The 115,343-nt window shown below is 33.1% G+C and carries 107 protein-coding genes, 1 other RNA gene, 1 riboswitch and 4 other annotated features (2 of these 113 cut by a window edge); of the genes, 92 read left to right on the forward strand and 16 right to left on the reverse strand.

What is annotated here, in order from left to right; all coding sequences use genetic code 11:
• The 3 genes from serA to IEU88_RS03655 form a co-directional block, all read right to left on the reverse strand.
• Positions 1-907, reverse strand: the 5' portion of a protein-coding gene (gene serA / locus IEU88_RS03645) for a phosphoglycerate dehydrogenase (protein ID WP_103373218.1). It extends 734 nt beyond the left edge of the window; only the first 907 of its 1,641 coding nucleotides appear in the window; it begins with the start codon at positions 905-907; the stop codon falls past the left edge of the window.
• Positions 900-2,060, reverse strand: a complete 1,161-nt coding sequence (locus tag IEU88_RS03650) for a pyridoxal-phosphate-dependent aminotransferase family protein (protein WP_103373219.1) — start codon at positions 2,058-2,060, stop codon at positions 900-902. Before IEU88_RS03650 ends, serA begins: the two co-directional genes overlap by 8 nt.
• A gap of 164 nt (positions 2,061-2,224) precedes the next feature.
• Positions 2,225-2,665, reverse strand: coding sequence for an SACOL1771 family peroxiredoxin (locus IEU88_RS03655; protein WP_096809165.1), 441 nt, complete (start codon positions 2,663-2,665; stop codon positions 2,225-2,227).
• A 78-nt stretch (positions 2,666-2,743) separates the two neighbouring features.
• Between IEU88_RS03655 and IEU88_RS03660 the strand changes: the two genes are divergently transcribed.
• Positions 2,744-3,487 carry a glycerophosphodiester phosphodiesterase gene (locus IEU88_RS03660; protein WP_096809167.1) on the forward strand — a complete coding sequence of 248 codons (744 nt, stop codon included), beginning with the start codon at positions 2,744-2,746 and terminating at the stop codon, positions 3,485-3,487.
• Between the two features lie 195 nt (positions 3,488-3,682).
• Here IEU88_RS03660 and IEU88_RS03665 read toward each other — a convergent pair whose 3' ends face one another.
• The 3 genes from IEU88_RS03665 to msrC all read right to left on the reverse strand — a co-directional run bounded on the left by IEU88_RS03665 (position 3,683) and on the right by msrC (position 5,865).
• A complete protein-coding gene (locus IEU88_RS03665; RefSeq protein WP_096809168.1) occupies positions 3,683-4,204 on the reverse strand; it encodes a GNAT family N-acetyltransferase in 522 nt (173 codons plus the stop codon).
• A gap of 354 nt (positions 4,205-4,558) precedes the next feature.
• Positions 4,559-5,161 carry a 30S ribosomal protein S4 gene (gene rpsD / locus IEU88_RS03670; protein WP_096809170.1) on the reverse strand — a complete coding sequence of 201 codons (603 nt, stop codon included), beginning with the start codon at positions 5,159-5,161 and terminating at the stop codon, positions 4,559-4,561.
• A gap of 239 nt (positions 5,162-5,400) precedes the next feature.
• Positions 5,401-5,865, reverse strand: coding sequence for a free L-methionine (R)-S-oxide reductase MsrC (gene msrC / locus IEU88_RS03675; protein WP_103373484.1), 465 nt, complete (start codon positions 5,863-5,865; stop codon positions 5,401-5,403).
• Positions 5,866-6,089: 224 nt separating this feature from the next.
• Between msrC and ezrA the strand changes: the two genes are divergently transcribed.
• From ezrA to IEU88_RS03720, 9 genes are all read left to right on the forward strand, one after another.
• Complete coding sequence (gene ezrA, locus IEU88_RS03680; protein WP_103373024.1) at positions 6,090-7,781, forward strand: septation ring formation regulator EzrA; 1,692 nt, start codon at positions 6,090-6,092, stop codon at positions 7,779-7,781.
• A 336-nt stretch (positions 7,782-8,117) separates the two neighbouring features.
• Positions 8,118-9,254 (forward strand): cysteine desulfurase family protein, encoded by a 1,137-nt coding sequence (locus IEU88_RS03685; protein ID WP_103373023.1) that lies wholly within the window; start codon positions 8,118-8,120, stop codon positions 9,252-9,254.
• Positions 9,251-10,474, forward strand: a complete 1,224-nt coding sequence (gene thiI / locus IEU88_RS03690; RefSeq protein WP_096809179.1) for a tRNA uracil 4-sulfurtransferase ThiI — start codon at positions 9,251-9,253, stop codon at positions 10,472-10,474. The genes IEU88_RS03685 and thiI overlap by 4 nt, the downstream gene beginning before the upstream one ends.
• Before the next feature lie 75 nt (positions 10,475-10,549).
• On the forward strand, positions 10,550-11,326 hold the full coding sequence (locus tag IEU88_RS03695; RefSeq protein WP_096809181.1) for a sulfite exporter TauE/SafE family protein: 777 nt from the start codon (positions 10,550-10,552) through the stop codon (positions 11,324-11,326).
• A gap of 213 nt (positions 11,327-11,539) precedes the next feature.
• Complete coding sequence (gene sppA, locus IEU88_RS03700; protein ID WP_103373022.1) at positions 11,540-12,532, forward strand: signal peptide peptidase SppA; 993 nt, start codon at positions 11,540-11,542, stop codon at positions 12,530-12,532.
• A 9-nt stretch (positions 12,533-12,541) separates the two neighbouring features.
• Positions 12,542-13,093 (forward strand): RDD family protein, encoded by a 552-nt coding sequence (locus IEU88_RS03705; protein ID WP_103373021.1) that lies wholly within the window; start codon positions 12,542-12,544, stop codon positions 13,091-13,093.
• Positions 13,094-13,169: 76 nt separating this feature from the next.
• A complete protein-coding gene (gene tpx, locus IEU88_RS03710) occupies positions 13,170-13,664 on the forward strand; it encodes a thiol peroxidase (protein WP_096809186.1) in 495 nt (164 codons plus the stop codon).
• Between the two features lie 157 nt (positions 13,665-13,821).
• A complete protein-coding gene (locus tag IEU88_RS03715; RefSeq protein WP_103373020.1) occupies positions 13,822-14,769 on the forward strand; it encodes a class I SAM-dependent methyltransferase in 948 nt (315 codons plus the stop codon).
• Between the two features lie 86 nt (positions 14,770-14,855).
• On the forward strand, positions 14,856-16,055 hold the full coding sequence (locus IEU88_RS03720) for an acetate kinase (protein WP_096809191.1): 1,200 nt from the start codon (positions 14,856-14,858) through the stop codon (positions 16,053-16,055).
• Between the two features lie 407 nt (positions 16,056-16,462).
• On the opposite strand, the gene IEU88_RS03725 is transcribed toward IEU88_RS03720, so the two are convergent.
• Both IEU88_RS03725 and IEU88_RS03730 read right to left on the reverse strand, forming a co-directional pair.
• Positions 16,463-17,641, reverse strand: a complete 1,179-nt coding sequence (locus IEU88_RS03725; protein WP_096809192.1) for an esterase-like activity of phytase family protein — start codon at positions 17,639-17,641, stop codon at positions 16,463-16,465.
• Between the two features lie 227 nt (positions 17,642-17,868).
• A complete protein-coding gene (locus IEU88_RS03730; RefSeq protein ID WP_096809194.1) occupies positions 17,869-18,372 on the reverse strand; it encodes a universal stress protein in 504 nt (167 codons plus the stop codon).
• A gap of 150 nt (positions 18,373-18,522) precedes the next feature.
• Between IEU88_RS03730 and ald the strand changes: the two genes are divergently transcribed.
• Positions 18,523-19,638, forward strand: coding sequence for an alanine dehydrogenase (gene ald, locus IEU88_RS03735; protein WP_096809197.1), 1,116 nt, complete (start codon positions 18,523-18,525; stop codon positions 19,636-19,638).
• Between the two features lie 270 nt (positions 19,639-19,908).
• Here ald and IEU88_RS03740 read toward each other — a convergent pair whose 3' ends face one another.
• Together IEU88_RS03740 and IEU88_RS03745 are read right to left on the reverse strand one after the other, a co-directional pair.
• Complete coding sequence (locus IEU88_RS03740; protein ID WP_103373019.1) at positions 19,909-20,538, reverse strand: copper homeostasis protein CutC; 630 nt, start codon at positions 20,536-20,538, stop codon at positions 19,909-19,911.
• Positions 20,535-21,587: a M24 family metallopeptidase gene (locus IEU88_RS03745; RefSeq protein ID WP_096809200.1), complete on the reverse strand. Its 1,053-nt coding sequence runs from the start codon at positions 21,585-21,587 to the stop codon at positions 20,535-20,537. Before IEU88_RS03745 ends, IEU88_RS03740 begins: the two co-directional genes overlap by 4 nt.
• Before the next feature lie 206 nt (positions 21,588-21,793).
• Here IEU88_RS03745 and IEU88_RS03750 point away from each other — a divergent pair, with 206 nt between their 5' ends.
• Positions 21,794-22,483: a metal-dependent hydrolase gene (locus IEU88_RS03750; RefSeq protein ID WP_096809202.1), complete on the forward strand. Its 690-nt coding sequence runs from the start codon at positions 21,794-21,796 to the stop codon at positions 22,481-22,483.
• Between the two features lie 304 nt (positions 22,484-22,787).
• Here the strand turns inward: IEU88_RS03750 and IEU88_RS03755 are convergent, their stop codons facing one another.
• Positions 22,788-23,201: a universal stress protein gene (locus IEU88_RS03755; RefSeq protein WP_096809204.1), complete on the reverse strand. Its 414-nt coding sequence runs from the start codon at positions 23,199-23,201 to the stop codon at positions 22,788-22,790.
• Between the two features lie 223 nt (positions 23,202-23,424).
• Between IEU88_RS03755 and IEU88_RS03760 the strand changes: the two genes are divergently transcribed.
• The 8 genes from IEU88_RS03760 to pyk all read left to right on the forward strand — a co-directional run bounded on the left by IEU88_RS03760 (position 23,425) and on the right by pyk (position 35,414).
• Positions 23,425-24,717, forward strand: a complete 1,293-nt coding sequence (locus IEU88_RS03760) for a DRTGG domain-containing protein (RefSeq protein WP_103373311.1) — start codon at positions 23,425-23,427, stop codon at positions 24,715-24,717.
• Positions 24,718-24,753: 36 nt separating this feature from the next.
• Complete coding sequence (locus tag IEU88_RS03765; RefSeq protein WP_103373312.1) at positions 24,754-25,689, forward strand: DHH family phosphoesterase; 936 nt, start codon at positions 24,754-24,756, stop codon at positions 25,687-25,689.
• Between the two features lie 21 nt (positions 25,690-25,710).
• Positions 25,711-28,914 (forward strand): DNA polymerase III subunit alpha, encoded by a 3,204-nt coding sequence (locus IEU88_RS03770; protein ID WP_096809210.1) that lies wholly within the window; start codon positions 25,711-25,713, stop codon positions 28,912-28,914.
• A gap of 237 nt (positions 28,915-29,151) precedes the next feature.
• Positions 29,152-30,384, forward strand: coding sequence for an NADP-dependent malic enzyme (gene ystJ / locus IEU88_RS03775; protein WP_096809212.1), 1,233 nt, complete (start codon positions 29,152-29,154; stop codon positions 30,382-30,384).
• Between the two features lie 76 nt (positions 30,385-30,460).
• A complete protein-coding gene (gene accD, locus IEU88_RS03780; RefSeq protein WP_096809214.1) occupies positions 30,461-31,327 on the forward strand; it encodes an acetyl-CoA carboxylase, carboxyltransferase subunit beta in 867 nt (288 codons plus the stop codon).
• A complete protein-coding gene (locus IEU88_RS03785) occupies positions 31,320-32,264 on the forward strand; it encodes an acetyl-CoA carboxylase carboxyltransferase subunit alpha (protein WP_096809216.1) in 945 nt (314 codons plus the stop codon). Before accD ends, IEU88_RS03785 begins: the two co-directional genes overlap by 8 nt.
• 400 nt (positions 32,265-32,664) lie before the next feature.
• Positions 32,665-33,633, forward strand: a complete 969-nt coding sequence (pfkA, locus tag IEU88_RS03790) for a 6-phosphofructokinase (protein ID WP_096809218.1) — start codon at positions 32,665-32,667, stop codon at positions 33,631-33,633.
• Between the two features lie 20 nt (positions 33,634-33,653).
• Positions 33,654-35,414, forward strand: coding sequence for a pyruvate kinase (gene pyk / locus IEU88_RS03795; protein WP_103373190.1), 1,761 nt, complete (start codon positions 33,654-33,656; stop codon positions 35,412-35,414).
• A gap of 355 nt (positions 35,415-35,769) precedes the next feature.
• On the opposite strand, the gene IEU88_RS03800 is transcribed toward pyk, so the two are convergent.
• Complete coding sequence (locus IEU88_RS03800; protein ID WP_103373013.1) at positions 35,770-37,134, reverse strand: amino acid permease; 1,365 nt, start codon at positions 37,132-37,134, stop codon at positions 35,770-35,772.
• A 348-nt stretch (positions 37,135-37,482) separates the two neighbouring features.
• On the opposite strand from IEU88_RS03800, the gene IEU88_RS03805 reads away from it, so the two are divergent.
• The 28 genes from IEU88_RS03805 (at position 37,483) to IEU88_RS03940 (ending at position 70,547) form a co-directional block, all read left to right on the forward strand.
• Positions 37,483-38,601, forward strand: coding sequence for a citrate synthase (locus IEU88_RS03805; RefSeq protein WP_096809224.1), 1,119 nt, complete (start codon positions 37,483-37,485; stop codon positions 38,599-38,601).
• Positions 38,602-38,678: 77 nt separating this feature from the next.
• The gene (icd, locus tag IEU88_RS03810) at positions 38,679-39,947 is read left to right on the forward strand and encodes an NADP-dependent isocitrate dehydrogenase (protein ID WP_096809226.1); all 1,269 of its coding nucleotides are present in this window, start codon (positions 38,679-38,681) and stop codon (positions 39,945-39,947) included.
• A 413-nt stretch (positions 39,948-40,360) separates the two neighbouring features.
• On the forward strand, positions 40,361-41,071 hold the full coding sequence (locus tag IEU88_RS03815; RefSeq protein WP_096809229.1) for a response regulator transcription factor: 711 nt from the start codon (positions 40,361-40,363) through the stop codon (positions 41,069-41,071).
• Positions 41,071-42,759, forward strand: a complete 1,689-nt coding sequence (gene pnpS, locus IEU88_RS03820; protein WP_096809231.1) for a two-component system histidine kinase PnpS — start codon at positions 41,071-41,073, stop codon at positions 42,757-42,759. Before IEU88_RS03815 ends, pnpS begins: the two co-directional genes overlap by 1 nt.
• Positions 42,760-42,940: 181 nt before the next feature.
• The gene (polA, locus tag IEU88_RS03825; protein WP_103373304.1) at positions 42,941-45,571 is read left to right on the forward strand and encodes a DNA polymerase I; all 2,631 of its coding nucleotides are present in this window, start codon (positions 42,941-42,943) and stop codon (positions 45,569-45,571) included.
• Positions 45,572-45,586: 15 nt separating this feature from the next.
• Positions 45,587-46,459, forward strand: coding sequence for a bifunctional DNA-formamidopyrimidine glycosylase/DNA-(apurinic or apyrimidinic site) lyase (gene mutM, locus IEU88_RS03830; protein WP_103373303.1), 873 nt, complete (start codon positions 45,587-45,589; stop codon positions 46,457-46,459).
• A 15-nt stretch (positions 46,460-46,474) separates the two neighbouring features.
• Complete coding sequence (gene coaE / locus IEU88_RS03835) at positions 46,475-47,101, forward strand: dephospho-CoA kinase (RefSeq protein WP_103373302.1); 627 nt, start codon at positions 46,475-46,477, stop codon at positions 47,099-47,101.
• 298 nt (positions 47,102-47,399) lie between these two features.
• Positions 47,400-48,425, forward strand: coding sequence for a type I glyceraldehyde-3-phosphate dehydrogenase (gene gap, locus IEU88_RS03840; protein WP_096809238.1), 1,026 nt, complete (start codon positions 47,400-47,402; stop codon positions 48,423-48,425).
• A gap of 263 nt (positions 48,426-48,688) precedes the next feature.
• The gene (gene nrdR, locus IEU88_RS03845) at positions 48,689-49,159 is read left to right on the forward strand and encodes a transcriptional regulator NrdR (RefSeq protein ID WP_096809240.1); all 471 of its coding nucleotides are present in this window, start codon (positions 48,689-48,691) and stop codon (positions 49,157-49,159) included.
• Positions 49,160-50,551 (forward strand): replicative helicase loading/DNA remodeling protein DnaB, encoded by a 1,392-nt coding sequence (gene dnaB, locus IEU88_RS03850; protein WP_103373301.1) that lies wholly within the window; start codon positions 49,160-49,162, stop codon positions 50,549-50,551.
• A gap of 3 nt (positions 50,552-50,554) precedes the next feature.
• Positions 50,555-51,478, forward strand: coding sequence for a primosomal protein DnaI (gene dnaI, locus IEU88_RS03855; protein WP_103373300.1), 924 nt, complete (start codon positions 50,555-50,557; stop codon positions 51,476-51,478).
• A 47-nt stretch (positions 51,479-51,525) separates the two neighbouring features.
• Positions 51,526-51,734 (forward strand) — a binding site (T-box leader).
• A gap of 82 nt (positions 51,735-51,816) precedes the next feature.
• Positions 51,817-53,754 carry a threonine--tRNA ligase gene (gene thrS / locus IEU88_RS03860; protein ID WP_096809246.1) on the forward strand — a complete coding sequence of 646 codons (1,938 nt, stop codon included), beginning with the start codon at positions 51,817-51,819 and terminating at the stop codon, positions 53,752-53,754.
• Between the two features lie 58 nt (positions 53,755-53,812).
• A riboswitch (Lysine riboswitch) is annotated at positions 53,813-53,985 on the forward strand.
• Between the two features lie 212 nt (positions 53,986-54,197).
• On the forward strand, positions 54,198-55,685 hold the full coding sequence (locus IEU88_RS03865) for an amino acid permease (RefSeq protein ID WP_103373299.1): 1,488 nt from the start codon (positions 54,198-54,200) through the stop codon (positions 55,683-55,685).
• Between the two features lie 64 nt (positions 55,686-55,749).
• Positions 55,750-55,878: a sequence feature (ribosomal protein L20 leader region), on the forward strand.
• A gap of 23 nt (positions 55,879-55,901) precedes the next feature.
• Positions 55,902-56,429, forward strand: a complete 528-nt coding sequence (gene infC, locus IEU88_RS03870) for a translation initiation factor IF-3 (RefSeq protein WP_096811207.1) — start codon at positions 55,902-55,904, stop codon at positions 56,427-56,429.
• Between the two features lie 28 nt (positions 56,430-56,457).
• Positions 56,458-56,658: a 50S ribosomal protein L35 gene (rpmI, locus tag IEU88_RS03875; protein WP_096809251.1), complete on the forward strand. Its 201-nt coding sequence runs from the start codon at positions 56,458-56,460 to the stop codon at positions 56,656-56,658.
• Between the two features lie 66 nt (positions 56,659-56,724).
• Positions 56,725-57,081: a 50S ribosomal protein L20 gene (gene rplT / locus IEU88_RS03880; protein ID WP_096809253.1), complete on the forward strand. Its 357-nt coding sequence runs from the start codon at positions 56,725-56,727 to the stop codon at positions 57,079-57,081.
• Positions 57,082-57,597: 516 nt separating this feature from the next.
• Positions 57,598-58,209, forward strand: a complete 612-nt coding sequence (locus IEU88_RS03885) for an NUDIX domain-containing protein (protein ID WP_096809256.1) — start codon at positions 57,598-57,600, stop codon at positions 58,207-58,209.
• A 12-nt stretch (positions 58,210-58,221) separates the two neighbouring features.
• Positions 58,222-59,145 (forward strand): hypothetical protein, encoded by a 924-nt coding sequence (locus tag IEU88_RS03890; protein ID WP_096809258.1) that lies wholly within the window; start codon positions 58,222-58,224, stop codon positions 59,143-59,145.
• Between the two features lie 183 nt (positions 59,146-59,328).
• The gene (tig, locus tag IEU88_RS03895; RefSeq protein ID WP_096809261.1) at positions 59,329-60,639 is read left to right on the forward strand and encodes a trigger factor; all 1,311 of its coding nucleotides are present in this window, start codon (positions 59,329-59,331) and stop codon (positions 60,637-60,639) included.
• 186 nt (positions 60,640-60,825) lie between these two features.
• Complete coding sequence (gene clpX, locus IEU88_RS03900) at positions 60,826-62,088, forward strand: ATP-dependent Clp protease ATP-binding subunit ClpX (RefSeq protein ID WP_096809263.1); 1,263 nt, start codon at positions 60,826-60,828, stop codon at positions 62,086-62,088.
• Between the two features lie 272 nt (positions 62,089-62,360).
• The gene (yihA, locus tag IEU88_RS03905) at positions 62,361-62,948 is read left to right on the forward strand and encodes a ribosome biogenesis GTP-binding protein YihA/YsxC (RefSeq protein WP_103373298.1); all 588 of its coding nucleotides are present in this window, start codon (positions 62,361-62,363) and stop codon (positions 62,946-62,948) included.
• 159 nt (positions 62,949-63,107) lie between these two features.
• A complete protein-coding gene (gene hemA / locus IEU88_RS03910) occupies positions 63,108-64,442 on the forward strand; it encodes a glutamyl-tRNA reductase (protein ID WP_096809269.1) in 1,335 nt (444 codons plus the stop codon).
• Between the two features lie 21 nt (positions 64,443-64,463).
• Positions 64,464-65,300 (forward strand): cytochrome c biogenesis protein, encoded by an 837-nt coding sequence (gene ccsA / locus IEU88_RS03915; RefSeq protein ID WP_096809272.1) that lies wholly within the window; start codon positions 64,464-64,466, stop codon positions 65,298-65,300.
• Positions 65,301-65,347: 47 nt separating this feature from the next.
• Positions 65,348-66,274 carry a hydroxymethylbilane synthase gene (hemC, locus tag IEU88_RS03920; protein ID WP_096809274.1) on the forward strand — a complete coding sequence of 309 codons (927 nt, stop codon included), beginning with the start codon at positions 65,348-65,350 and terminating at the stop codon, positions 66,272-66,274.
• 18 nt (positions 66,275-66,292) lie between these two features.
• The gene (locus IEU88_RS03925) at positions 66,293-66,979 is read left to right on the forward strand and encodes a uroporphyrinogen-III synthase (protein ID WP_096809276.1); all 687 of its coding nucleotides are present in this window, start codon (positions 66,293-66,295) and stop codon (positions 66,977-66,979) included.
• Positions 66,969-67,946 carry a porphobilinogen synthase gene (gene hemB / locus IEU88_RS03930; RefSeq protein WP_096811208.1) on the forward strand — a complete coding sequence of 326 codons (978 nt, stop codon included), beginning with the start codon at positions 66,969-66,971 and terminating at the stop codon, positions 67,944-67,946. The genes IEU88_RS03925 and hemB overlap by 11 nt, the downstream gene beginning before the upstream one ends.
• Before the next feature lie 13 nt (positions 67,947-67,959).
• Positions 67,960-69,243: a glutamate-1-semialdehyde 2,1-aminomutase gene (hemL, locus tag IEU88_RS03935; RefSeq protein WP_096809278.1), complete on the forward strand. Its 1,284-nt coding sequence runs from the start codon at positions 67,960-67,962 to the stop codon at positions 69,241-69,243.
• A gap of 221 nt (positions 69,244-69,464) precedes the next feature.
• Complete coding sequence (locus IEU88_RS03940; protein ID WP_103373474.1) at positions 69,465-70,547, forward strand: AbrB family transcriptional regulator; 1,083 nt, start codon at positions 69,465-69,467, stop codon at positions 70,545-70,547.
• Between the two features lie 396 nt (positions 70,548-70,943).
• On the opposite strand, the gene IEU88_RS03945 is transcribed toward IEU88_RS03940, so the two are convergent.
• The gene (locus IEU88_RS03945; RefSeq protein WP_096809282.1) at positions 70,944-71,522 is read right to left on the reverse strand and encodes a DNA-3-methyladenine glycosylase I; all 579 of its coding nucleotides are present in this window, start codon (positions 71,520-71,522) and stop codon (positions 70,944-70,946) included.
• A 58-nt stretch (positions 71,523-71,580) separates the two neighbouring features.
• Positions 71,581-71,822, forward strand: a binding site (T-box leader).
• Between the two features lie 42 nt (positions 71,823-71,864).
• Between IEU88_RS03945 and IEU88_RS03950 the strand changes: the two genes are divergently transcribed.
• The 14 genes from IEU88_RS03950 (at position 71,865) to IEU88_RS04005 (ending at position 84,315) form a co-directional block, all read left to right on the forward strand.
• Entirely contained in the window at positions 71,865-74,495 is a 2,631-nt protein-coding gene (locus tag IEU88_RS03950) for a valine--tRNA ligase (RefSeq protein WP_103373473.1), read from the forward strand.
• Positions 74,496-74,506: 11 nt separating this feature from the next.
• Complete coding sequence (locus IEU88_RS03955; RefSeq protein WP_096809284.1) at positions 74,507-75,769, forward strand: bifunctional folylpolyglutamate synthase/dihydrofolate synthase; 1,263 nt, start codon at positions 74,507-74,509, stop codon at positions 75,767-75,769.
• A gap of 186 nt (positions 75,770-75,955) precedes the next feature.
• Positions 75,956-76,663: a prepilin peptidase gene (locus IEU88_RS13855; RefSeq protein ID WP_096809285.1), complete on the forward strand. Its 708-nt coding sequence runs from the start codon at positions 75,956-75,958 to the stop codon at positions 76,661-76,663.
• A gap of 179 nt (positions 76,664-76,842) precedes the next feature.
• Positions 76,843-77,652 carry an aldo/keto reductase gene (locus tag IEU88_RS03965; RefSeq protein WP_199194483.1) on the forward strand — a complete coding sequence of 270 codons (810 nt, stop codon included), beginning with the start codon at positions 76,843-76,845 and terminating at the stop codon, positions 77,650-77,652.
• Between the two features lie 328 nt (positions 77,653-77,980).
• Positions 77,981-78,802: a squalene/phytoene synthase family protein gene (locus tag IEU88_RS03970; protein ID WP_103373689.1), complete on the forward strand. Its 822-nt coding sequence runs from the start codon at positions 77,981-77,983 to the stop codon at positions 78,800-78,802.
• Positions 78,803-79,424: 622 nt separating this feature from the next.
• A complete protein-coding gene (locus tag IEU88_RS13650; RefSeq protein WP_096811209.1) occupies positions 79,425-79,565 on the forward strand; it encodes a DUF2089 family protein in 141 nt (46 codons plus the stop codon).
• 99 nt (positions 79,566-79,664) lie between these two features.
• Complete coding sequence (locus IEU88_RS03980; protein ID WP_096809290.1) at positions 79,665-79,961, forward strand: hypothetical protein; 297 nt, start codon at positions 79,665-79,667, stop codon at positions 79,959-79,961.
• Positions 79,962-80,300: 339 nt separating this feature from the next.
• On the forward strand, positions 80,301-80,573 hold the full coding sequence (locus IEU88_RS03985) for a hypothetical protein (protein WP_125147425.1): 273 nt from the start codon (positions 80,301-80,303) through the stop codon (positions 80,571-80,573).
• Positions 80,574-80,741: 168 nt separating this feature from the next.
• Positions 80,742-81,602: an AraC family transcriptional regulator gene (locus IEU88_RS03990; RefSeq protein ID WP_174221769.1), complete on the forward strand. Its 861-nt coding sequence runs from the start codon at positions 80,742-80,744 to the stop codon at positions 81,600-81,602.
• Between the two features lie 36 nt (positions 81,603-81,638).
• Positions 81,639-81,857 carry a nucleotidyltransferase domain-containing protein gene (locus IEU88_RS13820; protein WP_308669852.1) on the forward strand — a complete coding sequence of 73 codons (219 nt, stop codon included), beginning with the start codon at positions 81,639-81,641 and terminating at the stop codon, positions 81,855-81,857.
• 8 nt (positions 81,858-81,865) lie between these two features.
• On the forward strand, positions 81,866-82,318 hold the full coding sequence (locus IEU88_RS13825; protein ID WP_308669853.1) for a DUF4037 domain-containing protein: 453 nt from the start codon (positions 81,866-81,868) through the stop codon (positions 82,316-82,318).
• A complete protein-coding gene (locus IEU88_RS13830) occupies positions 82,315-82,458 on the forward strand; it encodes a hypothetical protein (RefSeq protein ID WP_308669854.1) in 144 nt (47 codons plus the stop codon). Before IEU88_RS13825 ends, IEU88_RS13830 begins: the two co-directional genes overlap by 4 nt.
• Before the next feature lie 784 nt (positions 82,459-83,242).
• A complete protein-coding gene (radC, locus tag IEU88_RS04000; RefSeq protein WP_103373714.1) occupies positions 83,243-83,920 on the forward strand; it encodes a RadC family protein in 678 nt (225 codons plus the stop codon).
• Positions 83,921-84,039: 119 nt separating this feature from the next.
• Positions 84,040-84,315 (forward strand): hypothetical protein, encoded by a 276-nt coding sequence (locus IEU88_RS04005; RefSeq protein WP_096809296.1) that lies wholly within the window; start codon positions 84,040-84,042, stop codon positions 84,313-84,315.
• A 54-nt stretch (positions 84,316-84,369) separates the two neighbouring features.
• Here the strand turns inward: IEU88_RS04005 and IEU88_RS04010 are convergent, their stop codons facing one another.
• The gene (locus tag IEU88_RS04010; RefSeq protein ID WP_096809298.1) at positions 84,370-84,549 is read right to left on the reverse strand and encodes a hypothetical protein; all 180 of its coding nucleotides are present in this window, start codon (positions 84,547-84,549) and stop codon (positions 84,370-84,372) included.
• A 147-nt stretch (positions 84,550-84,696) separates the two neighbouring features.
• Here IEU88_RS04010 and IEU88_RS04015 point away from each other — a divergent pair, with 147 nt between their 5' ends.
• From IEU88_RS04015 to IEU88_RS04130, 24 genes are all read left to right on the forward strand, one after another.
• Positions 84,697-85,155, forward strand: coding sequence for a DUF4930 family protein (locus tag IEU88_RS04015; RefSeq protein WP_096809300.1), 459 nt, complete (start codon positions 84,697-84,699; stop codon positions 85,153-85,155).
• 67 nt (positions 85,156-85,222) lie between these two features.
• Positions 85,223-85,381: a hypothetical protein gene (locus IEU88_RS04020; RefSeq protein ID WP_170006960.1), complete on the forward strand. Its 159-nt coding sequence runs from the start codon at positions 85,223-85,225 to the stop codon at positions 85,379-85,381.
• 483 nt (positions 85,382-85,864) lie between these two features.
• The gene (gene mreC / locus IEU88_RS04025) at positions 85,865-86,707 is read left to right on the forward strand and encodes a rod shape-determining protein MreC (RefSeq protein ID WP_096809302.1); all 843 of its coding nucleotides are present in this window, start codon (positions 85,865-85,867) and stop codon (positions 86,705-86,707) included.
• Positions 86,707-87,231, forward strand: coding sequence for a rod shape-determining protein MreD (gene mreD / locus IEU88_RS04030; protein WP_096809304.1), 525 nt, complete (start codon positions 86,707-86,709; stop codon positions 87,229-87,231). The genes mreC and mreD overlap by 1 nt, the downstream gene beginning before the upstream one ends.
• 29 nt (positions 87,232-87,260) lie before the next feature.
• Positions 87,261-87,334, forward strand: a sequence feature (ribosomal protein L21 leader region).
• 12 nt (positions 87,335-87,346) lie between these two features.
• A complete protein-coding gene (gene rplU / locus IEU88_RS04035) occupies positions 87,347-87,655 on the forward strand; it encodes a 50S ribosomal protein L21 (RefSeq protein ID WP_019468505.1) in 309 nt (102 codons plus the stop codon).
• A 2-nt stretch (positions 87,656-87,657) separates the two neighbouring features.
• Entirely contained in the window at positions 87,658-87,978 is a 321-nt protein-coding gene (locus tag IEU88_RS04040) for a ribosomal-processing cysteine protease Prp (protein WP_096809306.1), read from the forward strand.
• A gap of 11 nt (positions 87,979-87,989) precedes the next feature.
• Positions 87,990-88,274 (forward strand): 50S ribosomal protein L27, encoded by a 285-nt coding sequence (gene rpmA / locus IEU88_RS04045; RefSeq protein ID WP_042738496.1) that lies wholly within the window; start codon positions 87,990-87,992, stop codon positions 88,272-88,274.
• Between the two features lie 130 nt (positions 88,275-88,404).
• Positions 88,405-89,697 (forward strand): GTPase ObgE, encoded by a 1,293-nt coding sequence (gene obgE / locus IEU88_RS04050; protein WP_096809308.1) that lies wholly within the window; start codon positions 88,405-88,407, stop codon positions 89,695-89,697.
• A gap of 11 nt (positions 89,698-89,708) precedes the next feature.
• Entirely contained in the window at positions 89,709-90,164 is a 456-nt protein-coding gene (locus IEU88_RS04055; protein ID WP_103373182.1) for an ACT domain-containing protein, read from the forward strand.
• A gap of 12 nt (positions 90,165-90,176) precedes the next feature.
• Positions 90,177-90,779: a Holliday junction branch migration protein RuvA gene (ruvA, locus tag IEU88_RS04060; protein ID WP_096809310.1), complete on the forward strand. Its 603-nt coding sequence runs from the start codon at positions 90,177-90,179 to the stop codon at positions 90,777-90,779.
• A gap of 35 nt (positions 90,780-90,814) precedes the next feature.
• Positions 90,815-91,816 carry a Holliday junction branch migration DNA helicase RuvB gene (gene ruvB, locus IEU88_RS04065; protein ID WP_096809312.1) on the forward strand — a complete coding sequence of 334 codons (1,002 nt, stop codon included), beginning with the start codon at positions 90,815-90,817 and terminating at the stop codon, positions 91,814-91,816.
• 2 nt (positions 91,817-91,818) lie between these two features.
• Positions 91,819-92,844 (forward strand): tRNA preQ1(34) S-adenosylmethionine ribosyltransferase-isomerase QueA, encoded by a 1,026-nt coding sequence (gene queA, locus IEU88_RS04070; RefSeq protein ID WP_096809314.1) that lies wholly within the window; start codon positions 91,819-91,821, stop codon positions 92,842-92,844.
• A 20-nt stretch (positions 92,845-92,864) separates the two neighbouring features.
• Positions 92,865-94,004 carry a tRNA guanosine(34) transglycosylase Tgt gene (gene tgt / locus IEU88_RS04075; RefSeq protein ID WP_096809316.1) on the forward strand — a complete coding sequence of 380 codons (1,140 nt, stop codon included), beginning with the start codon at positions 92,865-92,867 and terminating at the stop codon, positions 94,002-94,004.
• 18 nt (positions 94,005-94,022) lie between these two features.
• Positions 94,023-94,283 (forward strand): preprotein translocase subunit YajC, encoded by a 261-nt coding sequence (yajC, locus tag IEU88_RS04080; RefSeq protein WP_019468514.1) that lies wholly within the window; start codon positions 94,023-94,025, stop codon positions 94,281-94,283.
• 318 nt (positions 94,284-94,601) lie between these two features.
• Positions 94,602-96,878, forward strand: coding sequence for a protein translocase subunit SecDF (secDF, locus tag IEU88_RS04085; protein WP_096809318.1), 2,277 nt, complete (start codon positions 94,602-94,604; stop codon positions 96,876-96,878).
• 230 nt (positions 96,879-97,108) lie between these two features.
• Positions 97,109-99,385: a single-stranded-DNA-specific exonuclease RecJ gene (gene recJ / locus IEU88_RS04090; protein WP_115342124.1), complete on the forward strand. Its 2,277-nt coding sequence runs from the start codon at positions 97,109-97,111 to the stop codon at positions 99,383-99,385.
• 15 nt (positions 99,386-99,400) lie between these two features.
• Positions 99,401-99,919 carry an adenine phosphoribosyltransferase gene (locus IEU88_RS04095; RefSeq protein ID WP_103373278.1) on the forward strand — a complete coding sequence of 173 codons (519 nt, stop codon included), beginning with the start codon at positions 99,401-99,403 and terminating at the stop codon, positions 99,917-99,919.
• A gap of 313 nt (positions 99,920-100,232) precedes the next feature.
• Entirely contained in the window at positions 100,233-102,422 is a 2,190-nt protein-coding gene (locus IEU88_RS04100) for a RelA/SpoT family protein (protein ID WP_103373277.1), read from the forward strand.
• A 13-nt stretch (positions 102,423-102,435) separates the two neighbouring features.
• A complete protein-coding gene (gene dtd, locus IEU88_RS04105; RefSeq protein WP_096809326.1) occupies positions 102,436-102,888 on the forward strand; it encodes a D-aminoacyl-tRNA deacylase in 453 nt (150 codons plus the stop codon).
• On the forward strand, positions 102,885-103,760 hold the full coding sequence (locus tag IEU88_RS04110) for an N-acetylmuramoyl-L-alanine amidase family protein (RefSeq protein WP_096823791.1): 876 nt from the start codon (positions 102,885-102,887) through the stop codon (positions 103,758-103,760). Before dtd ends, IEU88_RS04110 begins: the two co-directional genes overlap by 4 nt.
• Positions 103,761-104,094: 334 nt before the next feature.
• Complete coding sequence (hisS, locus tag IEU88_RS04115) at positions 104,095-105,357, forward strand: histidine--tRNA ligase (protein WP_096809330.1); 1,263 nt, start codon at positions 104,095-104,097, stop codon at positions 105,355-105,357.
• Between the two features lie 12 nt (positions 105,358-105,369).
• Positions 105,370-107,136: an aspartate--tRNA ligase gene (aspS, locus tag IEU88_RS04120; protein WP_096809332.1), complete on the forward strand. Its 1,767-nt coding sequence runs from the start codon at positions 105,370-105,372 to the stop codon at positions 107,134-107,136.
• Positions 107,137-107,201: 65 nt separating this feature from the next.
• Positions 107,202-107,392, forward strand: a non-coding RNA gene (gene ssrS / locus IEU88_RS04125) — 6S RNA.
• A 163-nt stretch (positions 107,393-107,555) separates the two neighbouring features.
• Positions 107,556-108,326 carry a tRNA threonylcarbamoyladenosine dehydratase gene (locus IEU88_RS04130; protein ID WP_096809333.1) on the forward strand — a complete coding sequence of 257 codons (771 nt, stop codon included), beginning with the start codon at positions 107,556-107,558 and terminating at the stop codon, positions 108,324-108,326.
• 78 nt (positions 108,327-108,404) lie between these two features.
• Here the strand turns inward: IEU88_RS04130 and IEU88_RS04135 are convergent, their stop codons facing one another.
• Complete coding sequence (locus IEU88_RS04135) at positions 108,405-109,685, reverse strand: replication-associated recombination protein A (RefSeq protein ID WP_170006942.1); 1,281 nt, start codon at positions 109,683-109,685, stop codon at positions 108,405-108,407.
• Between the two features lie 86 nt (positions 109,686-109,771).
• Here IEU88_RS04135 and cymR point away from each other — a divergent pair, with 86 nt between their 5' ends.
• The 3 genes from cymR to IEU88_RS04150 all read left to right on the forward strand — a co-directional run bounded on the left by cymR (position 109,772) and on the right by IEU88_RS04150 (position 110,720).
• Complete coding sequence (gene cymR / locus IEU88_RS04140; RefSeq protein WP_096809336.1) at positions 109,772-110,191, forward strand: cysteine metabolism transcriptional regulator CymR; 420 nt, start codon at positions 109,772-109,774, stop codon at positions 110,189-110,191.
• Positions 110,192-110,324: 133 nt separating this feature from the next.
• A complete protein-coding gene (locus tag IEU88_RS04145) occupies positions 110,325-110,507 on the forward strand; it encodes a CsbD family protein (RefSeq protein WP_096809338.1) in 183 nt (60 codons plus the stop codon).
• 36 nt (positions 110,508-110,543) lie between these two features.
• Positions 110,544-110,720, forward strand: a complete 177-nt coding sequence (locus IEU88_RS04150) for a hypothetical protein (RefSeq protein WP_170006813.1) — start codon at positions 110,544-110,546, stop codon at positions 110,718-110,720.
• Positions 110,721-110,922: 202 nt separating this feature from the next.
• Here IEU88_RS04150 and IEU88_RS04155 read toward each other — a convergent pair whose 3' ends face one another.
• Complete coding sequence (locus IEU88_RS04155; protein ID WP_096809340.1) at positions 110,923-111,924, reverse strand: LLM class flavin-dependent oxidoreductase; 1,002 nt, start codon at positions 111,922-111,924, stop codon at positions 110,923-110,925.
• Positions 111,925-112,211: 287 nt separating this feature from the next.
• Between IEU88_RS04155 and sal(E) the strand changes: the two genes are divergently transcribed.
• The 3 genes in view from sal(E) to mnmA are tightly spaced (at most 60 nt apart) and all read left to right on the forward strand, a layout consistent with a single transcriptional unit that may run on beyond the window.
• On the forward strand, positions 112,212-113,843 hold the full coding sequence (sal(E), locus tag IEU88_RS04160) for an ABC-F type ribosomal protection protein Sal(E) (protein WP_103372670.1): 1,632 nt from the start codon (positions 112,212-112,214) through the stop codon (positions 113,841-113,843).
• Positions 113,844-113,903: 60 nt separating this feature from the next.
• Entirely contained in the window at positions 113,904-115,046 is a 1,143-nt protein-coding gene (locus tag IEU88_RS04165; protein ID WP_096809344.1) for a cysteine desulfurase family protein, read from the forward strand.
• Positions 115,047-115,343, forward strand: the beginning of a protein-coding gene (gene mnmA, locus IEU88_RS04170) for a tRNA 2-thiouridine(34) synthase MnmA (RefSeq protein WP_103372671.1). 816 nt of this gene lie beyond the right edge of the window; 297 of the gene's 1,113 nt are visible here — the first part of the coding sequence; the start codon lies at positions 115,047-115,049; its stop codon lies off the right edge, out of view. It begins immediately after the preceding gene.

Consider the following 115,343-nt stretch of genomic DNA (forward strand, 5'->3'; position numbering starts at 1 on the left):
AGATATCTACAATTTCATTTGCAACAGAAACAGCTACTTTTTCTTGTGCTTCTACAGTTGAAGCGCCTAAATGTGGTGTAACAATAATTTTATCATGTGCTACCAGTGGTGAATCGGTTGCGGGTTCAGTTTCAAATACATCGATTGCAGCGCCTTGAATTTGGTTTGCATCCAGCGCTTCAATGAGGGCATCTTCATCAATAATACCGCCACGTGCCACATTGATAATTTGTAATGTTGGTTTGGCTTTATCGAAAAAGGCTTTATCAACAATGCCTTTTGTTTTTGGTGTGAGTGGCGTATGCACAGTGACAAAATCTGCTTGCTCAGCAATTTCTTCTACAGTAGCACGTGTCACATTAAGTTCTTTGGCTTTGTCTTCAGAAAGATAGGGGTCAAAAGCAAGGATATTCATACCGAAACTTTGCGCTCGTTTTGCTACGCCAATACCAATTCTTCCGGCTCCAATAACGCCTAAAGTTTTATTATAAAGTTCAGTTCCTCTATATATTTTACGATCCCATTTTCCGTTTTTAAGCGATTGGTGTGCTTGTGGCACATTACGTGCCATCGATAAAATCATAGCCATTGAATGTTCAGTAGCTGAAATGGTGTTCCCATCAGGTGCGTTAATAACGATGACACCATGCTTTGTAGCAGCATCTACATCTATATTATCTACCCCAACACCCGCACGTGCAATGACTTTTAGGTTTGGTGCCGCTGATATAATATCTGAAGTGACTTGTGTTTGACTTCTCACTATCAGTCCTTCGTAATTCGTAATAGTTTCTGCTAACTCTGTTTTGCTTAATTCAGTATTGACATCAACTTCAAAGTCTTTATGTTCTGTTAAACTTTTTAAACCTTCTGGTGAAATAGGATCTGAAACTAAAATTTTATACATATGCTTTTACGACCTCCATATATTGCGTAATTGCTTTACCAACATAAGATTCATTTCTAAATTCTGTTAATAATATTTCTAATGCTGAAACGACTTGTAAAATATCAAAGGGTGATATTTGTCCCATATGACCAATACGTAAAATCTGACCTTTTAAGTGACCTTGACCACCAGCAATCGTAATTGCAAAACGCTTTTTCAATTCATTTTTAATATAGTCTAATTCATCTTTGGATTTTGGTACAAAAGCCGTAACAGTAGGTGAAGCATAAGCGTCTTGAACTAATAATTCTAGATCTAGCGCATTTAATGCTTGTCTCAACGCATCACGTATCGCGTAATGTCTAGCGATAACTTGATCCAACCCTTCTTCATTTATGAGGTTAGCATAAGCATTTACACCTCTAAATAAAGATACATTAGGTGTGAAAGGCGTAGAGTTCTCTGTTAATGATTTTAAATACTTATTTAAATCTAAATAAAATCTAGGTGTTGTAACTTGACTAAAACGAGCTTTAGCACGGTCGTTATAAGCTACAAAACCTAACCCAGGCGGAAGCATAATTGCTTTTTGACTTCCTGAAACAAGCACATCAATATTGTCACGATTTAAATCTACATCTACAGCACCAATACAACTGACACCATCGACTACGAAGTAGATATCCTGATCAAAGTTTCTTAGTGCTGTACCCAATTCCTGAACAGGGTGTAAGACTGCCGTTGAAGTTTCACAATATTGGCTAAAAACTGCTGTTATATCTCTTTTTAATGATTTTAAGAAGTCTATAAAGTCCGGTATGTTTACTGCTTGTCCCCATTCAACTTCGAATATATGTACATTATCGTAATATGCTTCTGCTATTTGCTTAAATCTGTTGCCAAAAGCACCTGAAACAATAATAACAATATCTTCTTCTGGGTTTGCAATATTTAACATACTCGCTTCAAGCACACTTGTGCCGCTAGAAGTAAGTATCATGACTTCATTTTCAGAACCAAAGACAGGTTTGAGTGCTTTAAATGCCTGTTCAGCAATTGCTTCAAAATCGCTAGAACGGTGTCCTACCATAGGTAATTGCGTTGCGTATAATATTTGGTCTGGCACTGGTGTAGGTCCTGGTGTTAATAATAAAGGATTATAATAGTTCATATGTAATTCCCCCATTGCTTATGATTGTCAAGTTTAGCAAATTTTCAGAAAATATAAAAGTACAAAAATTAATATTTATTAAAAATAAACACATTTTTAAATAAATGTAAGGGTATACATTGTTATTGTAATCATATTCCGTCATACATAAAATGAATTCAAAATTATTTTATTATGGGCTCTATTTTCACATCAACGTTGCCTCTAATTGAATTGGATATCATACAGTTGTTGTCTGCAATTTTTAGTAATTTAGGGAGTTTCTTTTCTAATAAATCTTTTTGATTTTTGTCAACCGTTATTTCTGGATAGTGTGTAATTGAGTCCATTTTAAATTTAGCATTTTCAAATATGGCTAAGCCAATTGAAGATTGTTGTATCTCAATATGATCAAAGCCTGAACGTTCCAGTACTGCTGCTAATGAAATGATATAACATGAAGAGGCGGCAGAAACGAGTAATTCATCGGGATTAGTTCCAGTTCCATTACCTCCTAAACCTGCTGGTATTGATATTTGTTCATCTAAGACATCTCCTATAAGATTTCCTACAGATTCACGGCCATCAGACCATTGTGTGTTAACTTTAAATTGATGTTGAACCATTGCTATTGACCTCCGTTGATTATATGATAATTTAAGTTTAGACGATTCTACCGTATAATGAAAGGGGAGGGGATTTTAATGCAATTAAAAGAGGAACGACAAAACCTTTTGTTAGTTGCACACCGAGGCTTGTCTTCAGAATATCCAGAAAATACATTGATTGCATTTCAAGCAGCATTACAAAGTAATATCGATATGTTAGAAATAGATTTACATAGAACAGCAGATGGCTGTCTAGTTGTTATACATGATGATTCCATTGATAGAACGTCCAATGGCAGTGAAAAAATAAAAGCAGCTACATTGGACGCTTTAAGACAATATGATTTTGGAATAAGTAAAAATAGCCTGTTTGAAAGACAATTGATACCGACATTTGAAGAAGTGTTGCAGTTAATTCAATCATTGCCTCAAACACTATTAATTGAAGTGAAACAGCCTAAAAATTATCCAGGTATTGAAAATGATTTGTTTAATAAATTAGAGCAATATAACATAAATAAAGATAAAGTCATTATACAATCATTTGATCAAAACTTTATCGAAGTATTGTATAAAAAGGGCTTTGGGTGTCGATTGGGTGTGTTAATAAGTAGAAAGCGATATTGGTATCACATGCCTAAATTTAGAAAAATATCAGCTTATGCTGATTTTGTTAACCCTCACTATTCATTAGTGACTAAAACTTTTATGAAACAAGCACACCAAAACGGTTTGAAAGTAATGCCATATACGGTAAATGATGGAAATCTTGCTAGGAAATTAGAGCGTCTAGGTGTAGATGGTTTAATCTCAAATAATCCAAATTTATTATTTCATTAATACTATAAACGTTAAGTGTTGGTTACGAATTTTTTAGAAAAATGAAGCATTTTGGTGCAGATATAATTAAAATTTTTTAATCGTACATTTACATAAATATAAATAAAAGACTGATTTCTATTTCATATACTAGAAACCAGTCTTTTTAAATGTTGTACTTTGAAATTTCACGACCAATGTATTAAGGTAAAAAGATTATTGTAGTGGTTCATGTCCACCATAACTAATCCAATTCTTTTTCAATAAACCCATCACATGACAATCATTATATTGTCCTCGTGTATAGAAATGTTCTTGCAAAGTCCCTTCGATTTTAAAATTTTGCTTTTGATAAATATGAACTGCTTTTTCATTAGTGACGTCTACGAACAAATAAATTTTATGCAAGTTTAATACTAGAAAAGCATAATCTATAGCCATTTTAAATGCTTTTGAAGCGTATCCTTTACCACTATATTGTCCATCAACGATAATTTGAATCTCACAGTTACTATGTATAAAATCAATTTCAACTAACTCAACTACACCAATGCGTTCTGATTCTTCTTCTATAATAAATCTTCTCTCAGATTCATCTAAAATATGTTTTTTATAAAGTGATTGTAGTTCACTTAAAGATTGGTATGGCTCCTCAAACCAATAGGACATATTAGCATATTCATTATTTAAACGATGTACAAAGTCTAAATCTGTTTCTTCTAAAGCTCTAATTTTCACTCATAACACTCCTTTATCATATATACTATATATGATAAAGGAAAAAGTAAAATAGAGCATAATTTATAAATAGGATTGAAATCTATTCAACCAGGGTTTAATTTATGAAAATACAAAAATCACAATGCCAAATTAAACTCAAATCACTTAAAAGTAGGTGGGAAAAGATAAGTGAAAACGATTCGAAGTCCATATCGAAAAGGCAGAAGATGTTGGAAAAGTAAACCATTTTATATTTAGATTTTGACCGCATTGTTCTAACCATCTATACATTAAAAGATATAAGATGGTTTTCAATACTGATATCAATAAAAAACACCAACCATTTTGGTTGGTGTTTTGTAATGAAGACAATTATCTTGAATAGTACTCAACGATAAGTTGTTCATTAATTTCTGCTGGTAATTCACTACGTTCAGGAATACGGATGAATTTACCTTTTAAGTTGTCTGCATCAAATTCTAAGTACTCAGGTACAAAGTTGTTGATTTCAACAGATTCAGCAATGATATCTAATTTAGCAGATTTTTCACGAACTGAAACCTCTTGTCCTGGCTTAAGTGTGTATGATGGAATATCAACACGTTTACCGTCTACTTCGATGTGACCGTGGTTAACGATTTGACGAGCTTGACGACGCGTACGAGCCAAACCTAATGAATATACAACTGCATCTAAACGAGAAGCAAGTAATTGCATGAAGTTTTCACCATGTACACCTTGTTGGTTACCAGCGATTTCGAATGTGTTATGGAATTGTCTTTCAGTTACACCATATAAATAACGTAATTTTTGTTTCTCACGTAATTGTAAACCATACTCAGACATTTTTTTACGTTGGTTTGGACCATGTTGTCCTGGAGCGTATGGGCGTTTTTCTAATTCTTTACCAGTACCACTTAATGAGATACCTAAGCGACGAGATTTTTTCCAATTTGAACCTCTGAATCGAGCCATAATAAGACTCCTCCTTTATCTTTTTTGTTGTTATGAAAAAACAAAAAAGAGTGTTGTATGCTTAACTGGATATATTGTTTTATGTGTCCTCGCCTCATAGCTACGGTTACACGGCACGCCCGCATCGGGAACAATATAGAGCCAATTAATATACAACTGCTAATTTCGTTTATTCACACAAAGAGTATTGTATCATGATATATCGTTCTGTCAACTCTTGAGTTGAAAATAAGTAGAAATTAAGTTAGTTGTTGCTCGATAATCGCTACAACTTTTTCTAAACCTATTTGGTCGTCGTTTCCAAAGCGATTTGTAATTGGCGCATCAATATCTAAAACACCAATTACTTTGTTATTCTTATGAATAGGAACTACAATTTCAGATTTACTATTTGCATCACAAGCGATATGACCTGGAAAGGCATTAACATCTTCGACTAGTTGCGTTTCATTTTCAGCAACAGCTGTACCACACACGCCCTTACCAACAGGGATATGTACACAAGCTGGATGCCCTTGGAACGGACCTAGGATTAATTCATTCTCTTCCATCAAATAAAACCCTACCCAATTAATTTGATCTAATGAATCATTTAGTAGCGCAGATACATTACTTAAAATAGCAATGGTATTTGATTCGTCTTCAATTAAACTAAACACTTGTTTTTGTAATAAGTCATAATTTGTTACTTTGACTTCTAACATAAAAAAACCTCACTTTTTACTTTTCATTTATTATAAAGACTGTTTTAATAGTAATCAATCAATTAAATTGAAAAGGCTTTATTGAAGATAACATTGTACATATTATTAATAGAGAGTGATTTAATACTTATTTTAAATAATTAAGGCGATTAGCTCATTTTCTCTTTTAATGGGTAGGTAACTTACGTTATAATGAATAGTGATAAAATAGGAGGAGAAAACATATGGTATTGTATGTCATTTTAGCAATTATTGTCATTATACTGATTCTTGTCGGTGTATTATTCTATATGCGTTCAAACAAAAGCCAGATGATAGAAAAGGCTGAAACGCGTAAATCAAAAGTAGAGCAATTACCCTATGATGAAAGTCTATCTCAATTATCTGAGTTAACTTTAACTGGCGAAATGAAATCTACTTATAATAATTTAAAACAAAATTCATTAGATAGTAAAAATCAATATTTATTACCAGTAGAAGAAAAAATTCATCAAGCAGAAGGCTTATTGGATAAATTTAAATTTTCACAAGCACAGACTGAAATTGATGAAGCACATGAATTGATGGATAAATATGAAGAAAACTATAACGAACTTAATTCGTATGTGGAAAATGTTTTAGAGTTACATAAAGATAGTGATCATTTATACGAAGCGTGCAAGGTAGACTACCGTGAAATGAAACGTGATGTATTAGCCAATAGACACCAATTTGGTGAAGCAGCAGAACCATTAGAACAAGAAATTGAATCATTTGTTCAAGAAATGGAAACATATGAATCATTGAAAGCAGAAGGTAATTACAATCAAGCGCATGAGCATATCAAAACATTAAATGAAGATATGAATTATTTGAAAAAAGATATGGATGAGATTCCTGAATTAATTAGAGAAGCGCAAAAAGAATTACCAGGCCAATTCCAAGATTTAAAATATGGCTGTAGAGATCTTAAAGTGGAAGGCTATGATTTAGATCATGTCAAAATCGATAGTTCACTTCAAACGCTTAAAACAGAATTAAGTTTTGTGGAACCGATGATTAGTCGATTAGAATTAGACGAAGCAAACGATAAATTAAATAGTATTAATGATCGACTTGATGAAATGTATGAACTCATAGAGCATGAAGTTAAGGCTAAAAATGAAGTAGAAGAAACTAAAGAAGTTATCACTGATAATTTATTTAGAGCAAAAGAAATGAATTACACATTACAAACTGAAATTGAATATGTTCGAGAAAATTATTACATTAATGAAAGCGATGTTCAAAATGTACGACAGTTTGAAAATGAAATTCAAAGTATGATTTCTGTTTATGATGAAATTTTACGAGAGATGGCCAAATCAGCTGTAAGGTATAGTGAAGTTCAAGATAATTTGAAATATATTGAAGAGCATGTTGATGTTATAAATGAAAAACAAGGAAAATTACAGAATCATTTAATTCAACTGCGCGAAGATGAAGCAGAAGCAGAAGAAAATATCTTGCGTATACAAAGTAAAAAAGAAGAAGTTTATAGAAAATTATTAGCTTCTAATTTGCCAAGTGTGCCAGAACGATTTATTATTATGAAAAATGAAATTGATTACGAAGTCCGAGAAGTTAATAAAAAATTCAGTGTAAGACCGATTCATGTTAAACAATTAAAAGATAAAGTATCCAAAGTTGTTTTACAGATGAATAAATTCGAAGATGAGGCTACAGATGTACTTGTAAATGCAGTTTACGCAGAAAAATTAATCGAGTACGGTAACCGTTATCGTAAAGAAAGTTCAAATATTGATAAGAGTCTCAATGAAGCTGAAAGATTATTTAAAAATAATCGCTACAAACGGTCAATTGAAATTTCTGAACAAGCGCTTGAAAGTGTAGAACCTGGCGTTACAAAACATATTGAATCGCAAGTAATCAACTAAGACCAATTTTTAGTGATTGAAAATGTGCAAGGGCTGGGACATTTATCGATGTCGCAGCCTTAAATATGATATAGGCAGTAGACGGCTGGTTTTGAAAATAGACGCATAGCATGCTTTGACAAACCACGTCATAAATGTGGGGGCGGGACAATGAAATCTTTTTAAACAATAGATTTCTGTTCCGCTCCCTTTTCTTTTTATTAAAAGCGAGTATAATGCTAAAAGGAAAACGCTAAAAATATGTTAAAAAGGATAAGTATTTATCCATATTTCGATAATTGCTAAGAACTCAACAAAACAATAAACAATCAACTATACAGAACTGGAGTGAACAAATTGATTTATCTTGATAATGCTGCGACGACTAAGCCGCATCAAGACGTATTAGATACATTTATTACTGTGAATGAATCGCTATACTTTAATCCTAATAGTCCGCATAAAGCTGGCTTACAAGCAGAGCAATTATTACAAAAAACGAAAGCACAAATTAAAGAGCTATTTCATTTAAAAAATAGTTTTGATATTGTGTTTACGAGCGGGGCAACCGAATCAAATAATATAGCAATTAAAGGTATTGCTTATAAGAAAAAAGATTTTGCTAATGTCATTATTACTTCTGTTTTAGAACACCCTTCAGTGTTAGAAGTTGTGCGTTCATTAGAAAATGAAGGATTTAATATAGAATATGTAAACGTGACGAAGGAAGGACAACTTGATTTAGAGCATTTAAACTCATTAATGTCAGATGACGTAGCGCTTGTCACTTGTATGCATGTAAATAATATAATGGGGCAAGTTCAACCATTAGAAGAAGTGGCTCAAATTGTACATCAATATCCTAAAGCACATTTACATGTAGATGCAGTGCAAGCAATAGGAAAAGTCCCCTTAAATTTTGAAGCGGCAGATACGTTAAGTTTAAGTGGGCATAAATTTCATGGATTAAAAGGCCAAGGTGTTTTATTTGTGCGTAACTTACATCAGCTTGAACCGATTATTCACGGTGGCGGACAAGAGTATGGCGTCAGAAGTGGGACAGTGAATTTACCTGTAGACATATCCATAGTAAAAGCCTTGAAAATAGCTGTAAATGAAACGAATGAATTGTATAATAAATTAAGTGCATTTAATCTCGAAATCATTCAATTTCTGAAAGGTTACCATGGTGTGCAAGTCAATTCTCCTCTCGGTGCATCGCCGCACATTTTGAATATTGGCCTTCCTGGTGTGAAAGGTGAAGTTTTAGTTAATGCATTTTCTAAAAATGATATTATGCTTTCTACTACAAGCGCTTGCTCATCTAAAAAAGCGTCTTTAAACGAAGTACTTTTAGCAATGAAGATACCCAAAAAACAAATCGAAGGTAGTATTCGAATATCCATGGGTGCTAATACGACCTCTGATGATATTCAAACTTTCAAAGAAAAATTTAAAAATGTATATGAAGAAGTAAGGGAGTTGTTAAGATGATTTATGATCACATATTAGTGAGATATGGCGAACTAACATTAAAAGGCGCTAACCGAAAGATGTTTGTTAATAAATTGCGTGCAAATGTTAAACGTGCTTTAATGCCGTTGCAAGGTTATAAAGTTAAAGCGAATAGAGATAGAATGTACATTGAATTATACGAAGGGGCAGATATAGATGAAATGTGTCGTAGACTGGAAAAAGTATTCGGTATATATTCTATAAGCCCTGTGTTGAAAATTGAGAAAACAGTGGAAGCGGTACGTGATATTGCTGTGAAATTTGCTCGAGATTACGAAAGTGACGATACGTTTAAAATTGACGTCAAACGTTCAGATAAAAACTTTTCATATGATACGTATCAATTGCAAAAGGATATTGGTGGTGCAGTGTTAAATGCGACAGACCATTTAACGGTGGATGTACATCACCCTGATCATACAATTAAAGTAGAAGTACGTTTAGATGCGATTTATGTTTATGATAAAGTGATTTCTGGTTCAGGCGGTCTACCAGTTGGTACAGGCGGCAAGACGTTATTGATGTTATCGGGTGGCATTGATTCTCCGGTAGCAGGTATTGAGGTTATGAGAAGAGGGGTCACTGTCGAAGCAATTCACTTTCATAGCCCACCATTCACAAGTGAAAAAGCGAAAGATAAAGTGATTGAATTAACACGAATTATGTCGACACACGTTGGCCCTATCAAATTACACATTGTGCCATTTACTAACTTACAAAAACAAATTAATAAAGAAGTCCATGAACGATATACGATGACTTCAACGCGACGTATGATGATGCGTGTTGCAGATAAACTTGTGCATGAGATTGGCGCACATGCCATTGTAAATGGTGAAAATTTAGGACAGGTTGCGAGCCAAACATTAAAAAGTATGTACGCAATTAATCGTGTGACATCAACGCCAGTATTACGTCCGCTATTAACTCTAGACAAAGAAGATATTGTCAAAAAATCTAAAGATATCGGTACGTTTGATGTTTCTATTCAGCCATTTGAAGATTGTTGCACAATTTTCACACCCAAAAACCCTGTAACAGAACCAGATATTGAAAAAGTAGAAAAATTTGAAAGCGTCTATGATTTTGAACCTTTAGTGCAAGAAGCGTTTGAACAAATTGAAACTTTAACAATCACACCAGATTATCAAAGTGACAAAGATTCTGAAACACAAGCACTAGCAGATAATTTATTCTAATATAGCCTTACATTTATCTATTAGATATCATAATGAATGCTTATAAATTAGATAATATAGACAGGGGATGGAAACATGTTAGATTGGGATATTTCAATTGTCCTTATAATTATACTTCTAGGTTTTTTAGCAGCTTTTATTGATGCTGTTGTAGGTGGCGGTGGACTAATTTCTATACCAGCGTTATTAGCAGTAGGCATGCCCCCTTCAATGGCATTAGGGACAAATAAGCTAGCAAGTTCTTTTGGTTCTTTAACAAGCGCTTATCGCTTTTTGAGATCAGGTAATGTTGATCTAAAGATTGTAGGAAAACTATTTCCGTTTGTATTTATTTTATCTGTGTGTGGTGCAAGCGTGGCTACGTTTTTACCGGCTGAATTGTTGAAACCACTCGTAATTATAATATTAACAATAGTCATGATTTATACACTTGCCAAAAAAGATTGGGGCAGTGTCCGTACGTACACTAAATTAACGTTTGGAAAAGCAGTCATATTTACCATGCTTATGTCATTAATAGGTTTTTATGATGGATTTTTAGGTGGCGGAACAGGGTCATTTATGCTCTTTATTCTATTAATGTTTGGCTTTGATTTTTTAGGGGCTGCAGGTAATGCTAAAGTATTAAATTTTGCATCCAATTTAGGTGCTTTATTATTATTCATGATACTAGGTCAGGTTGACTATTTTTATGGGTTGATTATGGCTATAAGTATGATTTGTGGCTCTTATGTTGGTGCAGCTTTTGCAATTAAAAAAGGTGTAAGCTATGTCAAAGGTTTGTTTATTATCGTTACAGCAATATTAATTTTAAAAAATGCTTATGACTATATTATACAAGTAATACATTAGGTGAAAGTATAATTTAAATTATAACAATATATTATTTTAATAGCATATTTATAAAAATAATGAAGCAGGCAAGAAAACTAAAATAGAAATATTTGTTTTCGTTAGCCTGCTCCTTTTATATTTAAAAAGTAAATTGAGGTATACACCGTTTAATTGATTATGTTTAAATTGTATTTGGAAAGATTGAAATAAATATTATGGGAGTGAATAGAGATGTCGAAGAAAAGGGGCATAGCAATTGTACTTGCAGTAGTTATTGTACTAGGAGGTGTCGTTATGAGTTCGATTTCGACTGTTATATCTTCGCTTTTTAATGAAGATAGTTCATCGGAAATGGATCCATTTACTGAAACAGTTGAAAAAGAAGGCGACGCTACCAAGAGAATTGCGCATTTAACTTTAAATGGAGAAATAGCTGAAGGAACCGGAGGCGGTATGTTTGGAGGATCTGGTTATAACCACGAAGCATTTCTTAAACAATTAGATAAAGTTAAAAAAGATAGTTCGATTAAAGGTGTGCTGTTAAGTATTAATACACCTGGTGGTGGCACATACCCAAGTGATGAAATTTATAAAAAGATTAAAGAAATAAAACAAAAACATAAAAAGGTTTATGTACATATGGGGTCAATGGCCGCTTCAGGTGGTTATTATATAGCTGCACCATCTGATAAAATTTACGCTGGTCCTCAAACGACAACTGGTTCCATAGGCGTTATTATGTCAAACGTAGATTATTCAGGTTTACAAGAAAAACTAGGCGTTAAAGAAAATGTAATCAAATCTGGTAAACATAAAGATATTATGAGTAGTTCCAGAGAAATGACTAGTGAAGAAAAAGATATATTGCAGTCAGTATTAGACGATAGTTATGAACGATTTGTTAATATTGTTGAAGATGGCAGAGACATGTCAGAAGAAAAAGTTAAAAAATTGGCTGACGGTCGTATCTATAGTGCGCAACAAGCTAAAGCAAATGGCTTGATAGATGAAATTGGTTATAAAGATAACGCTTTGAAAGCACTAAAAAAAGATATCAATGCTGAAGATGCAGAAGTATTTAAATATAGCGAAGGCGGCGGTTGGTTCAGCTCTCTCTATTCCACTAAAACAACAATAGGTCAATTCAAGAATGACTTAAACGAATTAAAATCAATTATCAAAAATGATACAGAAGCTGAACCGATGTATCTATACGAAGGTTAGGTGTATATAATGGATAAGCACACAAACGAAGAAGCGGTACAAAACGATTCGAAAAATCATACATCTGAAATAGAAACACTCTATCACCAACAATTAGCGAAGTCTTTATACGCCGGGTTTGGGATAAGATTTTGGAGCTTTATTATTGATTTATTAATCATATTTGGTCTTCATAGTTTGGTTTTAAAGCCCATATATCAATTTACTAATATAGATGAAATGAAGTTATGGATTGATTATTTTAGTATCGGTCATATGTTAGATGCACTTATTTTTTATATTTACTTTGTATTAATGACTAAGTTTTTCAAACAAACTATTGGAAAAATGATTTGTAATATTAGAGTAGAACGGTTAGATCGTCAACCGCTTTCATGGTCGGATGTTTTATTTAGAGAATGGATCGGCCGTATTATCAGTGGTGTAATGTTTAACTTACCGTACTTGGTTACATTATTTACTGACAAGCATAGAGGGATTCACGACTTCTTTGCTAACACGGTAGTAATAAAAAATAAATTCGAAAAAATCTTTTACCTAAAAGAAAGTAACAAACTTTAGTAGGTATAAGTTTATTTTAATACAGCAAACGGGTATACTATTTGATGTAAGTACTTTTTAATAGGAGGCGTGCAATATGGCACAAATTACATTTAAACAGGAACCAGTAACTTTATATGGTTCTCAAGTGAAAAAAGGAGAATTTGCTCCAGAATTTACTGTGTTAGACAACGACTTGAATGAAGTAAATCTAGAAACTTACGATGGACAAAAAAAATTAATCAGTGTGGTTCCATCAATAGACACAGGTGTATGTGATCAACAAACACGTAAATTTAATGAAGAAGCTGCGGAAGAAGATGGCGTTGTATTAACGATTTCTGCAGATCTGCCATTTGCGCAAAAAAGATGGTGTGCATCAAATGGATTAGACAACGTAATCACTTTGAGCGATCATAGAGATTTATCTTTTGGTAAAACATATGGCGTAGTTATGGAAGAATTACGCTTGTTAGCGCGTTCTGTTTTTGTATTAGATAAAAATAATAAAGTAATTTATACTGAAGTTGTTCCTGAAGGCACAGATTTTCCAGATTTTGATGCAGCTTTAGAAGCATACCGAAGCATATAAAAATATAAAATTGTCATAAGCATACGTTTGAACCGACTCATAAACAGTATCATTGACATTATAATTCAAACTGTCCATAATTATTTGGTAATATAAGTTAGGGGTACTGACTTAATTTCAACTTAATTATGGACAGTTTTTTAGAAAGGACTTTTAAATGGCACAAGAAGAAACAGTAATGGAGAAATTATTTAAAACACTCGATGATAAAGCTAAGGCTTTGAACGAAGAGAATGGCCAAAGTTTTATGGAAAATTTAGGGCTTGCAATGGAAAACGTTTATACGGAACAAAGATCATTGCTTGAACAGGCAACCTTACAAGATAGACGTAAGGCATTTCAATTTGCTTACCTAAATTTAATGCAAAAAGAAGATATCCAAGCTAATCACCAAATTACGCCTGATTCAATCGGCATGATTTTAGGGTTTCTTGCAGCACGCTTCTTAAAGAATAAAGAAGCATTTCATATTGCGGATATAGCTAGTGGCGCTGGACATTTGAGTGCTTCTGTACACGAGGTATTATCGGAACATACAATGATGCATCATCTCGTTGAAGTCGACCCAGTATTATCACGCGTAAGTGTACATTTAGCAAACTTTTTAGAAATCCCATTTGATGTGTATCCTCAAGATGCTATCATGCCTTTACCTTTTGAAGATGCCGACGTCGTTATTGGCGATCTACCCATTGGTTATTATCCATTAGATGACAGAAGCAAAGAAATGGAATTAGGGTTTGATGAAGGGCATAGTTTTTCGCACTATTTATTAATTGAACAAGCAATTAGTGCATTAAAAACATCTGGTTATGCATTCTTAGTGGTGCCAAGTGATTTATTTGAAGGTACAAATGTGAAACAGTTGCAAAACTTTATTGCTACAGAAACAGAAATGCAAGCATTTTTAAATTTACCATCTACATTGTTTAAAAATGAAAAGGCACGTAAATCTATCCTTATTTTACAGAAAAAAGAAACTAATGTAACGAAGCCTGTAGAGGTGCTATTAGCAAATATACCTGATTTCAAAAGCCCACAACAGTTCCAAGCATTTTTACAAGATTTAAATGCTTGGATGGCAGAAAATCACCCTGAAAATTAAACTGTAATATTCTTGAATTCGCACTGTATTAATGATTAAATAGATATGGATATTAAAAACTTAATTTAAATTGGAGGCATTATGCTATGTCAAAATTAATTTTGGCCATTAACGCTGGTAGTTCATCATTGAAATTTCAACTTATTGAAATGCCGGAAGAAAAAATTGTTACTAAGGGACTTATTGAACGTATTGGGTTAAAAGACTCTGTATTTACAATTGAAGTAAATGAAGAAAAACATAAAGAAACTTTAGATATTGCAGATCATGAACAAGCGGTTAATATCATGCTAGAAAGCTTCAAGAAACATGGCGTGATTGACAGTATCTACGATATTGATGGCACAGGACACCGTGTTGTACATGGAGGGGAATTATTCCCGAATTCTGTTTACGTTACAGATGAAGTTGAAGAGCAAATTGAATCTCTAAGTGAATTAGCACCACTACACAACCCTGCAAACTTAATGGGTATTCGTGCTTTCCGCAAGTTGTTACCAGAAATCCCACATGTAGCTATATTTGATACTTCATTCCATCAAACAATGCCAGAAAAATCATATTTATATAGTTTACCTTATCAATATTATGAAGATTATGGTATTCGTAAATATGGCTTCCACGGTACAAGTCATAAATATGTATCACAACGCGCTGCTGAAATTTTGGGGAAACCAATTGAAGAGTTGCGTATCATTTCATGTCATATCGGTAATGGTGCGTCAATAGCAGCGATAGATGGAGGCGAATCTGTAGATACTTCAATGGGCTTCACACCATTAGCAGGCGTTACTATGGGCACGCGTTCAGGTAACATTGACCCAGCTTTAATTCCATTTATTATGGAAAAAACTGGTAAAAACGCCGAAGAAGTACTCAACACGCTAAATAAAGAATCTGGTTTATTAGGTATTTCTGGTACTTCAAGTGATTTAAGAGATATTATTGACGATGCTAAATCTGGTAAAGAACGTGCACAGTTAGCGTTAGATGTATTTGCATCTAGAATTCATAAATATATTGGCTCGTATGCTACGCGTATGCACGGTGTAGATGTGATTATCTTTACTGCAGGTGTTGGTGAAAACTCTGATCCTGTTAGAGCAAAAGTATTAGAAGGTTTAGAATTTATGGGTGTTTATTGGGACGCTAAGAAAAATGAAGCGATTCATGGCGAAGAAGGCTTTATTAACTATCCACATTCACCTGTTAAAGTTATCGTGATTCCAACGAACGAAGAAGTAATGATTGCACGCGATGTTGTTAAATTTGGTAATTTAGACTAATGTTACAGAGGACGAGATATCAATTATGTCTCGGCTTCAAAGTAGGATACACAGCGTGAGCGTAAAGTAGCACTTCTTAATTTATGCAGTTAGTGATACTTATGCATATGCTTTAACACGTGTTTGTGATTTAACTTCACTTTTTACTTATACATGCGAGGGCGAGATAGAATTTATAAATTCTATCTCGCTTTTTTATATACTTAAATTCGGTGTCTCAGCGTATATCATTTAAAAAGGTCATTATTTTCTTTTAATTAAATGCTTATAGCTTAAATCAAGGTCATATATGTTAAAAGATTTTAAACCCATTATACTTTTTGACAACTACTTAAATATTTGGGGCAAAACTAAAAGACGACACAACTGTGTTTAATTCAATAGTTAGTCGTCTTATAGTTTACATATTATTTTTCATCTGTTGGCTCTACATCAAAAGCAATCAGATTCGTTTGCTGTTTGTTATTGAAGTTATTATCTGAAATAAGCACTAAACTGTCATGGCCATTTGGTAGTTTAGGACCGAATGTCATACCTTCAATATTATCAATATGGCCAACATCTTGTTCATTTAAATTTGCAATTAAATGTTTTTTAACTGGTGATATTTTATGATTTTGAATTGAATTCATATTTTTAATGTTTGTGCCACTCGTCACATCCGCTTTATATATACGTATATCATTTTTAAATTGATTATTATTGTTTTGAACACTTGCACGTTCTAATATTAAAAGTTCTTTTTCATTTAACATTAATATTTCGGCGATGCCATTTTCTGCTTCTTTATTTTTACCAGGTTTTTGAGGGATGGCGTCTAGCGGGTAGGCAATTTCAGAGATGGTATCTCCTTGTCTATTATACTGTGTTAAGCGGGTATGGGAACCTGAATTTGTAGTTGGTAATTGATCATCTTGAATAATTGGTGCTTCCATCGATGCCCAAATATGTTTGCCATCTTCAGTAAAGGTACTGCCTTCTAATGCTAGATTATTACGAAAGCCTTGTTTGTTTTGATGATCCATTTTAAGTGGGGTATGTATTGGAATTTCAGAAATAAAATCACCATTTTTAGATGCTATTCTTATGAATGGATTTAACCCCAACTCACGGTCGCCTTCACTGGTGTATAGAATTTGATGATTGTTTAAAGGATTAACGCGAATTGATTCAGGATCGGCTACCGCATGATTTGATTCAGAGGTAAAGTCATTTTTGTTTGGATATGTTGTTTTATCTGGCTGTTTTAGATAATGCATTTGAGTAAACTTAATATGATTAAACTGTTGCTTATTATAATTAATATGTGCTTCATAAAATCTAGCATGGTCTTTTTCTGAACGATCGTCACTAATCATTAGCCATGTGTTACTTTTAGGGTCGTAATCTATGCCAGACAAGCCACCGATACTAGCCCCTTTGTATTTTGTTTGATAGGGGATGGTTTCTGTATCGATGTATGTTAGTTGCGAGGCAGTTTTTTGATTGGATTTCATATTTTTTGTTTCTGCATATGTATTAGAGGAAAGACTTAAAATGGAACAACCTACTATACTCAAAATAATTATCCTTTTAAAAGAATTCATATCATCTACTCCTTTATTTATGTGCTGTTTGATTTAAATTTTAAAATACAAATATGAATTTTGTTTGAAATTGATATAACATGTTTATAACAAATTAATTTAAAAAGCGACCTAAAAGCAGATTATAAAAAAATAGTTTGCTCTCAACATTGAGGCAAACTATTTTTGAGTATTTGTATGATTCACAGGATGACATGGTTTAACAATCCAGTTAAATTACGCTATTATTAACGCGCTTGATATTTTGATCTGAATTCGTCTGTAGCAACTTGTGGTTGGAAATCTTCAGGAAGTTCTTCAGTGCGCACAACTAATACGTCACAAGGTGAGTGGCGAACGATGGCTTCTGATACAGAGCCGACTATGAATCTTTCGACCGCATTAAGGCCTGAAGTACCACACATAATTAAATCTGCTTCGACATCCGCTGCCAATTTTTTAGGTATAATTGCCTTTGGAGAGCCAAATTCTAAACGTGTTTCCACGTCAGTAACGCCAGCATTTGTAGCGACTTCTTTGTAACCTTTCAATAGATCTTCAGAGAAGTTTTTAGATTTTTCGGTAAATTGAGCATCGTAAACTTCATAGGAAGAATAAGTTCTTGAATCAATTACATTTACAATAGTTAATTTTGCTTCATTACGTTTTGCTACGTCTACTGCTTTGTTGAACGCCCATTCAGCTTCATGTGATCCATCTACTGCAATTAATATGTTTTTATAAGTTAGCATCACAATTACCTCCTTCATCTTCTTGATTATATTATACCACTATTTACAGAATATTAACATAATTTGTAGTCATTAATAATGTAAAAATACTCTAAACTATGATTGCGCTTTCACAAAATACACGTTACTATAAATTTGGAGGTGGATAAAATGATCATAGGTATTCCGAAAGAGATTAAAAACAATGAAAATAGAGTAAGTTTATCCCCTAGTGGTGTACATGCTTTAGTAGAAGAAGGGCACTCTGTCATTGTTGAAAAGTCTGCAGGTTTAGGTTCATATTTTGAAGACGAAGACTATATAACAGCTGGAGCTAAAATTGGTAATGGGCCTGCTGAAGTATGGGATGTTGACATGGTTATGAAAGTTAAAGAACCATTAGAAGAAGAGTTTCAATATTTTAAAGAGGATTTAATTCTATTTACGTATTTACATCTAGCAAATGAAAAGAAATTAACACAAGCTTTATTAGAAAATAAAGTCATTGCAATCGCGTATGAAACGGTTCAGTTGCCTGATAAATCATTACCACTATTGACACCTATGAGTGAAGTGGCTGGTCGTATGTCTGCTCAAATTGGTGCTGAATTTTTACAGAAATACAAGGGGGGCATGGGTATCTTACTTAGCGGTGTGCCTGGCGTAGCTAAAGGTCGTGTAACGATTATTGGCGGCGGCCAAGCGGGTACAAATGCTGCTAAAATCGCTTTAGGTTTAGGCGCGGATGTTACAGTTTTAGATGTTAACCCTAAGCGTTTACAAGAGCTTGAAGATTTATTCGATGGTCGCGTACATACGATTATGTCTAACCCATTAAATATAGAAGAATGTGTTAAAAATAGTGACTTAGTGATTGGGGCGGTGTTAATACCTGGAGCTAAAGCGCCCAATCTAGTTTCTGAAGACATGGTTAAATCGATGAAAGATGGTGCGGTTATCGTAGATATTGCTATTGACCAAGGCGGTATTTTCGAAACAACAGATCGCATTTCAACGCATGATGATCCAACATATAAAAAACATGGTGTCGTACATTATGCAGTAGCGAATATGCCTGGTGCAGTGCCACGTACTTCTACGATTGCATTAAACAATGCGACATTGCCATACGCATTACAAATTGCTGGAAAAGGTTATTTAAAAGCATTACAAGATAATGAGCCTTTATCTTTAGGTTTGAACACAATTAACGGTGTATTAACAAATAAAGGTGTAGGAGAAGCGTTAAATTTAACATATGCCAATATTGAAAGCGTACTAAAATAACTTGATTCAATTTGGAAAATAGTATCAAAATAAAAAACTGGCCATCTCATACGAATCGAAGGGATGGCTAGTTTTTTTAATTAATTAACAATGAACGTCTATACGATTGAGACATAAACAAACAATCTAGTCTCAACTACAATATAGGCCAGTAGTTGGTTAAATCTGACATTGCACTTATAGTTAGCTTTTAAGATTGGTATAATCATGACTAAAAGGCGCAACGAAAATTAAAGCATAAGATCGTTATTCGTTTGTCATCGTTAGGTGCTAAACAATTTGAGTGCCGTGCACTTCTTGGAAAGGAAAGGCAGCTAGGAGCTTTTGTACATTAAATTTGTTCAGACCACCGCCAGGCATAATTTCGATATCCCCGCCTGAATTGACTACCAATTTACCTAGTTGGTTTAGATTGTCAAATATATCCGAATCAGCTGGACCGCCGTGCGTTAGCAGACGCGTAAAGCCAATATCAATTAATTGGTGTAACGCTTTTATTTGGCCCTGTAAATGTATTTGATCAAACGCCATATGACATACAACTTGTTTCGGCGATGCTAGCTGTTTTAATGTCTTCATTTGCCATTCATTTAATGTATCATCATCAGTTAGGCAACCGAAAACAAAATAATCAATACCACAACGTTTGATCGCAGTTATATCGCGTTGCATAATTTCAAAATCATAAAGACTATATACAAAGTTACCGCCACGTGGACGAACCATCACAGCGATTTCTACGTTATTAGCTTTACACATTTCAGTCGCAATTTCTATCATGCCTATACTTGGTGTTGTGCCACCGACACTTAAGTTATCACAAAGTTCAACTCGGTCGGCGCCATGTTTGATAGCATATTCAATTTCCTGTACTGTTTCAACTACAGCTTCTTTAATCATTTTTGATACCCTGTTAAACTTTCGTTCCCATTTTCTGTAACGAGAATATCATCTTCAATACGTACACCAGCAACGCCTGGAACATATATACCAGGTTCCACAGTTACAACCATTCCAGGTACAAATTTATTTGTATTTGTACTAGACACATCTTGATATTCATGTTCTTCTAATCCTAATCCATGACCCAAACGGTGAGGGAAATAGTCACCATAACCAGCGTCACTAATAATGTTACGAGCGATAGCGTCCACGTCTTTAATCGTCACTCCAGGTTTAATTGCCGCAATGGCTTCTTGTTCAGCTTTTAAAACAGTATCGTAAATTGCTTGAGCTTCCGCACTTGGTTGTCCAAATTGTACTGTTCTTGTCATATCACTACAGTAATTTTCGTAAATAACACCTAAATCAAATAATACAAATTCATCATTTTGTAATTGACGGTCTCCTGGGACTCCATGAGGTGAAGCAGCATGGTCACCGAAAAGCACCATAGTATCGAAACTCATTTCATTTACGCCATAAGCTTTAATTTCATATTCGATATGATTAACTACTTGGCGTTCTGTTACGCCTTCTTTTAAAAAGTTGACACCGATTTCAATACATTTATCTGCGAGTTCACATGCTCTTCGAATTTTTGCTATTTCGCTCTCGCTTTTTACATTACGAAGAGATTTGATAATATGGTCAATATCCCCAAATGATTGAACATTGAAAGCTGCGATTAATTCACGCTGGCGTTGTAAAGTTAAATGCGCTGCTTCGACCAGAATCTTATTAATAGCTAGTGGGTATTTATCTAAAGCGTTTTCGGTGTCTAGATAGCCAATGATTTCACCTTCAAAAGGAGAGGCTTTTACTTCTTCTACTTCCAGTTGTGGGCAAAACAGGACTTGCTCACCATTTTCTTTGATAAGTAACGCTAGTAAACGTTCATGAGGATCACTTAAATAACCTGTGAAATAAAAAATATTCAGTGGTGTGGTAATCCATGCTGCGTCAGCATGTTGAGATTTCAGTTCTTCTGTAACTTGTTGTAACTTCATTGTTTCATCCTCCTAAATGTAATATCATACTAATTTTATGTTAGTTTATGAAGGAATTCAAAAATAATATATTAAAATTAAATAGACCGATTATAATTTCGATGAAAAAAAAGGCTATTTGTGTCGATGTTTTACAAAAATGTGTTATAACCAGCTGTAATTGTGGTATATATAAATTAAATAGATTTATGGGAGGAATTATCGATATGAAGTTATCTTTTCATGGACAATCAACGATTTATTTTGAAGCGAATGGTAAAAAAGTTATTGTCGATCCATTTATTACAGGCAATGAGTTGTCTGACTTAGATGCTGAAACGTTAGATGTTGATTATATTATTTTGACACATGGTCATGGAGATCATTTTGGTGATACTGTGGAGTTAGCAAATAGAAATCATGCAACAGTGATTGGTTCTGCAGAATTAGGAGATTATTTGACTACTACAAAAAATGTTGAAAATGTAAGACCTATGAATATTGGCGGTAAGGCTGAATTTGAGTTTGGTACAGTTAAATTTGTGCAAGCATTTCATAGTTCTAGTTTAACTGATGAGAATGGTATCCCAGTTTATTTAGGTATGCCGATGGGTCTAATTCTAGAAATAGAAGGCAAAACAATATATCATACAGGTGATACTGGGTTGTTTGGTGATATGAAATTGATTGCAGAACGTCATCCAGTTGATGTTTGTTTTATACCAATCGGTGACAATTTCACTATGGGAATTGATGATGCTAGCTATGCAATTAATCAATTCATTAAGCCTAGTATTACAGTACCAATCCACTACAATACATTCGATTTGATTAAGCAAAATCCAGATGAATTTAAAGCTGCAGTGTCAGAAGGGGAAGTGCAAGTGCTTAACCCAGGTGATTCAGTAGAATTTTAATTGTGATATGGCAAAGATAGTAGTACAGGATCATATTTTAAAAATCATTTCCATACGCCGCCAAGATTTAGAAAGTTAAGAACAAAGAAGCTAAGTCTTGGCACGTGTACAAGTGTTACTCGTTTTCATAGAAATGGTAGAGGATAGAGCGCTTGGATAAGAACTACTAACGTAAAAGAAGGCATATGAGTGTGCTTTAAAAGTAGTTCTTTAAGAGTAATGTTTAAACATAACACTTTAGCAACCAATTGTTGAGAACAAAGATGAGGCTGAAACGTAAATAAGCGTTCCAGCCTCATCTTTATTATTTTACTATAAGAACAGGGATGCTAGCTCTTTTAGCCACTTTGTGACTCACACTACCTAATACAAATTTTTTCTTTTCTTCAGCACGACGGTTACTAAGAACAATAATTTCATATTTTCCACTATTCGCTTCTTTTACTAATTGCTCTTTTGGATTGCCGCGGACAATGATTTCATCATATTTGATACCATATTCTTCTAAAGCATTACGTGTACTTTCTAAACCTTCACTTCGTTTTTCAACAAGTTTATCTAAATGCACACCAGATTTAATTGAAGCTTGGGCATCTTGTTCACTAATTGTATTCATAATTGTTACAACAGTGTCTTTCCCAGCTAATTTAGAAACTTCTTTAAGTGCTTTTTCGTTTTTAAGTGTTGTATCAACACCAAGTAAAATATTTTTGAACATTGTTCATCCCTCCTTAACTCTATTCTAATTAAAGTTTATCACAAATCAAATTAAAATTTATGTATTTTCATATAAACTGAGTAAAAAACTTTTTAGATATTAATTTATGTAGAAATATATGTCATAATTGTTGTTAAAAAGTGATTTTAACATCATTACTTCGCAATTTTATTTATAAAAAGTTATAATATCATAGAAAATGTCCAAAAATGAGGTTATTACAATGACAAAGCATGAGCAAATTTTATCTTATATAGAATCTTTAGCAGTAGGACAAAAAATTTCTGTTAGGAAAATAGCGAAAGATTTAAGTGTATCTGAAGGAACAGCATACCGTGCTATTAAAGATGCTGGGAGAATAGGTTTAGTAGCGACCATTGATCGAGTTGGAACAGTCCGAATAGAAAAGAAAACACGCGAACAAATCGAACAACTTACATTTGGAGAAATTGTAAAAATAATTGATGGACAAGTGTTAGGCGGTAGAAATGGGCTTATCAAAACATTGACAAAATTTGCTATCGGAGCAATGGAAATCGAAGATGTGATAAAGTATTTAAGCCCTCATACATTATTAATTGTTGGAAATAGAAAAGATGTACAATTAGCTGCTTTGAAAAGAGGAAGCGCAGTATTGATCACTGGTGGTTTTAGGACTTCTGATGAAATTGTTAAATATGCAGATGAACATGATTTACCCATACTATCCTCAAATTATGATACATATTTAGTTGCTAATATTATTAACAGAGCAATGTATAACCAAATGATTCGAAAAGAAATTTTGGTTGTTGAAGATATAGTTAAACCTGTTAACGAAGGCACTGTAGTGTTTGACCATATGACTTTGCATGATTATAAAGAAAAAGCGAAACACACAGGTCATTCAAGATTTCCGGTGATTGATGAATATTGGCGTTTAGTTGGAATTATTACTAGTAAAGAAATTATTAAAATGGAAGATAATGACACATTGGCACATTTTATGACTAAGACACCCATCAATGTGCAACTTTCCACTACTGTAGCTAATTGTGCCCATATGATGATTTGGGAAGGCATCGAACTTTTGCCTGTTATTTCTCCAAGCAAAAAACTAATTGGTGTTATTACAAGAAAAGATGTACTAACCGCGATGCAATTATTAAGTCGTCAACCGCAAGTAGGAGAAACGATTAATGACCAAATTGCTAAACACATTACAATTACTAATGATGTTATTCAAGTTCAAACTTCACCACTGCTTACAAATCAATTTGGTACTTTAAGTAAGGCAGTATTCGTAGCTATTATTGAGGAAACAGTGCGTTATGAGATGAGAAAATTAAAAAAACTTGAAGTGATGATCGAAAGCTTAAATATTATTTACATTAAAACAGTGCAAATTGAATCTGAAATCAACGTGCATTATGATATGTTAGATGTAGGAAGAAATTTTGCTAAATTAGAGGTTACAATGACGAGAGATGGTAAACATGTCGCCAAAGCAATGATTATTTGTCAGATGATAGATTAAAGAAAATTATATTAATTAAAAAGGAAGATAATAGAAATGACGATAGAATTCAATCGAATTATGGATGAAATAAAAACAGCACAAACGATTATAATACATAGGCACGTAAGACCTGATCCAGATGCGTATGGTTCCCAACTTGGTTTAAAATATTATTTAAACTTAAAATTCCCGGAAAAAAATATTTTTGCCGTAGGAGAAGCAGAATCATCGCTTGATTTCATTGGAACCTTCGATGAAATTAGTGATGAGCAATATAACGATGCATTAGTTATTGTGTGTGATACTGCGAATGCACCAAGAATTAGTGATAACAGATTTAACACAGGCAATCGACTTATTAAAATCGATCACCATCCTGCAGTAGATCAATACGGAGAAATTAATTATGTTAATGATCATGCCTCTTCAACGAGTGAAATTATTTTTGATTTTATAACATATTTTAACGATCAAACGATTATTGATGCTTCAGTGGCTCGTGTACTGTACTTAGGTATTGTAGGAGATACAGGTCGATTCTTATTTAATAATACGACGCCACATACGATGGAAGTAGCGAGTCAATTATTGAAATATCCATTTAATCACCAAAAAGAACTGAATAAATTGGGGGAGAAAGATCCTAAGTTATTACCATTCCAAGGATATGTTTTACAGCATTTTGATTTAAACGAAAAAGGGTTCTGTAAGGTTAAGATTACTAAAGATATATTGGAACAATTTGATATTGCTGCAAATGAAGCATCCTTATTTGTAAATGCCATTGCAGATATTCAAGGATTGAAAATATGGGTGTTCGCAGTTGATGAAGGATCAGAAATCAGATGTCGCATTCGATCTAAAGATATTGTTATTAATGATATAGCAAACGAATTTGGCGGCGGGGGCCATCCAAATGCGTCAGGAGTTTCTGTAGCAGATTGGGCGCAATTTGAAGTGTTAGCTGAAGCGTTAAATAATAAATTGTAATGACATAGGAGGTATTTGCTAATGGTTGCGCATTTAAATATTCATACATCGTATGATTTGTTGAATTCTAGCATTAAGATAAAAGATTGTATCACAAAAGCGGCAAAAGAAGGCTACACTTCATTAGCAATTACAGACACCAACGTTTTATATGGCTATCCTCAGTTTTATGATGCATGTATAGCAGCAAATATCCATCCTATATTCGGCATGACTACTTATGTGACAGATGGTTTGGTCTCAGTAGAAACAATCATCCTTGCGAAAAACAATCAAGGTTTAAAAGATTTATTTAAATTATCATCTGCAATCAAAATGAAAGAAAAATCAGAAACATCGTTTGAATGGTTGAAAAAATATAATGATAATTTTGTTGTAATATTTAAAAATGTAGTAGAGGAACACCAAAGTTTACTACAAACTTTTTCGAATGATGATGAAGTATTTCTAAATCACACGAGTCAAAAACTATTTGATTTACCGGTTGTTTGGGCACAAAGTACGAGTTATTTAAACCAAGAAGATGGCGATACTTTAACTGCTTTAGCAGCTATTAGAGATAATTCGAAATTAGATTTAGTTAAAGAAGAACACGAATATAACGCACATTTGTTTAGTCTGAATGAATTGGACACATTAGATTTAAGTGACGAAGTTTGGCAAAATACCAACTACATTGAAACGATTTGTAAAGCCGAATTGCAATATCATCAGTCATTATTACCTAAGTTTAAAACACCAGACAATCAATCATCCAAAGATTATCTATATCAAACATTGCAACAAAATTTAAAAAAATTAAATTTATCTTCTGAAATTAAACAAGGCTACAATAAAAGGCTCGTACATGAATATGATATTATTACGCGCATGGGGTTTGAAGATTACTTTCTTATTGTGAGTGACTTAATACACTACGCAAAAACAAATGGTGTATTTGTGGGGCCTGGCCGGGGTTCATCAGCGGGTTCACTTGTCAGTTATTTATTAGATATTACAACCATTGACCCCATCAAATATAACTTATTATTCGAGCGTTTTTTAAACCCAGAACGCGTCACGATGCCTGATATTGATATAGATTTTGAAGATACGCATAGAGAGAAAGTGATTCGCTATGTACAAGAAAAATATGGTGATAACCATGTAGCTGGAATTGTGACATTTGGACATTTATTAGCTAGAGCAGTTTCGAGAGATGTTGGTCGAATTATGGGGTTTGACGAAATTACATTAAACGAAATTTCATCTTTAATTCCTCATAAACTTGGTATTACGTTAGATGAAACTTATGAACGCAACGACTTTAAACAGTTTGTCCATAGAAATCACCGTCATGAACGTTGGTTTGAAATTTGTAAAAAATTAGAAGGCTTACCACGTCATACCTCAACACATGCAGCAGGTATTATCATTAATGATCATCCGTTATATGAGTACACACCATTAACAATAGGTGACGCTGGATTATTAACACAGTGGACAATGACAGAAGCTGAACGTATCGGTCTGTTGAAAATTGATTTTTTAGGTTTGAGAAATTTATCTATTATCCATCAAATTGTTAAACAAGTTAAGAAAGATTTGCGTATTGATATAGATATAGAAGCCATTCCATTTGATGATAAAAAAGTATTTCAACTCCTTTCTCAAGGTAATACAACAGGAATATTTCAATTAGAATCGGATGGTATCAGAAATGTATTGAAAAAATTACAGCCACAGCACTTTGAAGATATTGTAGCTGTAACGTCGTTGTATAGACCAGGTCCTATGGAAGAAATCCCAACCTATATTGCGAGAAGGCACGCTCCAGAGAAAGTACAGTATCTCCATAAAGATTTAGAACCTATTTTAAAAACGACGTACGGCGTCATTATCTATCAAGAACAAATCATGCAAATCGCAAGTAAGTTTGCTAATTTCAGCTATGGAGAAGCCGATATATTAAGACGTGCGATGAGTAAAAAAAACCGCGCAGTGTTAGAAAGCGAACGACAGCATTTTGTTGATGGCGCATTGAAAAATGGTTACGAGACTAGTTTAAGCAAACAAATATTTGATTTGATTTTAAAGTTTGCTGATTACGGATTTGCACGTGCGCATGCTGTTAGTTATTCAAAAATTGCTTATATTATGGGGTATTTAAAGGTACATTATCCGAATTACTTTTATGCAAATATATTAAGCAATTCAATTGGTAGTGAGAAGAAGACGGCACAAATTATTGATGAAGCTAAACATCAACAACTCAAGGTATTGGCACCGAACATCAATGAAAGCCATTGGTTTTACAAAGCTAATAAGAAGGGTATTTATTTATCTTTAGGTGCAATTAAGGGTGTTGGATATCAAAGTGTCAAACTCATTGTTGATGAGCGAAAAGAAAATGGTATATATAAAGACTTTTTTGATTTTACACGTCGCATACCAAAAAGAATCAAGTCTAGAAAATTACTTGAAGCATTAATTTTAGTTGGTGCCTTTGATTCCTTTGGAAAAAACCGTGCTACTTTATTACACTCTATAGACCAAGTGCTTGATGACGTCTCTGACGTGGAACAAGATGGTTTTATTTTTGACGTGTTAACGCCTAAAATTTCATACGAAGAAAAAGAAGAATTGCCGGATAAAGTGCTAAGTGATTATGAAAAAGAATATTTAGGGTTTTATGTATCAACCCATCCAGTAGAAAAAGCATTTGAACAAAAGCAATATCTCGGCATATATAAATTAAATAATGCACGAGATAATCAACCTATATTTGTTCAAATTGATCAGTTGAAACGCATTCGTACTAAAAATGGTCAAAACATGGCGTTTATAACTTTGAACGATGGTATCAATAATCTAGATGGCGTCGTATTTCCTGATGCTTATAAAAAATATGAATCAATTTTAAATACAGAAGATACATTGATAGTAAAGGGTAAATTTGAAAACAGAAATAATAAAAAACAACTTATAATCAATCAAATGGAAGATGTACCAACATTTGAAGATTATAAGTTAACACATGCCGAACAAATTATAATTAGAAATTTAGAAGATTTTACTGAAATAGAACAATGGTTGGAAGAACAAGAAACCACAGGTGATATTCCTGTGACGTATTTTCAAGAAAATCAAAATCAATTTAAAAACATCGGTTTTATCTCTCGTGAAAAAGAGAAAATCAAAATGCTTATTTCTAAATTCTCACCGTGGGATATAAGGATAATTTAGCTTTATCAAGACTGTAAACTATGGTATAGTTAACTGATGGTTAAGTAGATACTTGCCATCAGTTTATAATATGAATAATGCTTCACTTGAATAATTGAAATATATGTTTTTATTACAAAGGTTAACAAAAAAGATCACTGATTTAATGTTAGCGATATCATTTGTAATTTATGTTAGATTGTAATAAAAATATATATGAGCTGTTTATAATCATTGAATGTAAAGGGGTAGATTTACATGACGTTGAGAGACGATGCATTAGAAATGCATAGAGTAAACCAAGGCAAATTAGAGGTTACACCGAAAGTCCAAGTAACCAATAAAGAAGAATTAAGCTTAGCATATTCACCTGGCGTAGCAGAGCCATGTAAAGAAATACACGAAGACCCACGCAAAGTATTTGAATATACGATGAAAGCCAATACTGTAGCAGTTGTTACTGATGGTACAGCTGTATTAGGACTCGGTAATATTGGCGCAGAAGCGAGTATTCCAGTCATGGAAGGGAAAGCAGTTTTGTTCAAAAGTTTTTCTGGCATAGACGGCGTGCCAATTGCGTTAAATACAACGGATACAGATGAAATTGTTAATACTGTAAAGTTATTAGAACCTAACTATGGCGGGATTAACCTAGAGGATATTTCAGCCCCACGTTGTTTCGAAATAGAAGAACGTTTAAAAAAAGAGACAAAAATACCTGTTTTTCACGATGACCAACATGGTACAGCAATTGTAACTGTTGCAGGTATGATTAATGCACTTCGTATCGTGGATAAAGATTTGTCAGATATTAAAGTTGTGCTTAACGGTGCAGGCGCTGCAGGTATGGCTATCGTACAATTATTATATTCATATGGTGTTAGAGATATGATCATGTGTGATTCTAAAGGATCTATTTATGAAGGACGTTCATACGGTATGAATGATACTAAATCATTTGTTGCTAAATGGACAAACAGAGAAAAAGTTGAAGGCTCTTTAAATGATGTCATTAAAGATGCTGATGTATTTATTGGTGTTTCTGTTGCTGACTTATTATCAAAAGAAATGGTTGAATCAATGGCTCAAGACCCAATTATCTTCGCAATGGCTAACCCAAATCCTGAAATTAATCCAGAGGTAGCAAAAGAAGCGGGCGCTAAAGTAATTGGTACGGGTCGTTCCGATTTCCCAAACCAAATCAATAATGTGCTTGCTTTCCCAGGTATTTTTAGAGGGGCGTTAGATGTGGAAGCTACTCATATAAATGAAGAAATGAAACAAGCTGCTGTGGAAGCAATTGCTAATTTAATTAAATCGGAAGAATTAAATCCAGATTATTGTATCCCTGGTCCATTTGATAAACGCGTGGCACCTTCAGTTGCTAGAGAAGTTGCAAAAGCTGCAATGGAAACAGGGGTGGCAAGAATAGATATGGATCCAGAAGAAATTTATAATAAAACAATGAAATTAACAGATTTAGACAAATAATATTCATGAATGCTAGTCTTGAAATATTGCGTGTGAAGTATAAGGAAGACAGCAATGGTTATGTGGAGGTTTACCAATGTTTAAAGATTTTTTCAATCGAAGTAGTAAAAAGAAAAAGTATGTAACTGTTTCTGATTCAAAACAAAGTGATGTTCCAGCGGGAATTATGACGAAATGTCCAAAATGTAAAAAAATAATGTATACAAAAGAATTAGCTGAAAATTTAAACGTATGTTTCAACTGTGACCATCATATAGCGCTAACTGCACATAAACGAATTGAAGCTATTTCTGATGAAGGTACATTCACAGAGTTTGATAAAGGCATGACCTCTGCGAATCCATTAGATTTTCCAAGTTATGAAGAAAAAATTCAAAAAGACCAACAGAAAACAGAATTAAATGAGGCTGTTGTCACAGGTACAGCAACTTTAGAAGGTATCGAATATGGCATAGCTGTTATGGACGCTAGATTCAGAATGGGAAGTATGGGGTCCGTTGTAGGTGAAAAAATTTGTAGAATAATTGAACACTGTACGGAACACCGTTTGCCATTTATATTATTTTCTGCTAGTGGTGGCGCCAGAATGCAAGAAGGAATTATCTCATTAATGCAAATGGGTAAAACAAGCGTTACGCTTAAAAAACATATGGATGCAGGTTTGTTATATATTTCTTATATTACAAACCCAACTACAGGTGGAGTGTCAGCTAGTTTTGCTTCCGTTGGTGATATTAATTTAAGTGAACCAAAAGCACTAATAGGTTTTGCAGGTAGACGTGTAATTGAACAAACAATTAACGAGAAATTACCGGATGACTTCCAAACTGCTGAATTTTTATTAGAACATGGACAATTAGATAAAGTGGTACATAGAAAAGAAATGAAAATGACGCTATCTAATATTTTAAAAATGCACCAAGAGGTGAAAACAAATGCTTGATTTTGAAAAGCCACTTTTTGAAATAAAAAATAAAATTGAATCACTGAAAGATTCTCAAGAAAAAAATGATGTGGATTTACAGGAAGAAATTGATATGCTTGAAGCATCGCTGGATCGTGAAACCCAAAAAGTTTATACCAATTTAAAACCTTGGGATCGTGTGCAATTAGCACGCTTACAGGAAAGACCTACCTCGTTAGATTATATTCCATACATTTTTGATTCATTCATGGAATTACATGGTGATCGTAACTTTCGAGATGACCCAGCAATGATTGGTGGTATTGGTTATTTAAATGGACAAGCTGTTACGGTCGTTGGACAACAACGTGGTAAAGATACGAAAGATAATATTTATCGCAACTTCGGAATGGCGCATCCTGAGGGATATAGAAAAGCTTTACGTTTAATGAAACAAGCTGAAAAATTTAACAGACCTGTTTTTACCTTTATTGATACTAAGGGGGCATATCCAGGTAAAGCGGCCGAAGAACGTGGCCAAAGCGAGTCTATTGCTAAAAATTTAATTGAAATGGCTTCGCTTAAAGTTCCCGTTATTGCCATTGTAATTGGTGAAGGTGGCAGCGGCGGCGCTTTAGGTTTAGGCGTGTCTAATCGGTTATTAATGCTTGAAAACAGTACATATTCAGTGATTTCGCCGGAAGGTGCTTCTGCGTTATTATGGAAAGATAGTAATCTTGCACAAATTGCGGCAGAAACAATGAAAATCACAGCAGAAGATTTGCGCGAGTTGAAAATTGCAGACCAAGTCTTGAAAGAGCCTTTAGGCGGCGCTCATCATGATATTGAGACACAAGCTCAAAGTATTAAAGAAGCTTTTTTACAACATTTAAATGAATTAAGTCCACTAGATAAACAACAAATAGTAGATGACCGTTATGATAAATTTAGAAATATTGGGTCATTTAATGAATAATTATTAAAAAAATTATAATACTCATCTACATCGTTTACTTTGCTTCAATGAATAGGTGCATCTATTCTGATAGTAATTTAAACGCCTGCAAAAGAGCGATAATATAGAATCAAATCTTTTATTTTGATTCTATATTATCGCTCTTATTTTTATTGTAATAATTTAAGAAGAAGTATAAAAAATAATATTATTGTTTATTAAATATAAGTTAAAGGTAATGTAAGATATAGTTGGAATATTTTAGGAGGGGTTATGAAAGGAAACGCTTACTAATTGTAAAATTATTTTTTATTATAATTAAAAACGTTTACATTAGTTATGATGCCTTATTTTAATGGCACCTTATATGATTTTATGGTATTTTTAGAATAAGAAATACATGTTAGAAAGGTATGTCGTCATGAAAAAAATTGCAGTGTTGACTAGCGGTGGAGATTCACCAGGCATGAACGCAGCTATAAGAGCTGTTGTTCGAAAAGCGATTTATAATAATATTGAAGTTTATGGTGTCTATCAAGGCTATCAAGGCTTATTAAACGATGATATCGAGAAGTTAGAACTCGGTTCTGTTGGAGATACAATCCAACGCGGCGGAACATTCTTATATTCGGCAAGATGTCCTGAATTTAAAGAACCAGAGGTACGTAAAAAAGCAATAGAAAATTTACGTAAAAGAGGTATTGAAGGCTTAGTAGTTATTGGTGGAGACGGTAGCTATAGAGGTGCACAACGTATAAGCGAAGAATGCCAAGAAATCCAAACGATTGGCGTACCAGGAACGATTGATAATGATATTAACGGTTCGGACTTTACAATTGGTTTTGACACAGCTTTAAATACAATTATTGATTGTGTCGACAAGATACGAGATACGGCTTCAAGCCATGCAAGAACATTTATCATTGAAGTTATGGGTCGCGATTGCGGGGACTTAGCACTTTGGGCAGGCCTTTCAGTAGGTGCAGAAACAATTATTGTTCCTGAAGTTGAAACAGACATTAAAGAAGTCGCTGAAAAGATTGATAATGGTATAAGACGTGGAAAGAAACACTCAATTGTTATGGTAGCTGAAGGATGTATGTCTGGTGAAGATTGCGCGAATGAATTGACTAAATATATTAATGTTGATGCTCGTGTATCTGTATTAGGACATATCCAACGTGGTGGCAGCCCAAGTGGTGCAGATAGAGTGCTCGCTTCACGATTGGGTGGGCATGCTGTAGACTTATTACTTGAAGGAAAAACAGCAATTGGCGTTGGTATCCGCAACAATGAATTAACAGACACATCGTTTGAAGAAATATTCAGAGCTAATGAACACAAGTTTGATTTCGAAACTTATGCTCTAACAAATGAATTATCGATATAAAATACTGGGAGGCATTAATAATGAGAAAAACTAAAATTGTTTGTACAATTGGACCTGCATCAGAATCTGAAGAAATGCTTGAGAAATTAATTAAAGCTGGAATGAACGTAGCAAGATTGAATTTCTCACATGGTGACCATGCAGAACATAAAGCTAGAATTGATAGAATTCGCGAAGTATCACAAAGATTGGGTAAAACTGTTGGGATACTTTTAGATACTAAAGGTCCTGAAATCCGTACTCACAACATGAAAGATGGTGCTATTGAACTTGAAAAAGGTACGGAAGTCATCGTAAGTATGACTGAAGTTGAAGGTACACCAGATAAATTCTCAGTAACTTACGATAATCTAATAAATGATGTTCAAGAAGGGTCATATATTTTATTAGATGATGGTCTCATCGAATTACAAGTAAAACAAATAGATAAAACAAATGGCGAAGTTATTTGTGGTGTATTAAATACTGGAGAGTTAAAAAATAAAAAAGGCGTTAACCTACCGGGTGTTAAAGTAAGTTTACCTGGAATTACAGATAAAGATGCTGAAGATATTAAATTTGGTATAAGTGAAAATATTGATTTCATTGCAGCAAGCTTTGTACGTCGCCCAAGTGATGTGTTAGATATACGTAAATTACTTGAAGAAGGTAAAAATACAAACATCAGCATTATTCCTAAAATTGAAAACCAAGAAGGTATTGATAACATTAAAGAAATACTTGAAGTTTCTGATGGTTTAATGGTTGCGCGCGGTGATATGGGTGTTGAAATACCGCCAGAATCAGTACCAATGGTACAAAAAGACTTAATTAGACAATGTAATAAATTAGGTAAACCAGTTATTACAGCTACTCAAATGCTAGATTCAATGCAACGCAACCCACGTGCTACACGCGCTGAAGCAAGTGATGTTGCTAATGCTATTTATGATGGTACAGACGCAGTTATGCTTTCAGGTGAAACTGCTGCTGGCCTATATCCAGAAGAAGCTGTTAAAACAATGCGTAATATTGCAATCTCAGCTGAAGCTGCACAAGATTATAAACGTTTATTATCTGACCGTACAAAACTTGTGCAAACTTCACTAGTGAATGCTATTGGTGTATCTGTCGCACATACAGCACTGAATTTAAATGTAAAAGCAATTGTCGCAGCAACTGAAAGTGGTTCTACAGCTAGAACGATTTCTAAATATCGTCCTAAATCAGATATTATTGCAGTTACACCTCACGTTGAAACTGCACGTCAATGTGCACTAGTATGGGGCATTTACCCTGTAGTTAAAGAAGGACGTAAAACAACAGATGCTATGTTGAATACAGCAGTAGCTACAGCTGTTGAGACTGAAAAAGTTCAAAACGGTGATTTAATTATTATTACTGCTGGTGTACCTACAGGTGAGAAAGGTACTACAAACATGATGAAATTACATCTTGTAGGTGATGAATTGGCTAAAGGTCAAGGTATTGGCAGAAACTCAGTTGTAGGAAACACATTAGTTGTCAAAAACGCGAGTGAACTAGAAGGTAAAGATCTATCTGAAACAATTATTGTCACTTCTTCAGTAGATGAAACGCTTGTGCCATATATTGAACAAGCAGGGGGATTAATTGCAGAAGAAAATGGAATTACTTCACCAAGTGCCATTATTGGTTTAGAAAAAGGCATCCCTACTATTGTTGGAGTTGAAAATGCAACAGAAGAAATTCAAAATGATATCTTGATAACTGTAGATGCAAATCAAGGTAAAGTGTTTGAAGGTTATGCTAACGTACTTTAATTAATTGAATCGAAATCAGGCTCAAAGATGAAAATGTGTTGCTTACTTAATAAAGAGAACTCATATAACAACTTAATTTTTCTTAAATGTTTTTAACATACACTTGTTTGAGTGGTAAAAATTAAAAATTTGATATAAGCCTATTTTGATTCCAGTTATCTACTGCTATATCGTTAAAGAGACCGAGACATCTTTTTTATGTCTCGGTCTTTATTTGTTTTTATAAAATCGAAAACGGAATAAAAACTGCATTTTTAAACATTCTGTTATATTTTCTGATGCTAATCGCTATAAATAACCAAAATGATAAAATAGATACTATTTACCTTTATCATTTTGAGTTATTATATTATAATTATTTTAAATTAATATTTGCCACTTTTTTATATCTTAAATACATCAGGCTTAATATGATAAACCATATAGGTGTTAAAAAAACTGCTCTTCTTGTATCTACGTTTACGAACAATAAACAAAATACTAAGCAAAAGAAAATCAAAATGATGTATCCCATATATTTACCACCGATTAATTTATAGGTAGCTTTTTTGTGCAATTCAAGGTTATGGCGATGATAATTAATATACGCCACAATAATTAACGCCCAAACAATTAGAAATAATACCGTAGATACAGTCGTAATATATGTAAATACTAATGTTGCATTTGGAATAATATAATTCAACAATACGGATATTAATAACAGCGCACATGAAACGAAAATGGCTATATGAGGTACGCCGTTTTTGTTTGTTTTTTCAAAAATAGGCGGCGCTTGCTGTTGATTTGATAAGCCAAATAGCATACGACTATTAGAGAATATGCCGCTGTTACAAGATGACGCTGCAGCAGCTAAGACGACAAAGTTAATGATACCGGCTGCAAATGGAATACCGATTAAAGCAAATAGTCTAACAAAAGGGCTTTCGTCAGGATTGATGTTGTTCCAAGGGATGATAGACATAATTACCGTTAAAGCACCGACATAGAATACTAGAATTCTTATAGGCACACTATTGATGGCTTTAGGAATTGTTTTAGTTGGATCTTTTGTCTCTCCAGCAGTAACGCCAATCAATTCAATACCAACAAAAGAAAATAAGGCCATTTGAAATGACATTAGAAATCCACTAACCCCTTTAGGAAAAATCCCATTATTATATAAATTTGTTAACGATGTATGACCAAACTGTGTATCGTATGCCATTACAATCATCACAATACCAACGAAAATAAGTGCCAAGATAGTAACTACTTTAATAATTGAAAACCAGAACTCTAATTCTCCGAATAATTTGGCACTAAGCAAATTTAATGACATTAAAATCAGTACACAAAACAAAGCGCTTATCCAGTTAGGGATATGTGGGAACCAAAAACTGACGTATTTAGCCACTGCTGTAACTTCAGCCATACCAGTTATAATCCAACATAGCCAGTATGTCCACCCAGTAACGAATCCAGCAAACGGACCGAGATATTGATTTGTCACATCGGCAAAAGATCTAAAATGAGTGTTTGTTACTAGTATTTCTCCTAATCCTCTCATAAACATAAATAGCATAAACCCGATAATAATGTATGTCAGTAAAATTGAAGGGCCAGTTAAAGCTATTGTTTGTCCAGCGCCTAAAAAGAGACCTGTGCCGATAGCACCTCCGATAGCAATTAACTGAATATGTCGATTGCTCAATTCTCTTTGTAACTGTTGTTTTGACATAAGTTTTAACTCCTTTATTAAGTTATTTATTATTATGATACTCAACTTAAAATAAAACAACTCTTTTTTTATTTTTATAGACTAGTGTTAGTGTAAATTTATATTAACAATTTGTTATTAATCACGATAACCAATTAAAAATCATTATAAATTGAAGAAAGGGTAATTACATATTAGAATGAGAATATAGCAACACGCAATCATATGGCGTGTTTAAGGGCATATAAACTAATTATCATTTCTTAATGATTGGTGTGATTATAAACTGAAATATTCACAAAAACGTAAATATTGTCTATAATGGTCTATGAAAGCCATTTCATTATGAAATAGAAAAGGGGAATATATATGGCAGAGTTACAAAAAGGTTTAGAAGGGGTAATTGCATCAGAAACTAAAGTAAGCTCAATTATTGATAGTCAACTTACATACGCAGGCTATGAAATTGATGACTTAGCTGAAAATGCTGAATTCGAAGAAGTTGTCTTTTTACTATGGCACTATCGATTACCTAATAAAGAGGAACTGCAAGCATTTAAAGAAAAACTCTTTAAATATATGACTTTAAACCCTAGGGTATATAATCATTTCAAAGAGTATGCAACAAGCAATGTACATCCAATGACAGCGCTAAGAACATCAGTGTCTTATATCGCTCACTTTGATGAACATGCCGAGGATGAAAGCGATGATCAGACAATGGAACGTGCCGTACGTATCCAAGCAAAAATTGCGTCTCTTGTTACTGCATACGCCAGAGTAAGAGATGGCAAAGAACCTGTCAAACCGAGCAGTGATTTAAATTATGCCGCAAACTTCTTGTATATGTTGCGTGGTGAATTACCAACAGACATCGAAGTTGAAGCATTTAATAAAGCATTAGTATTACATGCGGATCATGAACTAAATGCTTCTACGTTTACTGCTAGATGTGCAGTATCTTCGTTATCTGATATGTATTCTGGCATTGTAGCAGCTGTTGGTTCATTAAAAGGGCCGTTACATGGTGGGGCAAATGAACGTGTAATGAGTATGCTTTCAGAGGTTAAATCAATTGATGAAGTAGATGAGTACATTGATAATAAAATTAAAAATAAAGAAAAAATAATGGGCTTTGGCCATCGTGTGTATAAAAATGGTGACCCAAGAGCTAAATTCTTAAAAGAGATGAGTAAAAAGATAACTTCTGAAACAGGCCAAAGTCAGTTATTTGATATCTCAGTTAAGATAGCTGATAAAATGCAAGAAGAAAAAGGCCTTATCGCAAATGTTGACTTCTATAGTGCGACTGTATACCATAGCATGAATATTGAACATGACTTATTTACACCTATTTTTGCAGTAAGTAGAACTTCCGGGTGGATTGCGCATATACTAGAACAATACAGAGATAATAGAATCATGCGTCCAAGAGCACAATATATTGGTGAAACAAATAGAACTTATGCACCAATAGAAGAAAGATAATCTGAATATTACTCATTTTTTAAAAATTATAAAACTATTGAACTAAAAAACAATTCAAATTACGGAGGTATATTTACATGGCAGGAGAAAAAGTAGTTAAAACATCAGAAGGGTTAACAGTTCCAAACAATCCTATTATTCCTTATATTATCGGTGACGGTATTGGGCCAGATATTTGGTCAGCAGCAAGCAGAGTGATTGATGCAGCAGTTGAAAACGCTTATAACGGCGAAAAGAAAATTGAGTGGAAAGAAGTATTAGCTGGCCAAAAAGCATTCGACGAAACAGGTGAATGGCTACCTAAAGAAACATTAGATACAATTAATGAATATTTAATTGCAATTAAAGGTCCGCTTACGACACCAATTGGTGGTGGTATCCGTTCTTTAAATGTTGCTTTACGTCAAGAACTTGATTTATTTACTTGCCTAAGACCTGTACGTTGGTTCCAAGGTGTGCCTTCACCAGTTAAACGCCCAGAAGATACAGATATGGTTATCTTCCGAGAAAATACTGAAGATATTTATGCGGGTATTGAATTTAAAGAAGGTACGCCAGAAGCTAAAAAGTTAATTGACTTCTTACAAGATGAAATGGGTGCTAAAAATATTAGATTCCCAGAAACTTCAGGCATTGGTGTAAAACCTGTTTCTAAGGAAGGTACAGAGCGTTTAGTGCGTGCAGCGATTCACTATGCATTAGATAACAATCGCAAATCAGTAACTTTAGTGCATAAAGGTAATATCATGAAGTTTACTGAAGGCGCGTTTAAACAATGGGGCTATGATTTAGCACACAATGAATTTGGTGATAAAGTATTTACATGGCAACAATATGATGAAATTGTTGAAAAAGATGGTAAAGAAAAAGCAAATAAAGTTCAAGAACAAGCTGAAAAAGACGGTAAGATTATTATTAAAGATTCAATTGCAGATATTTTCTTACAACAAATTTTAACGCGTCCTGCAGATCATGATGTAGTTGCTACTATGAACCTTAATGGGGATTATGTATCAGACGCATTAGCAGCACAAGTTGGTGGAATTGGAATAGCGCCAGGGGCAAACATTAACTATGAAACGGGTCATGCTATTTTTGAAGCTACACATGGCACTGCTCCTAAATACGCTGGGTTAAATAAGGTGAATCCATCTTCTGAGATTCTAAGTGCATCTTTAATGTTAGAACATTTAGGTTGGCAAGAAGCTGCTGACAAGATAACTGAATCTATTGAGAAAACAATTGCTTCAAAAGTTGTCACTTACGATTTTGCACGTTTAATGGACGGCGCTAGAGAAGTATCAACTTCTGAATTTGCAGACGAACTTATTAAAAACATTAAGTAATATATCATCAAAGTAAGTGTTTATATAAATTGAAATACTTTTACAGGAGTAAGCATAGAAATCAGATGACGTTATGATTTCTATCTTGCTCCTTTTTTATTTAAATTTATCTAAGAAGGAGATATTAAATAGTGATAACTAAATTATTTTTGCTTATAATAGAAAATATAAGCGTTGAAATATAAAGTAAATGTTAAGTAAATATTAACTTTTTAAATACTTAGGCTTAAATTATTTATCTTGAAATCCCTTAGTGATTTGTTAAATAAGACAATACAATTTTTTTGTAATTATTTTACAAATAACTAACGATCAATGATTTATTAAGTTTATGTAAAAATACTTTTAAGTATGTTATTTTTATTAAAATATAAGTTATAATTAATTTGTAATCATAAAATTGGAGGTATACTATGTCACAAAAAGTACTTGTAGTAGATGATGAGCAATCAATCGTAACCTTGTTAAAATATAATTTAGAGCAAGCTGGATACATAGTGGAAGTTGCTTATGATGGCGAAGAAGCTTTAGAAAAAGTAAATACTTCAAATCCAGAATTGGTTGTATTGGATGTTATGCTTCCTAAAAAAGACGGTATCGAAGTGTGTAAAACGATTCGTTCAGACAAAAATTTAGTGCCAATTTTAATGTTAACTGCTAAAGATGATGAATTTGATCGCGTGTTAGGTCTAGAGCTTGGCGCAGATGATTATATGACAAAACCATTCTCTCCACGGGAAGTGGTAGCTCGAGTCAAGGCAATTTTAAGGCGCTCAGCAATGATAAGTGAGGCTGTACCAGGTGATGAAGACGAAGATGATATTTTAATTGGTTCAATAAGAATTAGACCTGAATACTTTGAAGTTTATCGTGAAGATGAATTACTCGAATTAACACCTAAAGAATTCGAATTATTGTTATACCTTATAGAAAGACAAGGAAGAGTTATAACGCGTGAACATATGTTAAACTCTGTTTGGAATTATGAATTTGCTGGCGATTCAAGAATTGTGGATGTACATATTAGTCATTTGAGAGATAAATTGGAAGAAAATCCTAAGCAGCCTAAATTGATAAAAACAGTTAGAGGCTTAGGCTATAAGTTGGAAAGACCTAAAGTTTAATGCTGAAGTTTCACCAGAGACTATTATTTTTATTATGTACAATTGTTATCGTTAGTTTTATTGCGTTAGGTGCGATTATTACACATGTTATTTATAATACTGTTATTTCAAACCAAGAAGGCGACTTAGAACATCAAGCACAACATCTCGTAAGCTTATACAATCAAGATAAAACAAATGAAATTAAAGACATTGCTAAGAGTGAAAAATTCACATTATTCATTACTAAAGATAACGACAAAATATTTTCCACAAATGAAGGCACTCATATTAATAAAGATATTAATAATGAAGCGAACCCTTCTAAGTTGATATACGATAAAGTAGGAGACAATCATAGGTACACTTTCAAAACGTCTTTAAAAGATAAAGATATTATAATTAGTAGTATTGATAATGAAATTTTTGAATTACAAGTTGGTATTTGGAAATACGTGGGACTAATCGGTTTGTTTGTTTTAATTATCATTTTCTTTGTTGTTAGAAGCATTAATAGGACTTACATTAGACCTATCAACGAAGTCACATACGCAACAAATCTTTTAGCTGAAGGTTATTACCATGTCAGAGTGCCTGAAAGCAATGTCAAAGAAACAAGAGAGCTATTTGTTACCACAAATGAGTTAGCTAGAAGACTACAGCGATTGAATCACAAACAAAAATTGCAATCTAACCGTTTGAAGACAACAATAGAAAACATACCTAGCTCAATTTTAATGATTGATAAATATGGAGACATCGTAGTAGCTAATAGATCATATTATGATGTATTTAACCCTGAGGATGCAGTAGAACATAAAAATTATATTGATTTTATTGACCCTGAGATACAACCATTGATTGCTGCAGCATTTAAAGTAGAAAAATCTACATATGATCAAATCAAATTAACGATTGACCAAGTACATCAAAAATACTTTGATACAGCGTGTATTCCAATTTTATCTAAAAACAAAAAAAATTTATATGGTATGGTGGTCGTGCTGCATGATATAACAAATTTAAAAAAATTAGAAAATTTAAGACGCGAATTTGTTGCCAATGTATCACATGAATTAAAAACACCTATTACATCAATTAAAGGCTTTGCAGAAACTTTACTAGACGGCGCTAAAGACGATGCACAAACGTTAAACGATTTCCTAGAAATCATTTCAAAAGAATCTAACCGTATTGAAACGTTAGTTTATGATTTGTTAGATTTGTCTCATGTGGAACAGCAGACACAATTAGAAACAGAGCCTACAAGCTTATCCGAAATCGCAGAAACTACAATAAAAAACATGCAAAATATCGCTGAAAATAAAAACATCACAATCGTTAACGAAATTAATCGTGATATTATTATCGAAGCAAATAAGGATAAAGTCTCACAAGTAGCACTTAACCTGCTATCCAATGCGATAAGTTATTCTAAAGTTTCAGAAGAAGTCATTGTGCGTGTTTTTAAAGAAGGCAATAAGCGTATTTTAGAAGTTCAAGATTTTGGTATTGGTATAAGTGAGCAAGACCAAAAACATATATTCGAACGTTTTTACCGTGTAGATAAAGCTCGAAGCAGAGATTCTGGTGGCACAGGACTTGGTCTGTCAATCACTAAACATATTATGGAAGCACACCACGGCAGAATCAATGTATTTAGTGAGCCGGAAAAAGGTTCGACGTTTAGAGTAACATTTTTCGAATAGAATATGTCTATAACCAATCATTTCAATCGATTTAACCCTAGCAATTTAGGGTTAAATCGATTGATTTATTTTTATTATCGCTTTTAAAAAGCTCTTTTAGAAATCTGTATGTCGAATGAATACTGATTAACATATCATTTATGCTAAAATAGTATATAAATATGTGTTGGAGGTTAAAATATTGAACAAATTAATTTTAATTGATGGTAATAGTTTAAGCTTTAGAGCTTTCTACGCATTACCATTATTACAAAATAAAGCTGGTATCCATACGAATGCCGTTTATGGTTTTGCGATGTTACTAGAAAAAATAATTAAAGAAGAACAGCCTACACATTTTTTAGTTGCTTTCGATGCAGGGAAAACAACATTCAGACATGAACAATACAGTGAATACAAAGGAGGGCGTCAATCCACGCCACCCGAGTTAAGTGAACAATTTCCTTATGTTAGACAACTATTAGATGCATATCAAATCAAACGCTACGAACTTGAAAATTATGAAGCGGACGATATTATTGGCACTTTAAGTAAACAAGCCAATAGTGAAAACTTCCAAACTATTATCATCACCGGTGACCGTGATTTAACACAACTAGCTACAGATGACGTTACAATCTATTATACTAAAAAAGGTGTTACAGACGTAGATCATTACACGCCTGAATTTATCGCTGAAAAGTATGATGGATTAACACCTACACAAATCATTGATATGAAAGGTTTGATGGGTGATACATCAGATAATATCCCAGGCGTAGCAGGGGTAGGTGAAAAAACTGCAATTAAACTGCTGAAGCAATTTTCAAGCGTAGAGAATGTATATAATCATATTGACCAAGTGTCCGGAAAGAAATTAAAAGAAAAACTTGAAAATAGTAAAGACGATGCTTTAATGAGTAAGACGCTTGCGACAATTAATTGTGAAAGCCCTATTGAAGTTGCGCTAGAAGATACAAAATTACCAGATCATCCCCATACTGAGGATAAGGTTGAATTATTTAAAAAGTTAGAGTTTAATCAACTTTTAAATCAAATGGATGTTTCAAATGATACGTCTAGTGCAGAAGAAATGGATATTGAGATAGAGCAAGATTTTTCAAATGTAGATTTCCAAACATTAAGTTCCGCGACAATTCATTTTGAATTAGATGGTGTTAATTATCTAAAAGATAATATTTTAAAATTTGGATTATATGATGGTGAGCATCATGTAGTAATCAATGCAGATCAAATAAAAACATACCCTGCATTAGTAGCGTGGCTAGAAGATGATACTACAGAGAAAATTGTTTATGATGCTAAAAAATCTTATATCGTAGCGCATCGGCTAGATATTAATATCAAACATATCGTTTTTGATGTTATGTTAGCAAGTTATATCATTGACCCTTCACGTACAATCGATGATGTCAATTCTGTAGTGGCAAATTATGGCCAACATTATGTACAATCAAGTGTTGCAATATATGGTAAAGGTAAGAAAAAGCATATTCCTGAAGATGAGGTATTAAACCCATATGTGGGAACAATTATTGAAGCGATTGATCAAGTCAAATCCAAAATTCAAAAACAATTAGATGAATATAATCAGTCTGATTTATTATACGACTTGGAATTACCATTAGCGCGTATATTAAGTGAAATGGAAGAAACTGGTATTTATACAGAAATCAGTGAATTACAAAAAATGGAGAAAGAAATCCAAGGTAAATTAGACGTTTTGATTGAGAATATCTATGATGCAGCAGGTGAAACGTTTAACATTAACTCGCCAAAACAATTAGGCGTTGTGTTATTTGAGACACTTAAATTACCGGTAATTAAAAAGACTAAAACAGGTTATTCGACTGCAGTAGATGTTTTAGAGCAGTTACAAGGTGAACATCCAATTATTGAATATATTTTAGAATACAGACAACTAGCTAAATTACAGTCTACTTACATTGAAGGTTTACAAAAGGTTATCGGTGAAGATAATCGTATTCATACACGCTTTAACCAAACATTGGCTCAAACAGGACGTTTGTCATCAGTTGATCCTAATTTGCAAAATATACCTGTGCGTTTAGACGAAGGTCGAAAAATAAGAAAAGCATTCAAATCTAGTGATGAAAATAATGTTATATTCTCAGCTGACTATTCACAAATTGAACTAAGGGTATTGGCACATATTACGCAAGATGAAAGTTTAAAACAAGCATTTATTAATGATGAAGATATTCATACTGCAACAGCAGTTAAAGTATTTAATGTTGCACCTGAAGAAGTAGATAGTTTAATGCGAAGACAAGCTAAAGCAGTAAATTTCGGTATTGTTTATGGGATTAGTGATTATGGCTTGAGTCAAAGTTTAGGTATAACACGAAAACAAGCTAAAAAATTCATAGATGATTATCTAGATAGCTTCCCAGGTGTGAAACAATATATGGAAGATATCGTTAAGGATTGTAAAGCACAAGGGTATGTAGAAACATTACTGCATAGACGGAGATATATCCCTGATATCACAAGCAGAAACTTTAATTTAAGAAGTTTTGCTGAACGAACAGCAATGAATACGCCAATACAGGGAAGTGCAGCAGATATTATCAAACTTGCGATGGTATATTTTGCAAATGAAGTCAAACATACGAATTTCCATGCGCAATTATTGCTGCAAGTTCATGATGAATTGATTTTCGAATTACCAAAAGAAGAAATAAACGATTTTGAAAAATTTATTGAAGAAATAATGGATAATGCACTTAAGTTAGACGTTCCATTGAAAGTGGAATCTAGTTATGGGCAAACATGGTATGATGCAAAATAGAAAGAAGGGAATAACATGCCTGAACTACCTGAGGTTGAACATGTTACAAGGGGGATTAAGCCTTTTGTAAAAGGGCAGAAAATTGAAGAAGTTATCTTTTCTGATAAAGTGATAGAGGGTAAAGATAAAGGCAAAGAAACGATTATAAAAGGTTTAGCATTAGATACATTTAAACGTTATACTGAAGGTTATACGATATATGATATCGAACGACGAAGTAAATATATCGTTTTTTATATTGAAAATAATTCTGAACAAAGAATATTAATTAGTCATCTAGGCATGGCTGGTGGATTTTTTGTTGTAGATAAATTAGAAGACATCAACGTCCCTAATTACCGTAAACATTGGCATGTGATTTTTAAATTAAATAATGATAAACTACTTGTTTATTCAGATATTCGTAGATTTGGAGAAATTAGAAATGTAGCTTCTTTTGACGCATATCCATCATTCTTAGAGATTGCGCCAGAACCTTTTGACAAAGAGGCCTTATCACACTATATGGCTTGGTTTGATAAGAGGTTATATCAAAATAAACCAATCAAACAAATGATTTTAGATCATAGGGTGATTTCTGGTTGTGGTAATATTTATGCTTGTGAAGCATTATTTAGAGCCGGTATTAACCCTGCACGCAAGTCTAAAGAATTGAACCATCAAGAAAAAGAAATGTTATTTTATTATGTTCGTGAAGTATTAGAAGCGGGTATTAAATATGGTGGTGCTAGCATTTCAGACTATCGTCATGCTGACGGTAGCACAGGTACGATGCAAATGCATTTAAACGTATATAAACAAAAGACATGTAAAGTGTGCGGAAATGATATTGAAACGCAAGTGATTGCAACACGTAATAGTCATTTCTGCCCGACATGTCAAAAATGAAGGAAGAGTGAAATTATGCCTAAAGTTATTGGATTAACTGGTGGTATCGCATCAGGTAAATCGACTGTTTCAGAATTACTATCTGTGCATGGCTTTAAAATAGTGGATGCTGATATTGCATCACGTAAAGCAGTAGAGAAGGGTTCGAAAGGCCTTGATCAAGTTAGAGCAACATTTGGAGATGAAGCAATTGGTGAAGATGGTAACATGAATCGTTCCTATGTTGGCGATCTTGTCTTTAATCATCCAGAAAAACGGTTAGAATTGAATGAAATCGTACATCCAATTGTGAGAGAAATCATGGAAAAAGAAAAAGAAGCTTATTTAGAAGATGGAGATAATGTTATTATGGATATCCCTTTATTATATGAAAATGATTTACAAGATACAGTGGATGAGGTGTGGCTCGTTTACACTTCAGAAAGTATACAGATAGATAGATTAATGCAACGTAACGATATTTCTATGGAAGATGCTAAAGCGCGAGTATATAGCCAAATTTCTATAGATAAAAAACGTAGAATGGCGGATCATGTGATAGATAATAGAGATTCTAAAATAGAGTTGAAACAAAATTTAGAACAATTATTAGTAGATGAAGGTTATATTGAGAATGCAACAGACCATTCTCAAGAAGTTTAAATGATGAACAATGGTTGCGTTCATTGAATCGTTAAATAATGAATTGCAATAATTTATAAATGCGGGTGTAGAGACTAAGTCAAACTAAAACTTTGATTTTGTCCTACTCTCGTTTTTTTTTTAGGTTATGAAAATATTAATCAAGCTATTTGGTTGTATGATAAGAATGAATATCGCAAACTTACAATTTTATAAACTTTAAATTTTTTAAAAATTATTCAAGAAAACGCTTTCTCATTCATCTATTTATGTTATACTAATTCCATAAAGTATAACACTAAGACAAGGGGTGCTTTGAATGACGACAAATATTGCAATTAATGGCATGGGTAGAATAGGTAGAATGGTATTAAGGATTGCATTAAAACGTGAGGATATGAATATAGTAGCGATTAATGCTAGCTATCCACCCGAGACAATTGCACACTTAATCAATTATGATACGACACACGGTAACTACGATTTAAAAGTAGAACCGGTGGAGAACGGTATAATGGTCGATAATCATAAAATTAAGCTTGTAGCTGATAGAAACCCAGAAAATTTACCTTGGAAAGCACTAGATATCGACGTTGTAATTGAAGCTACAGGTAAATTCAACCATGGGGATAAAGCTATCGCACATATTAAAGCTGGCGCTAAAAAAGTATTGTTAACAGGGCCTTCTAAAGGCGGTGCTGTGCAAATGATAGTTAAAGGTGTTAATGATGACCAATTAGATATCGAAAAATACGATATCTTTAGCAACGCCTCATGCACAACAAATTGTATCGGACCTGTAGCTAAGGTATTAAATGACCAATTTGGTATTCAAAATGGTTTAATGACAACTGTTCATGCTATTACTAATGACCAAAACAACATTGATAATCCACATAAAGATTTAAGACGTGCACGTTCATGCAATGAAAGCATCATTCCAACTTCCACAGGAGCTGCAAAAGCACTTAAAGAAGTATTACCTGAATTAGAAGGTAAACTACATGGCATGGCGTTAAGAGTGCCAACTAAAAATGTATCTTTAGTAGATTTAGTAGTGGATTTAGATACTTCAGTAACAGCCGAAGAAGTTAACGAAGCATTTAAAAACCACCCGTTAGACCATGTGATTGCAACTGAAGATGCACCGCTTGTATCAATGGACTTTAATACAAACCCACATTCAGCAATTATTGATACGCAAAGTACGATGGTAATGGGTGATAACAAAGTAAAAGTGATTGCTTGGTATGACAATGAATGGGGATACTCAAACAGAGTGGTTGATGTGGCCGAAGAAATTGGTCAGTTATTAAAAAATAATATTTCAACCGTAGCACATTAATACCTTATTTAATAAACACAAAATATAACATTATCTAAATTAATTGATTATGAATGAATATTTATTTATTATTGAAGATAATACAAAACTCCTTTTAAAGTAAGAACAGATATCTTACATTAAAAGGAGTTTTTATTTTCAAATATTTATTATAAACGAAATGCTTTTTAAAACTAATTGCTGAATTGTGTAATAGCAATCTTTTGTGCCTTAAAGATTTGTAGTATAATGTAAGGTAATCAAATTGAGAGGGTGGTAATTCGATGAAATGCCCGAAATGTAGTTCAACGCACTCTCGCGTTGTAGATTCACGACATGCTGATGAAGTAAATGCGATTCGACGTAGAAGAGAATGTGAACAATGTAGCACAAGGTTCACTACGTTCGAACATATTGAAAAACGACCGCTAATCGTTGTGAAAAAAGACGGTACACGAGAACAATTTTTACGTGAAAAAATATTAAATGGTTTAGTGCGTTCATGTGAGAAGAGACCAGTACGCTATCAACAGTTAGAAGATATTACAAATAATGTAGAATGGAAATTGCGAGATGAAGGACATGCAGAAATTTCTTCTAGAGAAATAGGAGAACATGTGATGAATTTATTAATGCATGTCGATCAAGTATCTTACGTACGCTTTGCGTCAGTTTATAAAGAATTTAAAGATGTTGATCAATTATTGCAATCAATGCAAGGGATTTTAGCAGAGAATAAACGGAGTGATTCTTAAATGGGATTACAGCCCTATGATTATGGTTTGAGGCCACATGACGATTTCCATGTCATACGCCGGTTTTATCTAAATCATAAACATTTAGAAATACTAAATAGATTATTTACGCCCATGATAGGATCAAAGGCGATTGGTTTATACCATTATTTAAACCAGTTTGTTGAATTTAAACAAGATATGGTATTGACACATTATATTATCATGAGTGAATTGAAGATAAATTTACTTGAATTTAGAAAAGAAATGGATTTGTTAGAGGGTATAGGATTAGTAAAATCTTATGTTAACCATAATCAGCAACATTCTTCTTTTGTATATCAATTAATTCAACCGCCATCATCTCAGCAATTTTTCAATGACCCTATGCTGTCAGTATATTTATATAGCGAGGTCAGTAAACAACGCTATTTTCAATTAAAGGCACATTTTGAGGATTACGTGTCTATCGATTTAGACCAGTACCAAGATGTCACACGTACTTTTACTGATGTTTTTAAAGTGCCTAATAAATCAATGACTGTAGATACACAACAGATTGAAAGTGAAGAGGCGTATGGTGGTATGGATTTATCACATGTGCACTTTGATTTTGAAACACTATATGATTTATTACAAAACCATTTTATCAGTACAAAGATTATTAATCATGAAGCGAAAACGCTGATAACGCAAATTGCAACTTTATATGGTTTAACACCAGAAGCCATGAAACGTATTATTTTGAAATCAATTACGAGTGCGCAAACACTCTCTTTTGAAGAATTGCGTAAACATGCAAGAACGTACTATCTTATTGAGCATGAACAACAGTTGCCGAAACTGAATGCTCAAGAAACAAACTATCATAATAATGAAAATAGTGGGGAAAATATACAACCATCTGATGCATCTAACAATTGGTTAAAGCAATTAGATGAAACGAGTCCAATTGATATGCTTGCATCTTGGTCTGAATCTGAACCGACAACACAGCAAAAATACATGATTGAAGAATTGATTGAGAGAGAACAGTTGCCATTTGGTGTGATTAATATACTTTTACAATTCGTGATGTTAAAAGAAGATATGAAACTTCCTAAATCATATATTTTTGAAATTGCATCAAATTGGAAGAAAAAGGGAATTAAGACGGCAGAACAGGCTTATCATTACGCGAAGAAGGTAAATCAACCCAAAGACACTCACTCCAATCAAGTTACAAAGGGTAAATATAAACCTAAACAACTTGTTTCTAGAGAAATGACACCGAAATGGTTAGAAGAACGTGATAACAAAGCTTCTAATTCACAAACTTCAGATAATAATGTAAATGCTGATGAAGATGAAACATTAAAAAGAGATCGTGAAGCGTTATTAAAACGATTAAATAGCAAGAGAGAGGAGGAATAATATATGAAGTCTTTCAATCATATTATGGGTGATTCTAAAGATTTAAGTAAACGAATTGAAAAGATTAAAAAAGATGTCATAAACGATCCTGACGTAAAAACATTTTTAGAATCACACCAATCTGAAGTAACAAACGCAATGATCGACCAAGATTTAAATATTTTGCAAGAATATAAAGACCAAGAAAAACATTATGACGGCCACGATTTTAAAGACTGTCCTAACTTTGTTAAAGGTCATATTCCAGAATTATACGTAGAAAATCAACATATCAAGATTCGTTACCTTCCTTGTCCTTGTAAAATAAAATATGACGAAGAGAAATTTAATGCGCATTTAATCTCTTCACATCATATGCAACGTGATACATTGAATGCAAAATTGAGCGATATATATATGGATAGAAGGGATCGTATTGATGTTGCTATGGCAGCAACTGATATTTGTGAAAAAATAGTTAGCAAAACACCACAAGTTAAAGGATTATATATACATGGACCTTTTGGCACTGGGAAGTCATTTATATTAGGTGCAATCGCAAATCAATTAAAAGCTGAAAAAGTCTCGTCGACCATTGTATATTTACCTGAGTTTATTCGCGCTTTAAAAGGTGGATTTAAAGATGGTAGTTTTGAAACCAAATTGGCGAAAGTCCGCGAGTCCCATATCCTTATGTTAGATGATATAGGTGCTGAAGAAATCACCCCATGGGCAAGAGATGAAGTGATTGGACCATTGTTACATTATAGAATGGTCCAAGAATTACCAACATTCTTCAGTTCTAATTTAAGTTTTGAAGAATTAGAATATCACTTATCTGTCACACGTGACGGCACAGAAAAAACAAAAGCAGCTCGAATTATGGAACGGATTAAGTCATTGGCAAAACCCTATTTTTTAGAAGGAAAAAATTATCGAGACGATTGAATTCTTAAAAAAATGTTGTATAATATAGTTAAATCTAAATCAAGCGAAATAAAATGAAGACAAGATGAATAATATCATACTTCACAGAGAGCCAATGTTTGATGAAAAATTGGTAAGTATCATTATTGATTACTACTTCATTATAGATGTTTTAATAAACATCCGGCTCAAGACCGTTACCTTATGCAGAGTTTAGTTGCAATTGATATGATTGTAACTTTAATTAGGGTGGTACCGCGAAGACCTCGTCCCTTTTAGGGATGGGGTCTTTTTATTTTTGTGTAAGTTATAGCTATTCGTGAAGATTTAAGGCAAGTATAGATATAGGAGGAATTTAAATGGATCAAATAAATATTATATTTCCAGATGGTAATTCGAAAGCATTTGATAAGGGTACAACTACTGAAACAATTGCGCATTCTATTAGCCCAGGTTTAAGAAAAAAGGCAGTCGCTGGTAAATTGAACGGACAATTAATTGATTTAACAAGTCCAATTGAAAACGATGGCGAAATTGAAATCGTAACGCCTGGCAGTGAGGAAGCATTAGAAGTGTTGCGTCATTCTACTGCGCATCTTATGGCCCAAGCTTTAAAACGTTTATATGGAGATGTGAAGTTTGGTGTTGGCCCAGTAATTGAAGGCGGATTTTATTATGATTTTGATATGGCAGAAAGCGTTTCCTCTGATGATTTTGAAGAGATAGAAAAAACAATGAAACAAATTGTTAATGAAAACTATCCAATTGAACGTAAAGTAGTTTCAAGAGATGAAGCGAAGACATTTTTTGCTGACGATCCGTATAAGTTAGAGTTAATCGATGCAATCCCATCAGATGAAAATGTTACTTTGTATTCACAAGGCGAATTTACTGATCTTTGTCGCGGTGTCCATGTACCTTCAACGTCAAAAATTAAAGAGTTTAAATTATTATCAACTGCAGGTGCTTATTGGCGTGGCGATAGTGATAATAAAATGCTACAACGTATATACGGTACTGCATTCTTTGATAAAAAAGATTTAAAAGCACATTTAAAAATGCTTGAAGAACGTAAAGAACGTGACCACCGTAAAATTGGTAAAGAATTAGAATTATTCTCGAACAACCAATTAGTAGGTGCAGGTCTACCATTGTGGTTGCCAAACGGAGCAACAATTCGTCGTGAAATTGAACGATATATCGTGGATAAAGAAGTAAGCATGGGTTATGATCATGTTTACACTCCAGTAATGGCAAATGTGGATTTATATAAAACATCAGGCCACTGGGACCACTATCAGGAAGATATGTTCCCAACTATGAAATTAGATGAGAATGAAGAAATGGTCTTAAGACCAATGAACTGTCCGCACCATATGATGATTTATGCAAATAAACCTCATTCTTACCGTGAACTACCAATTAGAATTGCAGAATTAGGCACAATGCATCGCTATGAAGCAAGTGGCGCAGTATCTGGTTTGCAACGTGTGAGAGGTATGACATTGAATGATGCACATATTTTTGTAAGACCAGACCAAATTAAAGAAGAATTCAAACGCGTTGTTAATTTAATCATTGATGTTTATCAGGATTTTGGTTTCGAAAATTATAGCTTCCGTTTAAGTTATAGAGATCCAGAAGATAAAGAAAAATATTTTGATGATGATGAAATGTGGAACAAAGCTGAAAGTATGTTGAAAGAAGCGGTTGATGAACTTGGTTTAGATTATGAAGAAGCCATTGGGGAAGCTGCATTCTATGGTCCGAAATTAGACGTTCAAGTTCAAACTGCTATGGGTAAAGAAGAAACATTATCTACAGCACAATTAGACTTTTTACTTCCTGAAAAATTTGAATTGTCTTATATAGGTAAAGATGGCGAACAACATAGACCTGTTGTCATTCACCGTGGCGTTGTTTCAACAATGGAACGTTTTGTTGCATTCTTAACTGAAGAAACGAAAGGTGCATTTCCAACTTGGTTGGCACCAAAACAAGTCGAAATTATACCAGTTAATGTAGATTTGCATTATGATTATGCTAGACAACTGCAAGATGAGCTTAAATCACAGGGTGTGAGAGTAGAAATCGATGATCGCAATGAAAAAATGGGGTATAAAATAAGAGAAGCTCAAATGCAAAAAATCCCTTACCAACTTGTAGTTGGTGACAAAGAAGTTGAGAACAATGAAGTCAACGTAAGAAAATACGGTTCAAAAGATCAAGAAACTGTTGAAAAAGAAACATTTATTTGGGAACTTGTAGACGAGATTAGACTTAAAAAACAAAGATAGTCTTGAAACTCTTATTGAAATCATGTATATTACAAGTTAGTGAAATAAAAAATATTGAATTTGAGTTAGAGGTTGCGTTTTTAATCAGTAACAGTCCGGTAGCTATTTGGGGCATATGTAGGATTTGTGAAAGGTGAAGACGCCGAAACCAACAGTGACCAGATGCGCTGTTGGTTGGGTCAGTTATCGAAAGAAACTGGACTGTCACATATGTGATGTGCTACCTATATAAATGCTATTATTAAAATGGTTGCATATCTAATAGGTATGCAACCATTTTATTTTAGGTTAAAGATTATCATTCATACAAATACGGGAAAAATTTACGACAAATTGTGTAAACGACATGATTATTCTAGCGGTAATATCACTACTTACTATAAGTTTGCGTTTTTAATTATATTAGTAAGTTAACCTCTAAGTTTAAAAGAAAGGGAGCATCTATGGCAAAAGAAGAAATTCAGAATAATGGAGTAAAAAGGGGATTGAAAGATCGTCATATATCCATGATAGCAATTGGGGGTTGTATTGGGACTGGATTGTTTATGACTTCTGGTGGCGCAATTCATGATGCAGGCGCTTTAGGCGCATTGCTTGCATACGCAATTATTGGAGCAATGGTGTTTTTCCTTATGACATCATTAGGAGAAATGGCTACTTACCTACCCGTATCTGGGTCATTCAGTACGTATGCGACACGCTTTGTTGATCCATCATTAGGGTTTGCACTAGGTTGGAATTATTGGTTTAACTGGGTAATAACAGTTGCAGCTGATGTTACAATTGCAGCCCAAGTTATTCAATATTGGACGCCATTATCAGGTATCCCAGCATGGAGTTGGAGCTGTCTATTTTTAATCATTATATTCGGACTCAATGCATTATCAGTTAGAGTATATGGTGAAAGCGAGTACTGGTTTGCATTAATTAAAGTTGTAACAGTTATTATCTTTATCGCAATAGGATTACTAACCATCTTAGGTATTATGGGCGGAGAATTTGTTGGCTTCGATACATTTACTAAAGGTGGCGGCCCAATACTTGGAGATGGATTGGGTGGCAGTCTGCTAACTATTTTAGGTGTATTCTTAGTTGCAGGGTTCTCGTTCCAAGGCACTGAATTGATTGGTATTACAGCGGGTGAATCTGAAAATCCTGAACGTGCTGTGCCAAAAGCCATTAAACAAGTATTTTGGAGAATATTGATTTTCTATATATTAGCTATTTTTGTAATTGGTATGTTGATTCCGTACGATAGCCCATCATTGATGGGTGGCGGTGATGATATTGCAACTTCGCCATTTACGCTTGTATTTCAAAACGCTGGTTTAGCATTTGCGGCATCGTTTATGAATGCGGTCATCTTAACTTCGGTGCTATCAGCGGGTAACTCAGGTATGTACGCTTCTACTAGAATGTTATATTCGATGAGTAAAGATAAATTAGCATACCCTATATTTGGTAAAACAAATAAAAGCGGTGTACCTTATGTATCACTTATCGCAACAGCAATCATTGTGATTGGCATATTTGTTTTACAACATTTAAGTGGCGATGCGTATGAATACATCGTTGCAGCAAGTGGTATGACTGGTTTCATAGCTTGGGTAGGTATCGCGGTCAGCCATTATAGGTTTAGAAAAGCGTTTGATAAACAGAATTATGATAAATCTAAATTGAAATATAAAGCTAAATTATTCCCATTTGGCCCGATTTTCGCAGGCGTACTATGTGTGCTTGTAATCATTGGCCAAGACGTCGATTTTATACAAACGGGCGACTTTAATTTGAATCGCTTTATTATTACTTACATGGGTATCCCAGTATTCCTAGCATTCTTTATTTATCATAAAGTACGCTATAAAACTAAAATTGTACCATTAGAAAAAGTGAACCTTCGCCAAGACGTGGATATGGATGAAATAAAATAATATTCAAACAAAGTATTGACTTATATCAGTATTGTTGCTAAGATAGGTAATGTTGAATACGAAACGAACCAAGTAGAAGCTCCCGCTTCTCACCTGTAGCGACGCTGAATGCAGTTGGCAGGTCTATATATACATGGAAAGATCATGTGTAGAGAAGAGCGGGTATATTATATACTCGCTCTTTTTGCTTGGGATAATTTCGTAAAAATCTTGGAGGTGTCAACCATAGCAAAAGATCAGACTCAAGTTAACGAAAAGATTCGCGCAAAAGAATTACGTTTAATAGGGCAAGATGGAGAACAAATCGGTGTTAAATCGAAATCTGAAGCCTTAGAAATGGCTGAACGAGTTGGTTTAGATTTAGTCATAATGGCTCCAAATGCTAAACCACCTGTTGCAAGAATAATGGATTATGGAAAATATAAATTCGAACAACAGAAAAAAGAAAAAGAAATGAAGAAGAAACAAAAAACAATTAACCTTAAAGAAATTCGTTTAAGTCCAACAATTGAGGAACATGATTTCCAAACTAAATTGAAAAACGGACGTAAATTCTTAGAAAAAGGCGACAAATGTAAAGTTTCAATTCGTTTCAGAGGTCGTGCGATTACGCATAAAGAGATTGGACAACGTGTTTTAGAAAAATTTGCTGAAGAATGCAAAGATATTGCAACTATTGGGCAAAAACCTAAAATGGATGGACGTCAAATGTTCATTATGCTTAACCCAATAAATGAAAAATAATATTTGATAATACAGGAGGAAATGAATCATGCCTAAAATGAAAACACACCGTGGAGCTGCTAAACGTGTTAAAAGAACTGCTTCAGGTCAATTAAAACGTTCAAGAGCTTTCACTTCACATATGTTTGCACACAAAACTACTAAACAAAAACGTAAATTACGTAAAGCTTCATTAGTACACAAATCAGACATGAAACGTGTAAAACAATTATTAACTTATAAAAAATAATTGATGATATAGCTATAAGAAACAACGAAAAATTAAGAATGTACACATTTTGAGGAGGAATTTATTATGCCACGAGTTAAAGGTGGAACGGTAACAAGAGCGCGTCGTAAAAAAACGATTAAATTAGCTAAAGGTTACTTCGGTGCTAAACACACATTATATAAAGTTGCAAAACAACAAGTTATGAAATCAGGACAATACGCTTTCCGTGATCGTCGTCAAAGAAAACGTAATTTCCGTAAATTATGGATTACGCGTATCAACGCAGCTGCACGTCAACACGATATGAGTTATTCAAGATTAATGAATGGCTTAAAACAAGCTGGTATTGATGTTAACCGTAAAATGCTTTCTGAGATTGCTATTTCAGATGAAAAAGCTTTTGCTGAATTAGTTGCTAAAGCTAAAGACGCTTTAAAATAATTTTTAAGTTAAAAGAGGCTAAGACATATGTAATGTCTTGGCCTTAAATGATATATAGACAATATAAATAACTAAAATGAAAATGTATTTAATATCAAGCTTGTATACTTTTTTATAACCATCTTATCGGAGCGAGTTAGATAAATCATTTTAGCAAAATGTGATTTCTATCTCGCTCTGTTTTATGTGGTGTCAGCAATGATTATGTAGATGAAACATATGAGTATCAAATGTTTAGAGAACGACGCCTTTTAAAGTAAAGCTTGTGCATGCGTTTTAGTTGACATCTTCTGCTTATGGAAACGAATCGTTTATATATAATGATTGGAACATGCCATTGTGTATGAAAATGCTTCTACGCTTGTGTTTTGTCTCATAGGCAGAAACGTTTTGTGGGAGATCTCGAGGTATTGAAATTTTGTATTTCTGTCTGTACCTTATTAACTGTAGTATCATTTTGAGATATGTAAATGATTTGATAAAATGACAAGGAAGTCACATATGAAGGAGAAACCAATGTCTAAATTTGATGAAATGATTACAGTAGTACCAAGAAAAGTTTTATTTGATAACGAAAATAATCAATTTAATGGTTTTTTAGATAAAAATTCTAATAAAGGTCAAGACATTTTTGAAACACTTTCTAAATATGAAATTAAACGTCGTGGTGACATGGAAGAAGATCCAAGTTACAAACAACTTATTTCATATTGTATCTTAGAAAACGAGCACGATGAAATTTTAGTTTATGAACGTCTTTCTGGCGGTGGAGAATCTCGTTTGCATGGCCAATCTTCTATTGGCGTTGGTGGTCATATGAATGATGTTAAAGGCGCTGAATCTATTAACGAAGTGCTCAGAGTAAATGCTCAAAGAGAATTAGATGAAGAAGTAGGTTTACCAGAGCATAAATCTCAAAATTTAGCATACATAGGTTTTATCAATGATGATACAAATGAAGTTGGTGAAGTCCACTTGGGTGTTGTCTTTAAAATTAAAGTCGATAGTAATGATGTAGAGGCTAAAGAAACAGACACTTTAAAAATCAAATGGGTAAATCATAATAAGATAGAGCAATATGATGATTTTGAAACATGGAGTGCACTCATATTACAGGCAATACAATAGAGGTGTTGATCAATGTCTGATATTATTCCATTTCCACGCTCAAAAGATAAATTGATTAGAGAAATAAAGCAATCATATAATAAGCATGACTTTGAAACAATGTATAATCTGTTTGAGTCACTAGAAGCACAGTTTGAACTTGATGAACAAATGGCTCTGTTGAAATGTGCTATGCTTTATAAGATGGAACATTACTTAGAGTTACGTGAAGAAGCGATCATTTTATTAAAACAAGGCATTTCAAATTACGATGATTTAATCATCTATTATGTACAAAGCTTAAATGGTTTGGGTCAATATTTTGAAGTTGTCGAAATCATCAACCAAATTATCGATGAAGTAAATGACCATAAGACAAGAATGGAACTTTTTCCTATTAAAGAATATGCTTTGAGTCAAATAGATAAGCATAATACACGGGCAGCACAAATGCTACAAAATTTTGATGCTTTAACGTTAAGGGAACAAGTTAATACAATTTTATCGTTAATTGATTATAGTCAATATCGTTACCAAGAAACAGTTATGCATTTATTAAATGACGGACATTTAGCACCAAACGTTGTAAGTATTATGTTAGAATATTTACGGTTTGCTGAATGCGAATCAACAATTCACATCCATAAATTTGGATTTGAAGTTGATGTGATACCATACCAACTTGAAGGGTTGGAACACACGACGTTTAAGACTGATGTTATTCCAAATGTTTTGAAAAATATTGAGGATGACGCAGCGCAACTTATTGAAGAAGCGCTTCACTTATTGAACAATCATGCCATTTTACTTTATCCAATAAATATTGAAAACATTGCAACCAAAGATGCTTGGGTAGAAGCGTATAGTAACTACTTTAAATCTATGGTAGGCTTAGAAATATTAGATGAAACAAACCATGTTATTACATTTATCGTTTCTTTAGATAAAGAAAAATAGTGGATTTTGTATTTAACTTATTTGATTCATGGGTAAACGTTAAAAAGGAAATATAAAAGTAAAATAAGTTTCAATTTTTCATTGATTATTCATATAAAGTTCATAATTTGTGTCGAGCTTTGACGTGTGCTATAATAATGAAGTTGAAAAAATAAAATAGGATAATCATGGAGGTTTTTATACATGACAGCAACTTGGGAAAAAAAGGAAGGTAACGAAGGCGTTTTATCTGTTACTGTTCCAGCAGAAAAAGTAGACAAAGCAATTGATCAAGCTTTCAAAAAAGTGGTTAAACAAATTAATGTGCCAGGTTTCCGTAAAGGGAAAGTACCTCGCCAAATTTTTGAACAACGTTTTGGTGTAGAAGCATTGTATCAAGATGCAGTTGATATCTTATTACCAGAAGCTTACGGTGAAGCTATTGACGAAGCTGGAATCAAACCAGTTGATCAACCAGAAATTAACGTGACATCAATTGAAAAAGGTGAAGATATGACATTTGAAGCAAATGTTGTAGTTGAACCTGAAGTAGAATTAGGTGAGTACAAAGGTTTAGAAGTTGAAAAACAAAATACTGAATTAACAGAAGAAGAATTACAAGAATCAATCGATCATCAACTTGGTCATTTAGCAGAAATGGTTGTTAAAGAAGACGGCGCAGTTGAAAACGGTGATACTGTCAATATCGACTTTGATGGTTATGTCGATGGCGAACAATTTGAAGGTGGACAAGCTGAAGGTTATGACCTTGAAATTGGTTCAGGTTCATTCATTCCAGGCTTCGAAGAACAATTAGTAGGCGTGAAAGCTGGCGAAGAAAAAGATGTTACCGTAACTTTCCCAGAAGAATACCACGCTGAAGAATTAGCTGGAAAAGAAGCTACTTTTAAAACAAAAGTAAATGAAATCAAATATAAAGATGTTCCAGAATTAAATGATGAAATTGCGAATGAATTAGATGCAGAAGCTAACTCAGTAGACGAATACAAAGACAATTTACGTAAACGTTTAGCTGAACAAAAAGCAACTGAAGCTGAGAACACTCAAAAAGAGGAAGCTATCAATAAAGCAACTAATAACACAACAATTAATATTCCAGAAGCTATGATTAAAACTGAATTAGACCGTATGGTTCAAGAATTTGGACAACGTATGCAACAACAAGGTCTTAATTTAGAAACTTACTTCCAAATTTCTGGACAAGATGAGTCACAGTTAAGAGAACAAATGAAAGACGACGCAGAAGAACGCGTTAAAACAAACTTAACTTTAACTGCGATTGCTGATGCAGAAGAAGTAGAAGTAACTGACGCTGATATCGATAAAGAATTAGAAAAAATGAGTGAACAATTTAATATCTCAGTTGAAGATATTAAACAAACACTTGGAAATACTGACATTGTGAAAAATGATGTGCGTATCCAAAAAGTAATCGATTTATTAGTTGAAGAAGCAAAATTAGTAGAACCATCTAAAGATGACTCAGAAGCGTAACTAAACATTTCTCAAGCATATTGTTTGTAGGAATATAGATTAGTTGTTTAATATTGTAAATTAGTAGCAGATGCATTTGAACAATGTGTCTGCTACAATGTTTTGTGCAAAAAACTTGAGTTTTCTTCAAGTTGCATATTAAAATGCTATCTAGTATAGTCTTTAGGGAATAGGGGTGTAAATAGAATGTTCAAATTCAATGAAGATGAAGAAAATTTAAAATGCTCTTTCTGTGGTAAAGACCAAGATCAAGTTAAGAAGTTGGTTGCAGGAAGTGGCGTATACATTTGTAATGAATGTATTGAGCTATGCTCAGAAATAGTTGAAGAAGAATTAGCTCAGTCAGAATCTGAGGGGCTAACAGAATTACCAACTCCTAAAGAAATTATGGACCAATTAAATGATTATGTTATCGGCCAAGAAAAAGCTAAAAAGTCTCTAGCAGTTGCAGTGTACAATCATTATAAACGTGTTCAAAATTTAGGTCCAAACGAAGATGATGTTGAATTACAAAAAAGTAATATTGCATTAATCGGACCAACAGGTAGCGGTAAAACGCTTCTAGCTCAAACACTAGCTAAAACTTTAAACGTACCTTTTGCGATTGCAGACGCTACGAGTCTAACTGAAGCCGGGTATGTAGGTGACGATGTTGAAAATATTCTGCTACGCTTAATTCAAGCAGCTGATTTTGATGTAGATAAAGCAGAAAAAGGCATTATTTATGTAGACGAAATTGATAAAATAGCTAGAAAATCAGAGAATACATCTATTACAAGAGATGTGTCTGGTGAAGGTGTGCAACAAGCATTATTAAAAATTCTTGAAGGTACTACTGCAAGCGTGCCGCCACAAGGTGGTCGTAAACATCCAAACCAAGAGTTAATTCAAATTGATACAACGAATATCTTATTTGTACTTGGTGGTGCATTTGATGGTATTGATGAAGTAATCAAACGTAGACTTGGAGAAAAAGTGATTGGCTTTTCAAGTAGCGAAGCATCTAAATATGATGAAGATGCTATCCTTGAACAAATTAGACCTGAAGATTTACAATCATATGGTTTAATCCCTGAATTTATCGGTCGTGTGCCAATTGTTGCTAATTTAGAAACATTAGATGTAGATGCATTGAAAAACATCTTAACGCAACCTAAAAATGCGTTAGTGAAACAATATACTAAAATGTTAGAACTTGATGATGTAGCATTAGAATTTACAGATGAAGCATTATCAGCTATTAGTAATAAAGCCATAGAACGTAAAACAGGCGCACGTGGATTGCGTTCAATTATCGAAGAAGCACTGATTGATATTATGTACGATGTGCCATCTTCTGAAGGTGTTGTAAAAGTAGTTATAACTGAAGAAACAATTAATGAAGAAAAAAATCCTGAACTATACGATAAAGAAGGAAACCTTGTAAACAAGGAACAAACTTCTGCTTAATTTAGTAACACAAAAGAAAACGATACAATTCCAATTTTCCTAAAAAAAGATTGTTTTGTTGTGTAACGGCGAACATGCTAAACTCGAAAAAGTTTGACACAAAATTTATTTTCAAGTAGCGGTAGTGCCGATATGAAATTCGAGGCTGAGACGTATTTATGTCTTAGCCTCTTTCTTTGTTAAAAGGTATAAAATCATAGAAAAATACATATTATTATTTGAAATTGTGTAATATAATAATGGAGTATGTTTAATAGAAAAGAGGGTCGGTAATGAAAATAAATCCTAATGAAATTGAATTACTAATAAGTGCTGTCAAGCCTGAACAATATCCTGAAACAGGTTTGAGTGAAGTTGGGCTGAGTGGCCGATCTAATGTTGGTAAGTCAACGTTTATCAATAGCATGATTGGTCGTAAAAATATGGCTAGAACATCACAACAACCTGGTAAAACGCAGACGCTCAATTTTTATAATATTGATAACCAGCTTGTATTTGTAGATGTACCAGGATATGGTTACGCCAAAGTAAGCAAAAAACAACGTGAAGCGTTTGGGAAAATGATTGAAAAGTATATTTCGCAGAGAGCGTCTCTAAAACTGGTAATTCAACTCGTTGACTTAAGACATAATCCCACAGAAGATGACGTTTTAATGTATAATTATTTGAAATATTTTGATATTCCAATATTGGTTGTTGCAACTAAAGAAGATAAAATCGCAAAAGGTAAAGTCCAAAAACATTTATCCAATGTACAACGGAAACTTGAAATGGAACCTGAAGATGAAATTATAAGTTATTCTTCTATAAAAAATAGTAAGCAACAACAGGTATGGAATATAATTGAAAAATATTTATAAAAATTAATAACAATGATATGGGCAACATTAATTGTACAAATTATGACAACTATTTGAATGTAAATTAGAATATTTCTAATTTACGTGTGCAAGTTGCTTAACTCAAATGATAATTGTGTTATAATTTACTTATTGTAATATGTATGGAGGGCGTTATAAATGCATTTAATTGCGATAAGCATTAATCATCGTACAGCAGATGTAGCACTGAGAGAACAAGTTGCTTTTAAAGATGATGCCATACGTTCAGCCAATGTTGATTTATTCGAAACTAAATCTATTTTAGAAAATGTAATATTATCAACTTGTAATCGTACAGAAGTATATGCGGTTGTTGATCAAATTCATACAGGTCGCTATTATATTCAACGTTTTTTAGCGAGAAATTTTGGATTTGAAGTAGAAGAGATTAAAGCTATGACTGAAGTAACTGTGGGGGACGATGCAGTAAGACACTTATTGCAAGTTACTTCAGGATTAGATTCTGTAGTATTAGGTGAAACTCAAATTCTTGGACAAATCAGAGATGCATTCTTTGTTGCTCAAGAAGAAGATACGACGGGTACTGTATTTAATCACTTATTTAAACAAGCAATTACTTTTGCGAAAAAAGCGCACAATGACACTGATATAGCAGATAATGCAGTAAGTGTTTCATATGCAGCAGTTGAACTCAGTAAGAAAGTGTTTGGCAAAATTAATAATAAAAAAGCTTTGATCATCGGTGCAGGGGAAATGAGTGAATTATCACTCTTAAATTTGATAGGTTCAAATGTAACAGATATTACTATAGTAAATAGAACTGTGAGCAAAGCGCAACAGTTAGCTATAGCACATGATGTTAAATATGAATCTATGGAAGCACTACCACAACTTTTGGCTCATGCCGATATAGTTATAAGTTCAACTAGTTCAGATACGTATATTATTACGGATCACATGATCAGTTCAATACAATCGCAACGAAAAAATGATTCACTTGTGTTAATAGATATTGCAGTTCCAAGAGATATTGAACCTGATATAAATGCTGTTCAAGATGTGTTTAACTATGATGTTGACGATTTGAAAGGATTAGTAGATGCTAACCTTAAAGAACGTCAGAATGCAGCCAATGAAATCTTGCAGAGAATACCAGCAGAAATTGACGCACATAATGAATGGGTTAATATGCTAGGTGTCGTTCCTGTAATTCGTGCGCTTAGAGAAAAAGCAATGAATATACAAGAAGATACAATGAGTAGTATTGATAGAAAACTCCCAGGTTTAACAGAAAGAGAACGCAAAATTATATCAAAACACACCAAAAGTATCATTAACCAAATGTTAAAAGATCCTATTAAGCAGGCTAAAGAGTTGAGTAGTGACAAAAAAGGTAACGAAAAATTAGAGCTATTTCAAAACATTTTTGACATTGAAGCAGAACAAGCTTATGAACCCAAAAAGAAAAAGCGTAATGTAGCTACGACAAGTCAAATTTTTAGTTTTGAATAAGCATATGCAAATGGTGATGATATGCAAGAATTTTTGTTCATTAGACTAAATGAACTTATTTTATTAATTTATTTACTTAGCATTGCTTGTTATTTTTTTGATTTTGTGAGAAAAAACCATAGGATTAAAACGATTGGTTTTGTTACATTAGGGGTTGTTTGGATGTTACAAACAATCTCTTTATCTTTATATATAAATGTGACAAAACAAATCCCCCTAGGAAACATTTTTGATGTGTTCTTTGCATTAGCATGGTTAATCATTTCTATTTCAATAGTGATTAGTGTGATTAAGCAAATTAATTTGTCGATATTTCTATTTAATATTATTGGCTTTCTATTAATTGCTGTTAATACATTCCAACCGATGCGATATCAAAGTACGGGTGAGAAATTAAATATTATAAATGAATTGCTCATAGTCCATATTAGTTTTGCGGTCATTAGCTATGCATTATTTGCATTTGCTTTTGTCAATTGTATATTGTATTTAATACAATATAATAATTTGAAACAAAAGAAATTTGATCAAAAATATTTTAGGATTGGAAGTGTAGCTACACTTGAACAAGTCGTGTTCTATAGTAGTTTAATAGGTTTTACTTTCATTATATTTAGTATCATATTAGGTGCACAATGGGGATTCAATACATTAGGGGGATATATTCTTATAGATCCTAAAGTAATCATGTCGTTAATAATAACGTTATTATATGGAATTTATTTGATTTTTAGAGTGAAAAAAATCATAAATAAGCACAAATTGATTTATTTTAATATCATATTATTTTGTCTTAGTATGATTAATTTATTTTTCGCTTCGCATATATCTGATTTTCATCAATGGACAGGTATTTAATGATGTATGATTAAGTTAAATAGATTTTTTCTAGGAGGTTGCGCATGATGCGTAAATTAGTTGTAGGTTCACGTAGAAGTAAATTAGCTTTAACGCAAAGCAGACAGTTTATTGATAAATTAAAAGCGATTGACCCTAGTTTAGAGATAGAAATTAAAGAAATCGTAACAAAAGGCGACCGTATCATAGATAAACAATTATCTAAAGTTGGAGGCAAAGGCTTATTTGTTAAAGAAATCCAAAATGCCTTGTTTAGTCAAGAAATTGATATGGCTATACATTCTTTAAAAGATGTCCCAAGTGTTATACCTGAAGGATTAACTTTAGGATGTGTGCCCGATCGAGAAAACCCCTATGACGCTTATATAGCAAAAAATCATGTTCCTCTACATGAATTACCTGATAATAGTATAGTTGGTACGAGTTCATTACGACGTGGTGCTCAAATACTTGCTAAATATCCTCATTTACAAATAAAATGGATTCGTGGAAATATAGACACGCGATTAAGTAAATTAGAAAATGAAGATTATGATGCTATACTATTAGCTGCGGCAGGACTTAAGCGTATGGGGTGGTCAGATGACATCGTTACTGACTACTTGGATGAAGATACGCTAATACCAGCAATAGGACAAGGCGCTTTAGGCATTGAATGTCGGTCGGATGATAAAGCATTATTAGACTTATTAACACAAGTCCATAACCATGACGTTGCCGAATGTGTAACCGCTGAACGTACATTTTTAGAGCGTATGAATGGAAGCTGTCAGGTGCCTATCGGAGGCTATGCTAGTAAAAATAGTGATGGTACAATAGTATTTACAGGACTAATCATGTCACCTGATGGTAAAGAACGTTACGAACACACAGAGCGTGGTACAAATCCAGTTGAGCTCGGTGAAAAAGTTACTGAAGTTTTAAATGCGCAAGGTGCATATGAAATAATTAAAGCACTTAACGAAGAACAATAATCGTTCGAGGTGAAAATAATGAGACCAGTGATAGTTATGACACAAACTAACGAATTTAAAAAAGATGGTATAAATATTCTACACAAGCCTTTTATAGATGTGGAACCGTTATCGTTTGATTTAAATTTGTTAAAAGTCGACTATGACTGGCTTATTTTTTCGTCTAAAAACGCAGTCAGATATTTTCAATCATTTTTATCGCAAGTGAAAGTGAAAAAATTTGCTGCAATAGGCGCTAAAACTGCAGAATATTGCAAATCAATCGGGCTTGATGTTCTATATTATCCATCGGATTATTCGCAAGAAGGTTTTCTTAAATCCTTTAAAACTATAAAGGGTAGTAATATTTTGATACCTTCTAGTGCACAAGCGCGTCCTTTATTACAAAATAGTTTAAAACAACAAGGGCATCATGTATGTAAAATTGATTTATACCGACCTATACCACATAAAGATAACATTGAAATGGTTAAACGAATGATGAAATATAATGAATTAGATGCTATCACGTTTGCGAGTTCATCAGCAGTGAAATATTTTTTTGAACAAGGTCCAACGCCTGTATTTAACCATTACTATGCAATAGGTCAGCAAACATTGGATACTATAATGCACTATGGCTATGATGCCACTATTTCAGATATACAAACGTTAGACTCATTAACAAATAAAATCTTAGAAAGTTGGGAAAATGATGCAATTTGATAGACATAGAAGATTACGCAGTAGCAAATCTATGAGAGATATGGTGCGTGAAACACACGTACGTAAAGAAGATTTAATTTATCCAATTTTTGTAGTTGAACGCGACAATGTTAAAGAAGAAATTAAATCTATGCCAGGCGTATACCAATTAAGTTTAAATTTAATTGATGAAGAGATAAAAGAAGCTTATGAATTAGGCATCAGAGGTATTATGTTCTTTGGCGTACCAAACGAAAAGGATGCTGTTGGTACAGGCGCTTATGACCATAATGGTATTGTTCAAGAAGCGACTAGGAAAGCCAAAGCAATGTACAACGATTTACTTATCGTAGCAGATACATGTTTATGTGAATATACAGATCACGGCCATTGTGGCGTCATTAATGAAAAAACGCAAGATGTAGATAATGATAAATCATTACCACTATTAGTTAAAACTGCCATTTCCCAAGTTGAAGCAGGTGCTGACATTATTGCGCCTAGTAATATGATGGACGGTTTTGTTGCTGAAATTAGAGCAGGTCTAGATGAAGCAGGCTATTACAATATACCAATTATGAGTTATGGTATTAAATATGCTTCAAGTTTCTTTGGACCATTCCGTGATGCTGCTGAATCTACACCTCAATTTGGAGATAGAAAAACATACCAAATGGATCCAGCCAATAGAAGAGAAGCATTGAGAGAACTAGAAAGTGATTTACATGAAGGCGCCGATATGATGATTGTTAAACCTGCATTAAGCTTTTTAGATATCATCAGAGATGTAAGAAATACAACCAATGTGCCTGTAGTCGCATATAATGTGAGTGGTGAATACAGTATGACTAAAGCTGCAGCGCTTAACGGTTGGATTGACGAAAAACAAGTAGTGATGGAACAAATGACTTCAATGAAACGTGCAGGCGCTGACATGATTATCACTTATTTCTCTAAAGATATTTGTAAATATATTGATGAACAATAAGGAGGCAATTTTAATGGGATATAATAATTCTATAGAAGCAATGAAGGTAGCCGAACAACTGATGCCAGGCGGCGTAAATAGTCCAGTAAGAGCATTTAAATCAGTAGACACACCTGCTATTTTTATGGATCATGGACAAGGTTCAAAAATATATGATATTGATGGTAATGAATATATTGATTACGTACTAAGTTGGGGTCCCTTAATCTTGGGTCATAAGAATAAGCAAGTAAATGAAAAATTACATGAGGCTGTAGACAATGGGACTAGCTTTGGTGCTTCAACAATTATTGAAAATAAATTAGCTGAACTTGTTATAGACCGCGTTCCTTCTATTGAAAAATTACGTATGGTCTCTTCAGGTACAGAGGCAACGCTAGATACTTTACGTTTAGCCCGAGGTTATACTGGTAGAAATAAAATTGTGAAATTTACTGGTTGTTATCACGGCCATAGTGATTCACTATTAATCAAAGCAGGTTCTGGTGTTGCGACATTAGGGCTACCTGATTCCCCTGGTGTACCAGAAGGCATAGCTAAAAACACAATTTCAGTACCATACAATGATTTAGAATCTATTAAAGTTGCATTTAAAGAATATGGTGACGATATCGCAGGCGTGATTGTAGAACCAGTAGCTGGTAATATGGGCGTTGTGCCACCAGTTGAAGGGTTCTTGCAAGGACTACGAGATATCACAAATGAATACGGCTCATTACTTATCTTTGACGAGGTAATGACTGGTTTCAGAGTAGGTTATAACTGTGCGCAAGGATACTTTAATGTGACACCAGATTTAACGTGTTTAGGTAAAGTGATTGGTGGTGGCTTGCCTGCAGCTGCTTTTGGTGGAAAAAAAGAAATTATGGATCATATAGCACCTTCAGGTAATATTTACCAAGCAGGTACGTTATCAGGTAATCCATTAGCAATGACGAGTGGTTATGAAACACTAAAACAATTAACACCTGAGTCGTATGATTATTTCAATAAACTTGGGGACCTATTAGAAGATGGTTTGAAAACTATTTTTGCAAAACATAATGCTCCAATCACTGTTAATCGTGCTGGTTCTATGATAGGCTATTTCTTAAATGAAGGGCCAGTAACCAATTTTGAAGAGGCGAATCAAAGTGATTTAGAAATGTTTAGCCAAATGTACAGAGAAATGGCTAAAGAAGGTGTCTTTTTACCACCATCTCAATTTGAAGGCACATTCCTTTCAACTGCACACACTGAGGAAGATATCCAAAAAACATTAGAAGCGTTTGATACTGCTTTAAGTCGTATTGTCTAATATATACCAACTTTATTTAACATCAATAATGTACTATACTGATGGAAACAGTAAAGTGTTTTAGATGGCCGGTTTCGTTACAGTAAGTATACTAAGTGTTTTAGAGTTCTTTTTTACCTTTGGGGGCGGGGATTCGAAATCAAATTAAACATTTTGATTTCTAACTCGCTCCTTTTAAATTTACATAATAGGGTGACGATACTTAAGAAAGTTGTGAGAATATGAATAAGCAATTAAAAGGTAACTTAATCGTATTAATACTAGCACTTATTTTTAGTTTGATACTTAATGCGGCACATGTTTTACTTCCATTCATGTTTGGTCCGATTATTGCTAGTATCGTTTGTATACGTTATTTACACCTAGATGTACAATGGCCATTTTGGTTGAGTCAAATAGGATTAGTATTATTAGGTGTTCAAATCGGTTCTACTTTTACTAAAACTGTTATTTTAGATATTAAAGATGATTGGTTTACCATCGTTATGATTACTGTCATGCTCCTTGTATTAGCGTTAATTATTGCGTATTTCTTTAAAAAAATTGCCAATGTTAATACTGAAACAGCGATACTTAGCGTTATTCCAGGTGCTTTGAGCCAGATGTTAATTATGGCGGAAGAGAATAAAAAAGCGAATATTATGGTAGTGAGTCTAACGCAAACTTCTAGAATTATCTTTGTTGTAATACTCGTACCTTTTTTATCTTACTTTTTTAAAAATCCAGATAATGGTGGGGCTCTTGCTACCAATACGACTAAAACTTTAACACAAGCTTTAACCCTCCCTAATATACTTATATTAATTATTGCGATAACTGTTGTTTATTTTGTTATGAAAAAAATAAATTTTCCAACGAAGCAATTACTTGCACCAATACTTGTACTTATTTGTTGGAATTTATTTACTAGTGCGACGTTTACGTTAGATAATTATATTATTGCTGCTGCTCAAATCATATATATGATACGTATAGGTATACAAATTGCAAAACTATTAGATCAAATGAAAGGAAGAATTGCTGTAGCAATCGCTTTTCAAAATATTTTATTGATTTTACTTGCGTTTGTAATGGTACTATTTATATCTTCTGTTTCTCATCACCAAGTAAACGAACTATTCTTAGGTGCAGCGCCTGGGGGAATGAGTCAAATTGTGTTAGTTGCCATTGAAACAGGTGCTGATGTAGCTATGATATCGAGTTATCATATCTTTAGAATATTCTTTATACTATTTTTAATTGCACCGATGTTAAATTATTTTCTTAAATATAGAGCAAGACAAGGTTATCATAATGAAAAATGATTGTTGAATATACAATCTCGCCTAACACTTTAACAAGTTTACAATATTTTAATAATTATTGCGTTGAACAATATAATTTTGTTTGATAATATAAAGGATGAAGTACCTCCAGTACTTCATCCTTTGACCACTCTTCGGAGTGGTTTTTTGTTTGAAATTTGAAATCAGTGATAAGGTTAGAACATAGTTAGGAATAGATTTATAGTTAATTTAAATCATCTTGTAATTGAAATAAATTAAAGAGAGTAGAGCGTTATTGATATAATAGTGTGAAATTAATGAGGCTGTACAAAATAAGCGAGCAGTTATTCTTTTGCATTTTGTCACGCTTGAGAGGCAGAACGGCACAGAACAATGTAGTCGTTTAAGCAATATCGCTGCTATCTAACACCTTGATTATTCAAACCCTTTGCCATTATAATACTTTGGATTGAATGGACAAGATTGTAAATGTGCATTATACAAACCTGCAGCTTCTAAAAATGAATAAACAGTTACAGGACCTAAAAACTTAAAGCCAAACTGTTTTAATTTTTTAGAGAGTTCAGTTGCACGTGCATCGACTGTAACACGCTCACTTGGATTAGTGTACCCACAATCTATAGGTTGAAAATCAACATACGACCATAAAAAATCACTAAAGCTGCCATACACTTTTTCAATTTCAAAATAGCCCTTGGCTTGATTTACAATTGCTTCTAATTTTTTTCGGTTATGTATAATATTTGGAAATACCATTAACCTATCTATATCTTCTGAAGTCATTTGTGCAATTTGTGCTGGGTTAAACTGATAAAAAGCCTGCTCATAAGATGACTTCTTCTTTAGAATAGTTAACCATGAAAGTCCAGCATGTTGGGATTCTAAAGCTATTAGTTTAAATAATTTTAGGTTATCATAAAGTGGGTGGCCCCAACTTTCATCGTGATAATGAATATAAACAGGATCTTTTGTACCGAATGCACATTCGTTCATAAATTTCACTCCATTTTATTGACTTATTTTCATATCCATTATACTATAATCAAGTAAAGGAATATTGTCTACTGGGAAGAGTAAATAAGCTGAAATTTAACAGAGAGTACATGGTTGCTGAAAATGTACAATTTAACTTATTGAAGGTAGCCCACATTGAACTTTGACTGAAATAAATCATTGGTTTTGATTATAGATTAAGTTAAAGCGTGTTTGAGCGTTAATCATAATTTTGAGTGCTTGAAATTGGAATGCTAATTTCTTGAATTTAGGTGGTACCACGGAAAACCCGTCCTATTTATAGGATGGGTTTTTTTATTTATTTAAGGAGGATTTTAACATATGGAAATGAAACCAAAATATAATCCAAATGAAGTTGAAGCTGGACGTTATGACGAGTGGGTTAATAATGGCTATTTTAAAGCTTCAGAAGATCATTCAAAAGAAACATATACGATTGTCATTCCGCCCCCGAATGTAACAGGAAAATTACATTTAGGACATGCTTGGGATACAACATTACAAGATATTATTACGCGAATGAAACGCATGCAAGGGTACGATACATTATACTTGCCTGGTATGGATCACGCAGGTATTGCTACACAAACTAAAGTAGAAGCAAAACTTAAAGAAGAAGGACTATCTCGTCATGATTTAGGTAGAAGTAAATTCCTAGAAAAGGCATGGGATTGGAAAGAAGAATACGCTACGTTTATCAGACAACAATGGGCTAAATTAGGTTTAGGGCTAGATTATAGTAGAGAACGCTTTACATTAGATGAAGGTTTAAGTAAAGCCGTGAAAAAAGTCTTTGTTGACATGTATAATAAAGGTTTAATTTATCGTGGTGAATATATTATTAATTGGGATCCAATTGCGCGTACAGCTTTATCTGATATAGAAGTTATCCACGAAGATATTCAAGGCAAATTTTATCACTTCAAATACCCTTATGCGGATGGCGAAGGTTATATTGAAATAGCTACTACGCGTCCAGAAACAATGTTAGGTGATACTGCTATCGTGGTAAACCCTAATGATGAACGTTATAAAGATGTTATCGGTAAAAAAGTTATCTTACCAATAGTAGAAAGGGAATTACCTATATTAGCAGATGAATATGTTGATATTGAATTCGGTAGTGGTGCGATGAAAGTAACGCCATCACACGACCCAAATGACTTTGAAATAGGTAACCGACATGATTTAGAACGTATTACTGTTATGGATGAATCTGGCCATATGAATGAATATGCTGGTAAATACCAAGGCATGGATAGATTTGAGTGTCGTGAAGCATTAGTTAAAGATTTACAAGAACAAGACTTAGTGATTAAAATAGAAGAACATGAACACTCAGTAGGACATTCTGAACGTTCAGGCGCAGTGGTTGAACCTTACTTATCTACACAATGGTTTGTTAAAATGAAACCATTAGCAGAACAAGCCTTAAATAACCAAAAAACAAATAATAGAATTGATTTTGTACCTAATAGATTTGAAAAAACGTTTAACCGTTGGATGGAAGAAATTCGAGATTGGACAATTTCTCGTCAATTATGGTGGGGCCACCAAATACCTGCTTGGTATCATAATGAAACAGGAGAAATCTATGTTGGGGAAGAGCCACCTAAAGATGAAGCAAATTGGACTCAAGATGAAGATGTATTAGATACATGGTTTTCTAGTGCGCTTTGGCCATTTTCAACGTTAGGATGGCCTGATGTTGAAAGCGAGGATTTCCAACGTTATTATCCAACCAATGCACTTGTAACTGGTTATGACATTATTTTCTTCTGGGTAGCAAGAATGATTTTCCAAGGTTTAGAATTTACTGGCCAACGTCCATTTAATGATGTATTATTACATGGATTAGTACGTGCAGAAGATGGGCGTAAAATGAGTAAATCACTTAGTAATGGTGTGGATCCAATGGATGTTATAGACGAATATGGCGCAGACAGCTTAAGATATTTCTTAGCTACAGGATCTTCACCTGGTCATGATTTACGTTATTCTACAGAAAAAGTTGAATCTGTTTGGAATTTTATCAATAAAATTTGGAATGCTGCTCGTTTCAGTCTTATGAACATTGGTGAGGATTTTAAAGTTGAAGATGTTGATTTAACTGGTAATCTTTCATTAGCAGATAAATGGATTCTAACTCGTTTGAATGAAACAATTGATACAGTAACAGATTTAAGTGAAAAATACGAATTTGGCGAAGTTGGTAGAGCACTTTATAACTTTATTTGGGACGAGTTCTGTGATTGGTATATCGAAATGAGTAAAATACCAATGAACGGCGAAGATGAAACTCAAAAACAAGTAACACGATCTGTATTAACATATGTTTTAGATAATACGATGAGAATGCTACATCCATTTATGCCATTTGTCACAGAACAAATATGGCAAAACTTACCTCATGAAGGTGAGACCATTGTCAATGCGGCTTGGCCTAAAGTAAACAAAGCGCTCGTATTTGATGAGAGTAAAGAAACAATGCAACAACTAGTTGAAATCATTAAATCAGTGAGACAATCCCGATTAGAGGTAGATACACCATTATCAAGAGCAATTCCAATTTTCATTCAAGCTAAAAATGAAAATTTAAAAGATACGTTAACAAATAATTCAAATTACATTGATAGATTCTGTCATCCAAGTGAATTGGTTATCGATACATCTATTACAATTCCTGAAAAAGCAATGACATCCATCACATCTGCAGGTGAAGTTGTATTACCATTAGAAGGCTTAATTGACATGGATAAAGAAATTGAACGACTAGAAAATGAGCTATTAAAATGGGAAAAAGAGTTGGACCGTGTTAATAAAAAATTAGCTAACGAAAACTTTGTTAATAAGGCACCGGAAAAAATTATTAATGAAGAACGTGAAAAAAAACAAACATATCAAGAAAAATATGACGGTGTACAAGAACGTATTAATCAATTAAAAGCATAGGAGTCCTAAACATGAATTACCTAGACAGCTTATATTGGATACATGAACGAACTAAATTTGGCATTAAACCAGGTGTTAAACGCATGGAGTGGATGTTAAATAGATTAAATAACCCACAATTTAATATCAATGGTATTCATGTCGGTGGTACGAATGGTAAAGGGTCAACTGTTGCATATTTAAGATCAGCACTCGTTGATAATGGATATGAGGTCGGTACCTTTACATCGCCTTTTATAGAAACATTTAATGAACGCATAAGTTTAAATGGTACGCCTATTAGTGATGACGCCATCGTAGCATTAGTTCAAAAAGTAAAACCAGTAAGTGAAGCATTAGAAATAGAAACAGAACTTGGCACAGCAACTGAATTTGAAATTATTACAACTATGATGTTTCTTTATTTCGGAGAAATCCATCCAGTAGATTTTGTAATAGTAGAAGCAGGATTAGGTATCAAAAATGATTCAACAAACGTATTTAAACCAATACTTAGTATTTTAACAAGTATTGGTTTAGATCATGTAGATATTTTGGGTGATACTTATGTAGATATTGCAAAAGATAAAGGCGCAATTGTTAAGCCAGATACACCTGTAATCTACGCAGTAAAAAATGAAGACGCACTGAAAGTTATTCGAGATTTTGTAGAACAACAAAATGCAGAAGGTATAGAGTTAGATAGAGATATTAGTGTGATTTCTCAAGGTGATGAGTTTACGTACCGTTATAAAAATTATGAATTAGAAACACTTATTTTAAATATGTTGGGCGAACATCAAAAAGAAAATGCTGCATTAGCAATAACAGCGCTTATAGAATTGAATGAGTCAGGATTAGTCGAGTTAGATTTTAATAAAATGATTGATGGCATTGAATCGGTCAATTGGACAGGAAGAATTGAAAAAGTTAAAGATCAACCACTAATGATTATAGACGGCGCGCATAACTTAGAAAGCGTAGAAGCTCTAATTAAAACTTTAAAAGATTATTACAAATTAGAGTCTGTAGATATCTTATACGCTGCAATTAAAGGAAAACCAATCCATAGCATGGTTGATCAATTGAAAACAGTCGCTTCAACTTTTTATGTAACGGATTTTGATTTTCCCAAAGCGTGTACTAAAGAAACAATATATGACGAAATACGTTTCGAGCAAAAAGAAACTATAGACGACTTTGTTCAATTTATTGAAAATTATAACGGGTCTGGTTTAGTGATTACAGGTAGTTTGTATTTTATCAGTGAAGTTAAATCTAAAGTTAACTTCTAGTTATAATATATTAATTTATGATTATTTAAAAAGCTAGTAATGATTTAGTGTTTTTTCAATGTTAGTGAGAGAAACACTGAGTGATTAACTAGCTTTTTCATTGCTCTTTTATATTATAATTTAATAAATGACTTTTTTCTTATAACCTTAAATCAAGGGTGATATAATGAGGACAGGAGGCGAACATTGCTACTACTACTCATCGTATGTCCTATACTGTTTAGTTTTCTTTATCACTTGTGTTTCATGAAAAAATTCAATTTAAAATATTTACTTTTGAGATCTAAATGTGATTTTTGCAACCAACAATTAAAATTTAGAGATATGATACCCGTAGTCAGCTATATTAAACTTTGGGGACGCGCTTCATGCTGCTATCAAAAACTCAATAAGTATTATCTTATCGGCGAAATAACGTCACTTATACCAGCATTTTATTTGCTATTCAGTTTTACCTCTGAAGCGTTAACTTCCTTCTTATTGATATATTTATTTCTTCTTATATTTTCGTTATATGATTTACAAACTTTGTCTATCCCTTTACATATGTATTTAATATTTGCCATTAGTAGTATTTTTATTATTGAGGGAAATGTGTATCAATTTTTAGTCATCACGTTTATACTTCATCTCTTTTATATATGCTTTAAAAGTGCGATTGGTTATGGAGATATTTTAATTTGTGCTCTGTTATCTTATTTATTACCTTACATATATTTTATCAATGTGTTATTTTTAACATTTTTAAGCGGTAGTGTTTTTGCTATCATTTTAGTATTAAAGTTGAAGAAAAGAAAAATTAAAATACCGCTTATTCCTTTTATCTATATCGCTTATTGTATAGAAACGGCGTTAGTACATTTAAAAATGCATGAAGTTAACTTGTTCTATTAATATTTAATTAGGCATTATGAAATTCAAATACAGATTAAAAGGTATTAGAAGTGGGTAAACAATAAATATAACTATTAAAAGGTGAAAATAACAATATTCCCTTACTAATTGAATATTATGAATTGAAAGGAAGTTATATTTTGAGTTTATATGAAAAATTTCTATTAAACGATGGCACGATGCTACCACATATAGCGTTAGGCACTGTTAATGTTCAAGGGGGCATCGGCGTTAAACAATTAGAAAATGCGTTGAATCTAGGTTATAGAGTTATTGATACTTCCACAAACTATAACAATGAAGGTATGGTAGGTGAAGCTATTCGTCGTTCAAGTGTTCCAAGAGAAGACATTTATGTAAGTGCTAAATTACCAGGTTCAAGTCATGAATATGATAAAGCCATTAACCTGATACAAGAGTCGCTTTATAGAACGGGCTTAGATTATTTCGATAAATATTTAGTCCATTGGCCTAATCCTAAACAAGGTAAATATGTGGAAGCTTGGCAAGCCTTAGTAGATGCTCAAAAATATGGATTAATTAAAACAATCGGAGTATCTAATTTCATGCCTGAGCATTTAGATGACATTATTGAAGCAACAGGTGTAACACCTGCAACCAATCAAATAGAAATACAACCATACTTTAATAACAACGCATTAATCCAAGAATGCCTTAAACGCGGTGTATTACCCGAAGCTTGGAGCCCATTAGGTCGTGAAATCAACGATGTGTTAACAAACGATACAATCAAAGAAATAGCTCAAAAATATAACCGTTCAACTGCTCAAATTATCATTAATTGGATAAACCAAAAACAAGTTTTCCCAGTAGTTAAAGCTTCTCAATATATACACCAAATAGATAATTTTAATTACTTGGATTTTGAACTTTCAGAAGATGATATACAAACAATTGACGCTTTAGATAAAGGTGAAGACGGACGCGTCGAAGGACAAAATCCATATGAATATGAAGAGTTTGTATAAAATTGCATAAGTATTATCTTGAACTGTAAAACCAAAGTAAAATTTGATTCGCCAAATTTTAGGAATACAGTTATCATTTAAAAGCGGGATTTGAAATCAACTCACTTATTTTTGATTTCATTCTCGCTTTTTAATTTGTTAAAGAAATATCTATTTATAAATAATTAAAAAAGTACATTGCAAGTCCTACAAAATTAAAAATAACAATTTATACTTAAAATCTACACTTTTCGAAAATGATAGTAATAAAAATAACTTCATCATAGCATATGCTATTTTAATATGTAATAATATGATAATATCAAGAAAAGGGAGGGGAAGACATAAAATGGCAGATAAGAAATTCCCAAAAGATGCTATGCGCGTTTTAAAAGAGACAAGCCGTACGTTTTATATTCCAATAACTTTTTTAGAAAAAGAACTAAAACACTCAGTAGCTTGTGCATATTTAGTTATGCGTGCAATAGATGAAATCGAGGATCATGAAGAAATTGAAAATGACTTAAAACATAGCATGTTAATGCAAATCAGTGAATTACTTAAAGCACCTTTTGATGAAGAAAGATATTTAGAGGTTATTAACCCCGTTAAAGACAAATTACCTGAGGTTACAGTAAGGTTAGGGGATTGGTTGGCTGCATGCCCAGATCAAACAAGATCGATAGTTATGGCATCTTCTAGTGAAATGGCATATGGTATGGCAAAATGGGCAAAAGCAAACTGGAGCATTAAAACGCGAGAAGATTTAGACGATTATACATATTACGTAGCAGGACTTGTAGGTGTAATGCTTTCTCAACTATGGGATTTCTGCGCAGGCGTGAAAACAGATAGAGAGCTAGCAATAGGGTATGGTCGTGGTCTTCAAGCAGTAAATATTTTAAGAAATGAAGAAGAAGATCTTGAGGAGCGAGATGTGAGTTTTGTTCCAGACGATTGGACTCGTGAAGACTTATTTGCTTATGCCGAAGAAAACCTAGCAAAAGCTGATGCGTACATGAAAGCAATTCATAAAAGAACCATTTTATTATTCTGTCGGTTACCTTTAGCTTTTGCACATAAAACGCTTAAGGCTATGAAAGACGGGCGCGAAAAAATGACCCGTGAAGAAGTTGAAAAAACTGTAGAAGAAGTAAAAAAAGAAGAATAGTGTTATTTAAAGCGTAGCTATTTCAATTTGTATTTTATACATTTGAAAGCAGACTATGCTTTTTTAAGTGGTTGATTGAAATATTAGCAACAGAAAAATCTTGTATATTTTATGGGAAGAAAGAAGATAAATTTATGAATAGAACGACAGTGTTGAATCTTTTGATTTTTATATTAATAATCAATATAAAAATATAATAACGATACTAGTTATTTAAATAAACATAAATTTAAATCGAAATAACAAGGTTCGAATTGAATATTTGAGTCTTGTTTAATCATAAAAAATTAGTTTACTCTTATTTTTATAGTTTTTTTAGCCGAAAATCTATAAAGATAATCTCTATCTTTTGGAAGTAATTGAGAAAACACAACATCTAGTACCATAATAAAAATATTTGGAGTAAGCAAGGTTCTTTATTTTTGTATTAGTAAATTCATTCTTCATTAAATATATAAAATGAATTTTATACTTAAATATTATTAATAAATAGTTCAATTATATTTAAGTATAATTGGACTTTATTGAAAAAATTGTTAATGTGCCTGATAGGGAGCGGTTTGATTGAACAATAATGATATATCTAAATGGATAAAAAATTAGAAAAATCAGATTTTAATTCATTAAAAACTTTGTTTTAAACTCTGGATCATTAAAAGCTTTAGCTAAATATTATGAAGTTTCATATCCAACAGTGAGGCAACGGTTAAATAATGTAATTGCAAGCATAGAATCAGTCCAAGACAACGAGAATGTTCATTAGTAAACTATGTAAGAAAGCTAGCGATTGAAAAAAATTAGGCTGGAATGATGCTAAACAATTATTAGAAATTTATAATAATGTAAAGGAGAGCGAATAGATTTGGATAACTTCATGATATTTTTACCAGTTATTTTATATGCGATTTTATTTGCTATACAATACTTCTTATCCAAAACAGGAAATAAGTTAGTGGGGGCCATCGTACCATTCTTATTTGTAATGGCGCTTATATATTTGTATTCAACAGAAAAATTAGGATTAAATATTTGGGGAACTTTAATATTTGGCGTTATTGGTCTTTTATTCCTTTTAGGTCAATGGGAAAATGCTCAAAAAGATAATAAGAAAAAAGCGCAAAAAGAATTACATAAGATGGAAGGAAAGGACCTAAGTTAACATTATATGTAGTTATAGTTAATTAAAGGAGTACAAATAATAAAATCTTTGTTTTGTATTTCGGTAAAAAGAAGTATTTCAATTATATTTAAAAAACTACACGTATTAAAAACTAGAAAAGTTAAAAAAATATATTCATATAAGTTATATAGCCAATCAACTTAACTGAATTAACAAAACAGAATTTAAAAACGAACGAAAAGTAATTTAAAAATAGAATGATTTTGGCAGTGTGAATTTAAATTTTGGAAGTGAGGGCACCATAAATAAAGAAACACAAAATATGGCTATGAAATCATTAAATGCTACGTTAAAAAACTAGAAAAAGCTTATATGAGCATGAAGGTTAAAGGTGCAAATACAATTCTTGTAAAAAGAAAGAGAAATGCTTTTGCAGTAGCTTTAAATTTTTTAAGCAATGATTGGGGAAATATTGATTTTAACTATATAGACGAAGATATTGTTTTAGCAATTGAGGCGTTATATTCTTTAAAACTTTCAATTCAAAGACAGATTGATAAAACCGAAGCCCGTAATAGTCAAAAAACACTGAATGAACGACGATTATTAGCGATAAATTTAGGAATTAAATCTATGGAGAAAAGAATATAATTTTTAATTACACACGTTTTTGCTTGATTGGTTGCAAGGTGACGAGCTATGAGTGGCTAAATTTTGCCGCTCTTTTTTAATATAGCAGCATATACGATTATTTTTATATATAAATTGTCGAGTAATCATTTTAGTCATTAGTTATTATAAAGTTGAAAGGTGATGGATATGATTTTAAATGAATTAAACAAATCTATAGATTATATAGATGAAAATTTAACTAAGGAATTAAATTTATTAGATATATCAAATTTTGTTGGTTTACCTGCACAACACTATAGAAATTTATTTATATTCTTAAGTGGTATTGGATTATCTGAATACATTAAAAAAAGAAAATTATATTTTGCTAATAAAGATTTGCTGAATAATGAGTCAGTAACAAATGTGGCTACAAAATATGGTTATTCAATGGATGGTTTCACTAGAACTTTTAAGGCTTGGAGCGGATATTTGCCATCTCAAATTCATGAAAATCAAGTATTAATTTCATATCCAAAACTTTCATTTTTTGTTAATGTTACGGGAGGAATAAATATGAAAACTAGAATTGTACAACAACCAAAATTTAATATAGTAGGAATTCAAAAACGTGTACCTATGCAATTTGAAGGTGTTAATAAAGACATTGATCAATTAGCAAATAGTATAACTGAACAACAAAAAAAAGAAATGCACCATTTACAAGATATGGAACCAAAAGAAATTGTAAATGTTTCTTACAACGCTGATGAAGATTTCACTAAAGAAGAAGGTTATTTGACTCATATGGTAGGCGTTTTAACTACTAAAAATGATATAAGCAGTCAAATGGATGTTATTCATTTCAATGAAAGCAAATGGGTCGTATTTGAAAATGAAGGTGAATTTCCAAAAACTTTACAAGACACTTACGCGAAAATATACTCTGAATGGCTACCAGACACAGAATATACATTATCTGATGTACCAATGTTTTCTTTTACGAAGTTTGATAGTTCAAATAATGATTTTGCTTATAGCGAAATATGGGTAGCAGTTAGTCATTAAATTATTAAATGAACACTAACGCAAGGAGGCGTTAGTTTGGATATTGTAGACAATGTAATAAATAATATAAAAAATGAGTTGGTTGGAGTTCCGAGTATAGTAGGCGATGTTTTAGGTGGTTCTAGGGCAAGAGGGACCCATAGTGCTGATTCCGATATTGATATTAGATTTTATTACGATGAGTCTAAAGAATTTAATATTAATGATATCGAAAATATTGCCTTTAATTTAAATGATGAAAAAAGAAGCATTTAATATCTAATTTGGGAGAATGGATTGATGGTGGTGGTTCGTTAGTGATAGATGGCTATCATGTAAATATTATTTTTCGAGATATTGAAAAGTTAAGACAAGTTATTAATGAATCTTTAGAGGGAAATGTTTCAATTCACTACCAAACTGGCCACCCCCATGGTTATTTAAATGTTATGTATATGGGAGAACTGTCCATATCACAAATTTTATTAGATTCTAAAGGAATATTGAAAGCATTAAAAAATCGAATAGAGATTTATCCGGAAAAAATGAAACATGCTATTATATCATTTTTCTTATTTGAATCATCTTTTTCTTTGATGTTTATTGAAGCCAACGTAGATAAACAAGATAGTTTTTATGTAACGAGTCATTGCTTTAGAAGTATAGCTTGTTTAAATCAAGTTATTTTTGCAAAAAACAACGCATATTGTATTAATGAAAAAAAGTGTTTTTTATGATTCAAGCATTTATAAACAAACCAGAAAAGTATAAAGAAAGCGTTGAATCAGTTATTACTTTGATTTCAAGTGACTCCGAAAAAATGAAGAAAGCTGCAAAAGATTTAAAGGATTTAGTCGAAGAAGTTAAATCTTTATAGCTTTATATCTTTGTGTAATCGAATTAGGTTAAAGTCCTTTGTTGGCGTTATATTATTAAACAAACATTTTTAAAACAAGGTATATCCCATATGGAAAAGATGGATTTTTTATATAAAAAATATACGCTATGCCTAGGGTGCAAACTGTCGGCAAAGTCTCCGACTTTGTTGGCAGTTTTTTGTGCACGCTTTCCGCGAGCACTATCTTATACTATAGTCTTCGGCTAGTGCTCTTCCCGCAGGAGCCGGCCTAAATCACTGCCAATATTATACGGAAAATATTATAATATATATAAACTAAACAGCGGTGATGTTTATTAAATTACACGAAAGGTCCTTATTTCTTTATACTAAAATACATCATTTGTAACGATTTTATAACGTGCTGAAGCTCGAGAGAATAGTACGAGTGAGAAACTATAGGTTCGAACCATACTTCAGGCAGGCATGCATAGTCAAAATCGTAAGATATTAAATAATAAGAGAGCTAATACCTAAAGGGTTAGCTCTCTTATTATGAGCATGCGAATTTATATCTCAACTTACTTTTTCATCATTATTAAAAATATATTTGAGTGATTTTAATATATAAAGTAAGTACTTGTTGTAACGAACTCTCAATTTTAAAATTAATGAAAAAACTGTCAACAACCGATATTAACTGTAGTAAAATAAATGTATATAAATCATGAGCTCTTCTAAATCCTTCTACCATAAATCGTAATGTCCCATTTTTTAAACAAATCTTTTTCATAATAATATAATAAATAGGAGCTGTTGTTTATTGAGAATAAATGAGCTTGCGGATCATCAGAAACCAAGGGAACGTATGTTAAGCCATGGTGCAGCACGTTTGTCGCACGCGGAATTATTAGCTATTTTAATTAATACAGGTAGAAAAGGGTGTTCAAGTTTAGATATAGCTAATGAATTGTTAAAATCAGTAGGTAGCTTAAAAGAATTAAAAGGGTTATCTGTAAATGATTTGAATAAAATAAAAGGTGTAGGTATATATAAAGCGCTCATATTGAAAGCAGCATTTGAGCTTGGTGAGCGCATGCATTCTGGAAGCGTTGATGACAAAATTCAAATCACTAGTCCTAAAGACGTGGCAGATTTTATGATGGGGAAGATGGAACATTTAACACAAGAAAAATTTATTGCGCTTTTCTTAAATTCCAAAAACGTCATTATAAAAAAGAAAACAATATTTATTGGTACTTTAAATTCTTCAATTGTACATCCACGTGAAATTTTTAGTGAAGCAATCAAATGTGCAAGCAACGCAATTATCGTACTTCATAATCATCCCTCGGGTGATACAACGCCTTCGAAAGAAGATATCAAAACGACTGCACGGTTAAGAGAATGTGGCGCACTTTTAGGTATAGACTTATTAGATCATTTAATTATAGGCGATCATGAATATCTGAGTATGGTGGAAGCGGGTTACTTTGATTAAATTTCAAAATATTTTGTAGTTTTTAAAATAATATTTTCATCACTATATTTGTAAAGATAGCCGTGATATATTTAATTATTATAGTGCATTTGATGTTCTTCGATGCGGGAGGTTAAATATTGGAAAGCATTCTGTTAGTAGCATTATTATTACCTATTATATATTTAATGCAAATTATTAAAATGAAACAAATTATTAGAATGAAGCATGTATATGTTACAGTTATCGTTTCAACGATTGGCGTTACAATTTCTACATTGATACTCAATATGGTAAAAGACTATAATACTTCCTATTTTATTGTTTTACTAAGTGGTATCATTGTTGGGGTAGTATGGGCATTATTATTATGTGGATGTTATTATTGTTATCAAGTCCTTACAAATAGACGTTAGTTTTGCATACATAAAAAGCGCTTAATGGACAAAAAGTCTATAAGCGCTAAAATTTTAATTTATAAAATTGAAAAATTGATTATAGTTTTCCATTAACCAAAGAATCCCTTGGTATCCAAGGTAAATACATAATACAATTATACCAATATATATTAAAAATCTTAAAAGTGATAAGCCTACTCTAAATAATAAGATAACTAAGAGTGCAAGCAGGATTATAGATAAAATACTCATTGTCTATTCACTCCCTTTAAATATATTTTAATATTAATGCATAATACATGCATCAGTCTATAGTTAAGATATAAATACACCTATAGTCTGATGATAATTATAATTTAAAATACTATAATTTTGATGAATAAAATAGGAGGATGGTTCATGCGTTTTATATTTAGCATTATCAAAAATATTATAGCAATTATAGCAATTATAGTAATTGTATTTTTCGCGCTCAAATATGCTCCTTTTTTAAAAGATCAAGATTGGAATCCAGTGCATGAAGATGAATCATCCCTACAAAAAAATGCTAATGAAGGACATCTTACTGGTGGACAAAGATATTCAGTTGAAGATAACGATATATTAAACAACGTTCCGCTAAGCCAAACTAAAAACATGTTTGATTGGATTGATAAACGTGAATTTATGTCAGTCTCTGGTATTCAGAGAATGGGATACAACGATGCTTATTTAGCTGGACAGCGTGGAGATGAATTTATAATTTATAAGTTTGGATCTGACTCTATGAGAGTATATAAAACTGAAATAGAAATGAATCAAGACCTTAATCAATTAGGTGAAAATATAGAGCTCAAGCCTACTTCTTATTATGAGTAGTGCGTTTGAATTCTAACAAGAAATAAGTTAGCCTTAAGAAAGTAATATGAAAAGGTTGGTGTTTAATATGAGTGAAAAATCTAATGAAAAAAAAGCGGATGAACAAGCAAAAGCGCAAAATTTATTTGCTCGTTGGCGAAAAGAAGAAACATTATATAAAGATGATGAAAAGGAATCTAATAAATCAAGTGACTCTCAAACATCATCAGATGAAGAAAAACAATAAAAATATTTGTTAAAAAAGACGCAGGAAAGTGGCTAGTATGATACGTAGATCGATCAATAGTAATAAACTAGTTTCTGTATTATGTAGTAACAATGTGGTTGAGGCCATAGATATACATAAGAGTGAGTATATGAAATCAATTCAGCAACGATTGGTTTTTGCTCACTCTTATTTTTTATAAAAGAATAAAACTGGTCCAAAATATAATTAGAGTTTAAGCTATGTTTACTATTTTGCATATTACTCTCATCAATAATTAATTTTAGTGTCTAAATTAATACTAAATAATACACTATTCACCGCAATTATTGCTATAATACTAGATATCATTATGTTTGAATACAAAATAAATAGGGCTTGTGTCTTTTTGATTCACAAGTAAATTTTGTTTTATATTCTTAACGTTCGCGCTTTATTTCATTTATGTAGTAATATAAAATGATAAGAAGAAGATAAAATAGTTGGTTAATAGAGGTGTTTAGGTTGTCAAAGTTTTTTAGAAACAACAAATTGATTGTCATATTATGTGCAATCATCGTGTTTATCGCCTTAATTGGTGTATCATTGCGATCGCAATCACAATCGTATGTTGAACAGTACGTAGGGGATACAGTGGCTTTTGGTCAAAAAGCCGTAAGTTATCCTGTTCATTTTATTACTGGGTCAATAAACAATATTTTTTCGAATGGTGATTCAAAAAATCAATCAAACAAAATTAAACAGTTAGAAGCAGAAAATGAAAGATTAAAGTCAGAAAATAAAAAGTATAAAAAAGAATTAGATATAGAAGATATATCTAAATTCGAACCGATTTCTAGTACAGTTTTATCTAGAAACCCCGATCAATGGATGAACACCTTAGTTATTAATCAAGGTAAAAAAGATGGGATTAAAAACAACATGGCAGTAATGACTTCAGACGGTTTAGTTGGTCGTATATCTAAAGTGAACCAATTCTCTTCTCAAGTGGATTTAATATCAACTAACACTAGAGCTAACCGTTTGTCAGTTAATATCCAACATGATGATAAAAATGTGTTCGGCCTTATTGATCATTATGACTCAAAAACGGAAGAACTCGTTATTTCAGATATAAATAATAAAGACAGTGTTAAAAAAGGAGACAAAGTTGTTACAAGCGGTTTAGCTGATCAACTTCCAACAGGTTTATACATAGGCGAAGTATCTAAGGTAGAAAATGATGAATATGGATTATCTAAAGAGGTTAGAGTGAAGACTGGTACTGATTTAGCTGATTTAAGTCATGTTTATGTAGCAAAAAGAAACCCTAATACAGTACCTGATACCGAAAGTGGTGAGAATTAATGAGAGCTTTTTACTACTTTATAATTGGTATTATCCTCTTTTATGTAGATACTGCAATCGCACTTGTTATACCTATGCAAATCTCTGGGAAAGAAATTATATTCGTGCCGCACTTAACCATCATGTACATTTTGATCATGAGTGTTTACAGAAGCGCTGGTGTGGCCGTTATATTGTCGGTCGTGTTCGGACTTATGACTGATTTATATTTTGGTAGTTTTTACGGGCTGTATTTATTTGGTTACATATTATTAGTTGTGATTATGGATTTCTTCTTTAAAGTGTTTTATAGAGATCATTCAATGCTGTTTGCTATTATTCTATTGAGTACGATCGTATTAGAAATGTATGCAGCAATTATATATAGCGTATTAGGCTTAGTCCATTTTAACCTATTTGAGTTTATTGTTTTTAGATTAGTACCTACACTTATACTAAACTTTATTTTGTTAATTATTTTATACCCACTAATTGCAAAATTTCTTGAAAAACTGCAATTGAAGATTGACAGTAAAAGGTCGTAATGCTAAAATGCAGTAGTTGAGTAGTTTCTAGCTACATACAACCGCTCGGATTCAGGTTTAAGTACATTGGTGTCACCTGGATTTGGCGTGACTTAAATTATAGGAGGTGCAAAGTATGTTTGCTATTATTGAAACAGGTGGAAAACAAGTAAAAGTTGAAGAAGGACAAGAAATTTTCGTCGAAAAATTAGACGTAAATGAAGGTGATTCTTTCACTTTTGATAAAGTACTATTTGTAGGTGGAGATTCAGTTAAAGTTGGCGCGCCAACAGTTGAAGGTGCAACAGTTACTGCAACAGTAAATAAACAAGGTCGCGGTAAAAAAATCACTGTTTTCACTTACAGACGTCGTAAAGACTCTAAACGTAAAAAAGGTCACCGTCAACCTTACACTAAATTAACAATCGACAAAATCAACGCGTAATTATGATTAATGTAGATATTACATTGAACGATTCGGGTCAAGTAACGGATGTTATCATGGACGGCCATGCCGAACATGGCGAGTATGGTTATGATATCGTATGTGCCGGAGCATCTGCAGTTATTTTTGGCAGTGTTAATGCTATAATAGGATTAACCTCTGAGAAACCTGATATTGATTACAGTGAAGACGGCGGACACTTTCATGTCAGAAGTGTCGATACGAATAATGAACAAGCGCAATTAATTCTTCAAGCAATGTTAGTTTCCTTGCAAACCATTGAGGAAGAATACAATGAAAATATTAGATTAAATTATAAGTGAGGTGCAACCAAATGTTAAAATTAAACTTACAGTTCTTCGCATCTAAAAAAGGGGTAAGTTCTACAAAAAACGGACGTGACTCTGAGTCTAAACGTTTAGGTGCTAAACGTGCTGATGGTCAATACGTTACTGGCGGTTCTATTTTATTCCGTCAACGTGGTACTAAAATTTATCCTGGTGAAAATGTTGGTCGCGGTGGCGACGATACATTATTCGCTAAAATCGACGGCGTTGTTAAATTTGAACGTAAAGGTCGAGACAAAAAACAAGTTTCTGTTTATGCAGCAGCTGAGTAATTTTTGTTAATGTTAACACCAGAAGTGATGACTTCTGGTGTTTATTTTTTGTCTTTATTTTCTAGTTATCTAGAAAATGCTATAATATAAAAGATATGTAAATTAAGTTTTATAAAAAAGAGGTGAAATCATGTTTGTCGATCAAGTTAAAATATCACTTAAAGCAGGTGATGGCGGTAATGGTATAACTGCCTATAGAAGAGAAAAATATGTGCCATTTGGTGGTCCGGCTGGTGGCGACGGCGGTGACGGTGCTTCAATTGTTTTTGAGGTGGATGAAGGTCTAAGAACACTATTAGATTTTAGATACCAAACACATTTCAAAGCTAAAAGAGGCGAAGGTGGCCAGAGTAGTAATATGCACGGTAAAAATGCTGAACACTTAGTTTTAAAAGTACCACCAGGCACGATTATTAAAAGTGTTGATACTGAAGAAGTGTTAGCTGATTTAGTAGAAAACGGGCAACGCGCAACAGTAGCTAGAGGCGGCAGAGGAGGCCGTGGTAATTCACGTTTCGCTTCTCCGAGAAACCCAGCGCCTGATTTCAGCGAGAATGGCGAGCCAGGAGAAGAAATCGAGGTTACTTTAGAATTAAAATTACTGGCGGATGTCGGATTAGTTGGTTTCCCAAGTGTAGGTAAATCTACGTTATTGTCTACAGTTTCAAAAGCAAAACCCAAAATCGGCGCTTATCACTTTACGACGATCAAGCCTAATTTAGGCGTGGTATCTACGAAAGATAATAGAAGTTTTGTGATGGCAGATTTGCCTGGGCTTATTGAAGGGGCTTCTGAAGGCATTGGATTAGGACATCAATTTTTAAGACATGTGGAAAGAACTAAAGTTATTGTGCATATGATTGATATGAGTGGTTCTGAAGGTCGTGACCCTTATGAAGATTATCGAGTAATTAATGAAGAATTAAAAGCGTATGAGCATAGATTGGAAGACAGACCACAAATTGTTGTAGCTAATAAAATGGATATACCTGAAGCAGAGGAAAATCTAGCTATTTTTAAAGAAAAACTCAATGACGAACATATCCGTATTGTGCCGTTATCAACAGTTATGCATGACCATATAGATGAATTATTATACGCTATTGCTGAGACATTAGAAGAAGTGAAAGATATTGATTTCAATAAAGAGGAAGAAGATCTAGGCGTAAATAGAGTAGTTTATAAACATACGCCTAGTCAAGACGCGTTTACAATTACGAGAGATGATGATGCCGCTTATGTCGTAAGAGGTAAAGCAATTGAAAGAATGTTCAAAATGACAGACTTTAATAGCGATCCAGCTGTAAGACGTTTTGCTCGTCAAATGCGTTCGATGGGCATCGATGACGCCTTGCGTGCACGTGGATGTAAAAATGGAGACATTGTAAGAATACTTGGCGGAGAATTCGAATTTGTAGAATAGGAGTGCTTAATATGGACAAAAAAGAAAATAAAAGGTTTTATTTAATCCGTGAAGATGTATTACCAGAATCAGTAGTCAAAACTTTACAAATAAAAGAAGTTTTGAAAAACAATCCATCATTGTCCATATTTGAAGCAGTTAAACAATTTGATTTATCTAGAAGTGCATTTTATAAATATCGAGATACTATCTTTCCTATAGATGAAAAACTAGAAGAAACAAGAGAGTTTACTTTGATATTGTATGTCAATGATATTATAGGCATGTTAGCTGAAGTCTTAAATACACTTTCTAAATTAAATTTGTCAGTGTTAACGATTCATCAAAGTATACCAATGGATGGTAGAGCAACTATTACGCTATCGTTAGACGGTAAAGATACAGATTTAGAAATTGATGAAGTGATGGAATCATTAAAAATGATTGAGCATATTTCTAATGTTGAATTAATTAGTATGACTATATAAGGAAGTGTGACTGTGTACGCATATATTAAAGGAACATTAACTGTTTTAAATCCTACACACGTAGTGCTTGAAGCTGCTGGTGTAGGTTATGAAATTCAAACACCCAATTCATATCGTTTTCAAAAATATAAAGACCAAGATATATTAATTCATACATCGTTGATTGTAAGAGAAGATGCACAACTACTTTATGGTTTTTATAACCAAGAAGAAAAAGACATGTTTCTCAGTTTGATTAAAGTTACTGGCATTGGACCGAAATCAGCTTTAGCAATTTTAGCTAGTAGTTCACCAAACGAAGTTAAAATAGCGATTGAAAACGAAAATGATGCTTATTTAACAAAATTCCCCGGGATAGGTAAAAAAACTGCTCGCCAAATTGTTTTGGATCTTAAGGGTAAAGTTCAAGTGACTGAAGAAGATAGCGGTCAATTATTAAATGCGAATCAAAATGGACATCAAAATTCTGAAAGCGTAAAAGAAGCATTACTTGCTTTAGAGGCATTAGGATATTCTAAGAGAGAACTTAATAAAGTAGAAAAAACATTAAACAAAGAAACTTTTGAATCTGTAGATGATGCTGTTAAGCGAGGTTTGCAGTTACTTATATCTTAGTTTTTTGTTGAATTTTAGTGAAGGGGGAATGATCAATGGATGATAGAATGGTAGATCAATCTATGCACGAAGAGGAATCATCATTTGAATTATCTTTAAGGCCTGAAAGATTGCGTCAATATATAGGACAATCAACGATTAAATCAAATTTAGAAGTTTTTATAAAAGCAGCTAAAATTAGGCAAGAACCGTTAGACCACGTTCTATTGTTTGGCCCCCCTGGATTAGGCAAAACGACTTTATCTAATATTATTGCCAATGAAATGGAAGTTAATATTAGAACAATTTCTGGTCCCTCTATTGAACGCCCAGGTGACTTAGCAGCTATTCTTTCTAGTTTGCAACCCGGAGACGTATTGTTCATCGACGAAATCCATAGATTAAGTAGCGTAGTTGAAGAAGTGTTATACCCAGCTATGGAAGATTTTTTCTTAGATATTGTTATTGGCAAAGGGGAAGAAGCACGAAGTATACGTATAGATTTACCGCCTTTTACATTGATTGGTGCCACGACTAGAGCGGGTAGTTTAACAGCACCTTTACGTGATAGATTCGGCGTTCATCTCAGATTGGAATATTATAAAGAACCTGAATTAAAAGAAATTATCATTCGTACAGCAGAGGTATTAGGCACATCTATTGATGATGAAAGTGCAATAGAATTAGCTAAGAGAAGTAGAGGTACCCCAAGAGTTGCTAATCGATTATTAAAGCGTGTAAGGGATTTCCAACAAGTTAAAGAAGATGAATTGATTAGTATTGGTACGACGAAACAATCACTAGCATTGCTACAAGTAGATGATGAAGGGTTAGATTATATCGATCATAAAATGATGAATTGTATATTAGAACAATATAATGGTGGACCTGTTGGTTTAGATACAATTGCTGTTTCTATTGGTGAAGAACGCGTTACAATAGAAGATGTTTATGAACCGTTTTTAATACAAAAAGGATTTATCGAACGTACACCTAGAGGGCGTAAAGCAACAGCTTATGCCTATGAACACTTTAGTAAGGATAGAAAGAAGGAATAGTTTTGGATATTGAATCTTTTGATTACCATTTACCAGAATCATTAATTGCACAAACCCCTTTAAAAAATAGAGATGAGAGTAGATTGCTTGTCCTTGGAAGAAAAACGGGAGATATTGAACATAAATACTTTAAAAATGTAATTGACTATTTACAAGCTGGAGATACATTAGTACTCAATGATACGAGAGTCATGCCAGCACGCTTATTTGGCTTAAAAGAAGAAACTGGTGCGAAAGTAGAAATGTTGATGCTTACACAACTTGAAGACGATGATTGGGAAGTATTATTGAAACCAGCGAAAAGAATAAAAACAGGGGATAAATTATCATTCGGTGATGGTAAAATAATAGCTGAATGTGTGGAAGAATTAAATCAAGGCGGACGCATTATGCGCCTTGATTATGATGGTATATTACAAGAGCGATTAGATGAACTAGGTGAAATGCCATTACCACCATATATAAAAGAGCGGTTAGATGACCCAGATCGTTATCAGACAGTATATGCTAAAGCCTCAGGATCAGCTGCTGCTCCAACGGCTGGACTCCATTTTACAGATGAATTACTTGAACAGATCAAAGCTAAAGGCGTGAATATAACTTTTATTACGTTGCATGTAGGATTAGGTACATTTAGACCTGTAAGTGTTGAAAATATAGATGATCATGAAATGCATAGCGAATATTATCAGATGGATCAAGAAACAGCTGATTTGTTAAATGAGACAAAAGCGAAAGGTCATCGTGTCATTTCAGTAGGTACGACATCTACTAGAACTTTAGAAACAATAAGAGCATCTCATAATGAATTTGTAGCAGATAGTGGTTGGACTGATATTTTTATTTTTCCTGGCTTTGAATTTAAAGCGATAGATGGATTAATCACAAATTTCCATTTACCGAAATCAACGTTAGTCATGTTAGTTTCTGCATTTAGTACAAAAGATTATATTTTAAATGCGTATCATCAAGCCGTGAAATCTGAGTATAGATTCTTTAGTTTTGGCGATGCAATGTTAATTATTTAGGGAATGAAAGGAGCATTTGTATGCCTGCGGTAACATATGAACATATTAAAACATGTAAACAATCTGGAGCTAGATTAGGCATTGTACATACGCCACATGGGTCATTTGAAACACCCATGTTTATGCCCGTAGGTACAAAAGCTACAGTTAAAACGATGAGTCCAGAAGAACTACATCAGATGGAAGCGAAAATTATATTAGGAAACACATATCATTTGTGGTTACAACCAGGAAATGATATTATCAAAAAGAGTGGGGGATTACATCAGTTCATGAACTGGAATGGTCCAATACTGACAGATTCAGGTGGTTTTCAAGTATTCAGTTTAAGTAATTTACGAAAAATTACTGAAGAAGGTGTTGAATTCCGTCATCATACAAATGGTTCTAAACTATTTTTGAGTCCTGAAAAATCAATGCAGATTCAAAATGATTTAGGTTCAGATATTATGATGGCATTTGATGAATGCCCGCCTATGCCAGCTGAATATAAGTACGTGAAAGATTCAATCGAAAGAACAAGTAGATGGGCCGCTAGATGTTTACAAGCACATCAAAGACCTGAAGATCAAGCATTATTTGGTATTATTCAAGGCGGAGAATATAAAGATTTAAGACAACAAAGTGCCGAAGAATTAGTAGCATTGGATTTTCCTGGATATGCCATTGGAGGTTTATCAGTAGGGGAACCAAAACCTGTAATGTACGATATGGTATCACATACACAACAATTTATGCCTAAAGATAAGCCACGTTATTTAATGGGTGTGGGATCGCCAGATGCATTAATAGAATGCAGCATTAGAGGTATGGATATGTTTGACTGTGTTTTACCAACACGTATTGCACGTAATGGTACATGTATGACTTCACATGGCCGTGTGACTATTAAAAATGCTAAATACGCAGAAGATTTAGGCCCGCTTGATGAAAATTGTGACTGCTATACTTGTAAAAATTATAGTAGAGCTTACATAAGACATTTAATAAAAGCAGAAGAAACTTTTGGTATCCGTCTTACTACTTATCATAATTTACATTTCTTGCTGAAATTAATGGAAAACATTCGACAAGCTATTCGCGATGATCGTTTACTTGATTTTAAAGAAGAATTTTTTGAACAGTATGGACTTAATGTAGAAAACCCAAAAAACTTTTAAAAAGGGAGAAATAACTTTATGCAATTTACTTCATTGATATTACCGATTTTATTATTAGTATTAATGTGGTTCTTCTTAATTAGACCACAACAGAAAAAGGCAAAAGAGCATCGTGAAATGATAAGTCAAATTTCATCTGGTCAACATGTAACAACTATTGGTGGCATCAAAGGCACTGTCCGTAGCGTCGATGAAACAACTGTTGTATTAACTTTAAATGGTAATGGCACTGAAATTACTTTAGAAAAACCAGCAATTAAACAAGTTGATCCATCATAAAATTGATAATTACGAACTGATATTTACTATCAGTTCGTTTTTTGTTTAATAAAAACCTAAAGTTATTGGACTTTGAAGTCATAGTTGGTGTTATAATAAAAGATAGACAAAATCGCATAAATAACGAAACTAAATAAACATTACATATGAAGCACTTACATTTAAAAAGTAATTACAAATAGGTTAAGTTTGTTTTTACACTAAATGTAATATGTTAAAATATGAAAGGTTATTTAGAAAAGTTTAATCAATTTATTAAACGTAGAGAAACGCGATTGAATTTGAATTGATAACATAAGCTTACAATGAGGTGTTCAAGTGAAGAAAAGTAGTAGAATAGTTGCATTTATATTACTTGTAGTTCTATTGTTAGGCGGAATAGGACTTACATATAAAAATGTAGTTAAGAATGTCAGCCTCGGTTTAGACTTACAAGGTGGCTTTGAAGTCTTATACCAAGTTGATCCTTTACAAGAAGGAGATAAAATTGATGATAAAGCGGTAAAAGCCACAGCAAAAACACTTGAAAACCGTGTGAATGTTTTAGGAGTCTCAGAACCTAAAATTCAAGTGGAAGACAAAAACAGAATTCGGGTACAATTAGCAGGCGTGAAAAACCAATCTCAAGCCAGAGAAATTTTGTCTTCGCAAGCTAATTTAACAATTCGTGACGCAAATGATAACGTCAAATTAACGGGTAAAGATATTCAACAAGGTTCCGCAAAACAAGAGTTTAAACAGAATACAAATGAACCCGCAGTTACATTTAAATTAAAAGATAGTGATAAATTTAAAAAAGTAACTGAAGAAATTTCTAAAAAAGATGAAAATGTCATGGTTGTATGGTTAGATCACGAAAAAGGTGACACTTATCATAAAGAAATGAATAAAGAAGACCCTAAATATGTATCTGCTGCATCAGTAGATAAGCCGATTAATTCAGATAGTGTAGAAATTTCTGGTGGTTTTAAAGGGGAAGAAGGTATTGAAGAAGCTAAACAAATAGCTGATTTATTAAATTCTGGTTCTTTACCTGTAGACTTAAATGAGATTTACTCTAACTCTGTAGGCGCTCAGTTTGGTCAAGATGCGCTAGATAAAACGATACTTGCAGCAGCAATTGGTATAGCTGTTATTTACTTATTTATGCTAGGCTTTTATCGTTTACCAGGTTTAGTTGCAGTTATTGCGCTAACTGTTTATATTTATTTAACATTGGTAGCATTTAATTTCATATCAGGCGTATTAACTTTACCAGGTTTAGCCGCATTAGTACTAGGTGTTGGTATGGCAGTAGATGCTAACATTATTATGTACGAGCGGATTAAAGATGAGCTTAAAATTGGGCGAACCCTTAAACAAGCTTATAAAAAAGCGAATAAGAGTTCCTTCTTAACTATAGTAGATGCGCAACTTACAACAGTAATTGCAGCTGCTGTACTGTTTTTCTTTGGTGAAAGCTCAGTTAAAGGTTTTGCCACAATGTTATTACTTGGTATCTTAATGATATTTGTTACAGCTGTATTCTTATCAAGATGGTTGCTATCACTTCTAGTTTCTTCAAATTACTTTAAAAAATCTACTTGGTTATTTGGAGTTAGTAAGAAAAACATTGCAGATATAAATGAAGGCAAAGAAGTTCATGACCTCAAAACACCATATGAACGTTGGGATTTCATGAAGTTAGCTAAGCCATTACTATCTTTAAGTATTATCATATTGATTATTGGTGCAGTTATATTATTTGTTTTCAAATTAAACTTAGGTATAGATTTTACAAGTGGTACAAGAGTTGACTTCGAATCAAACGATAAAGTCTCTGAAGCAAAAGTGACCCAAACATTGGAAGATGAAAACTTTAAACCAACACAAGTATCATTAGGTGAAAACGGTAAAAACGTTACAGTACAATTTAAAAATGATTTATCAAAAGACGAAGTTTCAAAAATCAAAAATACCATTGATGATTCATTTGGCAATGACCCAACGGTTAACACTGTTTCCCCTGTAATTGGTCAGGAATTAGCTAAAAATGCAATGATGGCCTTATTATATGCCGCGATTGGTATTATCATTTATATTACCTTTAGATTTGAATGGCGCATGGGATTATCATCAGTGCTCGCGTTACTACACGATGCATTTATGATTATCGCTGTGTTCAGTCTGTTTAGACTTGAAATCGATATTACATTTATCGCTGCAGTATTAACAATTATTGGTTATTCCATCAATGACACAATTGTAACGTTTGATAGGGTACGTGAGAACTTGCATAAAATTAAAGTAATCACCAAACCTTCACAAATAGACGATATCGTTAATAGATCGATTCGACAAACAATGACACGCTCCATCAATACAGTATTGACTGTTATAATTGTAGTTGTTGCATTACTTGCATTTGGTGCACCAAGTATCTTTAATTTCTCATTAGCATTGTTAATTGGTCTCATAAGTGGTGTATTCTCATCTGTATTTATTGCCGTGCCACTGTGGGGCATTATGAAAAAACGTCAACTTAAAAAATCAGATGATCATAAACTTATAGTTTATAAAGAGAAAAAATCAAACGATGAAAAAATCTTAGTATAATAACTTGAGTTTTAATTAAAGCGACTAAATTCCAATTTGGAATCTAGTCGCTTTTACTTTTTATGAAACAGGTCAAATCAAATAATTGTATTTAAAAAATTATGGTAAGATTTCATAGATATACCTTAACAGTTAATAAGAAGCTCAAATCTATATCTAAATTAAAGGTTACTACTTTTTATTTTTGAATTTCTTTTGTATAATTGCTTGTGGAAATGAGGGAGAATAGTATGATTAAATCAAAATATAATTGGGACGTTAAATTACCTGAAGTTGAAATTACAGAAGATGTTTCAACAGATTTAAAGCTAACTCCTATTGTAAAAAAAATTCTGGAAAGTAAAGGGATAACAGAAGAAACTGCAATTCGTGAACTTTTAAACGGTACACAAATTGCGCACGATCCGTGGACAATGAGTGATATGCATAAGGCTGTGGAGCGTATTAATCTAGCTATAGATCAAAACCAAAAAATTTTAGTATATGGTGATTACGATGCTGATGGTGTCACTTCTACAACAATATTAGTTTCTACACTTAAAGCACTTGGAGCGCATGTAGGTTGGTATATTCCAAACCGTTTTTCTGAAGGCTATGGACCTAACGAGATGGCCTTTAAAAACGCTTATGAGGAAGGCATTTCACTAATTATAACAGTAGACAATGGCATTCAAGGCCATGATGAAATCCAAATGATTCAAGAATTAGGTGTAGATGTAATTGTTACAGATCATCATGAGATTGGTCGTACAATGCCTAACGCATATGCAATTGTACATCCAATGCATCCTGGGTTTGATTATCCTTTTAAATATTTGTGCGGTGCTGGCGTGGCGTATAAATTGGCACAGTGTTTATTGACTGAACCACCAACCCATTTTCTTGGTTTAGTAGCTATTGGAACGATTGCAGATTTAGTATCATTAACGGATGAAAATCGTTCACTTGTTCAACGCGGTTTAGACGCGTTAAATCAACACTGTCCATTATCAATAAAAGCGATTTTAAAACAAGCAGGTTGCAATGATGAAATCAATGAAGAAACTGTTGGTTTTGTTATCGGCCCGCGTTTAAACGCAGTAGGTCGTTTAGAAGATGCTGCACTAGCTGTCGAGTTATTAATGACAGAAACTGAAGAAGAAGCGGAATTTTTAGCTGAACAAGTTGAATTTTTTAACCAAGAACGTAAAGATATCGTCTCACAAATTACCGAAGAAGCATTAGTAATGGCAGAGCAACAGGTGCAAGATGGTTCTAAGTTCTTATTGTTAGCACAACCGGACTGGCATGAAGGCGTACTCGGAATTGTAGCTTCAAAAATTGTAGAAACATACAGTCTTCCTACATTAATTTTAAACATTGATCAAGCGCAAAACCATGCGAAGGGCTCAGCTCGTAGTATTGACCAAGTTTCGATGTTTGAAATTTTAAGTGCACATTCAGAGTTAATTTCTAAATTTGGCGGTCATCATATGGCAGCGGGTGTTACGATGCCAATCGAAAATATACAAGATCTACAACATGGTTTAAACGGTTGGATGGCTCAATTAGCAGAAACGACTTCTTTAGAACCGCGGAAAAAAGTGGATGTAAAAATATTAGAAAGTGATATTACAATAAAAAATATTAAAGATATTCATAGGCTCCGTCCATTTGGAACAGATTTTTCCAGCCCTTGTTTTGAATTACAAGATATTATTGTTCAACAAGCAAAAGGTATTGGTCAAGACAAAAATCATTTAAAACTTGTATTAGGGGATAGTCAATTACAGGCTATTTTTTGGCAAAATGGCTATTTAGTTAAAGAACTAGGTGTACAACAGCCGATTAATTTAATAGGTACTTTACAAATTAATGAATGGAATGGATTTCAATCTCCACAATTTATGGTTGCAGATTTAGCGAGTAATAATTTGCAGATATTGGATTATAGAAGTAAACGTAAAGTGAGCGAGTTAAATGCTGATGCTGAAGACGTTGCTTATTTAATTCATAAAAAAAGTGAAAAATTAGGTGAGAATTATTACTATTATGGTGAGGACATTATTAATAAATATGATAAATATGTATTTAGAGATTTACCTACATCAATCACTGAATTAAAAACTACTTTAAAAACAGTTGACGTATCTCAAATTTATCTTGTGCTAAATCATGAACGTTCTATATATTTTGAAGGTATGCCAAAAATGGAGACGTTTAAACAATGTTTTAAAGCACTAGCGTCTAAGAAAGAAACAAATTTAGCTAAGGAAGGTATGCAATTAAGCCAGTTTCTTAATATTCAACCGAGTATGCTTAAATTTATCTTAAAAGTTTTCTTAGATTTAGAGTTTATTAAAGATGAAAATGGTATAATAATGCTAAACAGTGTTTCGACAAAACGTGACATTGCAACAAGTAAATATTATCAAAATCGTCTTGATAGGATAGAAGTTGAAAAGTTATTGCTTTATGAAGATTTTAATCGCTTGAAGCAATGGTTTAAGGCTGAATTGGTAGAATAATAGGAGGAAGTTTGAATGGATTTAAAACAATATGTATCTGAGGTTTCAGACTGGCCGCAACCAGGTGTTAACTTCAAAGATATTACTACTATAATGGACAATGGTGAAGCTTATGGCTATGCTACAGATCAAATTGTGGAGTATGCAAAACAAAGAGATGTAGATGTTGTGGTTGGGCCAGAAGCGAGAGGTTTTATCATTGGCTGTCCTGTAGCGTATTCAATGGGGATTGGATTTGCGCCAGTTAGAAAAGAAGGCAAACTTCCAAGAGAAGTGATTCGTTATGAATATAACTTAGAATATGGTACTAATGTACTAACAATGCATAGAGACGCAATTAAACCGGGACAACGCGTTTTAATAACAGACGATTTATTAGCAACTGGTGGCACAATAGAGGCAGCAATTAAATTAGTTGAACAATTAGGTGGTATTGTTGTAGGTATTGCTTTTATTATAGAATTGAAATATTTAAAAGGTATTGAAAAAATTAAAGATTACGATGTCATGAGTTTAATATCTTACGACGAATAAATCTCATATATAAATGAATAAGTTTAAAAAGCCAAATGAGCGCATTGGATGTGGATTCATTTGGTTTTTTATATACATTGAAATAATCTTAATAAAGTATTATATTAAAATATATTTTATTTGCATTAAAAAATTGAAATTTAGCTACATTTTTCTAATTGTTATCTGTACTCATTTATTTATTTAATAACATGTAGTATTATATAACTATTATACATAATTTGACCTAATAGCGTAAAAATACGTTACAATCGATATAAAAATAATACTGGGTATGTAATAGCGATTAATATTTAGTATAGGGGTGTCTTAAGTGAACAATGAATATCCATACAGTGTGGACGAAGTATTATCCAAAGCAAAATCATATTTATCAAAGGAAGAATATGAATATGTATTGAAAAGTTACCATCTAGCTTATGAGGCACATGAAGGTCAATTTCGAAAAAACGGTTTACCATATATTATGCATCCCATTCAAGTTGCTGGCATATTAACTGAAATGCATTTAGATGGCCCAACCATCGTAGCAGGCTTTTTACATGACGTTATTGAGGACACGCCTTATACGTTTGATGATGTAAAAGGGATGTTTAACGAAGAAATTGCGGTAATCGTAGAAGGCGTTACTAAGCTTAAAAAAGTTAAATATCGCTCTAAGGAAGAACAACAAGCTGAAAATCACCGTAAACTGTTTATAGCTATTGCAAAAGACGTTCGTGTTATCCTTGTTAAATTAGCAGATCGCTTACATAATATGAGAACATTAAAAGCGATGCCACGGGAAAAACAAATAAGAATATCTAAAGAAACGCTAGAAATCTACGCGCCTTTAGCTCACAGATTAGGGATTAATACAATCAAATGGGAGCTAGAAGATACTGCGCTTAGATATATAGATAGCGTGCAATATTTCCGTATCGTTAATCTCATGAAAAAAAAGCGCAGTGAAAGAGAAGATTATATACAAAATGCCATTAATCGGATAGATGATGAGATGGAAAAAATGCAAATAATCGGAGATATAAACGGGCGACCTAAACATATTTATAGTATTTATAGAAAAATGGTTAAACAAAAGAAACAATTCGATCAAATATTTGATTTATTAGCCATTAGAATTATTGTAAATTCGATTAATGATTGCTATGCCGTTTTAGGACTCGTACATACGTTATGGAAACCAATGCCTGGAAGGTTTAAAGATTATATTGCAATGCCGAAACAAAACATGTATCAATCCTTACATACTACTGTTGTTGGCCCTAATGGTGATCCTCTAGAAATTCAGATTAGAACTTTTGAAATGCATGAAATTGCAGAACACGGGGTTGCAGCACATTGGGCGTACAAAGAAGGCAAAAAAGTTACTGAAAAAACACAAAATTTCAATAAAAAATTAAATTGGATTAAAGAATTAGCAGAAACAGATAGTACTACAACAGATGCAGAAGAGTTTATGGAAACTTTAAAATTTGATTTGCAAAGTGATAAAGTATACGCTTTTACTCCAGAAAGTGATGTAATTGAATTACCATATGGCGCTGTCCCAATTGATTTTGCTTATGCTGTACATAGTGAAGTAGGAAATAAGATGATTGGTGCTAAAGTAAATGGAAAAATTGAACCAATTGATTACGTTTTGCAAACAGGCGATATTGTTGAGATTAGAACGAGCAAACATTCCTATGGGCCAAGTCGTGATTGGCTGAAAATTGTTAAATCTTCGAGCGCTAAGAGTAAAATTCGTAGTTTCTTTAAAAAACAAGATCGTTCTTCTAATATTGAAAAAGGTAAATTTATGGTTGAAGCAGAAATAAAAGACCAAGGTTATAGAATGGATGCTGTTTTGACTGATGATAATATTGAAGTGGTCAAAGATAAATATAATTTTTCTAATGAAGACGATTTATTTGCAGCAGTTGGGTTTGGCGGTGTAACAGCACTACAAATCGTTAATAAGTTAACTGAAAAACAGCGTATACAAGATAAACAAAAAGCATTAAATTCTGTTCAAGAAGTTCAAAAGTCAGTTCCGATTAAAAATGATATTACTACAGATAGCGGTGTATATGTTGAAGGCATCGAAAACGTATTAATTAAATTGTCAAAATGTTGTAATCCAATACCTGGCGATGATATTGTTGGTTATATCACTAAAGGGCACGGTATTAAGGTGCATCGCACAGATTGTCCCAATATCAAAAACGAAAAAGAAAGATTGATTAGTGTCGAATGGGTACGTTCGAAAGATGCAACGCAACGTTACCAGGTTGATTTAGAAGTTACTGCTTACGATAGAAATGGGTTACTAAACGAAGTATTACAAGCAGTTAATTCGACAAAAAGCAATTTAGTGAAAGTTTCTGGACGTTCAGATATTGACAAAAATGCAGTCATTAATATCGGCGTAATGGTGAAAAATGTAAATGAAGTTTATCAAGTTGTAGATAAAATTAAACAACTTGGAGATGTTTATACAGTAACAAGAGTTTGGAATTAGAGGTGAAACATACATGAAAGTAGTTGTTCAAAGAGTGAAACAAGCATCTGTTTCAAATGGATCTATCGAAAATAAGATAAACAAGGGTTATTGCTTGTTAGTAGGCGTAGGCAAATCATCAACTGAAGCGGATATCGATGTATTAGCGAAAAAAATCGTGAACGCACGTCTATTTGAAGATGAAGATGGCAAACTTAATCTCAACCTACAGCAAGTACAAGGCGAAGTCCTTTCTATCTCGCAATTTACACTTTATGCTGATGTAAAAAAAGGAAATAGACCAGGCTTTACAAATTCAATGCCTCCCGATAAAGCAAATGAATTTTATGAAAAGCTGAATGACGCGATACGCGCATACGGTATTAATGTATTAACTGGTGAATTTGGAACAGACATGCTTGTTAATATTGCCAACGATGGACCAGTGACGATTATATATGAAAGTCAGGATGGCAAAATCGTATGAAAACAGTCAATACTTGGTTAGAAAAACATAATTTGAAGAATTTGCCGACACTCATTGTTATGGTAGCGTTTGTCATTTTTATTTTTATGATTATTGCTTTTTTAAATCATAATGACGAAGAATCTAGTTCGATTTATGTTACAGAAGATACTGATTTAAGAACAGGCCCTAATGCAGTGTATCCTGCGATAAAATCAGTTGATCAAGGACAAAATTTTAATAAAATTGGGAAATCTGGTAAATGGATTGAAGTAGAATCAAGTAATCATAAAGATAAAGGTTGGGTAGCGGGTTGGCACACTAATCTTGATATTCAAGCAGATGCAGATCCTAACGCTAACCCTTTAAAAGATAAAACAATTGTACTTGACCCTGGTCACGGAGGTAGTGATCAGGGAGCATCAAGTAATACCAAAAAGCATAGTACTGAGAAAGTGTATACTTTGAAAACAGCGAAAGAACTCAAAACACTTTTAGAAAAAGAAGGTGCGACCGTAAATATGACGAGAAGCTCAGATACCTATGTTAGCTTAGATGACCGTAATATTAAAGGCGATGCCTATATCAGTATACACAACGATTCTTTAAAATCTTCTAAAGCCAATGGCACTACAGTATATTGGTTTAAAGATAATCAAAAAGTACTAGCCGAAACATTGAATGCTTACATACAAAAGAAAGCTTTATTAACAAATAAAGGTGCTAGACAAGAAAATTTCCAAGTATTGAGACAGACGGATGTACCAGCTGTTTTATTAGAGTTAGGCTATATCAGTAACCCCACCGATGAAAATATGATAACGAATCAATTGCATCGTCATATTGTAGAACAAGCAGTTGTTGATGGTTTAAGTGCATACTTTTCAGAATAAAAAGGTTGCATATTAATCGATAACTCGTTATTATTAGATATGAATTCTATATTAAAACCGATATCATTCTTGACTATTCTAGATGAAGAGACAGCATTTGCTAATGCGTAGAGACATAATTCGAGGCTGGAAAATTATGCTTAGTAATTTAGAAATTAGAACACAAGAAGAGGTGTTTTATGAAGATAAAGCCGTGTGACGAACGTTATTCGTATAAAGTGGGTTATAGATAGCTATATATATAACCAATTAGGGTGGCAACACGGAGATTCGTCCCTTGTATGACTGTTAAGGTCATACAAGGGTTTTTTTATTGTATAAAAGGAGAGATTTTATGATAAATATTCCTAGAGGAACACAAGATATTTTACCAGAAGAAACAAAAAAATGGCGATATATAGAAGCACGATTAGACCAATTAATGGAATTATATAATTATGAAGAAATTCGTACACCAATTTTTGAAAGTACAGAATTATTTGCACGGGGTGTCGGTGATTCCACTGATGTCGTTCAAAAAGAAATGTATACTTTTAAAGATAAAGGCGATCGCAGTATTACATTACGTCCAGAAGGGACTGCTGCTGTTGTACGTTCTTACATTGAAAATAAAATGCAAGGCTTACCTAATCAACCAGTAAAGTTATATTATAACGGGCCGATGTTCCGTTATGAACGAAAACAAAAAGGGCGCTATCGCCAATTTACCCAATTTGGTGTTGAAGCCATAGGCGCAGAGCATCCTAGTATTGATGCTGAAATATTAGCAATGGTCATGCACATTTATCAATCCTTTGGACTTAAACATTTGAAATTGGTTATCAATAGTATTGGTGATATTGATTCTCGTAAAGAATATAACAATGCTTTGGTAAAACATTTTGAACCGGTAATAGAAGATTTTTGTAAAGATTGCCAAGCACGCTTACACACTAATCCAATGAGAATTTTAGATTGTAAAGTTGATAAAGATAAAGAAGCTGTTAAAACAGCGCCACGTATAACAGAATACTTAAATGAAGATTCAAAAGCGTATTTTGCAGAAGTGAAACAACATTTAGACGATTTAGGTATTAAATATGAAGAAGACCCTAACTTAGTAAGAGGATTAGATTATTATACACACACAGCGTTTGAGCTCATGATTGATAACCCTAATTATGATGGCGCTATTACTACATTATGTGGTGGCGGCCGATATAACGGATTATTAGAATTACTTGATGGTCCTAGTCAAACTGGTATTGGTTTTGCGTTAAGTATTGAAAGACTCTTACTTGCTTTAGAAGAAGAAGGCATTGATTTGGATATGGGACATGAGTTTGATTTGTTTATCGTCACAATGGGAGAAGAAGCTGATCGATACGCAGTGAAAATTTTAAATGATTTACGCAGGGATGGTGTCAAAGCCGATAAAGATTATATGGAGCGTAAAGTTAAAGGTCAAATGAAACAGGCTGATAGATTAAATGCTAAATACACGGTAGTTATCGGAGATCAAGAATTAGAAGATAACAAAATAAATGTTAAAGATATGCAATCTGGTGAATCAGACCTGATTGAGTTAAGTAAACTTGTTAATTATTTTAAAAACTAAGGAGAAGATAGCATGAGTAAACGAACAACTTATTGTGGTTTAGTTACTGAATCACTATTAGAACAAGAAGTTATATTGAAAGGTTGGGTACACAACCGTAGAGATTTAGGTGGCCTTATCTTCGTAGACCTTCGTGACCGCGAAGGTTATGTACAAATCGTATTTAACCCAGATTTTTCAAAAGAAGCTTTACAAACAGCTGAAACGATCAGATCTGAATATGTGGTAGAAGTTAAAGGTATTGTGAAAAAACGTGATCCACAAACAGTTAATCCAAAGATTGCAACAGGACAAGTAGAAGTCCAAATTTCTGATATACAAATTATAAATAAAGCTGAAACGCCTCCGTTCGCATTAAATGAAGAAAATCAAAATGTAGATGAAAATATTAGATTAAAATACAGATATCTCGATTTAAGACGTCAAGAATTAGCACAAACTTTTAAAATGAGGCACCAAACAACACGTGCCATTAGACAATATTTAGATGCTGAAGGCTTTTATGATATTGAAACGCCAGTGTTGACAAAATCAACGCCAGAAGGCGCACGTGACTATTTAGTGCCCTCACGCGTACATGAAGGTGAATTTTATGCTTTGCCACAATCACCACAAATATTTAAACAATTGTTAATGATTAGTGGTTTTGATAAGTATTACCAAATTGTAAAATGTTTCCGTGATGAAGACTTACGTGCTGACCGTCAACCAGAATTCACCCAAGTTGATATTGAAATGAGTTTCGTTGACCAAGAAGATGTGATGGGTACAGGCGAAGAAATGTTACAAAAAGTAGTCAAAGATGTTAAAAATGTTGAAGTACCACGTCCATTCCCAAGAATGACTTATAATGAAGCAATGGATCGTTTTGGTTCAGATAAACCAGATACACGCTTTGGTATGGAATTAATAAATGTTTCAGAACTTGGTGAAATGATGGATTTCAAAGTCTTCAAAGATGCAGTGAATAATAATGGCCAAGTAAAAGCAATTGTGGCAGAAGGTGCTTCTGACAATTATACTAGAAAAGATATCGACGCGTTAACTGAATTTGTCAATATTTACGGTGCTAAGGGGTTAGCATGGGTTAAAGTGGTTGATGAAGGTTTAAATGGCCCTATAGCTAAATTCTTTGAACCAGAACATGTTGATAAACTAAAATCATTAACTGGTGCAAATTCAGGAGATTTAGTATTATTTGTAGCAGATAAACCAAGTGTTGTTGCTCAAAGTTTAGGCGCTTTAAGATTGAAATTAGCTAAAGAATTAGATTTGATTGATGAAAGTAAATTAAACTTCTTATGGGTAACAGACTGGCCTTTACTTGAATATGATGAAGACTTGAAACGTTATACAGCAGCACATCATCCATTTACTGCTCCCAAACAAGAAGATATTGAAAAATTAGATAATGAACCTGAAAATGCTCAAGCGAATGCATACGACATTGTGCTAAATGGTTATGAATTAGGTGGAGGATCTATTAGAATCCATAATGCTGATTTACAATCAAAAATGTTTGAAGTATTAGGATTTACTGAAGAACAAGCTAGAGAGCAGTTTGGTTTCTTATTAGATGCATTTAAATATGGTGCGCCACCACATGGCGGTATTGCATTAGGATTAGACCGTTTAGTGATGTTGTTGACAGGTCGCACAAATTTACGTGATACAATCGCGTTCCCTAAAACAGCTTCTGCGACGTGTTTATTAACAAACGCGCCTAGTGAAGTCTCTGAAAGTCAATTAGAAGAATTATCATTAAGAATTAGACATTAATTTTTATGGACCAAGTTTTAATTCTTGCTAAATCCAAATATTATGTTATGATACTTGCATAAGGTAGTCATCTGTAGTGTTCGTAAGTTTGCTTCATATTTGGGCCTAACACTCTTTGATCCGGGAGCCCAATAGGTTTTCTTGCAGCGCACACGCCTCTTAAGGAGGACTTGCAAAACAAGAAACAGGGCACCCACCTGTTAATAGCAGGCCGAATGATCAAGCAATTTATAACTACGGCACTCACGGACTCTATCGGTACGCAAGACTTCGGTCTTGCGTATTTTTTTATAATAAAGTTGATAAGCCGCTGTAAATCCATACATGTTAATGTTTGGTTTATAAAGTGCTTTTAAAATATAAAAAGTATAGTGTTATAATATAATAATAATAGTATTTGTTTAATAAGGAGTTTAGAGATGAAACATCAATTTTCGAGAAATGAATTGGCCTATGGTCAAGAAGGATTAGATTTATTAAAGCAGAAAACAGTTGTTGTTTTAGGCGTTGGTGGTGTCGGTTCTTTCGCAGCTGAAGCATTAGCACGTACGAATATAGGACATATTATTTTAATCGACAAAGACGATGTGGATATCACAAACGTGAATCGTCAATTACATGCGCTCACATCTACGATTGGTCAAAGTAAAGTGACATTAATGGAAGAACGTATCAAGTTAATTAATCCAGACTGTAAAGTCACTTCGCTACATATGTTTTACACGGAAGAAACATACGAGGCTTTATTTAACAACTATAATATTGATTATTTTATAGACGCGAGTGACACACTTATTTACAAGGTTCATTTAATGAAAGAATGCCTTGATAGAGGTATTTCAGTTATCTCAAGTATGGGTGCAGCAAATAAAACAGACCCAACACGTTTTCAAATTGCAGATATATCCAAAACTTATATGGATCCTATGGCCAAATTGATACGTCGTAAATTGAAAAAATTAGGTGTTTATAAAGGCGTCCCTGTAGTGTTTTCAGATGAAAGCCCAATTGTCATTAGAGAAGATGTTAAAGAAACAGTAGGAGATGCCAACGCGCCAACAAGGAAAGCCCAAATGCCTCCGTCATCCAATGCATTTGTTCCTAGTGCGGTAGGATTAATTTGTGCAAGTTATGTAATTAATGACATTTTAAAAGACATACCAGTTACACGTATCAAAGATAAAAAATAAAAAAGACCTTAAAGCTTTTCACTTTATTGTGTAAGCTTTAAGGACTTTTTTTGATGAAATAATGATGTGGCATTAGGATTATTTGTTTTTCTGTTGTGCTTTATTAATATTTTCAAATATAGTTTTAAATTGTTGTTCCGTTTTAGAAGTCATTTTTGGTGTATAATAAATTTTGTTTTTTAGCTTATCGGGTAAATATTGTTGAGATATGAATCCATTCTCATAATTATGAGGATATTTATAACCTATAGCTCTTCCGAGTTCTTTGGCACCTGAATAATGACCATCTTTTAAATAATCAGGAATTTGTCCTACATGTCCTTTACGAATGTCTGATAATGCTGCATCAATGGCAGTAATACCTGAATTAGACTTAGGTGATAAACATAATTCAATAACAGCTTGACTTAATGGGATCCTTGCTTCAGGAAAACCAAGTCGTTCGGCAGATTCAATTGCTGCTAAAGTACGTTGGCCAGCACCTGGCGAAGCCAATCCGACGTCTTCATAACTGATAACCAACAATCTCCTAACAATTGTAGGTAAGTCACCAGCTTCAATTAATCGAGCTAAATAGTGTAAAGCTGCATTAACGTCACTACCTCTAATTGATTTTTGAAATGCACTCATTACGTCATAATGCATATCCCCATCTTTATCACTGACGAATGCGCCCTTTTGTAAACAATCTTTAGCATCTTCTAAAGTAATATGTCTTTGGTTATCTGTTACTTCAGAACTGAGCACAGCTAATTCTAAAGCGTTTAGAGCACTTCTCACGTCGCCTTGACTTTGAGTTGTAAAATAATTCATCGCATCTTTATCAATTATTGGATTAAATGAAGCTAAACCTCGTTCCTCGTCATTTAACGCTCTTTCTAAAGATAATTTAACATCGTCTTCATTTAATGGATATAACTCAAAAATTTGAGCTCTTGAACGAATTGCTGGGTTGATAGCATGATAGGGATTAGAAGTAGTAGCACCAATTAATACAATTTTGCCATTCTCAAGATGGGGCAGTAAGAAATCTTGTTTCGCTTTATCTAACCGATGAATTTCATCTAGCAATAAAATGACTTGCCCGGACATTTTAGCTTCTTCAACAATCAGTTGCATATCTTTTTTAGTATTTGTAACAGCATTTAGTTGGCGAAATTTAAATTGAGTACTTCCTGAAATCGCTTTGGCAATACTTGTCTTGCCGATCCCAGGAGGACCGTAAAAAATCATAGAGGATAATCTTTTAGTTTCTACCATTCGTCGAATAATGCCTTTAGTACCAACTAAATGATCTTGTGAAATAATTTCATCAATCGTATTTGGTCTCATTCTTGAAGCGAGTGGTTCGTTCGTCACAATCTTTCACACCTTTCTAATATTATCTTAACGTAAAAAATGATAGAATGTTAATATATAGTATTCGAATTAAGTGAGGTTATATAATGAAAATATCAACAAAAGGAAGATATGGATTAACATTAATGATATCTTTAGCTAAAAAGCAAGGCCAAGGATGCGTTTCATTAAAATCTATAGCAGAAGAAAATAACTTAAGTGATCTTTATCTAGAGCAACTTGTCGGTCCATTAAGAAATGCTGGTTTAATTCGAAGTGTTCGTGGTGCAAAAGGCGGTTATCAATTAAGAGTGTCAGCTGAAGAAATTACTGCTGGCGATATTATTCGTTTATTAGAAGGACCTATTACATTTGTAGAAAGCATTGATTCTGAACCTCCTGCACAGAAACAACTTTGGATTAGAATGAGAGATGCAGTAAGAGAAGTTTTAGATAATACAACGCTACAATATTTAGCAGATTACAATGATACAAATAATTTAGATGGTTATATGTTCTATATTTAAATTATTTTAAAAATCATCTTTATTAAAGTATTTCCTATGATTTTATTGTGAAATTTTAAATAATTTTGCTTTAAATGTTTATGCTTTCAGTAATGTGGTATTTAATATATACATTGCTAAGGAGGTATTATTTATGGCAGACGAAAATAAATTTGAACAAGCAAAAGGAAATGTGAAAGAAACAGTTGGTAATGTTACCGATGATAAAAATTTAGAAAAAGAAGGCAAAGAAGATAAAACTTCTGGTAAAGCTAAAGAAGCAGTAGAAAATGCAAAAGAAAAAGCAAATGATGTTATTGATAAATTCAAAAAATAATAATCATTAACTAATACTAAATAAGGTGGTTTTACTATGGCTGGAGATTTTTTAAATAAAGCAAAGGAAACTGCAAAAAATGTTTCTGATAAATTAAAAGATACTGATAACGAAAAAGCAAAACAAGCATCTGAACAAATCGATAAATTCACTGGTGGCAGTGAAGACGATAAAAAAAATGATAAAAAAGACGACAAAAAAGATAAAAAATAATTTTTATCTTTATCGTTGTTTAAACTTATTCATCTAAATATAAAATGAGCCTGGGATATCAATGGATATCCCAGGCTCATTTTATATTTGAAATAATAGATAACTACAAAGTAAATGTATTTATATCAAGTTTTTACGCATGTATTTCAGCACTTGCGTTTTGCTATTCGTTCTTACTAATCAACCACGCTTGTATTTAAGTTCAATTAAAAGTGGATACCACATTTTTTAATTTGTTATAAGAGTCTAGCTGTGCTTTTTGATCATAGATATAGCTGATTGCCATCAGTTCATCAATATCGCCATATTCATCAATAAAAGCTTGTAATTTACTTTTCACAGTTTCTTCTGATCCAATAAGTGAGCTTTGCATGCGTTGTTTTGCTATTTCGTATTCTGTAGGTGTTAGCAGACCTCTCAAGTCATCTGTAGGAGGTTGTACTGGCTGCATTCTTCCTCGAGTAATACTTACCATCACTTGAGCCTGAGTAGTTGCAAGGTATTCAGCTTGAGCATCTGTATCAGCAACAATAGCATTTAAACATACAATGACATATGGTTCACTTAAAAACGCTGATGGTTCGAATAGCTCTTTATAAATAGCTATTGCTTCCTTCATTTGTTGTGGTGCAAAATGTCCTGCGAATACATATGGTAAACCTTTACGAGCAGCTAAATGAGCAGAATCAGTAGAAGAACCTAATATATATAGGGGCACATTTTTTCCAACTGCTGGATAAGCGCGGACGTAAGCTTGTTGATTAGCTGGGCCAAAATAAGTTGCAAGTTGTTCCACTTCTTCAGGAAATTCATATACACCGTTATGCTGATCTCTACGAAGTGCACTTGCCGTCATCATATCCGTCCCAGGTGCTCTACCTAACCCAAGGTCAACTCTATTTGGAAAAACAGTTTCCATAGTACCAAATTGCTCTGCAACAACAAGCGGTGCATGATTAGGTAACATGATGCCACCAGAACCTACTCTGATTTTTGAGGTATGCTCTAATGCGTGTTGTATTAATAACGCAGTCGCGGAACTAACAAGATTTGGCGCGTTATGATGTTCTGCAATCCAATAACGTTCATATTCTAATTCTTCTAAGTTTTGTGCTAATTTGACCATGTCATGAATCGCATCTTGGTCCGTTTGACCTTCTCTTACAGGAACCAGGTTAAGTGCAGATAATTTTATATTGCTCATTATACAGTTTCCTCCTTATGATTATTAATATATTGAAGTATAACAGTTGAATTAAAACTTGCGTAAGAAGTTGCTCACTGGTATACTATATGAAATTAAAAAGTTAGGTGGTCTTATTAAGACAATGGATAAATCTCATAAGGAACAACCAAAACAATTTATTAAATCAGAGAAAATATATGGGATATGAGTATGTCTTAATACGTAAATTAAAATATTAACACCTCACATGTATGGTGTTTCATTTATTATGGCGTGTCATATCTCCTAAGAAAGAGGGAAATGATATGTCTTTTTATTTTGCCCAAAAACCTTTTGAAATGTTTGGAAAAACACTGATTCAGTCAGTGGATTTACAATTTGAAAAGGGTGAACATATTGCTGTGATTGGTAATAATGGCGTTGGGAAAACGACTTTATTAAAAGCATTAAATAATAAGTATAAAGAAGATACTTATTTGATGGACCAAAACATGACTACCTTTGGAAACATGACGGGGATAGACTATGTAATAAGCTTAAACACAGAATTGTTTCATTTAAAACAAGCGTTAATGGATAACTATGAAAAAGTTTCAGATTATATCGCTTTAAATGGCTATGAATTTGAACAAACCATTATAACTAAAGCGAAGCAAATGGCTCTAACGGAAGCAGATCTTGACAAACCAATTAAAGTATTAAGCGGCGGCCAACAAACTAGGCTTGCTTTATTGAGAGCATTTATTTCAAACAAACCATTGATATTGCTGGACGAACCAACCAATCATTTAGACCAAGAAATGATAGACCAATTGATTAACCATATACAACAATCAAAACGCACAATCATATATGTGTCGCATCATAGAGGATTTATAGATCAGACCGCGAGTCATGTTATAGAAATAACACCCGAAAGTACAAGAAAATTTAATGGCAATTATAAGCAATACAAAGAGATAAAAGATTTAGAAAGTCAAACAGAACAACGTATATATAATAAACAACAAAAAGAAATACAAGACCTCGAACGTACGATCAAACGCGTACAAACATGGCATCATTCTGCTCAGCAAAAAGCAAGTGTACGTAATCCGATTGAACAGAAAAAGTTGAGCAAATTAGCGCAAAGGGCAAAGGTGAAGGAAAAACAATTAAACCAAAAATTACAAGAAAAATATATTCAAGAACCGAGTAAAGAAACAAAGTCATATTACTTTAGTCATCAGACTAGCCTTCCTAAACGTTTCTTAATTCGTTTTGAAGATGTTAGCGTTAATATTGATGGACAAGCTATATATAAACACGCTCATTTTGAAATGAAACAAAATGAAAATATATTACTTACTGGTCCAAATGGAAGTGGTAAATCGCTTTTCATCGCTTTGATTAGACAGCATTTATCACCAGACGAAGGTATTATAGAGATTACGCCATCGTTAAAGATAGGTTACTTTGATCAGACAAATAACAATCTAAATGAAGCAGAATCTCCATTATCAATGTTGTTAGTAAGAACTAACATAACGCGTAGCCAAGCGCAGACATTACTTGCTTCATTTAATTTTGATAAGGATCAAATCAAAAAACCAATTCGCTATTTGTCTATGGGGGAAAAAAGTCGTTTACAATTTGTATTATTATATTTTTCAGGTGCTAATTTATTAGTATTGGATGAGCCTACGAACTATTTTGATATTGTAACTCAAGATTTAATTTTAAGTATGATTCAAAGTTTTACCGGTCAAGTATTGATTGTTACACATGATTCATATTTACAATCTCAATTTAAAGCTGTACATTGGGAAATAAAAAATCAACAACTTTATAATGTATCCTTAACTCATACGCGTGAATCAAACTTAGATGAAACCCTTAAGTTACTAGGTGAATATAAATTTATAGATGAAAATGGTCATTTTGAAACAGACAACTAGAAAATTTAGTGAGTTGGTGCTATCATTGGAACATTGATAAAATTGTAAGGAGTGTCAAACATGGAAGTATATGCAGACTATGCTGCCACAACGCCAGTTAAGCAACAAGTTATAGATAAGATGATGAATATATATTCAACACATTATGGCAACCCATCTTCTATACATAGTATAGGAAGAGATGCACGTAAATATTTAGATGAATCTCGTCATATTGTAGCCAAGGAACTTAATGCAAAATCTAGCGAAGTGATATTCACAAGTGGTGCAACAGAATCAAATAACACAGCGATTAAAGGCATTGTTTATGCTCATCAGCATAAAGGGAAGCATATTATTACAAGCAAAATAGAGCATCATTCAGTACTCCATGTTTTTGAACAATTAGAGAAAGAAGGCTTTGATGTAACTTATCTTGATGTTGACGAAGAAGGTTTAGTGTCATTGAAACAGTTGCAAAATGCATTGACTGATGAAACCATACTTGTTTCAATTATGTTTGTAAACAATGAAATTGGTACAGTGCAGCCCATGTATGATATTGAAGAAGTCATTAACAATTCTAACGCATTATTCCACGTAGATGCTGTACAAGCAATAGGCCATTTAGAAGTGAATTTTCATGAATTTAATATAGACGCAATGAGTATTACAGCGCATAAATTTGGTGGCCCTAAGGGTGTTGGTGCGTTATTGTTAAAAGAAGGTACAGCGCTTAAGTTTTCTCAATTAGGTGGAGAACAAGAAACGAAAAGAAGGGCAGGTACAGAAAATGTACCCCAAATTGTCGGTTTAGCTGAAGCATTAAAGCTAGCAAATCAATATAGAGATGATAACAATGTACATTTAATGAATTTGAAAAATCAATTTCTTGTTTCATTACAAGAGCGTTCAATTCCATTTGAATTAAACGGATCAATGACAGATACGACTGGCCATATTGTCAATCTGTATTTTCCATTTATAGACGTTGAAACCATGTTAACATTGTTAGATTTATCCAATGTATATGTGTCTTCAGGATCTGCATGCACTGCTGGTTCTACAACACCTTCACATGTATTAGCGGCAATGTATAGTAACGAAGACAGAGCTCAGCATTCAGTAAGATTTAGTTTTAATGAAGCAATGACCGAACAAGAAATAAAATATATAGCTACAGAAATTCATAAAATTTATCATAAATTCAAGGAGGAAGTTTAGTTGTCAAATAAAGATACACGTGTTGTTGTCGGGATGTCAGGTGGCGTAGATAGTTCTGTAACAGCACATTTATTAAAAGAACAAGGTTACGATGTCATAGGTATTTTCATGAAGAACTGGGATGACACAGATGAAAATGGTGTTTGTACAGCAACTGAAGATTATAATGATGTCATTGCTGTTTGTAATCAAATTGGCATTCCATATTATGCAGTTAATTTTGAAAAAGAATATTGGGATAAAGTCTTTACTTATTTCTTAGATGAATATACAAAAGGACGTACGCCTAACCCTGAT

The sequence above is a fragment of the Staphylococcus nepalensis genome, from assembly GCF_014635045.1.
Classification (GTDB): Bacteria; Bacillota; Bacilli; order Staphylococcales; family Staphylococcaceae; genus Staphylococcus; species Staphylococcus nepalensis.

Excerpts from the sequence above, each read along its gene's own strand:
- IEU88_RS03650 (WP_103373219.1), bottom strand. The coding sequence starts at position 2,060 with ATGAACTATTATAATCCTTTATTATTAACACCAGGACCTACACCAGTG.
- IEU88_RS03655 (WP_096809165.1), bottom strand. The coding sequence starts at position 2,665 with ATGGTTCAACATCAATTTAAAGTTAACACACAATGGTCTGATGGCCGT.
- IEU88_RS03660 (WP_096809167.1), top strand. The coding sequence starts at position 2,744 with ATGCAATTAAAAGAGGAACGACAAAACCTTTTGTTAGTTGCACACCGA.
- rpsD (WP_096809170.1), bottom strand. The coding sequence starts at position 5,161 with ATGGCTCGATTCAGAGGTTCAAATTGGAAAAAATCTCGTCGCTTAGGT.
- msrC (WP_103373484.1), bottom strand. The coding sequence starts at position 5,865 with ATGTTAGAAGTCAAAGTAACAAATTATGACTTATTACAAAAACAAGTG.
- ezrA (WP_103373024.1), top strand. The coding sequence starts at position 6,090 with ATGGTATTGTATGTCATTTTAGCAATTATTGTCATTATACTGATTCTT.
- thiI (WP_096809179.1), top strand. The coding sequence starts at position 9,251 with ATGATTTATGATCACATATTAGTGAGATATGGCGAACTAACATTAAAA.
- IEU88_RS03695 (WP_096809181.1), top strand. The coding sequence starts at position 10,550 with ATGTTAGATTGGGATATTTCAATTGTCCTTATAATTATACTTCTAGGT.
- sppA (WP_103373022.1), top strand. The coding sequence starts at position 11,540 with ATGTCGAAGAAAAGGGGCATAGCAATTGTACTTGCAGTAGTTATTGTA.
- IEU88_RS03705 (WP_103373021.1), top strand. The coding sequence starts at position 12,542 with ATGGATAAGCACACAAACGAAGAAGCGGTACAAAACGATTCGAAAAAT.
- tpx (WP_096809186.1), top strand. The coding sequence starts at position 13,170 with ATGGCACAAATTACATTTAAACAGGAACCAGTAACTTTATATGGTTCT.
- IEU88_RS03715 (WP_103373020.1), top strand. The coding sequence starts at position 13,822 with ATGGCACAAGAAGAAACAGTAATGGAGAAATTATTTAAAACACTCGAT.
- IEU88_RS03720 (WP_096809191.1), top strand. The coding sequence starts at position 14,856 with ATGTCAAAATTAATTTTGGCCATTAACGCTGGTAGTTCATCATTGAAA.
- IEU88_RS03725 (WP_096809192.1), bottom strand. The coding sequence starts at position 17,641 with ATGAATTCTTTTAAAAGGATAATTATTTTGAGTATAGTAGGTTGTTCC.
- IEU88_RS03730 (WP_096809194.1), bottom strand. The coding sequence starts at position 18,372 with ATGCTAACTTATAAAAACATATTAATTGCAGTAGATGGATCACATGAA.
- ald (WP_096809197.1), top strand. The coding sequence starts at position 18,523 with ATGATCATAGGTATTCCGAAAGAGATTAAAAACAATGAAAATAGAGTA.
- IEU88_RS03740 (WP_103373019.1), bottom strand. The coding sequence starts at position 20,538 with ATGATTAAAGAAGCTGTAGTTGAAACAGTACAGGAAATTGAATATGCT.
- IEU88_RS03745 (WP_096809200.1), bottom strand. The coding sequence starts at position 21,587 with ATGAAGTTACAACAAGTTACAGAAGAACTGAAATCTCAACATGCTGAC.
- IEU88_RS03750 (WP_096809202.1), top strand. The coding sequence starts at position 21,794 with ATGAAGTTATCTTTTCATGGACAATCAACGATTTATTTTGAAGCGAAT.
- IEU88_RS03755 (WP_096809204.1), bottom strand. The coding sequence starts at position 23,201 with ATGTTCAAAAATATTTTACTTGGTGTTGATACAACACTTAAAAACGAA.
- IEU88_RS03760 (WP_103373311.1), top strand. The coding sequence starts at position 23,425 with ATGACAAAGCATGAGCAAATTTTATCTTATATAGAATCTTTAGCAGTA.
- IEU88_RS03765 (WP_103373312.1), top strand. The coding sequence starts at position 24,754 with ATGACGATAGAATTCAATCGAATTATGGATGAAATAAAAACAGCACAA.
- IEU88_RS03770 (WP_096809210.1), top strand. The coding sequence starts at position 25,711 with ATGGTTGCGCATTTAAATATTCATACATCGTATGATTTGTTGAATTCT.
- ystJ (WP_096809212.1), top strand. The coding sequence starts at position 29,152 with ATGACGTTGAGAGACGATGCATTAGAAATGCATAGAGTAAACCAAGGC.
- accD (WP_096809214.1), top strand. The coding sequence starts at position 30,461 with ATGTTTAAAGATTTTTTCAATCGAAGTAGTAAAAAGAAAAAGTATGTA.
- IEU88_RS03785 (WP_096809216.1), top strand. The coding sequence starts at position 31,320 with ATGCTTGATTTTGAAAAGCCACTTTTTGAAATAAAAAATAAAATTGAA.
- pfkA (WP_096809218.1), top strand. The coding sequence starts at position 32,665 with ATGAAAAAAATTGCAGTGTTGACTAGCGGTGGAGATTCACCAGGCATG.
- pyk (WP_103373190.1), top strand. The coding sequence starts at position 33,654 with ATGAGAAAAACTAAAATTGTTTGTACAATTGGACCTGCATCAGAATCT.
- IEU88_RS03800 (WP_103373013.1), bottom strand. The coding sequence starts at position 37,134 with ATGTCAAAACAACAGTTACAAAGAGAATTGAGCAATCGACATATTCAG.
- IEU88_RS03805 (WP_096809224.1), top strand. The coding sequence starts at position 37,483 with ATGGCAGAGTTACAAAAAGGTTTAGAAGGGGTAATTGCATCAGAAACT.
- icd (WP_096809226.1), top strand. The coding sequence starts at position 38,679 with ATGGCAGGAGAAAAAGTAGTTAAAACATCAGAAGGGTTAACAGTTCCA.
- IEU88_RS03815 (WP_096809229.1), top strand. The coding sequence starts at position 40,361 with ATGTCACAAAAAGTACTTGTAGTAGATGATGAGCAATCAATCGTAACC.
- pnpS (WP_096809231.1), top strand. The coding sequence starts at position 41,071 with ATGCTGAAGTTTCACCAGAGACTATTATTTTTATTATGTACAATTGTT.
- mutM (WP_103373303.1), top strand. The coding sequence starts at position 45,587 with ATGCCTGAACTACCTGAGGTTGAACATGTTACAAGGGGGATTAAGCCT.
- coaE (WP_103373302.1), top strand. The coding sequence starts at position 46,475 with ATGCCTAAAGTTATTGGATTAACTGGTGGTATCGCATCAGGTAAATCG.
- gap (WP_096809238.1), top strand. The coding sequence starts at position 47,400 with ATGACGACAAATATTGCAATTAATGGCATGGGTAGAATAGGTAGAATG.
- nrdR (WP_096809240.1), top strand. The coding sequence starts at position 48,689 with ATGAAATGCCCGAAATGTAGTTCAACGCACTCTCGCGTTGTAGATTCA.
- dnaB (WP_103373301.1), top strand. The coding sequence starts at position 49,160 with ATGGGATTACAGCCCTATGATTATGGTTTGAGGCCACATGACGATTTC.
- dnaI (WP_103373300.1), top strand. The coding sequence starts at position 50,555 with ATGAAGTCTTTCAATCATATTATGGGTGATTCTAAAGATTTAAGTAAA.
- thrS (WP_096809246.1), top strand. The coding sequence starts at position 51,817 with ATGGATCAAATAAATATTATATTTCCAGATGGTAATTCGAAAGCATTT.
- IEU88_RS03865 (WP_103373299.1), top strand. The coding sequence starts at position 54,198 with ATGGCAAAAGAAGAAATTCAGAATAATGGAGTAAAAAGGGGATTGAAA.
- rpmI (WP_096809251.1), top strand. The coding sequence starts at position 56,458 with ATGCCTAAAATGAAAACACACCGTGGAGCTGCTAAACGTGTTAAAAGA.
- rplT (WP_096809253.1), top strand. The coding sequence starts at position 56,725 with ATGCCACGAGTTAAAGGTGGAACGGTAACAAGAGCGCGTCGTAAAAAA.
- IEU88_RS03885 (WP_096809256.1), top strand. The coding sequence starts at position 57,598 with ATGTCTAAATTTGATGAAATGATTACAGTAGTACCAAGAAAAGTTTTA.
- IEU88_RS03890 (WP_096809258.1), top strand. The coding sequence starts at position 58,222 with ATGTCTGATATTATTCCATTTCCACGCTCAAAAGATAAATTGATTAGA.
- tig (WP_096809261.1), top strand. The coding sequence starts at position 59,329 with ATGACAGCAACTTGGGAAAAAAAGGAAGGTAACGAAGGCGTTTTATCT.
- clpX (WP_096809263.1), top strand. The coding sequence starts at position 60,826 with ATGTTCAAATTCAATGAAGATGAAGAAAATTTAAAATGCTCTTTCTGT.
- yihA (WP_103373298.1), top strand. The coding sequence starts at position 62,361 with ATGAAAATAAATCCTAATGAAATTGAATTACTAATAAGTGCTGTCAAG.
- hemA (WP_096809269.1), top strand. The coding sequence starts at position 63,108 with ATGCATTTAATTGCGATAAGCATTAATCATCGTACAGCAGATGTAGCA.
- ccsA (WP_096809272.1), top strand. The coding sequence starts at position 64,464 with ATGCAAGAATTTTTGTTCATTAGACTAAATGAACTTATTTTATTAATT.
- hemC (WP_096809274.1), top strand. The coding sequence starts at position 65,348 with ATGCGTAAATTAGTTGTAGGTTCACGTAGAAGTAAATTAGCTTTAACG.
- IEU88_RS03925 (WP_096809276.1), top strand. The coding sequence starts at position 66,293 with ATGAGACCAGTGATAGTTATGACACAAACTAACGAATTTAAAAAAGAT.
- hemB (WP_096811208.1), top strand. The coding sequence starts at position 66,969 with ATGCAATTTGATAGACATAGAAGATTACGCAGTAGCAAATCTATGAGA.
- hemL (WP_096809278.1), top strand. The coding sequence starts at position 67,960 with ATGGGATATAATAATTCTATAGAAGCAATGAAGGTAGCCGAACAACTG.
- IEU88_RS03940 (WP_103373474.1), top strand. The coding sequence starts at position 69,465 with ATGAATAAGCAATTAAAAGGTAACTTAATCGTATTAATACTAGCACTT.
- IEU88_RS03945 (WP_096809282.1), bottom strand. The coding sequence starts at position 71,522 with ATGAACGAATGTGCATTCGGTACAAAAGATCCTGTTTATATTCATTAT.
- IEU88_RS03950 (WP_103373473.1), top strand. The coding sequence starts at position 71,865 with ATGGAAATGAAACCAAAATATAATCCAAATGAAGTTGAAGCTGGACGT.
- IEU88_RS03955 (WP_096809284.1), top strand. The coding sequence starts at position 74,507 with ATGAATTACCTAGACAGCTTATATTGGATACATGAACGAACTAAATTT.
- IEU88_RS03965 (WP_199194483.1), top strand. The coding sequence starts at position 76,843 with ATGCTACCACATATAGCGTTAGGCACTGTTAATGTTCAAGGGGGCATC.
- IEU88_RS03970 (WP_103373689.1), top strand. The coding sequence starts at position 77,981 with ATGGCAGATAAGAAATTCCCAAAAGATGCTATGCGCGTTTTAAAAGAG.
- IEU88_RS03985 (WP_125147425.1), top strand. The coding sequence starts at position 80,301 with ATGAAGGTTAAAGGTGCAAATACAATTCTTGTAAAAAGAAAGAGAAAT.
- IEU88_RS03990 (WP_174221769.1), top strand. The coding sequence starts at position 80,742 with ATGATTTTAAATGAATTAAACAAATCTATAGATTATATAGATGAAAAT.
- IEU88_RS13830 (WP_308669854.1), top strand. The coding sequence starts at position 82,315 with ATGATTCAAGCATTTATAAACAAACCAGAAAAGTATAAAGAAAGCGTT.
- IEU88_RS04010 (WP_096809298.1), bottom strand. The coding sequence starts at position 84,549 with ATGAGTATTTTATCTATAATCCTGCTTGCACTCTTAGTTATCTTATTA.
- IEU88_RS04015 (WP_096809300.1), top strand. The coding sequence starts at position 84,697 with ATGCGTTTTATATTTAGCATTATCAAAAATATTATAGCAATTATAGCA.
- IEU88_RS04020 (WP_170006960.1), top strand. The coding sequence starts at position 85,223 with ATGAGTGAAAAATCTAATGAAAAAAAAGCGGATGAACAAGCAAAAGCG.
- mreD (WP_096809304.1), top strand. The coding sequence starts at position 86,707 with ATGAGAGCTTTTTACTACTTTATAATTGGTATTATCCTCTTTTATGTA.
- rplU (WP_019468505.1), top strand. The coding sequence starts at position 87,347 with ATGTTTGCTATTATTGAAACAGGTGGAAAACAAGTAAAAGTTGAAGAA.
- IEU88_RS04040 (WP_096809306.1), top strand. The coding sequence starts at position 87,658 with ATGATTAATGTAGATATTACATTGAACGATTCGGGTCAAGTAACGGAT.
- rpmA (WP_042738496.1), top strand. The coding sequence starts at position 87,990 with ATGTTAAAATTAAACTTACAGTTCTTCGCATCTAAAAAAGGGGTAAGT.
- obgE (WP_096809308.1), top strand. The coding sequence starts at position 88,405 with ATGTTTGTCGATCAAGTTAAAATATCACTTAAAGCAGGTGATGGCGGT.
- IEU88_RS04055 (WP_103373182.1), top strand. The coding sequence starts at position 89,709 with ATGGACAAAAAAGAAAATAAAAGGTTTTATTTAATCCGTGAAGATGTA.
- ruvB (WP_096809312.1), top strand. The coding sequence starts at position 90,815 with ATGGATGATAGAATGGTAGATCAATCTATGCACGAAGAGGAATCATCA.
- tgt (WP_096809316.1), top strand. The coding sequence starts at position 92,865 with ATGCCTGCGGTAACATATGAACATATTAAAACATGTAAACAATCTGGA.
- yajC (WP_019468514.1), top strand. The coding sequence starts at position 94,023 with ATGCAATTTACTTCATTGATATTACCGATTTTATTATTAGTATTAATG.
- recJ (WP_115342124.1), top strand. The coding sequence starts at position 97,109 with ATGATTAAATCAAAATATAATTGGGACGTTAAATTACCTGAAGTTGAA.
- IEU88_RS04095 (WP_103373278.1), top strand. The coding sequence starts at position 99,401 with ATGGATTTAAAACAATATGTATCTGAGGTTTCAGACTGGCCGCAACCA.
- dtd (WP_096809326.1), top strand. The coding sequence starts at position 102,436 with ATGAAAGTAGTTGTTCAAAGAGTGAAACAAGCATCTGTTTCAAATGGA.
- IEU88_RS04110 (WP_096823791.1), top strand. The coding sequence starts at position 102,885 with ATGAAAACAGTCAATACTTGGTTAGAAAAACATAATTTGAAGAATTTG.
- hisS (WP_096809330.1), top strand. The coding sequence starts at position 104,095 with ATGATAAATATTCCTAGAGGAACACAAGATATTTTACCAGAAGAAACA.
- aspS (WP_096809332.1), top strand. The coding sequence starts at position 105,370 with ATGAGTAAACGAACAACTTATTGTGGTTTAGTTACTGAATCACTATTA.
- IEU88_RS04130 (WP_096809333.1), top strand. The coding sequence starts at position 107,556 with ATGAAACATCAATTTTCGAGAAATGAATTGGCCTATGGTCAAGAAGGA.
- cymR (WP_096809336.1), top strand. The coding sequence starts at position 109,772 with ATGAAAATATCAACAAAAGGAAGATATGGATTAACATTAATGATATCT.
- IEU88_RS04145 (WP_096809338.1), top strand. The coding sequence starts at position 110,325 with ATGGCAGACGAAAATAAATTTGAACAAGCAAAAGGAAATGTGAAAGAA.
- IEU88_RS04150 (WP_170006813.1), top strand. The coding sequence starts at position 110,544 with ATGGCTGGAGATTTTTTAAATAAAGCAAAGGAAACTGCAAAAAATGTT.
- IEU88_RS04155 (WP_096809340.1), bottom strand. The coding sequence starts at position 111,924 with ATGAGCAATATAAAATTATCTGCACTTAACCTGGTTCCTGTAAGAGAA.
- IEU88_RS04165 (WP_096809344.1), top strand. The coding sequence starts at position 113,904 with ATGGAAGTATATGCAGACTATGCTGCCACAACGCCAGTTAAGCAACAA.